Raw genomic sequence first — 115,343 nt, 5'->3', positions numbered from 1 at the left:
CCAGGCATTGGCGAACAGGCCGTGAGGGGAGAGACCACCGTCGGTGATCACCTGTTTGACCGAGAGAGACTCCTGCCCCTGCAGCAGGCCCTGCTGTTCCGGCTCACTGTAGGCCTCGGTGAAATTCTCCGCGTCGATCACTACCATGTCGCCGCCGTAGGTAATGCCCTCGGGGGCGCGCAGGGTGACGAGGATGCGCCCGTCCGGCATCTGCTGCGGTTTGCTGAAGGCCGCCGGCACCGGGTCGCTGTCCGGATTCGCGCTCGTTCCCGTCGCCTGGCTGTGATAACCGTAGTGGAACTGCAGGTCGGTGCCGTCCGGCTTCACTGTGTACAGGCTGAGCCGGTTTGCGCCGCCCATATTGTCCCAGCGGCTGAACAGCACGCGGCCATTGGCGAGCACGGTGGGCGAGAGGTCGTGGCTCTGGTTGTAGGAAATCTGCCGGATGTTGCTGCCGTCCTGCTCCATCACATGCAGCACGAACGCGGGCTCATCCAGGTCTTCGGCGAGGGCGGAAAACTGCGGTTTGTTGTCGTCGAGCAGCAATGCGCGCGAGCGGCGCTGGCGGGTGGAGGTAAACACGATGCGACCATCGGGCAGGAATGCCGGAGCAATATCGTCGCCCTCTTCCGCGATCAGGTCGGACTGGATTGCGCGCTTCAGCTCTGCGGATTCAAAGTCGTACAGCCAGATATTCCAGCTCGGCTGCTCGTCGTCATCCAGGCCCTCGATATCCGGTGCGCGCATGGCGAAGGCGAGGGTTTTGCCATCGTGGGAGACGGTCAGGTCCTTCACATCGTAGCCGCCCTCGAACACCAGGCCTGCATCTTCATCGCTGATGAACAGATCGGCAGTCAGCACCCGCTCCGGTGCGCTGGCGGTGGCGCGGTCGCGCAGCACCAGTTCCGCACCGGGATTGAAGGTGGAGGGCGCGTAAATATCGCTGCCCATCAACTCACCTTCATCATCGCGATTGAGCATGCGGCGTACATAAACCACGGGGTAATCCACTACCACCGGATCTTCTGCCTGATCGCCACCGGGTCCGGCACTGCCACCGGAACAGCCGCTGAGCAGTACTATTGCCACCATGGCGAACGGCGCGCGCGGAGCGAATAAAGCGAGAAGCGAGCGCACTGAAAAGCGCCCGGCCGGTGCGCCGGGCGTACAAAATCTGCTCAAAGGAATTTCCCCTTTCCCGCCGGTTTCTCAGTGCTCACTTACCGTGGCCGCTGCGGGATAACTGGACCTTAGTCTGGTGATCTTCACCAGTGTTATTGGGCTGAATTCTCGCGATTGACGGCTGTTGCCTCAAGTCGCGCACACGGATTTTGCCAACCACGACACGGTTTAAATTTTTGCCGCTGGCGAATCATTCCGCATTCTTTACTATCGGTGGCCGGTCACACGACACAAAATCCGCGCACACAAAACCCGCGGCGAGAACCCTACGCGAACAAGCCACATGAAAATAACATCGCCCGCCGCGCGCCTGCTACTCGCGGCGACCGCCTGTGCCAGTGCCCTACTTTCCCTGTCTGCCCTGGCGGGACCGGAAGAACAGGCCGCGCAGATACACAGCCGCATCACCGGGGTAAAGCCCGACGTTGCCACGCTGACAGAGATGGCCGAGCTGATCGCCGGAGGCCAGGCCGGGGACGCCGCCCGCCTGGCGATGCAGAACGACGCATTCTATAACGTCACCCTGAAAAACCTGGTCACGCCGTGGACCAGCCGCGACGCCGACAATTTCGCACCGCTGAACGACTACACCGCAACCGTGATCGGCATGGTGCGCGACGATGTCGACTTCCGCGAGATTCTCTCCGGCGACATCCTGTATACCGGCGCTTCCGGCCTGGGGCTGCCTGCCTACAGCAACAGCAACAACAATCACTACATCGAACTGGAAAACAGTGGCTATCCGCTGCAGACAGCGCTCGAGCGCAAAACCCAATCCGCCGTCACCGGCCTGCCCAGCGACGCCACCGCCGGCGTGATCACCACCCGCGGCGGCGCCAAGGCGTTTTTCTACGCTGGCACCAACCGCGCCATGTTCCGCTTTACCCTGCTGAACCACCTGTGCCGCGACCTGGAGCAGGTGCACGACACCTCGAGGCCACCGGACCGCATCCGCCAGGACGTGAGCCGCAGCCCCGGCGGCGACAGCCGCGTGTTCCAGAACAACTGCATCGGCTGCCACAGCGGCATGGACCCGATGGCACAGGCGTTCGCCTACTACGACTACGTTTACGAAGTGGACAACGACCCCACCGGTGAAAACGGCCAGCTCGACTACAACAGCGCCGGTGAAACCGACCCCGCCACCGGCACCCGGGTCAAAGCCAAAAACCATTTCAACAGCGCAACCTTCCCCTACGGCTTCGTAATTCCCGATGACAAGTGGGACAACTACTGGCGCGAAGGCCCGAACATGTACCTGGGCTGGAGCAGCGAACTGCCAGGCTCCGGCAACGGTGCCAAGTCCATGGGCCGCGAACTGGCCAACAGCGAGGCGTTTGCCCAGTGCCAGGTCACCAAGGTCTTCGAACAGGTGTGCCTGCGCGCACCGGAAGACCAACAGGACCGCGACCAGATCGACAGCATCACCGCGAGTTTTACCGGCAACGGCTACCGGCTGAAGCAGGTGTATGCGGATACCGCGGTTTACTGTGCGGGAGAATAAGCAGATGAAAACCAAAACCGCACAACGACCACTGAGCGCACTGTTCGCACGCGCAACGCTGCTGTCGGGTGTATTCGCATCCGCACTGTTTATTGCTGCCTGCTCCGGCGGCAGCGGCCAGTCCACCGAGGAACTGCCCAACACAAATCCGGATACCGGCGATACCAGTTATTCCGGTCCCGCCCCGGAAAGCGAAGACGTTCAGAATTACAAACGCTATATCTGGGACAACCTGGCGGCGGAGAACCGCTGCGGCAGCTGCCATATCGAGGGCAACCAGAGCCCGCGCTTTGTGCGCGGCGACGACATCAATCTCGCCCACGGCGAGGGTCGCGAACTGGTCAACCTCGGCAGCCCTGCGGATTCCCGCCTTGTCACCAAGGTGGCCAGCGGCCACAACTGCTGGCTCGCCAGCCCCGATGCCTGTGCCGAGATCATCACCAACTACATCGAGGAGTGGGCCGCGGCCGCGGGCTCGGTAGTCAGCACCATCACCCTGACGCCGCCGCCTGAGCGCGACGTCGGCGCGAGCAAAAGCTTCCCCGCCAGCAGCGGTAACTTTGCCACCACCGTGTATCCACTGCTCACCACATACTGTGCAGACTGCCATAGCGAAAGTGGGAAAGTCGCACAGCAGCAGCCGTATTTCGCCAGCGACGATGTGGACCAGGCCTACGAGTTATCCAAGGCGCGCATGGACCTGGACAACCCGGACAATTCCCGCTTCGTGGTGCGCCTCGGCAGTGAACAGCACAACTGCTGGAGCGAATGCGCAGAGAATGCGGACACCATGGCGGCGGCCATCCGCAGTTTCGTCAATGGCATTCCGGTGACCGAAGTGGACCCGGAGTGGGTGACCAGTAAAGCGCTGTTCCTCACCGACGGTGTGGTCGCCAGCGGCGGCGGGCGCATCGAGAACAACGCCATCGCGCTGTACGAATTCAAGACCGGCAGCGGCACCACCGCCTACGACACCTCCGGTATCAACCCGGCCATCGACCTCAATCTCTCCGGCGATTTCGAGTGGTTGGGCTCCTGGGGCATCCAGTTGAACGGCGGCAAGGCCCAGGCGGCTACCGCCACCAGCAAGCGCCTGTTCGACACATTGAGCGGCACCGGTGAATACACCATCGAGGCCTGGGTGGCGCCGGCCAACGTGGTACAGGAAGGCCCGGCGCGGATCGTCAGCTACTCCGGTGGCAACAACATCCGCAACTTCACCCTCGGCCAGGCGATGTACAACTACACCTTCCAGAACCGCAACGACGCCAGCACCAACGCCGACGGCATGCCCGCGCTGATCACCGACGATATGGCGGAGCGCGCCCAGGCAACCCTGCAGCATGTGGTGGCCACCTTCGACCCGCTCAACGGCCGCCGCCTGTATGTAAACGGTGAGTTCACCGGCGACGCGGACCCGGCGGCACCGGGACTGCTGTCTACCTGGGACGACACCTTTGCCCTGGTGCTCGGCAGTGAAGCCTCGAATGCATTCGCCTGGGCCGGCTCCATCCGCCTGCTCGCGATCCACTCGCGCGCGCTGGATCAGGATGACATTCTCACCAACTACGAAGCCGGCGTCGGCGAGAAATACCTGCTGCTGTTCAAGGTGGAACAACAGACCGACGTGCCCCAGGGTTATGTGATGTTCGAGGTGCAGCAGTATGACAACCACGGCTATCTGTTCAGCGCACCGAAATTCATTACCCTGGAAGACGGGGTAACGCCGGATGGCGTGGTGATAAAAGGCATGCGCATCGGCATCAACGGCCGCGAAGCGGTGGTCGGCCAGGCCTGGGCCAACCTCGACACCACCGTCACTGCCGACCAGTACGACCCCGCGAGCGGGCAGAAGCTGTCTCCACTCGGCACCATCATCACGCTGGAAAAAGGCCCGATCTCGGACGAATTTTTCCTGACCTTCGAGCGCCTCGGCAGTGAAGAATTCGTGCGTGTGGAAGCCACCCCGGCACTCCCCGCCGCGCCTGCAGACCTCAAGCCACAACCGCGTATCGGTATCCGCCGCTTCGAGCAGATCCACGCGGCGCTGTCTGCGGCTACCGGAATTTCCAGCGCCCACCCGGCGGTGGTGGATACCTGGGAAAAAGTGAAACAGCAGCTGCCGGTGGAAGCGGATGTTCGCGGTTTCCTCGCCGCACAGCAGATGGGTATCACCCAGCTCGCGGTGAAATACTGCAGCACGCTGGTGGACGACACCCGCAAGCGCGCGGCCTACTTCCCGGGTTTTAATTTCTCCGCCAGCGCCGCCTCGGCATTCGATACCAGTGCGAAGCGCGCACAGATCATCGACCCGCTGCTAGAAAACCTCCTCGGCCGGCCGATCACCTGGCCCACGTCGATGGGTGGGCACACGGCACAACTCGCCACGGCGCCGGATGAAGGTGCGGTGCGCACTGAGCTGAATGAATTGATCGACAAGATGACTGCATGCGGCGGCAGCTGCAGCGCGGATCGCACAGCCACTACGGTAAAAGCCACCTGCGCCGCAGCTATGGGCAGTGCGATGATTTTGATTCACTGAGTTTTGAGGTTTTGTGCTTCGTAGCTTGGGTGCTTCGTAAGCGGGACGGGGCCAGCGGTAAGACCCCGGCAAACAACCTGTCGGCAATCGTTTGCCGGAATCTTCCCGCTGGCCCCTGGTGCGAAGTCGGTGAAATAAATACTTCTAACGAAGTAACAGTCTGAGAATTGCAGGTCCTGATGGCGGGGACTGTTCGCGAGACCTTCCGCGAGAGGGACCTCGCGGAAGAGCCCCCATGGATGGGTTCACGGCGTGTCTCGCGAACAGTCCCCGCCAGCAGGGCCGCCACAAATCGAGAACAGAGCACCCCCCGGGCGCCCGGAAAAACCATGAGCAAGAAAAAACATTTCGAACTGGACCAGCCTCTGCGTCATCCGGATCACCACCGTCCGGTGAGCCGACGGGATTTTCTCGGGCAGGGCTTTCGCGCCGGTATGGCCACGGTGCTGGGCGGCTCGGTGTTCAGCCTGTTTGCCAACCCGCGCATGGCACACGCCGCGCTGTCGCCCGACCTCGAAGCCATGCGCGCAACCTGCGGCGTCAGCGCCAACGGCGCCGGCAAGATACCGTTTATCTGCTTCGACCTCGCCGGCGGCGCCAACATCGCAGGCTCCAACGTATTGGTAGGTAAGCAGGGCGGCCAGCTCGACTTTCTCAGCACCGCCGGTTACAGCAAACAGGGCCTGCCCGGCGACATGGCGCCCTCCGTCACCGACGCCGCCGGTAACTCCTTCATCAACACCGACCTCGGCCTCGCCTTCCACAGCGACAGCCAAATGCTGCGCGGCATCCTCGAGAAAATCGCCCCCGGCACCGCCGGCGCCACCAACGGCGCAGTGATCCCGGCGCGCTCCGAGAACGACACCGGCAACAACCCGCACAACCCCATGTACGGCATCAACCGCGCCGGCGCCAACGGCTCGCTGCTCGCGCTGATCGGTTCCCAGACCAGCGAATCCGGCGGCAACTCCATGGCACCCATGGACCTGATCAACCCGGAAGTGCGCCCCACCAAGATCGACCGCCCGTCGGACGTAACCGGACTTGTGGACGTGGGCGACCTGGTCGGCCTGCTGAGCCAGGAAGACACCGTCGCGGTGATGGAATCCATGTACCGCATCTCCAACGCCAAGCTCGGTAAGGTCAACACCCAAGTCAGTAACGACGCGGTGATCAAAGACCTGGTGAAGTGCGGCTACATGAAGAGCGCCGATCTCGCCGACCGATTTGGCAACCCGAGCGCGCTGGACCCGGCGCTCGACCCGGACATCGTCGGCCCCGCCGGTATTTTTTCTTCCGATGAATTTTTCGGCGATCGCGAATTCCAGAAAACCGCCTCCACCATGAAGCTCGTGATCAACGGCTACGCCGGCGCCGGCACCATCACCATGGGTGGCTACGACTACCACACCGGAGACCGCGCCACCGGCGAGATGCGCGATCTGCGCGCGGGCCGCTGTATCGGCGCCTGCCTGGAATACGCGGCGCGTGTCGGCCAGCCAGTGATGATCTATGTGTTCAGCGACGGTTCGGTGTTCAGCAACGGCATGGTGGACGACTCCGCGGAAGGGCGCGGCAAAGGCGTGTGGACCGGGGACAACCAGCAGACCGCGGCTTCCTATTTCCTGGTTTACAATCCCGCCGGTCGCCCAACATTGCTCGGCGGCACCGCCGACGAACAGGCGCGCCACCAGCAGCTCGGTTACATGCGCGCGTCCGGCGATGTGGAAACCGCCGGCAGCCCCGCGGCCAACAACGTCAACCAGCTGGTGCAGACGGTGGTACTGAATTACATGGCACTGCACGGCGAACAGGGCAGTTTTGCCAGCCTGTTCCCCAATCACGGCCTCGGCAACGCGAGCCTGATAGACAGCCTGACCGCCTTTGCACCGATCAGATAAAGAACCGCGATGTACCCGATCCGTCCGCTATTGTTTCTCGCTGCGCTGTTCGCCACCGGTTCCAGTCACGCCGACTGGCACTACGACCAACAGGCAATCATGGGCACCGAGATTCACCTGCAGTTCTGGGTGAATGACGACAGCAAGGCGGGGGAAATCAACCGCGCGGTGATGGACGAGTTCCGCCGCATCGACGCGGCATTGTCGCCGTACAAGGAAAACAGTGAGCTCTCCCGGGTCAATCGCGAGGCTGGCAAGGGCACGGTGACTGTCTCCCCGGAACTGGCGGAAATCATCGACAAATCACTGCACTACAGCGACAGCACCGGCGGCGCTTTTGATATCACCTTCGCCACCGTCGGCAGCCTGTACGATTTCCGCAAGGGTCAGAAAGCCGATACGCAAACCACCGAAAACCTGCTGCCCGCGGTGAATTACCGGCACATCGCGCTGGATAAGCGCAAACACCGCCTGGCATTCAAAGATCCGCGCACCAAGATAGACCTGGGTGGCATCGCCAAGGGTTATTCCGTAGACCGCGCCGTCGCTATTCTGCAAAGTTTCGGGGTGCACAATGCCAGTGTCAGTGCCGGCGGCGACGCACGCCTTCTCGGCGACAAACGCGGCAAACCCTGGCTGATCGGCATCCGCCACCCGCGCGACAAGAGCAAAAATGCCGCGGTGATCCCGCTGGAAAATACCGCCATCTCCACCTCCGGTGACTACGAGCGGTTTTTCATCGACAGCGACGACCACCGCGTGCACCATATTTTCAATCCCGCCACCGGCCTGCCGACCGATACCGACGCCGGCGACGAGGATGGAAAGCAGGGCGCCGATCAGGACAAGCTGATCAGCGTGAGTATCCTCGGCCCTCGGGGCTTTGATACGGACCCGCTTTCCACCAGTGTGTTTGTACTTGGCAAGCGCAAGGGTCTGGCGCTGATTGAACAGCTGGACGGGTTTGAGGCAATTGTCATCGACGCCGATCACCGGATGTTTTTCAGTAGCGGCCTGCAGCAGTAATTGCCAACCAGGTCACATCGAATATGTGGGTCCCTGCGATAATCCCGGGACATAACGAAAATGGATATTCAGGCTTCAACATGCTCTGCCCGCGCCGTATCAGTACTTTTCTGGCCTCTCTGGTTCTCACCTGTTCCGCAGGTGCTATTGCCCAGGACGGCGACTTTGCTGCCGACGATCTGGAAAACCTGAAGCAGGAAGTGCTGAAGCTGAACCGGGATCTGCTGGTACTGGAAGAAGACCTGCTGTTCCCCGCACAGAGCCAGGTGGCCGTCTACGTTTCCATGGACGTGGGCCATTTCTTCGACCTGGACTCGGTCAAACTGCATATCGACAACAAACTGGTGGAAACCCATCTCTACACCGACCACCAGAAACAGGCCCTGATCCGCGGCGGTATCCAACCGCTGTTCAAGGGCAACCTGAAATCCGGGTATCACACGATTACCGCATTCTTTACCGGCTTCGGCCCGGAGCAGCGCGAGTTCAAGCGCGCCGCCACCATCGAACTGAAAAAAACCGATGAGCCGGCGGTTGTTGAGCTGCGTATTTCCGATTCCGGCGGCAAGCAGCAGCCGGAGTTCGAAGTGATCGAATGGCCGGCGCCCTGAGCCGGACGCCGCCATGCCGTTCCCAGCCGTCCTCAAAAAATCCCTGCAGCGGTCGCCATTGACACTGGCCATCGCTGCTGCGCTGCTCGCGACCGCCCCTGTATACGCCGACAAGGACAGCGACGCGCCCGCGCAAAAGTTCCAGCAGGCGCAGGACATGCGCTACGGTGCGGCGCTGTACCACTACTTCCAGGGCAACAGTTTTGACGCGCTGAGTACCCTGATGGTGTCCGACCTGCGCGGCGGCATCCAACATCACGCGGACAACGCCGATCTGATCCGCGGCGGTATCAGCCTTGCCTTTGGCCTTGAGCAGCAGGCCGCGGCGCTGTTCGAGAAACAGCTGCAGAAGGCCGCGGGCGAAGATAACCAGACACGTCTCACCCGTTATCGGGAAATCGCCTGGCTGAAGCTCGCGGAACTCAATTACCGCCACCAGAACTGGGACACCGCCGCCCTGCAACTGGAAAAGTCCGGTGCCATGCACCAGACCACGCTGACGCTCAATCTGGCGATTCGCAGCGGCGACCTGCAACAGGCACAGCAGCTGCTGCAGATGGCGGAGCTGCCGCTGGCGGAACGGGTGCTCGGACACACCAATCTGGCAGCATTCCTGGCGAGACAACAGCAGCTGCCCGCCGCCGCCGCGGAATACCGCCGCGCGGCCGAGCTGGTGGAACACGCCCTGAAAGCACCCACCGTCTCTCCCGAGACGGAAGAGGAACTGCGCATCCTGCGTGACAAGGCACGCATCGGTGCCGGTTTTGCCTTAGCCGTAGACGGCAATTTCCCACAGGCGGCACTGGAGTTCAGCGCGGTGCGCCTGGATACGCCCTGGTCCGCAGACGCACTGCTCGGCCTCGGCTGGGCGTCGGTCAACGGCGGCGACTACCAAAAAGCGGTGGACGCCCTAGCCTATCTGTTCCGCGACAACCCGCTGTCTCCGCAGGTGCAGGAGGCCATGCTGGCGCTGCCGTACAGTTACGAAATGCTGCAGCGCCCGATACTGGCGCTGCAGGCCTACCGCGACGCCGAGCAGAAGTACCAGCAGGCACTGGAGGATCTCGGCAAGCTGCACGGCGCCGCCGCCGAGCTGCAGTTTGCCGAGCTCGACAGCGAATCGGATATCAACCTGCGCCGCTACGGCTGGCTCGAAGACGCCGCCACCCCGGCGCTGATCCGCGCAAACCAGCACTACCTGTTGCAGATGATGCAGAGCGACCGCCTGCAGCTGCAGCTGTCGGAGCTGCGCGACCTGCGCCACCTGAAGCGGGTTATGGAAAAGTGGCAGCAGCGGCTGCCGGAATTTCACACCCTGATCGACGAGCGCGAGCAGCGCCGCACGGCGATCCTGCGTCAACACGACAGCGCCCAGTACGATCAGCAGGTGCAGATTGCGGAACAGGAACTCGCAACACTGCGGAATTCACTCGCGCGCATCGAAGCCGAGCAGGACGGGCTCGCCATGCTCGCCGCCAGCGGCGGAGAAGCGGCCGAATACCTACAGATGTTGCGGGAAGCCGAGGCCCGCCACGCGCACCTGAGCAGCGCCGGCAAATCCGGTCGCTACCAGCAACAGACGCTGGCCCGAGCCCGCGGGATTCTGCAGTGGCAGGCGTCCGAGCAGTATCACGACAATCTGTGGCAGCAGCGCAAAGTCATCGCTGAACTGGAGCAGCAACTCACCGACGCGGCGCGGCGCCAGCGCAAGGTAGCGCGCATCACCGCCGAGGCACCGCAGCTCAATCTGCTCGCAGGCAGCGTGGACGATGCCGCACTGCGACTGGCAGAACAGCGCACCGCCATCGACCGCGCCAGCGGTGTCATCGAGGCCCAGATCCGCCAGGACATGCAGCGCGCACTGAGCGACGCAAAAGCGCGCGTCGAGCAGTACATGGCGCATACCCGTCTCGCCATTGCACGTATCCAGGACGCCAACATGCAGGGCAAATTTGCACCGCCCGCAGCCGACAACATTCGCGAAGCCGAGATAGACAGCGCCCCCGCACCCGAAAACCGCGACGACGACGTCATGACCGAGGTGCAATCGTGAAAGCTGTTACTCATCGTCACCGCGTAACGCAGCTCGCCCTGGCCGTGTGCACGGCGGCCAGCCTCAGTGGCTGCGCCAGTCAGTTCGATCCCGGCACCACACTCGCGCAGCTGCCTGTCAGCGAATTGCCGCCGGAACCGGCGGTACCGATGCCGAAGGTGGCACTGCCCGCACTGATCGACAGCTACGAGAAAGCGTTGGCGGCCAACCGCGATCCGCGCACCCGCCGCCAGATCCAGCTGCGCCTTGCGGATCTGGAAATGGAGCGGCTCGAACAACAGCAGGCGGACAACCCGGCGATGGCAGTGGCCTACAACAATGCGGTGCGCCACTACGAAGAACTGCTGCAGACCTCCGCCGACGACGATTATCTCGCCTACCGCCTGGCCCGCGCGCGCGCGCTGGATGGCAACACCGGCGGCTCGCTGCAGGCACTGGAGACCATTGTCGAAACCGCGCCGGACTCGCCGTTTATCGCCGAGGCGCTGTTTCGCCGCGGCGAGGCCGCCTTCGGCCGCAAACAGTACCGCGCGGCGGAACGCGATTTCGCCGCGGTGCTGGCGCAGGGCGACACACCGTTCGCGCGCAATGCCCGCTACATGCTCGGCTGGAGCCAGTTCAAGGATGCGCGCTATCAGGACGCCGGCGAAACCTTCCTGGTCCTGATGGACGACCTGCTGGCCGAAGGCCAGGTGCAGAAACGCTCACTGGAAGAACTGCAGCAGGGCGAACGGCGGCTGGCCGACGACACCTTGCGGGTGCTGGCACTCGGGTTCAATTACCTGGGCGGCGCCGGGGCGATCGAATCCTTCAGCCCCGAGACCGGCCCGCGCAGCTATCAACATCTGCTCTACCGCGGCCTTGGCGACTGGTACGCAGAGAGCGAGCGCTACCGCGACGGTGCGCAGACCTTCCTCACCTATGTGGAGCGCTATCCGCAAAGCGCTGAAGCGCCAAATATGCATGTGCGCGCGGTGGAAATTCTGCAGCAGGGCAACTTCCCCAGCGAAGTGGTCCCGGCCAAGCGCGACTTCATTGTCCGCTACGGCATCCGCAGCCAGTACTGGCAAGCCGCCGACGACCAACAGCGCGGCGAACTGACGGCGCACCTGAAGCCGTGGCTGGAAGAGCTGGCGCGCTTCGACCACGCCCGCGCCCAGGCGTTGGCCAAAGAGGCCCATGTCGCTCGTAATAATTTGCGCGTTGCTGAAAAAGCCCTGCGCGAATCCCGCGAGGCGTTCCTGGCCGCAGCCAGCCTCTACGGCGAATTTATCGAGACCTTCCCGACAGACGGGAAAGCCCCGGAGCTCACCTTCCTGATGGCGGAGAGCCTGAGCGAGGCCGGCCAGTATGCGCTGGCATTCAACGCCTATCGGCGGGTGGCCTGGGAGTTTGCCGAGGAAACCGGCAGTGCGCCGCCACAGGCCAGCGAAGCCGGCTACGCCGCCATCCTGACCGCAGGGCAGGTGCACAAGCGGCAGAAAAATCCGGAGCAGGCCAGCCTGTGGCTCGATCGCAAGATCGAGACAAGCCTGCGCTTCGCCGATACCTGGCCGCAGGACCAACGCGCACTGGCGGTGCAACTTGACGCCGCGCACAACCTGTTCGAGCAGTACCGCCACCAGGAAACCATTGCCGCGGCGGAAAAGGCCGCGGCCTGGCAGCCGCCACCGGACGCCGCCCAGCGTCGCAGTATCCTCATGCTGCTCGGCCACAGTTATTTTGAAATCGACGATTTCGCCGCGGCGGAAAACGCCTATACCCAGCTGCTCTCCGGCATGGCGTCTACAGACCCGGAATACGTTAATACCCGCGACCGCCTGCAGTCGTCCATCTACAAGCAGGCGGAGCTGATCCTGAGTCAGGTACATCTCACCAGTGACAGCATGGAATTCATTGCGCCCACGGAGCAGGCCATCGCGCTGTTGTTGCGGGTGCGCCAGAGTGGCCGCTCCACCATCGCCGCCACTGCCCAGTACGACGCCATCACCCAGCTGGTGCGCCTGCAGCGCTGGCCGGCGGCGCAAGCCGAGCTGACGGACTTCCGCCAGCATTACCCCAATCACAAACTGACCCCGTCGCTTGCCGCCAAGGCGGTGGCAATCTACCAGGGCATGGACATGCCGGAAGCCGCCGCCGACGAACTGATGGCGCTGGCCAGCAGCGATCCCAGTGCCGAGGTGCGCCGCACTTCACTGTACCTGGCGGCGGAACAGTTCGAGCAGGCCGGCAACAACACCAAAGCCATCGACGCCTACCGCCAGTACACGCGTCAGTGGCGCGAACCGGCGCTGCAGAATCTGGAAGCCCAATACCAGCTGGTTTCCCTGTACGCCAAAGCGGGCAACCAGAGTGAGCGCAATCTTTGGCTGAAGAGCCTGTCCGGCAACCGCGTGTCCGAACCCCGCGGCCGCTATCTCGCTGCCTTCGCGCAGAGTGAGCTGGCAGAACAGAGTTACGCGCGCTTCGAGCGTTTGTCTCTCACCCTGCCGCTGAAGCAGAGTCTGAAAAACAAGAAACAGGCGATGGAAACCACGGTGGCGGATTACAAAAAAGTGCTGGATTTCGGCATCGCCGAGTTTACCACCGCCGCCAACTTTCGCCTCGCCGAAGTCTACCGGCAACTTAGCCGCGACCTGATAGATTCCCAGCGCCCCAACGGCCTGAGTCCGCTGGAACTGGAACAGTATGAGATCCTGCTGGAGGAACAGGCTTTCCCGTTCGAGGAAAAAGCCATCGAGCTGCACGAAGCGAATATTCAGCGCACGGCAGACGGCGTGTACGACCAATGGGTGAAGAACAGTTTCTCCTCCCTGGAAAACCTGCTGCCGGCCCGCTACCGCAAACCGGAGTCGACTCTGGAGTGGAGTGAGGAGGCGTACTGATATGAAACCCTTCATGAAAAGCTACTTCCGCCTCGCCGCCATCGCCAGCCTCGCCACAGTGCTGGCGGCCTGTGGCAGCAATCCATCGCAACCGGAGATCGCGGATACCGCCGAACCGGTGCTGGATGAGAACGGTAAGCGCGTGGCGACACCGAATCCTTATTTCGCGGAGCGCACCAGCGTGCCGACCGGCGCGCAGCAGGCCATGTCGCGCGCGCGGGAATTCTTCGATCAACAGCAATTTCAAGCGGCGGAAACCGAGCTGCAGCAGGTGGTGGCCCAGTGGCCGAACCTTTCCGGTGCCTGGCTGAACCTGTCCAAGGTCCAGCTGAAACTGGCACAGCCCGAGCAGGCCGAAGCGAGCCTGCGCCGTGCGGTGGAGGCCAATGCAAAGAATGTGTTTGCGTGGAATGCACTCGGTGTTTTGCTGCGCGATCAGGGCCGGTTCGAAGATGCCCGTGTGGCTTATGAAAGTGCGTTGGCACAGTGGCCTGATTTCGCCATGGGCCACCGCAACCTGGGTATCCTGTACGACCTGTATCTGCACAAACCGGAACAGGCTTTGCATCACTACCGCGAGGCGAAGGCGCTGGAAGAGGCGGAAGACCGGGTGCTGGCGGGCTGGATTGTGGATCTGGAACGGAGAATGTAATTCATGCTGAAACTGTCTCCGCTGTTTGCTCTGTTATTTCTCGCCATTTCTTTTTCTGCGACCGCGCAGGAAGAGGGCGAAGTGATTTCGCTGGAATCCACGATTGTGGGCAGCCAGGAGCAACCCAAGGTGTTGTACATCATCCCCTGGAAGCAGGCTGCGAGCCTGGAAAAAATCGAGAGCACCATCCACACCGCCATCGACCACAGTTTCCAGCATCAGGAATATTCGGAGTTGAAGCGGGAAATAAAGTTGGTGCAGGAAAGCGAAAACAACAACTGATAGCACCTACTTAACCCAAGGCCAACGAAGTACAAAATACAAATTGAAGGCCGAGTGCCGGGTATGGCTTTTCAAAAGCGTCGGCGACAGGGACGTCGCCGACGCAGCGTACATGGATGTATTCACAGCGGTTTTGAAAAGCCATACCCGGTGCTTGGCCGCCACAGGACCTGCTAAGTCGGTTCCTTCCCAGAATCAACCAAGAATGCCCTGTAAGAAAATCTGGTGGCGGTGCTGCCACCGGGTATTGGTTCGCAAGACACGCCGTAAACCCATCCCTGGGGGCTCTTCCGCGAGGTCCCTCTCGCGGAAGGTCTTGCGAACCAATACCCGGCGTCATCACCTTCACTTCAAAGTTAATTACTTTTACACACTAAAAATCTTTACGTCCCGGAGATTTGACCATGGAGTTTTTCAATACACTGCTGCGCTTCTTCCAGAACGGCGGCGCATTCATGTACCCCATAGCGCTGGTACTGGTGATCGGACTGGTGCTCGTCGTCGAGCGCTGGGTGTTCCTGTCCCGCGCCAAAATGGCCAACCGCCGCGCCTACGGCCAGATCCTGCCGATGATGCAGCAGCGCAACTTCGCCGCCGCACTCAAATTCGCGCAGAGCGAAAAAGCCCCCATGGGCCAGCTCGTCGCCGCCGGCATTGCAACTGCCCAGCACGCGCGTAAAGACGAAAACATCGCAATGGCCATCGAAGAAAGCATCCTCGAAGCGGTGCCGCGCCTGGAAAAACGCACCAACTACCTGGCCACCCTCGCCAACATTTCCACCCTGCTCGGCCTGCTCGGCACCATTATCGGTCTGATCGCCGCGTTTACCGCGGTAGCCAACGCCGAACCGTCCGAAAAAGCCTCCATGCTGTCCTCCAGTATTTCCGTGGCGATGAACACCACCGCCTTCGGTCTGATCGCCGCCATCCCGCTGCTGCTGGCTTACTCCATGCTGCAGAACAAAACCAACGAAATCATCGACAGCCTGGAAATGGCCGGGGTGAAATTCCTCAATCTGATTACCCTGACCCGCAGCCAGAAAGCAGAACCGGCGGCAGCGGCGCGCCCGGCAGCGAAGGCGGGAGCCTGACCCCGGGCGCCTTTGAACACTGAACGTGTAATCCGATAACAAGAGAGAGCCATGGCTATCCGACGCAGGCTGGAAACCGATCCGGAGCTGGACATCACCTCGTTCATGAGCCTGATGACCGTTCTGGTCCCCGTATTGCTGCTGAATATGGTGTTTTCCCATATCTCCGTACTGAACCTGAATCTGCCCGGTCTCAGCGACCCGAGCACGACACAGGATCAGAAAGAAAATCAGCAACTGGAATTGGTGCTGCGCGCCGATTACATCGACATCAACTATCCGGCGGGAATTCGCGTGAAGCGTATTTCCAACCGGGACGGCGCGCCGGATTTCAAGCTGGTGTCCGATGTATTGCAGGAAGTGAAGCGCAGCCTGCGCGAGAAAGACATCGACAAGAAAGACCTGGTGATCCTCTCCGAGCCCGGTACACCCTACCGCACGTTGGTAAGCGCCATGGACACCGCGCGCTCGTTCCGCGCGGTAGTGGCAGCTTCGGTGGTGGATGCGGAACTGTTCCCGCAGATTTCCCTCGGCGATGCCCCCCCTGAAGAAGGGCAGGCGCAAGCCCAACAAGAAAGCGAACAGCAGCTGGCAGGCAACGGACTATGAAAGCGACGATCGGCGGCAAGCTGAAAGGGCGCAAGCAGCGCCGGCATAAGGAGACCAAACTGAACCTGGTCTCGCTGATGGATATTTTCACCATTCTGGTGTTCTTCCTGCTGGTGAATTCTTCCGATGTGGAAGTATTGCAGGCGGACAAGACCATCAAACTTCCGGAATCCACCTCTACGCAGAAGCCGGAGACCACCACCATAGTGCGGGTCAATGGCGATCAGTTGCTGGTGGGCAACCGCGTGGTGACGAAGATTGCGGATATTTCCGCGGCGGACGAGCAGATCAAACCACTGCTCGACGAGCTCACCTATCTCGCCAGCCGCGCGGAGCCACTGCCGGAAGATAAGCAGGCGGTGGGCCGCCCGATCACCATCCTCGGTGACGAGGAAGTGCCCTATGCACTGCTGAAGCAGATCATGAACACCTGCGCGGCAGCGGACTACCGGGATATCGATCTCGCGGTCACGCAGACCGCACCGCAGGATCCGGCCGCACCGGCCGCCGGTCAATAAGGGGGAGTTCAGCTATGTCGACGACGACTGCCCCGGCGCTGATGCCCTGGCACTACTACAACGCACTGCTGCCCTGGTCTTCCACCGAAGAAGAGGACCAGCGTTTTGTAAAATTCCTCAAGGCGGGCATGGTCGCCTTTGTGATTGTGGGCGCGCTGTTCACGTTTATTCCGGCTCCGGAGCTGACACGCGAGCAGAAAGAACAGCTGCCGCCGCAACTCGCGCGGGTGATTCTTGAAAAAAAGGAACTGCCGAAACCGGTCGAAAAGCCGAAGCCTAAACCCGTAGAAAAAAAGCCCAAGCCCAAAGAGGTCAAACAGGAAAAGCCCAAGCCCGTCGAAAAGCCGAAACCGGAGCCGGTGAAGACCGTCAAGCCCAAGCCGCTCACGGAAAAAGCGACGGTAGAAGAGGTGACCAAGGCGCGGGAAAAGGCGGCCAATAGCGGCCTGATGCAGCTGCAGGACGACCTGATGGATATGCGCGACAGCCTCGACGTATCCCAGGTGGCCAATGCCAACAGTCTTGCCAGTGGCGCTGCCAACGCGCAGAAGATCGACCGCTCGCTGATTTCCGACAAATCCAAGGCGTCCAGCGGTGGCATCAACACCGGACAGCTGAGCCGCAACACCGGCGGTTCCGCGCTGTCTGGGCGCGAGACGACCCAGGTGGAAGTGGCGGAGGCCACGGCGGCGGCCAAGTCCAGTGCCAAGGAGGCGCGCCGCGAGCGCGGCACCCGCGGCGAGGAATCCATCCGTCAGGTCATGGAAGCCAACAAAGGTGCCATCTTCGCCATCTACAACCGCGCCCTGCGCCAGGACCCGGCGCTGGCCGGCAAGGTAACGGTCAAGCTCGTGATCGAGGCCAACGGCACCGTCTCCTCGGTGACCCTGGTTAGCAGCGAGCTCGGCGATGCGGATCTGGAGCGCAAACTGCTGGCGCGTATCGGCCTGATCAATTTCGGTGCCGCCAGTGTGGAAAAATCCACGCTCAACTACTCCATCGACTTCCTGCCGTCCTGAGTGGCGGCAGTGCTCCCGAGAAATGAAAAGAGCATAGTTTGATGACGGCGCCATTTTGCCGGGGCTTTATTGTTGGCCTCTGGCGGAACAGTTAACGTTGCAAACTTCTATCATCAGAAGCAAAAGGATATTGCTATGCCGAAACAGAAGTTTCATGAAATGCATCGAGTTGATAGAGCTATTGATAATTTCGCATCCATCGAAAACCCTACAGAAGCAGATCTCAATCGAGTGGGCACCGTTGCCCAGGTAGAGAGCATACTCGATATTTACAGGGCTGAAGGAATAAACATGTCAGACAGGGAGTTGCTCGAAGAAAAGCACGTTTCCCTGCGTCTCGGAAAGCACATGACAGTAGATGGAGATCCGCGACCGCACGAGTTGTGTGACGCTCATGCAATCATATCTGGGGCACACAGAGATGCCGCAAGATTGATGACTCAATTAATGGATGCTGGCTGCCCAAGAACACGAAAGCACTGTCATTTATGCCCGATTGGTTAAGGAAAGCCGTACCACACAGCCAGATACACCGAAGACAATACTATTCGTGGTTCAAAAGATTAATCAATCTCGACACCATCGACACGGATCAAAAGCTAGTTGAAACCCTCAGGTTTGTCGAACACCGCTTGCAATCCGGCACCCTGCCATCTTACATAATGCAAAAGGCATAACGCGCTCAATGACAATTCACAGAATAGTCCGAGATGACCGCTATCTTATTTTTGACATTCCTCACCTTGAAGTGCTGGAGAAACTGGGAAGGGCCTACCCGATTCATATCAAGCGTTCGCCCGTAAAGTATTCAGAAGTTTGGAAAGAGCCTCTACGTTTAGACTTCGGACCCGAAGAAGAGACTATCTACGAAGAGATTCCTGACTTGTCAGTTTATGACGGCCGGATGTTCTTCAGTGTCAAAGCATTCCAAACGCTTGGTGACGAACTTCGCCAGGATGGGGAGTTCTTACCAGTAACTTACGCCGGCGGATCGGGCTATCTGTTCAACCCCCTCACAATTGCCGAGAATTTCGGAGCGCGGGACGACCGCTTAACAGTACTTAATGAATTCGATGAAGCCCAAAGTATTGGCTTCATCGAAAATAAGCTGCCCGTAGGCACTATGATTTTCCGATCAACTATTAGTGCTTACTACGATGTTTTCTGCACCGATGAACTGAGGCTGGCGGTGGAGAGAGCAGGTTTAACCGGCGTCATCTTCCACCCAGATCTCGCAGATATAAGCGGGGGCGCAACGACCGAGCATTAGTATGCGTGTTGACAATCCACGGTAATGAAAACCTCAATTGCCTAGATGGCGAAAAATTCTTCTAGCCAGTGATTTTCCTGAAAAACTTTGGGATGCCCTGGCGATATCGGACAGCCCCAATTTAAGCAGATCCGACTGTTTCCCAATATTTTTTGCGAGTTCCGCCGGGACCAGATTACCAAGCCGCGAGTAGCGACGTTGGCGATTGTAGAAAGCTTCCATATCAGTCGCAGGTAAACTCCCACTAAAATTCCTGTTATAGAGTTGCCAGAGCTGCCTGATAACATAGGTGATCACCCACTAGGGCCTTACAGGTAGGTAAGCTACTATATTGACTGAAGACACAAAGGGGAATAGGAAAATTAACAAAGCGCTGCATTATATGGTGCAACTCGCTTTTATCGAGATAAGGTCGGCTACTAGCCTGAATGCTGCAAATAAATTTGCTGACGTTTTTCATAACATCCCGATGATGCTACTAAATAGTTCGAGCGCCTTGGAGGACCAAGTAATTTTAGACAAACTTATTCAAAGAGCTAAAAGTAATGGCATGGATGATTATGTTAAAAAATTGAGTGTAGTTGCATTGGAAGCAACGGATCATCCTGAAGCTTGAAGAAATTGGGGGCAAAGCGATTCATTCGTAAGGGATCAGTCTTGCCCAGCATAACGGAGTTCAGAACTCTGTATGAGGGTATTCAAACTTCTGTGTCAGCCCTATAGCAATATAGATTGAAGTATTTTTCCGGGTAGTTGACCCCAGCATCCCGGTCTTCAAGCTCGCCCCCCCGGGCCAATTGAACAGTCATCGCGGCCAGATCCAACTCCATGGGTTCGGGCTGCGCTCACCTCCCGGCACCACCGAACTTTTCTGCCTTTACTGCCCGACCGTCATTGCGGTCACCTGAAAGTCGCGCGAAGTACGCAAATAACACGGGGGGTAATTGCATTGTCACAGACGCTTCTGGTACAAAAGTCCCACAAATGTGACGCGTGTCGCAATAACCCGATGACTCAGGGGCCGCATCCCCAAAGACGGGCCCGACTGCTGATGCAATAACAACAATTATCCTGGACAGTACCTGTGGCCGACGAGACGCAAACCGGCAAGCCCAGAACCGAGCTGCTCACGGGCGTGTGGGAAAGCCGCCATGAAATGCTGGCACAGAACAGGACAGCGCTTTCCGGATTCCGGATTGACGAACTCATGGGGCGCATCTTCAGCAATGGGCCCTGTTATCACTATGTGTTTGATCTGTTCGATCTGAGCTTTCTGTATATCAGCCCGCAGCTCGAGCAACACCACGACCTCCGCCTCAATCGCCTCACCTTTCAGGACATTCTCGAACAGATCCATCCCGACGACATGGCGTTTGTGGCCAGCGCTGAGGCCACGGCATTGCGCCTGGTGCGGGAACAGATCGGCCTGGAAAAGATAACCGACTACAAGTTTTCCTACTGCTTCCGCTTCAGGGTGCGCGATGGCAGCTATCGCCTGTTCAATCATCAGTCCATTGTTCTGACCACGGATGATGAAGGCAGGATTGGCAAATCTCTGAATGTACACACGGACATTTCCCACCTGTGTGCGGAAAACAATTACCGCCTCTCCATGATCGGTATGAACGGTGAACCCTCGTACCTCAATATAGAAGTGGATGGCGAGCCCGATACCCTGCAGCCAAGCCAGCCGGTGTTCAGCCAGCGGGAAATTTCTGTTATTCGCCTGATATCACGCGGTTTTACCAGTCCGGAGATAGCCCGCGAGCTGGCGCTTTCAGAATTTACCATCAAGAACCACCGCAAGCGCATTCTGAAAAAGGCCGGGTGTCAGAACATGGGTCAGCTGTTTGGCAGCTGTATTGTCGAGGGGCTTATCTGATCCCTGCAAACGCCGTATTCTGTTATAGAAGCCTGCTGCTGTTGCCGTCAGTTTCACCGGCGCGGGGTGAAATAGCCGAGCAAACAGGGGACACCACATAATTACAAGGACCATCTCGATGGAACCTGAAGATCTGCAACCGGAAAAAAACCTGATTCATCGCGCCTGGCGCAACGTGCCGGATTTTTTTGCACGGCAGGACATTTCTCTGCCGCACAAGGAAATCGATGAATTTATTGCTAACACCTTCAGTACCGGTGCCGCCTACTACTATGTGCTGGACTTTCTCAATATCCGGAAGCCGATGCTGGTCAGTAATTCCGTGGAACGGATTCTCGGGCTCGACCCAACTGCCACCACCATTCAATCCATTATTGAGCGGGGTCACCCGGAAGACCTGCCCTTTGCCGCGCGCGCCGAAGAAACCGCGCTCAGGATACTGAACAACCAGATTGGCAGGGAGCAGGTCCGGAATTACAAGATTTCCTACTGTGGGCGCCTGCGCACCCGCGATGGCAGTTATCGCATGTTCAATCACCAGGCTCTGGTCCTGGCTACGGATGAAGCCAACCGGGTCGCCAAGGTGCTGAGCATCCACACGGATATTTCCCATATCACCAACCGCAACAACTACAAGTTGTCATTACTGCATCTGTTCGGTGGCGAGAGTTTTCTCAATATCGACGTGTTCGATGAAAACAACCAAGTGGTCGGCGCGCCGTCCCTGTTCAGCGGACGGGAAATACAGATAGTGCGGATGCTGGCGGAGGGAAAAACCAGTGTGGAAATGGCGGAGATTCTTGGAATTTCACAACACACGGTGAAAAACCACCGGAAAAATATTCTCAAGAAGGCCGGCTGCAAGACCACCGGGCAACTGGTATCGAAAGTGCTGGCGGAAGGTCTGGTCTAGCGGGTCGTACGCAACGCTGTGCAAGCGTTGGTCATGCATTAGTTTCGCGGTAGTTTTCCTGAATTCGAACGCCAGTACGGTCGCAAATTGTTGCGCCCATGGATGGGATTTGACTCCAAGGGGCTATTGCCGGCAATACGCATTAAGCGCAAGCTGACTCCTGAGCACGCCGGCCCCTGCGTTCAGGGGCCCCGGTGGGAATGGATACCGCGCTCACCAACAAATTCTCATCCTGTGAGTTGGTTGCAGCCGCAAGGCTGGCTCTGGGCAGGCCAGGATGGTCTGCCGCAGAGCGTTTTCATCAACCGCTTTAGCCGACGTTCAATTCAGATCCGCCGCATACCGGCGCAGCAGCTCCAGAGGAACAATTTCCAGCGCGCGCAGATGGGTGCGTTGCAGATACACCCGGGGCGCCATGTCCGCCTTCTGCGCTTCCAGCCAGCGCGCCGCACATAAACACCAGCGGTCACCGGGATTCAGTCCGGGAAAGCCAAACTCCTCCACCGGCGTGCTGAGATCGTTGCCGCGCTCGCGGGAAAACTTCAGAAAGTTCTCGGTCACTTCCACACACACGGTGTGGGAGCCGAAATCCTGATCGCTGGTATTGCAGCAGCTGTCGCGGAAAAAACCCGTCAGTGGATCGCTGCTGCAGGGAATCAGTGAGTCGCCGAACACATTTTTCGACTCGTGCATTTCCAGTGTGATTGCCACGTTCACGCCCCCTTCGATTCGTCGTTTATCAGTCGCATGTCCACCAGCCGCCAGCGCAAGCCGCTGCGCTGCATGAACAGTTTTACCTCGGAATTGTCTTCGCGATTACTACAGATCACCTCCACCCGGTTCAGGCCGCGGAAACGCCACTGCCGCAACTGCCAGTGGTGCCGGTGCTCGTCGTCCTGCACCTGCTCTTCCGGTTGCGGGGCGGGAGCGGCGGCAGGCGGACGGGCGCCGCCGAATACAGCCTCGAGTTCACGCTCGAACTCTTTCCAGTCTTTCTGACCCTGGATCAGTTCGGAAATGCCGCGCGGGCTGATCAGGCTGTCGACCAGGGGACCGAGTAACAGCTCCGCACCGGCGGAAAAGAAACCTCCCAGTTCCGGCGACAGATCGCGCTCCATAGCGGTCCGCACATCCTCCAACAGGCGATTGCGGATATTGCGCCGCAGTTGTGGAAAATCCACATAGCGTTCCATGGTCGCAAGGTCCCGGTGCTGTGCCGCCTCCACTAGTTTGTGGGCGGAGTACCACGGCAGTGCCGCATACACCAGTCCCAGCAGCACAACGACCAGTCCGGCGCGCACCCCCCATCTGCCCATTGCTCATCCCCTGCGTCGCTCGCGTAATGGTGCCAATAGTACCCTCGGCGGGAGGTGGATTACAGACGCTTACATCAGCAGGAATACCACGCCAAAGCGCATAAGAGCTGTGATATGGTTGCAGGCCCTGTTGCCGGAACCGGCCCCCTGCGGAAAACCGGTTGGCGGAGTACTGCCGGCACAATAAAGACAAGAAAGTTCGATCAAGGAATTTCGACCATGAGTGATATCTACAACGCACCCCAGGCTGAGCTGGCGGGCGACGACAGTGGCAATGCGGGTATGGGCTCCATCCCCAAAGCCTTGGCGGGGGACTATCAGGTTGCCATCGGCGATACCCTGAGTGAGGCCTGGGCCAAAACCAAAGGCAACAAAGGCACAGTGTGGCTGGGTGTATTGCTGTATTTAGTGGCCTATATCGGCATTTCCGTGGTGGCCACGCTCATCACAGGCCAATCCTTTACCGACCCGGAGGCCAACGCGGGCCTCGGCGCGATCCTTTCCAATATCATTATTGTCGCCGTCAGTGCACCGCTGGGTGCAGGCATGATGATGATCGGTGTAAAGATCGCCCGCGACGAGCAGGTATCCGGCACCGAGGTGTTTGCGCACTTTGACAAAATCCTGCCCTTGGCGGTGGCCATGGTACTGATGTACATCCTGATGGCTCTGGGCTTTCTCCTGCTGATCATTCCCGGGATCTACCTGGCGATCGGTTATGTCATGATCCTGCCGCTGATCGTGGACAAAAACCTCGGTCCCTGGCAGGCGCTGGAGCTATCGCGCAAGGCCGTTACCAAGCATTGGTTCGGGGTCTTCGGTTTTATGATCGTGCTGATGCTGCTGTATTTCGCTGGCTTCCTGGCGCTGATTATCGGCCTGATCTGGGCCATTCCGACCCTGAGCATTGCCTACGGCATCCTCTATCGCAATATGTTTGGCGGCCATGAGGCCAATCCGGAAATCTGATTTCCGCGACGGCGGAGAGGCCCCGAGTGCGGGGCCCCTTCGCCGGTATTTGCCCTCGTTTCCGTTGTAGCAGCTTCCAATGCAGAACTTCTCCGCTCCTTCAGCATCCTCTCCGGGCCACTCTGCGGACGTCGCCGACGACACCGGCCTGGACACCCTCTACGAAATCGAAACCCCCGAAGGGATCGACCTGACGGCACATGTTGCCGGGCCGGTGCCGCGTATCCTGGCCTACTCGGTGGACCTGTTTTACCGCACCCTGATCCTGATCGCACTGGGAATCGCGCTGACGTTTGCCGGCAAAACCGGCGTCGGCGTCTGGCTGCTGGCATCCTTTCTGCTGGAGTGGTTCTACCCGGTTGTGTTTGAAATTTTCCGCGGCGGACAGACCCCGGGCAAACGCGCGTTTGGCCTCGCGGTGGTCAATGACAACCTGACCCCGGTGGGTTGGGGCGCCTCGATCATGCGCAATCTGCTGCGCTTCGCCGATTTTCTGCCATTCGGCTACTGTGCCGGCATGCTCAGTATGACCCTGAGTGGCTGTTTCCAGCGCCTCGGCGACTACGCCGCGGGCACGATTGTTATCTATCGCGAACAGGGGGTGCATGCGACGGCCCTGCCCGATGTCGCGCCCGCACCACCGCCGCGCGGGCTCAGCCTTGCCGACCAGCAGGCAATCGTCAGTCTCACCGAACGCAGCGGCGTGTTGAGCCAGGCGCGCCAGCAGGAGCTGGCCGATCTTATACAACCTGTCACCGGCAAAAGCGGTGAACCCGGGCTGCGTCAGCTGTTCGCCATTGGCCACTGGCTGCTGGGTGCGCGGGACGGCAAACACAAGGCGGACACGCCATGAAACAGCGGGAATTTGAACAGCGCCACGAACCGCTGTGGCAACAGCTGGATAACTGGCTCGCCGGTTACCAGAAGAGCGTGGCACGGAAGGCGGACGCTCCCGAAGGGGCGCCGGTTTTCGACGATATACCGGCGGCCTATCGCTGCCTGTGCCAGCATCTCGCCGTCGCCAAGGAGCGCCAGTACACCGGCAACCTGGTGGCGCGTCTCAACCTGCTGGTAATGGCCTGCCACCAGCGTATCTACCAACAGGGTTCGGTTTCCAGAAATCGCTGGCTGGACTATCTGTTTGCGGGTTTTCCCCGCGCGCTGCGCGCGCAGTCGCGGTTTGTGTGGCTCGCCTGTGCACTTTTTCTCGCGCCTGCGCTGGTGATGGGGCTCGGCAGCTACTGGAATGATGCGCTGATTTACGCCGTGATGTCGCCGGAGCAGGTGGTGCAGATTGAGTCCATGTACGACCCGGGCAACCGCGTGCTGGGCCGCGAGCGCGGCTCCGATTCCGATCTGATGATGTTTGGCTTTTACATCAAGAACAATATCGGTATCGCCTTCCAGATGTTCGCCTCTGGCATTCTGTTCGGACTCGGCTCGATTTTTTTCCTGCTGTTCAACGGTGTGTTTCTCGGCGCGATTTTCGGGCATATCACCCGCGTCGGATTTGTCAGCACCTTCTATCCCTTTGTCATCGGCCACGGCGCCTTCGAGTTGACCGCTATCGTATTCGCCGGCGCGGCGGGGCTCCGCCTGGGCCACGCACTGGTGAGTCCCGGTAATCTGAGCCGCCGCCACGCCCTGCGCGAAGCCGGGCACGACGCCATGAAAATCATGTACGGCACCTTCCTGATGCTGGTCATCGCCGCATTTCTGGAGGCCTTCTGGTCGTCCAGCACCGAAGTGAGCATCGCGGTAAAACTCGCGGTGGGTGGATGTTTCTGGTTGCTGGTAATCGCTTATTGCTGCTTCGCCGGGCGCCGGGATGACCCAGCGGCGTTGGAGGGCGGGCGATGAATCTCGACCGTCTGCAAGTGCGCGCGCGGCTGCGCTCCAACTGGCAGTCCGTGGACCTGGGCATAGTGCTCGCGCGGCGGCATTGGCTGCAGATGACGCTGCTGTGGCTGATCCCGGCGGCACCGCTGTTCGCGTTGATGGCGCTGCTGTTTCCTCACAGTCCCAATCTGGCGATTTTCTGTATCTGGTGGCTTAAACCGCTGTTCGAGCGCCTGCCGCTGCTGGTGGTAAGCCGGCAGTTGTTTGGCGAACAGATCCATATGCGCGAAGCCTTGTCGCAGTTCCGCCGCGCCAATGGACGCGACTGGTTCGCCTGGCTCAGCTGGCGCCGTCTCTCGTTTACGCGCGCATTCGATCTGCCGGTAACGGTGCTGGAACAAGCCACCGGCCGGGTGCGCAATGCGCGTCTTGCCCTCCTGCATCGCAAGACCGCGGGCACCGCCAGCTGGCTGCACATCGTCGGCGCGCATGTGGAAATGATCTTCGGTATAGGTGTTGCGGCACTGGTGTTGCTGATGCTGCCGGAGCAACTGGATATCGACTGGTGGCCGATGCTCATCAACAACGAAAACCTGATGCAGTGGCTCGCCAATGGCATGTCGCTGCTGGTGATGGCAATGGTCGCGCCGTTTTATGTGTGTGCCGGGTTCATGCTTTACATTGGCCGCCGTATTGATCTGGAAGCCTGGGATCTCGAAATTCACTTTCGCAAACTGCGCGCGCGCCTGACATCCGGCCGGAAAGCGGCCGCCAACACCCGCCCCGTCACGGCACGCAGCACGTCCACCAGCGCGCTGCTGTGCGCGGCCGCCATCGGTCTGTGCACACTGCTGTCGCTGCCACAACCGGCGCTTGCCGACAGGGTCAATCCCGGCGAAGCCCAGCAGTTGATCGACGACACCCTGGCGGGTGACGACTTCCATCTGCGGGAAACAAAGACTGGCTGGCGGATGCGGGAATTCGATGCCCGCAAGTACCGCTTTCCCGATTGGTTTATCGCCTTTATCGAGTGGCTTGAGAGCCGCAGCGATGGTGAAGCAGAGTGGGACGGTGCTTTCTGGCCGCTGATCGCCGGCATTATTGAGCTGATACTGTGGATTCTCGCGGTCGGTATCTGCGTATGGCTGTTGTGGAATTACCGCCAGCAATTGCGCGCTTTGCTCGGCCAGCACCCGCGCAAAAAAGTAGTGGAGACCCGGCGCCCCGAAACCCTGTTCGGCCTCGACCTGCGACGGGAAAGCCTGCCGGACGATATCACCGCAGAAGTGCTGCGTCTTTGGCGGGCCGGCGCCGAGCGCGAGGCGCTGGGACTTCTGTACCGCGCCAGCCTGTCGGATCTGATTTCCCGCTACGACTGCCCGTTTCAGGATCACCACACCGAAGCGGAGTGCGCGCACCTGGTGCGCGACGAAGCGCAACAGGACCCGCGCCTGCACCCCGCACTGGTGCAGTTTTTCGGCCTGCTCACAGCTACCTGGCAGCGCCTCGCCTACGCCCACAAGGCGCCGGCGAACGCCCAGCTGGAAGCGCTGTGCGCACAGTGGCAGCAGGTATTCCGCACTGAGGAGACCGCCCGGTGAAACTGAGCCGTATCGCCATCGCCACGACACTGCTGCTGGTTGTTGCCGCCGGCGCCCTGTTTCTGTTTTTTTTCGAACGCTTCAGTGAAGAAGTGGATCTCGGCTATGGTGCCGAGGCGCAGCACAATCCGTTTCTGGCCGCAGAGCAGTTCCTGGAACGCATCGACATACCCCACCGCCGCGCCGATAACATCGCCGTCGTATCGGCTCTGGATGAGAGCGACGCGCTGTTTCTCGCCAGCTCCAGCCAGATCTACAACAGCGACCGGCTGTGGGAGCTTATGGACTGGATCGAGCGCGGCGGCCAGGCCATTGTGGTGGCCCACAGTAGCGGCGGCGAGCACGAACAGGATCTGCTGCTGGACATGCTCGGCCTCGAAGTCGCCACCGGCGATCTGGACCTGTATTTCAATCAGCAGGTGCGGGAGATGTTCGGCGAGGACGCCAGTAAATTGCAGGACAAAACCATCAGCGAACTGATGCGCGAACACAACCGCAAGCTGGCGGAGCCGGAAACCGGCAGCGAAGGCGCTGAAGAAGACACGACGGACACCGGTGACGCGCCCGCGCGCGACCCGGACGTCGACCCCGACCGCCTGATCAATCTCACCAGCGACAGCGGCGCCAGCTACGCGCTCTACTTCAATCCGCACAAGGTATTCACCCACGAGATGATGGGCCAGGGCGCGGATACGGACGTAAACGGAAACCCATTGCACTGGGTGCCGTTCCAGCGCATTTCCACGCAGGCGCCACTGGTGTTCTACGAATATGGCCGCGGCCGTCTCACACTGATGACCGACGGAGAGCTATGGCACAACCATCGCATCGGCGAATTCGATCACGCCTACTTTCTCGCGCACCTTGTGGGCGAGCGCAATCTGGTGATGGTCACCCGGCCCAGGTTTGACACCCTCAGCAACCTGATCAAGCGCTACGCACTGGAATTCCTCGTTGCTGCACTGCTCACCATTGCCGCGTGGATCGCCAATCGCAGCCGCCGTTTCGGTCCGCTGATTGCGCCCCCCGCAAGCGCCCGCCGCTCGCTGCTTGAACACATCCGCGCCTGCGGACATTTCTATTGGCGCCACAGCCGCGGCGAGAATCTGTATGAACAGGCGCGCGCGCCGCTGCTGCAAAAGCTCTGCGGCCAGCGCCAGAACGCACTGACTGCGGAACAGTGCCGGCAACTCAGCGAGACGGTGGCAGCGCGTACCGGGCTGAGCGCCAGCGATATTTTTCACACCCTGTGGGGGGAAGCGCCCCGCAGCGAAGACGACTTTACCGCGCGACTGCGCAGCATTCAGATCATCGAGGCCGCCCTATGAGCGAATCCACCCTGGACCAGGCTCCACAACTGCACTCCGAACCCAGCGCCAGAACCGGCAGCGGACCTGACACCGACGGACACTGGCGGCAGGCCAGCGAGCGGGTGGAGCAACTCCGCCGCCGCATCAACCAGGTGGTCATCGGCCAGCCCGCGGTGGTGGACCAGGTGCTGATCGCGCTGCTCGCGGGCGGACACGTTCTGCTGGAAGGCGTGCCCGGGCTCGGCAAGACACTGCTGGTGCGCAGCCTCGCCAGGGGCTTTGGCGGCGACTTCCGCCGCATCCAGTTCACTCCCGACCTGATGCCCGCGGATGTCACCGGTCACGCCATCTATCACATGGCGGAGAGCCGCTTCGAGGTGCGCCGCGGCCCGGTGTTCACCAACCTGCTGCTGGCGGACGAGATCAACCGCGCGCCGGCGAAAACCCAGGCGGCGCTGCTGGAGGTGATGCAGGAGCAACAGGTCACCATCGACGGAGAAACCCATGCCACCCCGCTGCCATTCATGGTGCTCGCCACCCAGAACCCGGTGGAGCAGGAGGGCACCTACCCACTGCCGGAGGCTGAGCTTGATCGCTTCCTGCTCAAGGTTTTGATCGACTTTCCCAGCCAGCAGGCCGAGGAGCAGCTGGCGGCCGCGGCCAGCGGTGGCCACATCGAGCGCACCCTGCGCGATGGAGTCCAGGCGGTCTTCAATGCCGGCGAGCTGCAGCAACTGCAGGCACTGGTGCCGCAGGTACAAGTGGACCAGCAGGTGCTCAGTTACGCCGTGCGCCTGGTGCGCGCCACCCGCGAATCCTCCCAGTTGCGCCGCGCCGCCGGCCCCCGCGCCAGCATCGGCCTGATCCAGGCCGCCCGCGCCAACGCTCTGATGGAGGGGCGCGATTTCGTACTGCCAGACGACATCAAAACCATGGCCATACCCGTCATGCGCCACCGGGTGGCGGTATCGCCGGATATGGAGATCGACGGCGAGACCGCCGACTCGGTGCTGGCACAGATCATCGCATCCGTGGAGGCGCCGCGGCTGTGAAGCCCTCTCCGTTGCTGATTCGCCTGCTGCTGATTGCCTGCGCCAGCGCGCTCGCGGTGAGCGCCGCGCGCATCTGGTGGCCGCAGGCGGCGGCGCTGCTGGCCAATACCTGGTGGCTGGGGTTCGGCGCGCTGACGCTGGCGAGCCTGTTGGATTTCGCCACCGGCCGCCACTGCCGCGGCCTCGACGGCCGGCGGCACCTGCCGGGCAATCTGGCGCTCGGGGTAGAGCAGCGAATCGAACTGAACCTGATCAACACTGGCACCCGCCCGCTCAACCTGCTGGTTACCGACCAACTGCCGGAAGAGCTGCGCGCCCGCAACCTGCCGCTCACCATTCAGCTGCAACCGCAGCAGGAGATCGTCGCCCACTACACCGCGATGCCGGTGCGCCGCGGACTCGCCGCCTTCGGCCGGCTGGAGCTGCTGGTGCACTCCCCGTGGCAACTGTGGCAGTGCAAGGTACTGGCAGGGGAGCCGCAACAGGTGAAGGTGTACCCGAATTTTCTCGGCATCTCCTCGCTGCAGGCGCTCTCTACCGAACAGACCCTGCGTTTTCTCGGCGTACACCAGCAGCAGCGGCGGGGCGAAGGCCTGGACTTCCGCCAGCTGCGGGAATACCGCCGCGGCGACAGCCAGCGCCAGGTGGACTGGCGGGCCAGCGCGCGCATGCAGAAACTGATCAGCCGCGAGTACCAGGACGAGCGCGACCAGGAAATCATCTTCCTGCTGGACTGCGGTCGCCGCATGCGCGCCCGCGACGGCGATCTGAGCCATTTTGATCACGCCCTCAACGCCCTGCTGCTGTCTGCTTATGTGGCCATTCGCCAGGGCGACGCGGTGGGGCTGCAGTGCTTTGCCGGCAATCAGGGCCGCCTGCCACCGGTGAAGGGCGAAGGCGCAATCAACCTGCTGTTGAACCACGTCTACGATCTGCACTCGGGCACCGCACACAGTGATTACACCGCCGCCGCGGAACAGCTGCTGGCGCGCCAGCAGCGGCGCGCGCTGGTGATTCTGCTCACCAACGTGCGCGACGAGGACAGCGAAGACCTCACCGCCGCAGTGGCGCAGCTCTCCCGCCACCACCTGGTCATGGTGGCGTGCCTGCGCGAGCGCGCGCTGGACGAACTGCTGGAAAAGCCGGTAGTGGATTTTGACAGTGCACTGCTGAACGGCGCGGGCCGGGATTTTGTGCGCCGCCGCGGCCGCCTGCTCCAGCAGCTGCGCGCGCGCAAAACCATCCTCGCGGATGCCCTGCCGTCGGAAATGCATATGTCCCTGGTGGAAGCCTACTGGCAGCTGAAACGCAGCGGTAAACTCTAAACCCGAGCCCCATCCGCCAGCACAGGCCCGCGCTCACGTGAATCCCAGGTCCGCAACCGCTGGATAACCGGGGCGATCCCTGTGGATGAAGGCGGTTTACTGCTTTTGAGGGAGACTTAAGTAGAGGCCGGCTCGAATCAGCCGGCCCTTTTCTGATTAGAACCGGTACGCAAAATTGATTGTCAGCGTGCGCAGGTGGCCGAGGTCGAAGCGGCGCTGGAAATTCTCGTCGACGTCGAAATAACGGACCCGGTTGCGCACATTGTTGTAGTTGTACTCGATGGAGGTATCGAAGTCGCGCGTCCAGTTGTAGCGGTAACCGACGCCGGCATTCCAGTAGTTGTCACTGCTATCGCTGTTCACCTCGTACAGGACGCCGTGCTTTTCGATGGTGTCCACATCGAACTCACCGTAGTTCCACCCCACCATCCAGTAGAAGCACTGCACATCGCAGGTCAGGGTGAAATCGACCTTGGCCCCGATTCCCCACTGGTCCACATTTACCCGGCCATCGTCAAAGCCGGTGTAGCGCAGCTCCACCTGCCACACGCCGACGGTTGGCGTGACACCGATACTGGCGTAGCCGGCGAAGTCCCGATCATCATTGATCTGCAGTTCACCAACGCCGAGTCCGAGGGTGCCGATTACACGATACTCGCCGTTGCAGTAGCCGTCGAAGGGATTGTTCCACTGGGCCAATGCGGCACTGGAAGTAAACAGGGCCAGAAGGAATACCAGACCTTTCATTGTCACCGTCCTTGGATAAAACATTTGAAAATTTTTCAAATACGTCTTGTTGGTTTTGTCGCTCCGTCGTTCAGGAGTTCGGTCGTAATTCGTTGCGCTCGATGTCGATAATCGCCCACACACCGCCCACAAACGCAGGGTTTTTGCGCAACTTGTCGAGTTCGCCGGGGACCGGGGGTGGATCACCCGCCGCCTGCAGATCGTCCAGACGCTGGGCAATGGTTTCCGCCATTTTCTGCAGTGCGCCTTCGAGGGTATCTCCGTGGCAGTGGCAGTGGGGAAGATCCGGTGCGATGGCACCGTAACCGGCAAATTCGATGTTGTGTACCACGACCGGGTAGCGCATGGGACTTACTCGTTTACGTTAAATTTATATCCCACCAAGCGTAGACCCAATTGTCGAAACCTGAGCAAATTTCTCCGCGGAAAAACTATTTATACGACGCCGGCGCCGGTTGCCGACAGGCGGGAGAAACTTAGCGGGGAATGCGCCCGAGCAGGGCACGACGGGAAAAGATCATTTCCCGGTAGGTCTGGACCAGCGACAGGTCGGGAGCATCATCCGCGCCCTGCAGATCCTCCACCTGCCGTAACAGCCAGGTGATCTCAGTCTGCAGGCGCAAGCGCAATGCGCGGATCTCCGTCTCGCTGATATTGATGTGTCTGGAAATGTTATGACTGCTGGGCAATGGGCACCTCCCGGTCAGATCCCGGTTATCCGGCCATCGCGACATATCGCGCAGCAGCCGGATATACCAGTAAGACTAGACCAGTCTTTCCCCTTCAGCCGGGCGCATTTAACCGAGCAGCAGGGACTTCCAGTCGTAGGACGGATCGCCGATCACATAGAAGAAGGGGTTCAGCAGCGCGTCCTTCTGGTTGTAGCGCAGCAGCGCAAACTGCTCGTCCACCACGATGCCGCCGGCCGCCTCCACCACTGCCTGCGCCGCCGCCGTGTCCCACTCGCAGGTGAGCGCCAGGCGCGGGTAGAGATCCGCGGCGCCTTCCGCCACCAGACACAGCTTCAGTGAGCTACCCATGTTTTTAAGCCCGGTCTCACCGAGGCTGCCCTCGATGCGCGCGAGCAGTTCGTCCACCGCACCGGCGCCGTGACTGCGGCTCGCCACCACCTCAATTGGCTGGCTGCTGTCGAGACGCGGCTGCATCGCGCGCACTCCGATGGTCTTTTCACCACCGGCATCCCGCTTGATCGCGCCGAGGGACCTGGCGCCGGCGTATGTGATATCGAGTACCGGTACATGCACCACCCCCAGCACCGGCTCGCCGTTCTCGATCAGCGCCACATTCACCGTGAACTCGCCGTTGCGGCGGATGAACTCCTTGGTGCCATCCAGCGGGTCGATAATCCAGTAGCGGTTCCACTGGCTGCGCACCTCAAACGGGGGCAGTTTGCCCTCTTCGGACAGCACCGGCACGCCTTCGATCAGCTGCTCCAGCGCGGGCAGCAGGATTCTGTGCGCCGCGAGATCCGCGGCGGTAACTGGGGAATCGTCAGACTTGGTGTCCACCTCCAGCTCGCCGCTGGCGTTGTACACCTCGAGAATCGCCTCTCCGGCTTGTACCGAAATGGCGATGACCCGATCCAGCAGTTCCCTGCTAATTACATTTTCCATGATTCCCCCGGTTTGACTTTCTTTGACGACAAAACGGGGGATTATACGCAGAGCGCGGCGGATGGGGCATCCCGCTGCAGCTTTGGGAGGCCGGGGGTTCAGGCGGAAAAGAGATCTTCGATGGACAGATAGCGCTCGCCGGTATCGTAGCTGAACACCAGCACCCGGCTGCCCGGCGCGAGCTCCTGCTCCTTCTGCTTGAGTGCGGCAAGAGAGGCCCCGGACGAGATGCCCACAAAAATGCCCTCTTGCAGCGCGCACTGGCGCGCCATCTCGAAGCTCTCCTCTTCCGACACCGCTATCGTACCGTCGAGAATACCCTTGTTCAGAACCTCCGGCACAAACCCGGCACCGATGCCCTGCAGCCGGTGCATGCCTTTCTCTTTACCCGCAATTACCTGGGATTTCTCCGGCTCCACCGCGAACACCTTGAGGCCCTTCATCGCCTCTTTCAGCACCTCGCCACAGCCGGTGATATGCCCGCCGGTGCCGACACCGGTAATCAGGTAATCCAGCCCCTCGGGGAAATCCGCCAAAATCTCTTTTGCGGTGGTGTTGCGGTGCGCGGTCACATTGGCCGGATTGTTGAACTGCTGCGGCATCCAGCTGTTGGCGTTCTGCGACAGTATCTCCTCCGCCTTGGCGATGGCACCGGGCATGCCATTTTCCTTGGGAGTGAGCACCAACTCCGCTCCCATTGCCTTCATCAGTTTGCGTCGCTCCACCGACATGGACTCCGGCATGGTCAGGATCAGTTTGTAGCCCTTGACCGCCGCCACCATGGCGAGGCCGATACCGGTATTGCCGGATGTGGGCTCCACGATCACACCGCCGGGTTTCAGTGCATCGGATTTTTCCGCATCCTCGATCATACCGAGCGCGATGCGATCTTTGATGCTGCTGCCGGGATTAAAACGCTCCACCTTCATCCACACTTCGATATCGTCGCGGAACAGACGGTTAATGCGCACATGCGGGGTGTTGCCGATGGTTTCGAGGATATTGCGGGCTTTCATCTGTCGCTCCCTGAAAAGACGATAAAAATGGAGACAGCGGGTTGCGGCCCATTTGCTCCGCCGCCCGCTTTCGCGAATACTCGCGCAAGAATACTCCCCCCGCGACAAAGATAAAAACCGGCAGAAAGATAAAAATCAGGAGATGTCATGAACGACGCAGCGATGACCTCAGACCAACACGGTGGAACCTCGCCATCCGCACTTCCAGTCGGGGCCAGCCTGCTGTTCCTGCTGGCGGCGGCGCTGTATACGCTGCTGGACGCCACCGGCACCGAGGCGCTGTGGATGGCGGCGCTCAAGATCGTGCCCATCGGCGTCCTGTTCTGGCTTGCGGCGCAAAGACTGGTTGGCACCACCCGCACCCTGGCCCTGCTGGCACTCGGTTTCTCTGCTATCGGCGATGTGCTGCTGGCCATTCCCTTCGCCAACCATTTCATCTTCGGGCTCGGCGCTTTCCTATTGGCGCAACTGACCTATACCGTGACCTTTGCCCGCAATGGCACGTTGAGCTTGTGCCTGGCGGGGCGCGCTTTCGCGGTGCTGGTGGCGGTTGTGCTGCTGGGCCGCCAGGTGTTGCCCGCTGCGGGCGCGCTGGCGCTGCCGGTGGGGCTGTACATACTTGCGATTAGCGCGATGACCCTAAGTGCCGCCGCCCATCGCAGCGGCTCGTCCCTGCTGTTTGCCGGCGCGCTGACGTTTATGGCCTCCGATGCGCTGATCGCCATCAACCGTTTCGTGAACCCGGTGCCGCTGGCGGGCACCTGGATCATGCTGACCTATTACGTTGCACAGGCGCTGCTGGTAGTGGGGCTGATCCGCGCGGATTTGACGGCGCGGCGGGCCTGATTTGTCGACGTCGCGGGCTTGGTGGATAATGAACGACGTTTTTTTGTACAGCCCGGGCCCATGGGCTATTTGACGAGGTAGTCATGCTGGATTGGAGCCGGATCGATACGGTGCTGTTGGATATGGACGGCACGCTGCTGGATCTGCACTACGACAATCATTTCTGGATGGAGCATCTGCCGCTGCGCTATGCGGAGGCGAACGATATTTCAGTGCCGGAGGCGCGAGAGCTGGTGATCCGCATGACCGATGCGTTGCGCGGTACTCTGGATTGGTACTGTCTGCGCTACTGGTCCGATGCGCTGAAGATGGATATTGCGGCGATGTACCGGGAAATTGAGGACCGCATCGCACTGCGCCCGCACACGGACAATTTCCTGCGCAGCCTGCGGCAGATGAACAAGCGCGCGCTGCTGGTGACCAATGCGCACCCGGATGGGCTGTCGCACAAGCTTGAGGTGACCGGGATCGATCAGTGGCTGGATGAGATTATTTCTTCCCATGACCTGGGCCATGCGAAGGAAAGTGTACTGTTCTGGCACTCCCTGCAGGAACGCCAGCCGTTCGATCCGGAGCGCACACTGTTTGTGGATGACAACCTGCATGTGCTCGGTGCGGCGCGGGATTACGGGATTGCGCATCTGCTGTGTATCCGCCAGCCGGATAGCAAGCACCCAGCTCGAGAGATTTCTGAATTCCCCGCGATTCACGACTTCGATGAGATTTTGGGGGTTCTCTGAGGTTTTTTTGGAGCTCCGGTCGTACCTGCAGTAGCGGCCGGGCACCGGGCAAGGGTTTTCAGGACCGCTGTGAACCCATCCCTGGGCGCTGCGGCGCAAACATCCTGTTTGCGACGCTCCTGAAAACCCTTGCCCGGCACCCGACCTTCGCATAACGATTCAGGCTTCGTAGTTTTTGTAAATTCGTAGCTATTTTTATTTTTTGAAATTTAGTTGATGGATAAAGTTCGTATTGATAAGTGGCTCTGGGCCGCGCGATTTTTCAAGACTCGCAGTCTCGCCAAGCAGGCGATTGAGGGCGGGAAAATTCACGCGGATGGCCAGCGCATTAAAGCCAGCAAGGAAATTTCGCTGGGAATTACTCTCACCATTCGCCAGGGTTGGGATGAGAAAGTTGTGGAGGTCATTGCGCTTTCTGATCAGCGCCGCGGTGCCGACGTTGCCCAAACGCTGTATCGGGAGACGGAAGAAAGTATTTCGAAGCGCGAACAGTTTGCGGCCGACCGCAAAGCAAATAACGCAATGATCCAGAGCGACCGTCCCAACAAAAAGCAGCGCCGACAGATCCACAAGTTCATTCGCGAATCCCAGGACTAATTAATTCGTACCAATCCCACTGGATGCCGGGTCAAGCCCGGCATGACGTTACCCTGAGCCCCGTCATCCCGGACTTGATCCGGGATCCAGCAGCTACGAAGTGCCAGATAAAGAAGCTAAGGCCGGGTGCTGGGTGGAGCTTTTCAGGAGCGTCTCAAACAGGATGTTTGCGCCACAGCGCCCATATATGGGTTGAAGGGGGGCGCCTAGCCCGGTCCTGAAAGCCCCACCCAGCACCCGGACGCCGCCAAAGGGCATTCAGAGCACCGAGACCCCGAACCGAAGTGCTAAACTCCCGAAACCTAACGAATAACCAAGAAGCCGCAATGAAACACCTGCTGAAACCCTGCTTGTTAAAACTGGGCCTACTGATCCTCTGCTGCACCCAGCTCGCCCACGCCGACAGTCGCGAGCACGAGCAGCTCAAGCGCTCGATCATCAAGATCTACACCACCGCCGCCGCGCCCGACTACTTCAACCCCTGGGCCCTGCTCAACGCCCAGCAACTGTCAGGCTCCGGCGCCGTCATCAAAGGCAAACAGATCCTCACCAACGCCCACGTCATCGCCGACGGCAGCTTCATCCAGGTGCAGCGTCACGGCGACGCGCAGAAATTCCGCGCGCGGGTCAAATTCGTCTCCCACGACGCCGACCTCGCCCTGCTCAGCGTCGACGACGAAACCTTCTTCGACGACACCCGCCCACTCGCCTTCGGCACACTGCCCGAACTGCAGGAAGAGGTCACCGTCTACGGCTATCCCATCGGCGGCAAGTCCCTGTCCATCACCCGCGGCGTACTCTCGCGGGTCGAGCACCAGTACTACGCCCACGCTGAAAGCTACCTCATGGCCGGCCAGATCGACGCCGCCATCAACCCCGGCAACAGCGGCGGCCCGGTGATCTCCAACGGCAAGATCGTCGGCGTCGCCATGCAGACCAACAACAGCAACGGCGCCGAGAATCTCGGCTATTTCGTGCCGCCGAGCGTGGTCGAACATGTGCTGGAAGATGCCGAAGACGGCGTGCACCAGGGTTTCCCCGAACTCGGCGCTGTGACCCAGAGCCTCGAGAGCCCGTCGATGAAGGCCGCGGCAGGTCTGGCGAAAGATCAGGAAGGCGCGCTGGTGGTGCGGGTGTTTGAAGATGCGCCAGCGGCGCAGGTGCTCAAGGCGGGAGATGTACTGCTGCAGGTGGACGGCTTCGACATCGCCGCGGACCGCACCATAGAGTGGCGTGAAAATCAGCGCACCAACTACCACTACGCCGTGGATCACCACCACGTGGGCGACGAGTTGCCGGTGCGCTTTTCCCGCGACGGCAAGATTCACAACGCGAAAATCACCCTCGCCGCCACCCCGCCCTCGCGCTCGCTGGTGCAGGGGGAGAAGTTCGACCAGCGTCCGCGCTATTACATCTACGGCGGCGTGGTATTTGTGCCGCTGAACATGAACCTGATCAAACGCTGGGGCAACAACTGGCACTCCAAAGCGCCGATCGAGTACCTCTACGCCCGCAACCAGTGGTCGAACCCGGAGCAACAGGAACTGGTAGTGGCCCTGAAGGTGCTGCCGGCGCCGGTGAATCTGGGTTATCACGACTGGAAAAACTGGATCATTGAGAGCGTCAACGGCGAGCAGATCCGCGATTTCCTGCAGTTCGCGCAGTTGATGGAATCCAGCGAAGGGGAGTTTGTGGAACTGAGAGACAGCTCCGGCTATCGCATGGTGCTGGACACCGCGGCGTCGCGCGAGCAGCAGCCGCTGATCCTGCAGACTTACCAGATTCCCGAGCGCCACTCGCAAGGGCTGTTTGGAACCCTCGCCGAACGCGAGACCGCAGAAGCGCTCGGCCAGGTTCAGTAAGCAGACATTATCCAGGGAGGGGAAATGATACGAGCAGTGTTGTTGATCGCCTGCAGTGTGCTGGCCATCCACGCCGACGCACAGCAGCTCTATCGCTGGGTGGATGCGGACGGCAAGGTCCACTTTGGCGACCGACCGCCGGCGGCAGCGAAGGCGGAGCCGCTGGACGGAAAATTGAAACCGGTGAACGGCGCCGAGCCTACCCGACGCCAGGATTTTCCGGACACTTCGCGCTCCCGGGAGATTGAGCGCGAGTACGCCGCGCGCAAGGAATCGCAACAGTCGCGCAGCCTGCAACAGCAGCAGATCGCCTGCCAGCGCGCGCGCCGGCAACTGCAGATACTTCAGGGGCGGGTGTATTTCGTCGACGAAAACGGCCAGGAGTCCACCATCAGCGAGCGCCAGCGGCAGCAGGAGGCCCAGAAGCTGGAAGCCGAGATCCGCCGCTATTGCGGCTGAGCGGTCAACCCGCCACTGCAATCGTCGCTATCATAGAAGACCGTCGTTTTCGCGCGCGGCAGGCCCCGGCGGGCGGCTGGACTTTTCCGTGGCAGAGCAGACCTGGTACCGGCAGGCTGCTAGAATCGCCACCCCCAGATTTTCGTGAGGCACTCAGTCATGTCGGACCAGTTGGAACGCTTCATTTTCTCCAGGCACGATATTCGCGGCCAATTGGTCACACTCACCAAAGCCTACCGCGAAGTGCTTGAGCACAACCAGCTGCCTGCGCCGGTGCAGCGCCTGCTGGGCGAGTTTCTCGCCGCCGCCTGCCTGCTTTCCACCACACTCAAGTTCGAAGGCATTTTGATGCTGCAGGCCCGCGGCGAAGGCGACGTGCCCCTGCTGGTGGCGGAGTGCACGCACCACAGTGATGTGCGCGGTCTGGCGCGGGTAGCGGAAGGTGCGGAAATACCGGAAGGCGCAACCCTGCGCGAGCTGGTGGGCAATCGCGGCGCGCTGGTGATTACCGTGGACCCGCAGGAGGGCGAGCGCTATCAGGGCATTGTGCCGTTGGAAAAAGATACCCTGGCGGAGTGCCTGGAGGATTATTTCACCCAGTCCGAACAACTGCAGACCCGCTTCTGGATCGAGTCGAGTGCGGATACGGTGGGCGGCGTCATGCTGCAGGTGCTGCCGGGCAACAATGCGGCCAGCGAAGCGGAGAACGCGGATGCCTGGGAGACTGGGGTGCACCTCGCAGCCACTGTCACCGCAGAGGAACTGCACAACCTGCCGCACGATCAGTTGCTGGTGCGGTTGTTCCACGAACTGGAACCCGCGAGCCTCGGTACCGCCAATATCCGCTTCAAGTGCAGCTGTTCTCCCGAGCGCAGCGCGCGCGCGCTGATCGCCATGGGACCGGAGAATGTGTACACCCTGCTGGAGGAGCAGGGCGGGGAGATCACCGCGGACTGCCAGTTCTGCAACCGCACCTATCGTTTCGATCGCGAGAAGATAGAAGCACTGTTCAACGCTCCACCACACACCCTGCATTGAACCCCGAACACAACCCCTGCAGTCAGAAGGCGCGCCATTGGCGTAATGGTGCTCACTTAAGCAGCTCTGTGGCGGTGCCGCTACCGGGTGCGCTCTTGCGAGACACGCCGTAGACCCATCCATGGGGGCTCTTCTGCGAGGTCCCTCTCGCAGAAGGTCTCACAAGAGCGCACCCGGCATCGCCACCTTCGCCCGATATTTTGCTAAGTGAACCGCATTACGCCATTGGCGCGCTTTTTTGTATCTGCCGCCAATGCGATCCCGCTCCGGCGGCCACCCTCCCGCTGGCCTTCCTCGCGCTGTAGTTGAAACTACAGAACCACCAATATTCCCAATATTTATGAAGTAAAAAAACTACATCATAAATTTCGATGAAATTTCGCTAAAAATTTTCCTGACAACGCTGTCTTTGATCAAAATTTATTCTGTTTTTCTGTGATCAGAAATTGAAGTTTGCCATAATGCGCCCGCTCGCGAGGCCTGGCCGCAGATGCCGCGCGCGGAAGCTTGTCGCGGTATCTGGCGGCACCCCCTACTATTTATTTCAGTGATACAACTTTCATGGGTAATAAGCGAATGGCACAGCAAGTCGATACGGTGCAGGTATTTTCCAACCTTTCCGCCGCGCAACTGGTGGAGCAGGCACTGCAGCGTGGCGAAGGCCACCTTACGCACACCGGTGCTCTGTTAGCCGTTACCGGTGCGCGCACCGGTCGCTCGCCGGCGGACCGTTTTGTGGTGGAGGAGCCGTCCACCGCCGACAGCATTGAGTGGGGAAGCGTGAACCGCCCCTTCCCGGCGGACAAGTTCGACGCCCTCTGGAGCCGTGTCGAGGACTATGTTGCCAGCCACGACAGCTTCGTACAGCAGCTGCACGTGGGTCAGGACGAGGACCACTATATTCCCGTGAAGGTGACCACCCAGACCGCGTGGCACAACCTGTTCGGCCGCAACATGTTTATCCGCGCCGAAAAGTACAATCCCAAGGGCAAGGAAGAGTGGCGTATCCTGCACGCGGCCAACTTCGAGTGCGACCCGTCCCGCGACGGCACCAACTCCGAGGGCTGCGTGATCATCAACTTTGCCAGCCGCAAGGTGCTGCTGGCCGGTATGCGCTACGCCGGCGAAATGAAAAAGGCCATGTTCTCGGTGCAGAACTTCCTGCTGCCGGAAAAAGACGTGATGCCGATGCACTGCGCGGCCAATGTGGGCAAGGACGGCGACGTGTGCCTGTTCTTCGGCCTCTCCGGCACCGGCAAGACTACCCTGTCCGCGGACCCGGAACGCTACCTGATTGGCGACGACGAACACGGCTGGGCCAAGGGCGGTGTGTTCAATATGGAGGGCGGCTGCTACGCCAAAACCATCAACCTGAGCCAGAAGAATGAACCGGTGATCTGGGATGCCATCCGCTTCGGCGCCATTGTCGAGAACGTGGTGACCGACGACGCCGGCGTGCCGGACTACGACGACACCAGCCTGACCGAGAACGGCCGCTGCTCCTACCCGCTGGAGCACGTGGAAATGCGTCAGCTCGAGAACCGCGCCGGCGAACCGAAGAACGTGATCTTCCTCACCTGCGACGTGACCGGCGTACTGCCACCGGTAGCCATCCTGTCCAAGGAAGCGGCCGCTTATCACTTCCTGTCCGGTTACACCGCCCGTGTGGGCTCCACCGAACTGGGTGCGGAAGCGGGCATCAACCCCACCTTCTCCACCTGCTTCGGCGCTCCCTTCATGCCGCGCGCGCCGCGCGAATACGCGGACCTGCTGATGAAGCGTATCGAGGGCTTCGGGTCCAGAGTCTACCTGGTGAACACCGGCTGGACCGGCGGCTCCGGCGACAAGGGCAAACGCTTCCCGATTCCGGTCACCCGCGCGGTGGTAGCGGCGATCCAGAACGGTGCACTCGACAATGTCGGTACCGAGCACCTGGACATCATGAACCTGGAAATCCCGCTGGAAGTACCGGGTGTGGACAAGTCCTACCTGAATCCGCGCAACGCCTGGGCCGATCCTGCAACCTACGACGCGGCGGCGAAAAAACTCGCCGCACTGTTTGCCGACAACATCGGCAAGTTCGCAGTCAGCGACGAAATCAGAGCAGCCGGCCCCAAAGGGTGATGGTGCGCTGATCCAGCATAAAGGCGGTCTCTGACCGCCTTTTTTGTGTCCGACAGTTTCCGCGCCGGAAAGCTATAGTTTTTGGAGAGCCAGTGTTCCGTCACGGCTTTCCGATCAAACCACAGGGGCAAACAGGCAGCGGGCATGCCGTCGGGCAATCCACTCTCCAGATTCAGGCGTCGCTACGATCATCTCTCACCCAGTCAACAGACCAACTGGTGGGTGGTGGTGGGCGTGGCCGCACTGCTGTTACTGCTGCTGCTCGGGCTTTGGGTCTACCTGCTGTTCGAGGCGCGGGAGAAGCCCTATATGGATCTCAAGGGCTACCGCGTCGCGACACCCGCGAGCTTCAACGCGTTCCTGCGCACCGGTGCGAACCGACGCAAGTTCGACCAGTTTGCGCGCTTCCTGCAAGAAGCCGGGGTGGCGGATGCCATTGAACCGGAAAGCTTGCTGCGCCAGGGATCCGACTGGCTCGACATTGACGAGCCGCCCTTTGCCATCCCGCCGCGGGACTACTGGCCGAATATCGTCGCCACCCTGAGGCTACTCCGCGACGAGGTGGTGCCCGCCATCGGCCCCGTGGATATCGTCTCGGCCTTTCGTACCGACAGCTACAATCGCAAAGCGGGCGGCTCCCACAAAAGCAAGCACAGAACCTTCTGCGGTGTCGATCTGGTACCCCGCTCCAATATCGGCCGCAGTGAACTGATCGAGGAACTGCGCAACCTGCACGCGCGCCTCGGCCCCGACAGTCAGATGGGGCTCGGCATCTACAGCGGTGTGCGCTTTCATGTGGACACCTGCGGCTTTCGCCGCTGGTAATCGAGTAGCCCGGTAGTTGCCAGCATGGATATCAAAGAAAGTCCGGATCACGAGTTTATCGACATCCACATCGAGCGCCGGCGGGTGATATGGATCACTGCACTGGTGCTCCTGTGCACCCTGGTACTCGTGGTACTGACGGTGGAAAAAGTGCGCGAACTGGCGGAGCGCGCGGTGCGTCCGGTGGAATATATCCCCGTTCCCAAACCCGAGCGGATACCCATCGCACCCGACGCGCCTCTGGTTTTCAAAATCAAAGGCTATTCCGCAGCCTCCGTCGGGTCGTTTGAAAAATTTCTCGATGAGGGCAACAACCGGCAGAAATTTGAAAAGCTGAAATTTTTTCTCGACACCAAGGGTGTCGGGGATGTGGTGCCGCCGTTTGAACTGCTGCGCCAGGGTAGCGACTGGCAGGAAATCGGCGAGCCCCCCTTCGCAATCCCACCGGAGCGCGACTGGAAAACCATGGTGGATACCCTGCGGGTGATTAAAAATTTTGTGATCCCCGAAATTGGCCCTGTGGTAGTACTCTCCGGCTGGCGCACGCCCAAGTACAATGCCAAAGCGGGCGGCGCGCGGTCGAGCAAGCACCTGCATTTCTGCGGTTTGGACATGATTCCGGAGGCCGATTACACCCGCGCGGAGCTACTGCCAAAGTTGCGCAAGATCCACCAGCGCCACGGGCGCAAATGGAACATCGGCCTCGGTATCTATAGCGGCATTCGCTTTCATATAGACACCTGTGGTTTCCGGCGCTGGTAAGCACCCCGCTATCTGGTTACATTAGCCCCACATCGCCCGGCGCCACCCGCGTCGCGCCAGGAAGTACACACAAACAACAAGATTCCTCGGGGGCAGGCAGTGCAGGAAAAACTGGAAAGACGCTCATTCATTTTCACTCTGCTGCTGGTGACGGTTGCCTTTGTCCTGCTGCTGAAGCCGTTTTTTACCGCCATTTTCTGGGCCTGTGCGGTCGCACTGATCTTCCATCCGCTGTATCGCTACCTGCTCAAGCGCTTTCCCGCATGGCCAAATCTCACCGCACTGGTGACCCTGCTGCTGTGCTTTATCGCCGTGGTGATTCCGGTACTGCTGGTGGCGAGCTCGTTTATCAGTGAAGTGGCGAGCCTGTACCAGAAGGTGCAATCCGGCGAGATCAATCTCGGTGCCAAGGTAGAGCAGGTGCGCGCCGCTTTTCCGGGCATCAACGCCGCACTGGAGCGCTTTGGTATGGATTTCGAGGGGCTGAAGCAACGCCTGCTGGGTGGGCTGATGACCGCGGGCAGCCTGATTGCGAAAAACGCCCTGGCGCTGGGCCAGAATACCCTCAACTTTTTTGTCAGCCTCGGGCTGATGATGTACCTGACCTTTTTCCTGATCCGCGACGGCAACTCGCTGGTGGCACTGCTAATCCGCGCACTGCCACTGGGCGACGAGCGGGAAAAACTGCTGCTGGCCAAATTCGCCGAAGTCACCCGCGCCACCATCAAGGGCAATCTGGTGGTGGCCGTGACGCAGGGCACCCTGGGCGGGCTGATTTTCTGGGTGCTGGATCTGCCGGCACCGCTGCTGTGGGGCGTGGTGATGACGGTGCTGTCATTGCTGCCGGCAGTGGGCGCGGCCATCATCTGGTTTCCCGCCGCACTCTATCTGTACTCCACCGGTGAAGCGGTCAAAGCCACGACGCTGATGATCTATGGGGTGCTCGTCATCAGCCTGGTGGACAATATCCTGCGCCCGATCCTGGTAGGCCGCGACACCAAGCTGCCGGATTACATCGTGCTGTTTTCCACCGTCGGCGGGCTCATCATGTTCGGCATCAGCGGTTTCGCCATAGGCCCGCTGCTGGCTGCACTGTTCATGGCGTTCTGGGAAATTTTCATGCGCGAGTTCATCCGCCGCGATGAACCACTGCTGCCGCCGCGGGACGAATCGCCGCTGGACGAGCTGGACAAGCGCGACTCTTCCGCGGACAGTGCGCTGTAAGCCCGCACCGACTTCGCCGCTGCTTTACATAGGCAACAGGCCCCGGTCACCTTTTCGGTGCCGGAGCCTGAATGTCAAACCGCAGCTATCACTCTAATGCGGACAGATGCTCGCAGACACACAGCTCTGGTTGTTCTCCCAACCCCAGCCGCCATTGTCGTTCTCGCACATCGGCCATACGCTGCCATCGCTCCAGGTGCAGGTTTGTGCCGCGTCTTCACCCGGGCAAATACTGGCGGAAACACAACTCGCATTGTTCTCCCAACCCCAGCCCCCGGTGTCGGTCTGACACATGGGCCATACGCTGCCGTCGCTCCAGAGACAGCTTTCGCTGCTGCCGCCGCCAGAGCTGGATGACCCGGACGAGCTTGAACCGCCACTAGAGCTGCCACTGCCCGTATATACGGAAGCGATCTGGGATGTCTCGCGAATACCGTTGCTGCCGTTGATCAGGCGGTTGCCCCACGCACTCAAATTGTCCGGATCAAAATTCAGCGCGATATCGAGATCGGTACAACAGCTGCCATTTCCCGACCAGGACCACCCCAGATACCCGAAGCCGAGTTGTTGTGCATAGGAAAAGATGGAGTCCTCATCGACATTCCCGCCTCCGTGTGTCGCACCAAACTCGCCCACCACCAGGGGCAGATTGTGGTTGGCAAATGCCTGCATGTAGCTGCTTACCTTCGAGGCATCGCTGAAGACTTCGTACATATGCACATCAAAAATCACATTGCGCGCGGGATCACTGGAAAAAATATTCGGTGCGTTATTGCGCATAAAAAACTGCCAGTCCTGCCCCCAGTTGCCGGCGTCCACCATAATGGTGTGAGTGATCCCGCCGTTGCGAAGTGCCTGTATCGCTCCCTTCGTGTCATTGACGTAGGTACTTTCCGCCACAGAATTGCCGAAGGGCTCGTTGGCAATATTGATGATAACGAAGTCCTCTTGCCCCTGGATCACCGGCAGTATGTCTGACGAAAGCCAGTAGTTGGTGGCGTTGGAGATATGTGTCGCGGACCCCTGTTCCGGATAGCCGGTTGAGTCGTGCACTTCCAGCACGCAGATCAATTTATTGGCCTTGCACAGTTCGATGATATTTTGCACTTCATCACCGTTGTTTCTCGTCCACTGTGTGCCATTGCTCAACACCACACGTACGGTGTTCGCTCCTGCGGCGGCGATATCGGCAAATGCGCCGTTCTGGCCGGTGTACCAGGTATACGCGTGATTGATTCCACGCATCACAAACACATTTCCGTTCCCATCCAGCAGGGCGCGGCCGGATACCTGGAAACCGGCGAGCGCATTCAGCGCGGTTGAGGCCAACACCAGGGAAAGCAGAAACTGGATTAACTTGCATCGCTTGAACATTTGAGTGCTCCACTCCATTTGAGAACCGTACAGCAGGCAACCACCACTATGTTGGGTACTGCGCTATAGGGAGTTGAAACCGGTTACATTTTTATTGGTTTATTTACCCGGATAGGGCGAGAGGGATAGTGCCACACGGTGTAACCGGTTACAAAATGGATAGAGCGCCAACCTGGCTTATTCTGATGCGGAACGCGCCTCAGCGGCGCGCCATCGTCAGAGCACCGCGCTCCGGAATGCCCTGCCAGAAGCCCGCCTCTGCCCAGTTGGCGTGATCCGAGCTGATGTCTCCCACCCCGTGCACCTGGAGACTCAGGGTCTGTGCATTGTCCACTGGCAGAACCACTTCACCTGGCGCCTGCCAGCCCACAATCCCGCTTTGCCACACCGGGCGCCCGTCCAGCAGGATCCTGAAGCGTACGCGCCCGCGCTCGCCGGAACGGTTGAGTCCGTAAAAACTGTGAAAATAGCGCGCGCCCTCCGGTATACGGAATACCACCTGCGAGTAGGCATGTACGCCCAGCCCCTTGTCAAAGCGATGACCATGGATATCCAACGGTTCGTCGCTTACTGCGCGGTCGCGGCTCAGACGCCCCCACTGCTGTTCAACAGAGAGCTCACGGTAATCGCTGAGATACAGGCGCCCGCGCTCGTCCCAATTGGCGTGGTTGAGGCGGTGTAACTGGTGCAGCTCCACACCGGCAAAGGTGAACACCATCAGTGCCGCTACAGCTCCGCCGTGCAACCGGCACAACACAGAGGTGAAATATCGGGTGCCTGCGCGCGGACGCAGCAGAGCCGCAATCCGCGCAGCGGGAAGTACAAAGACCATCAATGCCGCAAGTCCCACCCCGAGAACCAGCCAGGATAGCTGCTGCCACACCGCGTGCCCGGCAAGCGGAAGCACCAGCACGATATTGAGTGCCACCACCAGATTCGCCAGGTGCAGCCACACCCCGTGAAAGTAGCCGCGCGCGCATCCCAGCGCGGCAAACGGCACCATCAGGAACAGGTAGCGCTCATGCATGGAAGGCGCAAGCGCGAAGAATCCCAGCAGCATCACCATACTCAGACCCACCACCTCGCCAAACCGGCGGCAGCCCACCCAGGCCCGCGCCATGCACAGCACCGACACCAGCAGGAACAAGCCGAGTCCCAGCTTTTGGGGCGTCGCCCAGCCGACACCCGGGATCAGAGGTAAGTGCATGTCGGTGTTATTGCCGGCGAGCAGGAACCAGAGATTTGCGGCGTTCATGGTAGAAAAGGGAAAAATGTCTGCGTTGCCGAGATAAGCCGCGTGAAACATTTCCTGAAAGCGCCCCACCCAAATAAACGGCAGAAAGGCCACAAACCCCACCAGCAGAAATCCTGCCAGCGCCCGCGGCGCGTAGTGCCAGGTGCGGAGGCGCCAGCGGTGCATGAACAGGCCCGCCAGTACCGGCAGTATTACAATGGCCTGGAACTTCCACACCAGCGCCAGCGCAAACGCAGCGCCGGCGGCAAAGAAGCGCGCGCGAAAAGCGCACACCAGAGATATCCACATGGGTAGGAATGGCAGCAGATCCACCTGTCCCCACACAGGGCCGTCCAGTAGCAGTGCCGGACTCGCCACCACACTCCAGAAAACCGGGCTGCGCAGCGGCTCGATACCGCGCTCCACAAGCAGCCGCTCCACCTGCTGGCACAGCCACAACTGGGTGGCGAGCACCGGCAGCAGCACAAAAAATTTGAGCTGCATCGGCGACGCCGGTGGGTATTCCAAATTCAGCGCGTCAAACAGCTGAGCCAACAGCCAGAACCAGTGCAGCAGCATCGGCGGGTAGTTCGCCTGGATATGCCCGTAACCCTGCGACAGCGCCGCCATCCAGTCGCTCCAGTAACCCAGGTCGCCGCCGTGGCCGTTCCAGAACAGGGCACAGAAAAAGAACAGGGTACACAGTGGCATGGCCCAATTCCGCTGGGCCGGGCTGAGGTCCTTGAGCATGGTTTTTCTTTTCGCAATCCGGGAAATTCCTGTCCGCTGATCTCTGCGTGCATACGCAAAAACAGCAACCTGCAGCAATAGAACGACCACATAGTCCCGGTAGTCGTCCGCAAGGTGCGGCAAGTGGCGCCAATGAGCGAAATCTGGGATGCGCGTCACAAATACGACTGGATCGTGGCTCAGAGCGGGAGGCCAGGGGATGCGCCCGGCAGAAGACCGGGCGCAGGAGGGGCATTTTCAGCCGCGGGGGAAGAGGGCGCGGTGTGCGCTCAATCGTCCCCGCCGCTCATCCCCAGCTCCTTGAGTTTGCGGGTGAGGGTGTTGCGTCCCCAACCGAGCAATTCCGCGGCATCGCGTTTGCGGCCGGCGGTATGTTTGAGGGCGATTTCAATCAGAGCGCGCTCGAACGCGGGCACCGCCTGGCCGAGGATTTCCCGCTGGCCGGTGGCGAGCGCCTGATCCGCCCACAAGCGCAGGGCTTTCTGCCAGTCCTGAGGCACTTCGCTGCTGGCGCTCTGCTGGTGTAATTCCGGCGGCAGGTCATCGACATGCACCTCGCGACCGGAGGCCATCACGGTGATCCAGCGGCAGGTATTTTCCAACTGGCGTACGTTGCCGGGCCAGTCGAGACTGGCGAGGTACTCCTCGGTTTCCTTGAGCAGGATTTTCGGTTCTACCCCGAGGTCTTTGGCGGCAATGTTGAAGAAGTGGCGCACCAGGCGGGGAATGTCTTCGCGGCGATCGGCAAGACGCGGGATGTGAATGCGGATGACGTTGAGGCGGTGGAACAGGTCTTCGCGGAATTTGTGCTGTTCGACAAGGCGTTCGAGATGCTGGTGGGTCGCGGCGATGATCCTTACATCCACTTTTACCGGGGTGTGGCCGCCCACCCGGTAAAACTCCCCGTCTGCCAGTACCCGGAGCAGACGGGTTTGAGTCTCCGCGGGCATGTCCCCGATCTCATCCAGAAACAGGGTGCCGCCATTGGCCTGCTCGAAGCGGCCGGCGCGCTGGGCGCTGGCGCCGGTGAAGGCGCCCTTTTCGTGGCCGAACAGCTCGGATTCCATCAAGTCGCGGGGAATCGCCGCCATGTTCAAAGCAATAAATGGCTGGCTCTTGCGCGGACTGTGGTTGTGCAGCGCCGCCGCCACCAGCTCCTTACCGGTGCCGGATTCGCCGTTGATCAGCACCGTGATATTGGAGTGCGACAGGCGGCCGATCGCGCGGAACACCTCCTGCATCGCCGGCGCCTCGCCGATGATTTCCTTATTGCCAGTACCGTTTTCAATGACTACGGGCTCTTCCGGCTTCTGCTCGTTGGCGTGGGCCAGGGCGCGGCGCGTTACCGCCACCGCTTCGTCAACGTCGAACGGTTTCGGCAGATATTCGAAGGCGCCGCCCTGGTAGGCCGCCACCGCACTGTCGAGATCCGAGTGGGCGGTCATGATGATGATCGGCAGCGACGGGCGCTCCGCCTGGAAGCGCTGCAACAATTTGAAGCCGTCGGACCCGGGCATGCGGATATCGCTGATCACCACGTCGGGGGTTTCGCTGTAGAAGTCGTCCAGCGCGCGATCGCCGTTTTCGTAACAGGTGGTGTCGATCCCGGCACGAGACAAAGCGCGCTCCAGCACCCAGCGGATGGAGCGGTCGTCATCAATGATCCATACGCGATTGTTCATAGTAATTTCCCGGCTCTGTGATTACTTTCTAATAATTCTGCTACTCGCATTGCCGCCGATCGCTAGTCGCTTACCAGCGGCAAATAAATCTGGAATTCGGTCAGCCCCGGCTGGCTTTCGCATTTGATGAGCCCCCGGTGCTGATTGATGATGTGCTGGGAAATGGACAGCCCCAGCCCCGAGCCCTCAGCGCGCCCGGAAATCATCGGGTAAAAAATGCGTTCGCGGATGTCTTCCGGAATCCCCGGGCCGTTGTCGACGATGTCGATGCGGCACACCAGCGCACAGTGGCGGCGGCCAATGGTGAACTGCCGCTGCACCCGGGTGCGGATGGTGAGGTTGCCGTCCGCCAGCCCTATATTCTCCGCAATCGCCTGCATGGCGTTGCGCGCGATGTTGAGTACCGCCTGGATCAACTGTTCGCTGTCGGCGGGAATGTCCGGAATCGACGGGTCGTAATCCCGTTTAATTTCCAGCGCACCGTCGCATTCCGCCTCGATCAGCTGCGCCACCCGCTCGGTGATGGAATGCACGTTCACCGATTGCAGTTTCACCGGTTTGCGCGGCCCGAGCATGCGGTCCACCAGATTGCGCAGGCGATCTGCCTCTTCAATGATGATCTGGGTGTACTCACCGAGGCCGTCGTCGTCGAGATCTTTAAGCTCCCTTTGCAGCAACTGTGCCGCTCCGCGAATGCCGCCGAGCGGGTTCTTCACTTCGTGCGCCATGCCGCGAACCAGATTGCGGGTGGTCTCCTGGGCGGAGAGCAGTGCATCCTCGCGCGCGATGCGCAACAGGCGGTCCATGGACTGCACTTCCAATAGCAACAGGCCGAGGTCGGTAAGCGGTGTCACCGAGTAGTCCACGGTGCACTCTTCCAGGTTGTGCAGAAACCACAGGGCGCGGCGCACGGTGTACTTCTCACCGGTGGCGAGCGCCGAGCGCAGCGACTGTTCCGCGGAGCGGGATTCCCGCACCACTTCCTCCAGCGGCAGGCCAATGGCGCGGGCACTGGACGCCGCTACCAGGTCTTCTGCCGCCGAATTGAGGTAGCAGAGCGACAGGTTTTCATCGAGCACCAAAACCGCCGACGTGAGATTGTCCAGCAGCAGGCGTAACTGGCGGTCGTTGAGCATTCAGTCTTCCGAGGTTGAGAATTCCGAGGTTGAGAGAACCGATTTGGTTCACGTTTTCGGCTCGCCTATTGGCAGTGCAAAAAGCAAACCAAAATGGCGCAAAAACCGGATTCACGGGAAACGTTCGGGGGCACCGGAAAAAGATGCCGCCAGGACGTGCACCATTATTGTGCGTAGAGCAAAAAATAGCCAGTCTCGCCGCACAAAATCGGCCGGAGAACAGAGGGACAGCATCGGCGACAGGGGGTGAAGGAGCAAAAATGGGGTAGGGGATGGAAGAGAGATGGTCGCGGGCACCGGAGAGAGTGCCCGCGGGCGCCGCTTCAGCGCGGCTGGGGCTTCGGCGGGCTGGCGATACCGGGGACCTGCGGCGCCTTCGGCATCTGCGGCGCCTGCTCGGCGGGGAAGTCCGGCACCTGACCACCGGGACGCTTCACATGCACCTGGATTACCTGAGACTGCGCCAGCGGTTGACCACCCGCATCCAACAGCACCGCCTGGATGGTGTGGGTGCCGCGCTCCAACGCGGAGATATCCAGGCTGGTTCCCGAGGAGGTGCCGGACCAGCGCTGGCCATCGATCACCGCGTAGAAGGCGTAGCCGTCCCGGGGCACCGGGTCCAGCGCTACCTGCAGCACGATAAAGCGCTGGCCCGGGGGGATGGTGGCATCGTTTGCCGGGCTGACAATGGCAAAATTCACCGGGCGCTGGTCGTCACTGCGCGCCGCCCGCTCTTCCCGTGCGTCGCGGTCCCGTGGCGACAGCTTGCGCAGCGGCAAAGGGGTGGGTTGCACATTGGTGGGACCAATCGCGATCTTTTCCGCCTTCGAGCCCGCGGGTGCGGTATCGCTGAAGGTGACGCGCCCGTCGGGGCCGACGATCCTGTAGACACTGGTGCCGCCAGAGGAATTCTCACTCTGGGCCTCCGCCGCTGCACCCGAATCCTGAAGCGCCAGTGCCGGCGCTGCCAGTAGCATCACCAACAGTGCAATCCTTGTTGTCATGGGCATTCCCGCCTGTTGCATTCTCAATCTTGTTGTTAAGGCTAGCCATCTGTCACACAAAAAAAAAGCCCACACCGAAGTGTGGGCTTTCCCGTCATCTTTGCACCGCTCTCATCTGAACCGAACCGAGTGCGATGCGCCGACGATACCTGCCAAATTAGCAGGAGTAGTACATATCGAACTCAACCGGGTGAGTGGTCATGTTCACACGCTGCACTTCTTCGCGCTTCAGGGCGATGAAGGCGTCGATGGCGTCGTCGGTGAATACACCACCTTCGGTCAGGAAGGCGCGGTCCTGATCCAGTGCGTCCAGAGCCTGCTCCAGGCTGGAAGCAACGGTCGGGTACTCGGCCAGTTCTTCCGGCTCCAGATCGTACAGATCCTTGTCCGCCGGGTCGCCGGGGTGAATCTTGTTCTTCACGCCATCGAGGCCCGCCATCAGCAATGCCGCGAAACACAAGTAGGGGTTGGCGGTCGGGTCCGGGAAGCGGGTCTCGACGCGCTTGCCTTTCGGACTCGCCACGAATGGAATGCGGATGGATGCGGAGCGGTTGCGCGCGGAGTAAGCCAGGATTACCGGCGCCTCGAAGCCCGGCACCAGACGCTTGTAGGAGTTAGTGGACGGGTTACAGATAGCGTTCAGGGCGCGCGCGTGCTTGATGATACCGCCGATGTAGAACAGGGCAGTTTCAGACAGACCTGCGTAGGCGTCACCGGCGAACTGGTTAACACCGTCCTTGCTGAAAGAATGGTGTACGTGCATACCGGAACCGTTGTCACCTACCAGCGGCTTGGGCATGAAGGTGGCGGTTTTGCCGTAGGCGTGCGCCACGTTGTGCACGGCGTACTTCAGGATCTGAACTTCGTCAGCCTTTTTGGTCAGGGTGTTGGCGCCAACGCCGATTTCACACTGGCCAGCGGTGCCCACTTCGTGGTGGTGCACTTCGATTTCCAGACCCATCTGCTCCATCGCGGCGCACATGGCAGCGCGGATGTCGTGCAGGGAGTCGACGGGCGGAACCGGGAAGTAGCCGCCTTTCACGCCCGGACGGTGGCCCATGTTGCCTTCAGCGAAGCTGGCACCAGAGGACCAGGCCGCTTCCTGGGAGTTGATCTTGTAGAAGGCGCCACCCATTTCGGCACCCCAGGTAATGTCGTCGAATACGAAGAACTCGGGCTCCGGGCCCATCAGTACCTTGTCGCCCAGACCGGTGGACTTCAGGTATTCCTCGGCGCGCATGGCGATGGAACGCGGGTCGCGCTCGTAGCCCTGACCGGTGATCGGATCGACGATGTTACAGCGGATGATAACGGTCGGCTCGTCGGTGAAGGGGTCGAGGAAAGAGGTATCGTCGACCGGCATCAGTACCATGTCGGATTCGTTGATACCCTTCCAGCCGGCGATGGAGGAACCATCGAACATCTTGCCGACTTCAAAGAATTCACTGTTTACTTCCTTAGAAGGAATAGAAACGTGCTGTTCTTTACCCTTGGTATCGGTGAAGCGCAGGTCTACCCATCTGGCTTCGCTCTCTTTGATCAGTCCGAGCGTCTTTGACATTGCAGTCCTCCAAGAATGATAAGTTATGTGTCGCGCCAATTCGCTGTATCTTGTGGCAACAGTAAAAGCAAGGAGTGTGCCAAATTGGGGCAAACTGACTGTAGGCGGCGACTGGCGCGCGGAATACGGCGGCAGCGGCCCTGTTCGGGACCAAATCGGCCGGGCAATGCCCAGAACAACCCCAAGGTAGTCCCAAAATTGGTGCTTTCAAACCCCGGAATGCACCATTTTGGGGCCGAGAAGTCACGCAAGGCACCATAATGGTGCTGCAAGCAAATTCCCGGTAGCGAGTTTATAATTCGCCACCTTTCCCGGGAAGCGGCGAACGCGCTCCCGGCCCACTATTTCTGTCAATTGCGGTTCCGGCACATCCCCTATGCACTTCGTCGTCAAGTTTTTCCCTGAGATCACCATCAAAAGCAATCCGGTGCGCAAGCGCATGTCGCGCCAGCTCGCCGACAACCTGCGCAAGCTGATGCGCGGGCTCGACGACCGCATCCAGGTGCGCAAGGACTGGGAAAAAATCGATGTCATCGCGCCGGATGCCGTATCCCATCTCGGCGACCGCATTGAAGAGGTACTGGCGCACACGCCCGGCATTGCCAACTTCGCGCGGGTGCAGCAGTTCCCGCTGGGCGACATGGACGACATTTACCACAAGACCCTGTCGGTGTGGGGCGACAAGCTCGCCGGTAAGACCTTCTGCGTGCGCGTGAAGCGCACCGGCAAACACGACTTCCAGTCCCTCGACGTGGAGCAGTATGTGGGCGGCGGCCTCAACACTAATACCCAAGCCGCCGGGGTGAAACTGAAGAACCCCGACATCACCGTCAAACTGGAAGTCCGCCACGACAAACTGAACGTTATCGAGCAACTGCACCAGGGCCTCGGCGGCTTTCCGCTGGGCACCCAGGACCCAGTCATCTCGCTGGTGTCCGGCGGCTTCGACTCCACCGTCGCCAGCTATCTCACCATCAAGCGCGGCATCCGCACTCACTTCCTGTTTTTCAACCTGGGCGGGCGCCAGCACGAGCTTGGCGTGAAAGAAGTGGCGTTCTATCTGTGGGAACGCTACGGCGCGTCACACCGGGTGAAGTTCATCACCGTGCCATTCGATGAAGTGGTGGCGGAAATCCTCGAGCGCGTCGACGACTCACACATGGGCGTGATCCTGAAGCGCATGATGTTGCGCGCGGGCACGGTGATCGCGAAGGAACTGGACGTGGATGCGCTGGTCACCGGCGAAGCCATCGCCCAGGTGTCCAGCCAGACCCTGAAGAACCTCTCGGTGATCGACCGCGTCACCGATACCCTGGTGCTGCGCCCGCTGATTGCCTCCGACAAGACCGACATCATTCGCACCGCGCGCGAAATCGGCACCGAGGAATTCGCCGCGAATATGCCCGAATACTGCGGTGTGATCTCGGTGAAGCCCACCACCCGCGCAAAACTGGAGAAGGTCGAACACGAGGAAACCCGCTTCGACTTCACCATCCTCGACCGCGCCATCGGCAATCGGGTGATGCAGAACATCGACGAGGTAATGGAAGACCTGGGCGAGGATGCCCCGCCGGTGGAGGAGTTCGCCGAGCCGGGCGACGCCGTCGTCATCGACATCCGCCACCCCACCGAGGAGGAAGTGAATCCGCTGGAGCTCGACAACGCCACGGTGGAAACGATTCCTTTTTATCGCCTCAGCACCGCTTTCAAATCCCTGGATAAAGACAAGCAGTACCTGCTGTACTGCGCCCGCGGCGTCATGAGCAAGCTGCACGCCTCGCACCTGTTGGACGAGGGCTACCGCAACGTGGGCGTGTTCCGCCCACTGCGGGAACACGAACCCAGGTAATTCTGCCGACACCCTGTTTACCATCTCCCCCAGGCCGCCGGTTCGCGGATATAGCAAACCGGCGCAGAAGTGCTATGGTTGCCCCATGATCAGCCATCACTCTCCGGCCACTTCGGCCCCGCAACATACCGCACGCGCGCCCTTCTCCGGGCGTGCGCTGGCTGCTGCCTTGCAGTCCTAGGCCGGGTTTCCGACAGCGCGCGGGAAATCCGGCGCCCCGGTTCCCCGCGCCCCTCTCAATCCCGAATTCACCTGCTTTGCATTGGAGAAGTTATGACTTCGCTGCCCCCAATCATCGTGTCCCGCGAGGATCGCGAACAAATCTACAACCTGCTGGACAGCATCCCCGCGCACAACGAAGTGGTCGAAGGCCTGTACGATGAACTGGACCGCGCCGAGATCCGCGAGGAAAAGGACATGCCCGGCGACGTGGTGCGGCTCAACAGCAACGCGCGCTTTACCAACGAGGCGTCCGGTAAGGTGTACCACCTCAAGCTGGTGCTGCCGGCAAACAAGACCGGAGACCACTGCGTCTCCCTGCTCACCCCGGCGGGCGCAGCCCTGCTCGGCCTGAAAGCTGGCGACAGTATCGAGTGGCCGGTGGCCGGCAAGTCCCTGCGTCTACGTTTAAACGCTGTGGAGTGAACTGGCAGTCAGCGCACCTCTGGGTCGGACCGGCAGCGACCTGTACTCCCTGGTGAGGTCGCAGCGGTCCGTCTCGGCTAGAATGCACCGTTTTCACCGGGACCACCCCAAAACCCATGACCGATCCAGCCAAACCCACCGCCCCCCGCGTTGCCATCATCGGTGGCGGCCCCGCCGGGCTGATGGCCGCAGAAGTGCTGGCCGCGGCAAAGGTAGATGTCGACCTGTACGACGCCATGCCGTCGGTGGGACGCAAATTCCTGCTGGCGGGGGTGGGCGGCATGAACATCACCCACTCGGAGCCCAAGGTAGCATTCCTGACGCGCTACGGCGAGCGGCGCACCGAAATGGTGCGTCTGCTTGAAGACTTTGACGCGGACGCCCTGCGCGACTGGATTCACGGTCTTGATATCAGCACCTTCGTCGGCACCTCGGGGCGGGTCTTTCCTACCGATATGAAGGCCGCGCCGCTGCTGCGCGCCTGGTTGAAGCGTCTGCGCACACAGGGGGTGGCGATCCACACCCGCCACCGCTGGCTGGGCTGGAGCGAGGGCGGCGCACTGCGGGTGGAAACGGTGGACGGAGAAAAGCACATTGAGGCCGACGCGGTGCTGCTGGCCCTCGGCGGCGGCAGTTGGCCGCGACTGGGCTCGGACGGCCGCTGGACATCACTGCTGCAGGCCCGCGGTGTGGACCTCTCGCCCCTCAAGCCGAGCAACTGCGGCTTCGAAGTAGCGGCGTGGAGCGAACATTTGCAGACAAAATTCGCCGGCGCCCCGCTGAAGAACGTGGCACTCCGCGTCGATGACGAAGCGCCGCGCACCGGTGAGTTTGTGCTCACCGACTGCGGTGTCGAGGGCAGCCTGGTGTACGCGCTGTCCGCCGCCATCCGCCGGCAGATCGAGGCGCGCGGGTCCGCCCGGGTACTGCTCGACCTGCTGCCGCAGATTCCCGCAGACAAACTGACCGCGGCGCTCGCCAGGCCCCGCGGCAAGCAGTCTCTCGCCAAACACCTGCACCGCCAGGCCGGACTCAGCGGTGTCAAGGCGGCGCTGCTGCGCGAGCTCGCACCGCGCGACGCATTTGCGGATCCCGCCCACCTCGCCCCCTGGATCAAGGCCCTGCCCATCGAGCTGGTACGCGCGCGCCCCATCGAGGAGGCCATCAGCAGCGCCGGCGGCGTGCCCTTCGAGGCGCTGGACGGCGGCCTGATGCTAAAGGCCCTGCCCGGGGTCTTCTGCGCCGGCGAGATGCTCGACTGGGAGGCTCCCACCGGCGGCTACCTGCTCACCGCCTGCTTCGCCAGCGGCCGCGCCGCCGGCCGCGGTGCGCTTGCCTGGCTGGCGCGGCGCGGATAGGCCGCGTATCCGCCGCTTAGTGGAATAGAGGTAGTCAGCGCCGGTTCCGGCTAATTTTTATCCAGCAAGCACTGCCAATTGACACATATCCCCCCTATAATGCGCCCCCAATTTCATCCGCCCGCGCCCAGATTGCCTGCCGCGCACGGCATCCGACCACCTTCGAGAACTCCCCAGTGATAGACAATCTTCGCAATATCGCGATCATCGCCCACGTTGACCACGGCAAGACCACCCTGGTGGACAAGCTGCTGTCCCAGTCCGGCACCCTGGACCGCCGCAGCGCCGACTCCGAGCGCGTGATGGACTCCAACGACCAGGAAAAAGAGCGCGGTATTACCATCCTCGCCAAGAACACTGCCATCCGCTGGAACGACTACCGCATCAACATCGTCGACACCCCCGGACACGCCGACTTCGGCGGTGAGGTAGAGCGCGTACTGTCCATGGTGGACTCGGTACTGCTGCTGGTGGACGCGGTGGACGGCCCCATGCCACAGACCCGCTTCGTGACCCAGAAGGCGTTCGAGCAGGGCCTGAACCCGATCGTTGTGATCAACAAGATCGACCGCCCGGGCGCGCGCCCGGACTGGGTGATGGACCAGGTGTTCGACCTGTTCGACAGCCTCGGCGCCACCGATGAACAGCTGGACTTCCCGGTCATCTACGCCTCCGCCCTGAACGGCATTGCCGGCATGGACGAGACCGACATGGCGGAAGACATGACCCCGCTGTTCCAGCTGATCGTCGACAAGGTCAAGCCGCCGCAGGTGGACCTGAACGGTCCCTTCCAGATGCAGATCTCTGCGCTGGACTACAACAGCTACGTGGGCGTGATCGGTGTCGGCCGCATCAAGCGCGGCACCCTGAAGCCGAACCAGCAGGTGGTGATCCTGGACCGCGAGGGCAAATCCCGCAAAGCCAAGGTGCTGCAGGTAATGGGTTACCTGGGTCTCGAGCGCGTGGAAGTGGAACAGGCCAGCGCCGGCGACATCGTGTGTATCACCGGTGTGGGCGAGCTGAATATTTCCGACACCCTGTGCCACCCGGATGCCCCGGAAGCGCTGCCGGCGCTGACCGTGGACGAGCCCACCGTGAGCATGACCTTCCAGGTAAACGACTCCCCGTTCGCGGGCCAGGACGGCAAGTACGTCACCAGCCGCAACATCAAGGAGCGCCTGGAACAGGAGCTGATCCACAACGTGGCGCTGCGCGTGGAGCAGGGCGACACCCCGGACAAGTTCAAGGTCTCCGGCCGCGGTGAACTGCACCTGTCGGTACTGATCGAGAACATGCGCCGCGAAGGCTTCGAGCTGGGTGTGTCCCGCCCGGAAGTGGTACAGAAAATCGTCGACGGCGAAATTCAGGAGCCCTACGAGCAGGTCGTGATCGACGTGGAAGAGCAGCACCAGGGTTCCATCATGGAAGAACTGGGCCTGCGCAAGGCGGACCTGACCAACATGGAGCCGGACGGCAAGGGCCGCGTGCGCCTGACCTTCATCGTGCCGTCCCGCGGCCTGATCGGTTTCCGCAACCAGTTCCTGACCCTGACCAGCGGCTCCGGCATCATGACCAGCATCTTCGACCACTACGGCCCGGTCAAAGCCGGCGAAGTGGGCAAGCGCATCAACGGCGTGCTGGTGTCCATGGTGAAGGGCAAGACCCTGGCCTACGGCCTGTTCGCACTGCAGGACCGCGGCCGCCTGTTCCTGGGCCACGGTGAGGAAATCTACGAAGGCCAGATCGTCGGCATCCACTCCCGCGGCAACGACCTGGTGGTAAACCCCACCAAGGCCAAGCAGCTGACCAACATCCGCGCCGCCGGCACCGACGAGGCTCTGACTCTGACCCCGCCGATCCGCCACACCCTGGAGCAGGCGCTGGAGTTCATCGAGGACGACGAACTGGTGGAAGTGACCCCGAATCACATCCGCCTGCGCAAAAAAATCCTGCAGGAAAACATGCGCAAGCGCGCGAAGAAGTAATTTCTTCTGGAACAAAAAAACGGGCCCAACGGGCCCGTTTTTTTGTTTGGATGGTACTGTCAGAACCGGCTAGCCCCTTGGCTTACACACAGCATTATAATCGGATTACAATGTTCGCTATCGAACATACAGGATTGTGCAATGGAAACCAAAACGGCACGCTTTACCGTATTACTTGACCCAAGGAAAAAGAAAGCCTTTGAGCAGCTCTGTGCATCGCAAGACCTGACGCCATCGCAGGTCGTCCGGCAACTGATCCGGAAATATCTCGAGCAGCACGATGTCGATTTTATGAATCAGGAAGTTCAGGACCGGAAACATCCCGACCGCTGAGATTTCACAGGTGGGTTATCTCATTGCAAGGGCTGCTCGGCTTTTGCCACCTCCAGCGTACTCTACCCGCCCAGCTCCGCGATGTACTTGACGCTCTGATCAAATGTCGGGAAATAGTGCTCCTCCCCGATTAACGCGACAATACCGGCCTTTCTGAGTTTGCCATCGACACGGCTGTTCGCGCCCGACAAAAGCACGGTGACTTCACGCTTGTGTAATGCCTGGATAACTTCTTCAAGTGTTTGCAGACCCGTTACATCGATAAATGGCACCCACTTCAAACGGATAATCAGAAATTCAGGATCGGTATGCGTATTGGCGAGGGCTCTTTCAAAATTCTCCACCGCGCCAAAAAAGAAAGGACCTTCGACGGTGAAAACCAAGGTTGAATCCGGGATATTCTTTTCTCCCACGCGGGAGAGTTCGCGATTGATCTCCGCCGATGTGGCCTGTGAAACTTCAACACTCGACGCCATTCTTCTGAGGAAGTGGAATGTGGCCAGAATTACACCGATATTGACCGCAATTACAAGGTCCGCAAAAACGGTTAACGCAAAGGTGATGAGCAAAATGGCCACATCCGCTCTCGGTGCACGCGCGACCATTTTTACAAAGTGCCTGGCTTCGCTCATATTCCACGCGACGACAAACAGGATCGCAGCCAATGCGGCGAGCGGTATGTTTTCCGCCAGGGGCGCCAGTGCCACCAGAATAACCACCAATGTGATCGAGTGGACGGTCCCTGCAATTGGACTGTTGCCGCCGTTGCGGATGTTGGTTGCGGTTCTGGCAATTGCGCCGGTGGCCGCGAACCCGCCAAATAGCGGTGTAAACAGATTCGCAATACCCTGGCCCACAAGCTCCTGATTGGAATCGTGGTGGGTTCCGGCCATGCCGTCTGCGACCACGGCGGAGAGCAGCGATTCAATCGCCCCCAGCATGGCTATGGTGAAGGCGGGGCCGATCAGTTCGATGATCTGCGACCACTCCGGCACAGGGAAATGCAACATCGGCAAACCCTGGGGAATTCCGCCGAAGGCGCTGCCGATTGTCCTGACGCCATCAAAGTGAAAAACACTTTGTGCGACAGTGGCAAACACCAGTGCCACAAGCGGGCCGGGAACGCGTTTCATCCGGGGAATACGGGGGGTAAAAATCACCAGCCCCAGGGATGCAAACGCAAGCAGTGTGGTGGGGAGGTGAAACTGTGGCAGCGCGTAAATCAAGTGCAGGAGTTTTTCATGGAAATACTCGCCGCCCGCCTCCGGCAAGCCAAAAAAATCGCGCCACTGCCCCACCCAGATAATGACACCAATCCCGGCGGTAAACCCGACGATGACCGGGGCGGGGATGAATTTGATGATTCCCCCCATTTTTGTCAGGCCCAAAGCGAGCAAAATCAGGCCGGCCATAAACGTCGCGATTTGCAGCCCTACTATGCCGTACTGCGCAGTAATACCGGAGAGAACCACGATAAAGGCGCCGGTAGGGCCTGCGATCTGCACCTTGCTGCCGCCGAACACCGATACGATAAAGCCGGCAATGATCGCGGTATAAATTCCCTGTTCCGGCTTGGCGCCGGAGGCTATGGCAAATGCCATCGCCAGTGGCAGCGCGACGATGCCGACAACCAACCCCGCCACAAGGTTGTTCAACCAGTGCTGCCTGCCCAGCAAACCTGCGTTGTAAGCTTCCCTCAGCGCAATCATGGGTCATCGTTTCCCGAGCTTTATGTTATAACCGCATTACAATGTTGTTATAATGGCCGAAAAAGAAGCTAAGCCACTTCCAATTTCCGATCAAGAGGTTTCTATGAGCTCCACCTTGCCCGCCTGTCCAAAATGCCAGTCCGCCTATGTGTATCAGGATCAGGACATGCTGATCTGCCCCGAGTGTGCCCATGAATGGAACCCGTCGGCCGAGGTCGTCGATGAAGACGCGCTGCTGGTCAAGGACGCGAATGGCACCCAGCTGGTGGATGGCGACAAGGTCACCCTGATCAAAGACCTGAAGGTCAAAGGGTCGTCAATGGTGCTTAAAATTGGTACCAAAGCGACCATCAAGCGACTGGTGGATGGCGATCACAATATTGACTGCAAAGTCGACGGCGCCGGCGACATGATGCTCAAGTCCGAATTTGTTAAAAAAGCCTGATACCACGAATGCTGAATCGAACCGATCCAAAGGCTGCCAATAAATTCCGTAGTTTGGTGACTTCTGCTGCCTGGGTACACGGTGTACGGTCGAGGCATGGATCATGTCGAAAGAAGGATCTTTTCGGCAAAAATAAAACGACCTGCGGCGGATTGCTACGCGACCCCGAATGCCTGCTGGAGAATAGTTCCAACGGCAAAAGCAATGCCCGCCGCGCCACTTCCCAGCAGAAATGTGCCGAACCCCGCGCGCACCAGGGAAGTTTGAAACACCCACCCCTTCAGCAGGCCGATGGAAAAAAACACCAGTCCGGCAAGCGCCGTGCTGATGGTAAATTTCTGCGCAAAGTTATCCCCAGCATAGAAAAACGGCAGTAGAGGAATCAGCCCCACTACAACAAAGGCCACGAAGGTCCACCAGGCTGAGGCCAGTGGGTTGGGGTCGACAAGGCTGAGCCCGTATTCCTCGCTCAGCATGGTATCTATCCACAGCGTCCGGTCTGCAGTCACCGTATCGACAATGTGCTCCAGGTTCTCACCACTGAACCCCTTGTTGGCAAAAATTTGCCGGATTTCTTCGCGCTCTCCCTCGGGCACCACACGGATATGCTGCTCTTCGGTGCGGCGCGCATGCTCGGCAAAACGTCGCTGGGCACTGACCGCCTCGTAGTTGCTCACCGCCATACTGACACCGTCTGCCAGCAGGTTGGCCACCCCCATCACCAGCACCACTAGAGGAGGAAATCCCGCGCCGAAAGCCCCGGAGACAATCGCAAACGTGGTGATGCAGCCGTCGATGGCACCCAGCACCAGATCGGACATCCGCTCCGGACGCCGCGGCTGTCGCAGGCGGCGGGCAATATTTTCCGGCCGGTGTTCCCGCTGCAGTTGCCGGCGCCGCGACGGTTTCACGACCCGTGTTCAGCGGACGTTGATCTGCCGTAGAAGCGCGTGTTTACTCGATGCCAGTCCGCCAGTGCCGCCTTGCTGTGCAGGCAGACGGTTATCAAGGAAAAATCGTTGCGCGCGCGGTGCAAAGCCTCAAGCCCCTGGTGTGCCGCCAACTCGTGGGGAAAGCGGTTGGTGCCGGCACCGAGTGCCGGAAACAGCAGTCGCTTCAAGCCGCGCTGGCGCGCAAGCTCCAGCACACTCTCATAGCACTGACGCAATTGCTCCAGCCCACGCGCGCCCCACTGATCGCCGCTGCTCCACTGCGGGGTGACGGTGTGGAGCAGATATTGCACCGGAAGATTGGGGGCACTGGTGATACGGGCCTCGCCCACCGCACACTCCGGTAGCTGCGAGCACTCACTCACCAGAGTCTCGCCGGCGCGGTCATAGATCTGCGCAGAAAGACCGCGACCGCGAATCAGGTGTTTATGTGCAGGACATACAAGGGCGTCGGCCCCAATAATGAGAATTTCGTCACAAATCAGTTGCAGCTGTCCCATGCCGGTCTCCGCGCCAGTACTGTTCGCCATTACTATAGCCCGTTGGCCGCGGGTGTCTGTCTGCGAGCCCGGGGTATGACGGCCTATGGAACAGGCCGCGATGACAATTCGAACAAGACCAGGAAAGATGGAAACTTCTGCACCGCTCAATCCGCGCGCCGGCGTCAACTCAGACCACCCGGATTTCGACGCTATCGCCCAGGATCCTATCGCCCAGGTTTTGGGCCTGGACCTGCGCCGCCGCATTCAGGCCTCCGGCTATATGTTGATTTTTGCCCTCGCCATTACCGGTGCCATGGGTGTGATCGCGCTGATGGCCGCGGACCTGTTTCTCGCCGGCACCCTGTCGGCGGTGACCGCGGTGATTCTGGGAGCCTACATCGGCGTCAATATCGCCGGCCCCAGCCGCAAGACACCGGTGCTGGTGGGCGCGCTGCTGCTGGTGCTCTATTTTTACCTGCTGCTGTCTGGCGGCGTGAACAACACCGGATTGATGTGGGCGGTGATGCTGGTGCCCGGGTTCATCAACCTCTATGGCTACAAGTGGGGCACGGTGACGCTTGGCATTGTCGGCGGTGCCACCGCGCTGATCCTGTTCTACCCGGATTTTCCCGGCCTGCTGGCCCAGTACGACACCGGCCACCGCGTGCGCTTTATTGCCATTTTCGGCGCGCTGACCGCGCTCACCGCGATCCTCGACAGCAGCCGCCACCAAACCCAGCAGATGCTGCATAAGCTTACTGCGGAGCTGGAGAACCACGCCTGCACCGACGCGCTCACCGGCCTCGCCAACCGGCGTGAAGCCTACCGCGCTATCAATGAACTGGAGCGGCGCAACCGCGAACTGGCGGGGCGCTACACGGTGTTGATCGGCGATCTGGACAGTTTCAAGGCCATCAACGATACCTTTGGCCACAGCTTCGGCGACCGCGTACTGCGGGATGTGGCGCAGACCTTGCGCGAAAGCACCCGCGCGGACGATGTGGTGGCGCGCTGGGGCGGGGAGGAATTCCTGATCCTCCTGCCGAATACCGACGTGGATGGCGGCGGTATCCTGGCGGAGAAGTTGCGCCAAAAGGTGGAAGCGCTGAGCGAGACCTATGCGGAGGACGTAAAGATCTCCATCAGCTTCGGCGTGGCTGAGGGCAACGCCGGAACCGACGGCCAGAACCAGTTGCTGGCGGAAGCGGACTCACGCATGTACCGCGCCAAGAGTGCCGGCCGCAATCAGGTGGTCAGCGTCTGACCCCAGCTTCTGGATCAGGCGAGGTGCCGCAGTAGTTTTTCCCGCACCGCATCGGGGATCGGCGCCTTACTCTGCTTGTCGTAATCGAAGTGCACCATCACGCAGTCCCCCTGAGCCACTAGTTGGCCCTTCTGCCACACTTCCTGATGGATGGTCATCGAGGTGTTGCCCACCGCACTCAGGCTGGTTCTCACTTCCACCGGTGCGAACAGGTAGATCTGGGCGACAAAATCCACCTCCATTTTTTTCAGGATCAGGTTCCACTTGACCAGCGACAAGTCCGGGTTGAACAGCTGGAAAATCGGCATGCGGCCCTGTTCGAACCACACCGGCACCACAGTATTGTTGATGTGCCCGAGGGCGTCGGTTTCGCTGAAACGGGGTTCTACCTGGTAAGTGAACATCGGTCTTTTTCTCACTGGCTCTCGTTGAAAACGCAAGCGCAGATTTAATCAGCCGGCGGCGCCATCATCCAGTGATCATCTGCCATAAATGGCGGAAAGCCCGGACAAATGTTTGCATTTGCAATCTGCTGCGGCATATCTGGTCAAGTGCGCGTAAAATCTGCGGCCAAATCCGCTACGCTGATTTTTTTAGCGCCCGCGCCCAACGCGCGGTAATTTACCGACTGAAATAGTTTTATGAGTCAGAAAGATAAACGCCCCCTCTATATCCCTCACGCCGGTCCCTCCCTGTTGGAAATTCCCCTGCTCAACAAGGGCAGCGCATTCACCCTGCAGGAACGCATTGAGTTCAACCTGATCGGCCTGTTGCCAAACAATGTGGAGAACATCAATGAGCAGGTGCGCCGCGCCTATCACCAGTACGAGCAGTGCCGCACGGACCTGGAGCGCCATATCTACCTGCGCGCGATACAGGACGACAACGAGACCCTGTTCTTTCGCCTGATCGAGCAGCACATCGAAGAGATGCTGCCGATTATCTACACCCCGACCGTGGGTGCGGCTTGTGAAGAATTTTCCAATATCTACCGCAACCACCGCGGCCTGTTTGTGTCCTACCCGGACCGCAAACATATGGACGACATTCTGCGCAGCGCCACCAAGGAAAATGTGAAGGTAATCGTGGTCACCGACGGCGAGCGCATCCTCGGCCTCGGCGATCAGGGTATCGGTGGTATGGGTATCCCCATCGGCAAACTGTCTCTGTACACCGCGTGCGGCGGCATCAGCCCCGCTTATACGCTGCCGGTGATGCTGGATGTGGGCACCAATAACCGCACCCTGCTGAACGATCCCATGTACATGGGCTGGCGCAACGAGCGCATTTCCCAGGAGGAGTACGACGAATTCCTGGAGGAATTCATTGCCGCGGTGAAGCGCCGCTGGCCCAAGGTACTGATCCAGTTCGAGGACTTCGCTCAGACCAACGCCATGCCATTGCTGAATCGCTACCGCGACAAAGTGTGCTGCTTCAACGACGACATCCAGGGCACCGCTGCGGTGGCTCTCGGCACTATGCTTGCCGCCTGCAAGGCCAAGGATGAAAAACTGTCGAAGCAGAGGGTACTGGTCGTCGGTGCCGGTTCCGCTGGCTGCGGCATCGCCGAGCAGGTTGTGGCAGCGATGGTCAATGACGGCCTGTCGGAAGAAAAGGCACGCGAGCGCATTTTCATGTTCGACCGCTATGGCCTGGTGATGGACAACATGAAGAGCCTGCACGATTTCCAGCAAAAACTGGCGCAGAGTCCGGAGAAATATCCACAGGCACCCGAATGGAACCTGCAGGCGCTGATCGAACAGGTGAAGCCCTCTATCCTCATCGGTGTGTCCGGCCAGGGCGGCCTGTTCACCCAGCCGGTGATCGAAGCCCTGCACCAGGGCTGCAAGCGCCCACTGGTGATGCCGCTGTCCAACCCCACCTCCCGCGCCGAGGCCACGCCACACGAAGTGCTGGAGTGGACCAGGGGCGAGGCCATGGTGGCAACCGGCAGCCCGTTCAATCCGGTGGAGCTCGACGGTGAAAAGTACGCGATTGCGCAGTGCAATAACGTGTACATTTTCCCCGGCATCGGTCTTGGCGTCATCGCTGCCGGCGCCAACCGGGTAACGGAAAACATGCTGATGGCGGCATCCAACGCGCTGGCGGAAAACGCACCGGTGGTAAAAGAGGGCAGCGGCGCGCTGCTGCCGCCGCTGTCGCAGATCCGCGAAGTGGGCAAGGCCATCGCCATGGCGGTGGGCAAACAGGCCCAGGCCGATGGCGTGGCGCCGGGTATCACCGAAGAGAAACTGGAAAAAAATATCGAGAAGAATTTCTGGTATCCGGATTATCGCCGCTACCGTCGCCGAGCGTTCTGATCCGCGCTCCTATTTCGAAACGGAGCAGGCACAAAAAAAGCGGGCTGCACTGAGCCCGCTTTTTTATTGGTGCAGTCCCTGAGATCAGGACTGTTTTACGCTGGCAATCCAGTTGTTTACACGCTTCTCCAACAGCGGCAATGGCAGTGCGCCGCCGCCGAGTACCGTGTCGTGGAAAGCGCGGATGTCGAACTGGTCACCCAGTTGCTCTTCCGCCTTGCCGCGCAGCTCCTCGATTTTCAACATACCAATCTTGTACGCGGTAGCCTGGCCGGGCACGGTCAGGTAGCGGCGCACCTCGGAACGCACGGCGCCCTCGGGAATGGCGGAATTTTCCAGGAAGTACTCCACCGCCTGCTCCTGGGTCCAGCCCTTGGCGTGCATGCCGGTATCCACCACCAGGCGGATGGCGCGCCACATTTCCGCGGTCAGGCGGCCGAAGTCGCGGTAGGGGTCCTTGAACTGGCCCATTTCCTTGGACAGCTTCTCGGAATACAGCGCCCAGCCCTCTACGTACGGAGTGAAGTGCGCCTGGGTGCGGAATTGCGGAATGCCTTCCAGCTCCTGTGCAATGGAAATCTGCATATGGTGACCGGGATTGCCCTCGTGATAGGTCACGGTTTCCATATCGGTGGTGGAAAGCGCGCTCATGTCGGACATGTGCACATAGTAGGTACCCGGACGCTTGCCGTCGGGAGTGCCGGGCACATAGTGCTGGGCGCCACCGGGCACTTCGCGGAAGGCCTCCACGCGTTTTACCACCAGGTCCGCTTTCGGCAGCAGACCGAAATACTCCGGCAGCTTGCTCTTTACGTCGGCGAGGTAGCCACGGGTTTCTTCCAGATACTTTTCCCGGCCCTCATCGGTGTTGGGGTAGTAGAACTGGTCATCGGTGCGGATGAAGGCGAAGAACTCCGGGAGACTGCCGTCGAAGCCCACCTTGTCCTTGATGGCTTCCATCTCCTTGCGGATACGCGCCACTTCGTCGAGGCCGATCTGGTGTACCTGCTCGGCGGTCAGCGGCAGGTTGGTGTAGTTGGACAGACGGTTGCTGTAGAACGCATCGCCATCCGGCAGGTTGGAAACGCCTTTTGGTGCTTCGTCCGCATTGGTGCGATCTTCCTGCAACCAGGCAATATACGCGTCGTAGGACGGCTTGAGCTCACCGGTCAGGGCTTTTTCCACCTGCGCCTGCAGATCCTTGGCGGTGGCGTCGTCGATCTTGCCCGCGTCTTTCAGGCCGGCGATCTTTTTCTTCGCGTCCGCCATCAGCGGCGCGTCGTCACCCTCGCCAAACGGCTGGCCGGTGGTGACCTTCTGCGCGCGCTCAATCGCGGTGTCGTAGGCGAAACGGGGCGGGCGAATGCCCTTTTTGGCCGAACCCTGCGCACGCTCCAGCAGCTGGCCGAGGGCGGTGCTGATACCGCCGATACGGGCGATGTAATCGCGCATATCCTGCTCGGTATCCACCTTGTGCTGGTTGATCAGGAAGGTGGGGAACTGGGCTTCGGGGCCGCCCAGTTCACTGGCGAAATAGCTGTGGTCCCAGTAGGGCTTGTCGGCCGCATCCTGTTCGTACTGGTAGATCCACAGATCGTAGGACTCCTTGCCGGCATCCGTGAGCTTGTTGTAGTCGAACTTCTGCTTCATTTCCTCGACAGTGGCTTTTTTCCACGCGAGCTCGCGCTCGTCGGCGGCTTTGCTCATGTCGTCGATCTTGTCGTACTGCTCTTTGCGCCCCAGGTAGCTGAGCTGGATCGGGCTGAACTGCAGCTCCTCTTCGTATTTCGCATCGAACCATTCGCCAAGACGTTTGGTCTCCGCGTCCTGTTCGCTCTGCGCAGCCGGCGCCGCATCCGCGGCCTGCTGTTCCGCAGTTACCGCGCCGGATTCCAGCTGGGCTTCTTTTTTGGGTTCTTCCGCCTGCTGACAGCCCGCCACTACGGATGCAATCACCAGACTCAGGAGCGCCTTGCGCATACTTTCTGCCTCTCTGTTCAGGAATGAAATCAGGAAAATCTTATGGATATTCTGTGTGTCTGCTCGCGGGATCAACCGCTCACTTCGCCCTGGGCATCCTTCACCAGTTTTTTCTGCGCGGTGTCTACGATATGCAGTTCGCGCTGGGGGAAGGGAATGGTAAGACCTTCCGCTTCCAGTGCGGGCTTGAGCTTTTTCATCAAGTCCCAGTATACGTCCCAGTATTCGTCAGTCTTGGCCCAGGCGCGCAGGTGCAGATTCACCGAGCTGTCGGCCAGTGCGCGCACCGCGTAGGTGGGCTCGGGGTCGGCGAGGATACGCGAGTCATTAGCCACCAGTGTGCGCAACACGTTCATACCGGTCTCGATATCGTCACCGTAGGCAATGCTGGCGATGATCTCGATGCGGCGGCTTGAGTTGCGGGTAAAGTTGGTCAGGGTCTCGCCCCACACCTTGTCGTTGGGGGCGGAAATACGCAGGCCATCCGGGGTATCCAACTCGGTGGTAAACAGGCCGATCTTGCGCACGGTGCCGATAATGCTGCCGAACTGGATGGTCTCACCCACGCGGAAGGGCCGCAGGCCCAGCAGTACAAAACCCGCGGCGATACAGGCGAGGGTATCCTTGAGGGCGAGACCGACCGCGAGGCCGGCGGCACCCAGCAGGGCCACCAGCGAAGTGGTGTTGGCCCCGAAGATGTCCAGCACCACCAGACCACCCACCACATAGGTGCCCCATACCGCGAGGGTTTCCAGCACCGGGATCAGGGTTTCGTCGATGCCGCGCTCACTCAGGCGGTTGACGCCGCGGGCCACAATCTTTGCCGCGATCCAGGTCACCAGCAGTGCCAGCAGCGCCCACAGCACATTGAGACCGACCCCCATCACCAGAGGCCAGAGCTCTTCCAACTGCGCTTTAAGTCCATCCACAGGTAATTCTCCCCTGTCTGCAATTACTGGTAAAAACTGGCACAAGGATACGGCAATCGACCGGACGCCGACTAGGCTCAGATCACAGGGTTATCGCGTATTCCTACCGGGGTTTGGCGATTAGTGTCCGCCGCCGGAAAAGAAATAGTGCTGGATCAACTGCAGTACCAGCAGGGTCATGACCAGTACAAAAATGATATTGCTGCGATTCATACCATTCTCCGCGTTATTTTCCCTCTGCCGTTACCGGCGCCAGCGATAACGGCCCTTGGGACACCAGTCAGCCTCGCGGCTCGCGCAGTGTTTCTTCCAGGCTGATCTCGTTGCGATAGCCCAGCTGGCGTTCAGCACGGCGGCTGTGGATTACTGGATTTCCAGGCCGAGTTCATGGGCCAGAAATGCGTACTGATTGGTGAAATCCTCCACCTGCATCCACACCGGTTTGCCGGCGCCGTGGCCTGCGCGGGTTTCTACCGCCAGATAAACGGGATTGTCGCAGCTCTGGTCGCGCTGCAATGCCGCGGCAAACTTGTAGCTGTGCCACGGGACCACTCTATCGTCGCGATCGGCTGTGGTAATCAGGGTCGCCGGATAACAGGTGCCCTTTGTGGTGTTGTGAACCGGTGAATACGCGTAAAGCGCGGCGAACTCGTCCTTGTTTTCAGAGAGTCCGTAATCGCTCGACCACTGGCGCGCGTTGGCGGATGCCGTGTGGTAGCGCAGCATGTCGAGCACGCCGACGATAGGCAGCGCTACCTTGAACAGTTCCGGGCGCTGCACTTCAGTAGCACCAACCAGCAAACCACCGTTGGAACGGCCCATGATGCCGAGTTTCTGCGGTGATGTGATTTTTTCGTCGATCAGCCATTGGGCCGCGCCGATAAAATCATCGAATACATTCTGCTTCTGCAGCTTGGTACCGGCCTTGTGCCAGTCGCCACCGTACTCGCTGCCGCCGCGCAGGTTCACCATGGCGAAGGTGCCGCCCATATCCAGCCAGCCGGCAAAGCGGGTGTAGAACTGCGGCAGTTGTGCGGCATTGAAGCCGCCGTAGCCGTACAGCAGGGTGGGATTTTTCGCGTCTTTTTTCAGGCTTTTTTTGTGCACCAGGAACAGCGGTACACGGGTGCCGTCCTTGCTGGTGAAGAAGTGCTGGCTCACGGCGTAGTCGGAAAAGTCCGCCGGGTACTTCGGCTGTTTTACTTTTTCACTTTTTCCGCTGGCCACATCCAGCTTGTAAATGCTGGGAGGCGCGAGGAAATTGCTGAAGGCGTAGTAGGTTTCGCTGTCGTCCGGCTCGCCGTAGAAACCCTGCACCGTGCCCATGCCCGGCAGTTTCAATTCGTACTGCTGCTTGCCGCTGAGATCGGTCACCACCACCTTGGATTTCGCATCTTCCAGGTAGTGCAGTACAAAGCGGCCGCCGATCAGGCTGGCGCTCTGCAGCGCATTCTTCTGCTCCGGTACCAGGGTTTTCCAGTTGGATTTTTCCGGTTTTTCCAGGTCGATAGCGACGATCTTGCCGTTGGTGGCTCCGGCATTGGTTTCAAAGTAAAACGTTTTTCCATCGTTGCCGAGGTAGCTGTAGAGCGCATCCCAGTCGTTCAGCAATTTCACCACCGGCGCTTTTTCATCGCGCAGGTCTTTGTAGTACACGCCGTTGCTGTCGTAGCCGTCGAAGATGCCGAAGATCAGGTAGTTGCCGTCGTCGCTGACCTGGGCTTCCGGATTGCGGGTGGGGTGGTCAGTGATTTCGTATACCAGCCGGTCTTTACTCTGGGGCTCGCCGACCTTGTGGAAATACACCGCCACCTGCTTGCTGTCGTCGGCGCTGCCGTCTTTGTTGTACGGATAACGGCTGTAGTAAAAACCCGATTCGTCCTTGGCCCAGCTGGCGCCGCTGAACTTGATCCCGGTGAGGTGATCCGGCAACAGGCGGCGGGTCTTCAAGTCGCGCACCCGGTAGTCGGTCCAGTCGGTGCCCCCGTCGGACGTACCGTAGGCGAGGTAGCGGCCTTTGGGGCTGACGGAGTAGTTCTTCGCGGCGATGGTGCCGTCCTTGCTCAGCGTGCGCGGGTCCAGCACAACGCCGCCGTCCTCGTGAATGTCTCTGGTGCTGTAGAACACGCTCTGGTCCCAGCTGCCGTCGTTGTATTCATAGAATACCTGGCCGGCTTTTTTGTACGGTACGCCGTACTGCTCGTACTGCCACAGTTCGGTGAGGCGGTCATTAACTTTCTGCCAGCCCGGCAGCGCCTTGAGGGCGGGCAGGGAAAAGTCATTCTGTGCGGTTACCCAGTCCTTCACCGCCTTGGAGTCCTGATCTTCCAGCCAGCGGTAGGGGTCACTGACTTTGGTGCCGAAGTAATCGTCCTGCTGGGCCACTGTTTTGGTGTGCGGATAGTGGGAGGAGGATTTTCCACCGCTGGCGACCGCGATGGCGGCTGCGGCGGCAATAGCGGCGGTGAGCAGGGTAAGTCCGAATTTATTCATGGGTGGCTTCCGGGATCTTCTGAGTCGATGGTCTGGGACCGAACCGGTACACTAGGCGATTCGCCAGCGGGGTGCCAGTTGCGCCAAGCAGTTTAGAAGAGGATTACGATGAAAGGCCTGATTCAGCGGGTAAAACACGCGAAAGTGGAAGTGGGCAGTGAATCCGTCGGGGCCATCGACCACGGCATCCTGCTACTGCTTGGTGTGGAGGCGGACGATAGCCCGGAGAGTGCCGACAAACTGCTGCACAAGGTACTGAACTACCGCATATTCAGCGATGAACAGGGCAAGATGAACCTGAATGTGCAGCAGGCTGGCGGCGGGCTGCTGGTCGTCAGTCAGTTCACCCTGGTGGCGGATACCGCCAAAGGTCTGCGCCCGAGTTTCAGCCGCGGCGCCAGCCCGCAACAGGCGGAAGCACTGTACGACCATTTCCTGCTGCGGGCGCGTGCGGCGATGCCGGCGGAATTGCCGGTTGCCGGCGGTCAGTTTGCGGCGGACATGCAGGTGTCGCTCTGCAACGATGGCCCGGTAACGTTTTTACTGGAGGTCTGACCGGCGCCCGCGCTTTGCGCGCGTTTGCCCAGCGCGTCCAGCCGCGCCTTGCGCCGATCTTTCGGCAGCGCACCCAACTGCTCCACCGCGGTGTAAAACGCTTCCCAATCGCTGCCGCTGTCCCGGTACAGCTGGGCAAAGGCGGGCACCTGCGACTGGTACTCGCTCACCAGCGCCAGGGTGGCGTTGTTGGTTTTCTCCACCAGTTTGGTGAACTGCTCGTCCTGCTCCCAACCTTTCGACACCTCGCGGTAGCAGTGGCGCAACTGCTGCAGGGTGCGCGCTTTCTTCTCACGCTTTTCCGCATCGCTCAGCGGCGAGCCGTAGATTTGCTGCAGCTGTTTGCGCGCGCTCACCATCAGGCTGTTCACGCGCTGCGCCTGGGCGACACTTTCCACCTTGGGTGCGGGAATCCCCTGGCGGCGACGCCAGTCCGGCAGTGCAATGCGCGATACCGCGGTGGCAAAGCTCTCGTTGAACTGGGTATCCCCGGAAATATATACCCGCCGGTGCGCCAGCTCGTGAAACAGCAGGCTGGCGAGACGATCCGGCTGCCAGTTCACGAAGCTTGACAGTACCGGGTCGTCAAACCAACCCAGCGTACTGTAGGCGGGGACTGGTCCCAGATACACGTCGTAACCCTCGGCGCGCAAGCGCCCGGCGTGGACTTCCGCATCCGCCTTGTCGAAATAGCCGCGATAGCTGGCGCAGCCGGCGATGGGGTAGCACCAGCGCTTCGGCGACAGCGAGAACTCCGGCGCCGCAATCAGGTTCCACAGTGCGTACTCGCCTTCGAGCTGGGTGAATTCACTGTAGGCGCGGCCCACCGGCAGGTGCAACTCGGCGCCCGCATAGGCGCGGATGGCCTGCACCCAATGCAATTGGCGGCGGAGTTTTGCATCGGTGTGCTCGTCCGCCACCAGACGGTCAATGGGCTCGCGCCCGGCGAGGATTTTCAGTTGGCCGGAGGCGGCCTGGGAATAGAAGTGCACCGTTTCGCAGCCACCGAGAAATGTGCAGAGCAGAAGTAAAGCCGCGCGCCAGGGACGGCCAAACCCGGGGAAACGAGCTAGCTTTGTGTTAAGGGTGTCCTTCAGAAGGATATTTTTCAGGGAGTCGTCCATGCCACCTGTTGCCGCTGTATCGCTGGTATTTGCGCTGGTGCTGGGTGCCGTACTGTGGATTTATGTGCTGCGACTGTCCTTTGCCGAGTCTGCCTTGAGCGGCATCATCGCCATTCTTCTGCCACCACTGGCACTGGTAAACATATTGGCACATCGGAGGCAGGACCGTGAGCTGGTCACTTTGACCGGCGCGGTAATTCTGCTGATCTGCACCGCGGTCGCCACCGCCTGAGCATCTTCCGCCTGAGTACATCTTCCGCTTGATAGGCGCACGGCCAGACATGACGGGCTCCCCGCGCCCTCCTGCAACACGCCGGGCGCAGTTTCAGACCTGCCCGTCAGGGTGATTCCACTTCTTCTTCCCGCTGGCCGCGTTTGATCCAGCGCCCGAAGAACACGCCGATTTCGAACAGCAGCCACATGGGCACCGCCAGTAACGTCTGGGAAATGACGTCCGGCGGGGTCAGCAGCATACCAATGGCGAAGCAGGCGACGATGATATAGGGACGTTTCTTCGCCAGCCCCTCTGCGGTAACCGCGCCACTCCAGATCAGCACGATGGTGGCGATGGGAATCTCAAACGCGAAGCCAAAGGCAAAAAACAGCTTCAGCGCCAGGTCGAGATACATGCGAATATCCGGCATCACCTTGATATCCGCATCTGCGGAGCTGATAAAAAAGTCAAAGATCAGCGGGAAAACCACGTAGTAGGCAAAGGCCATACCCGCATAAAACAACACAATACTGGAAACAAGCAACGGCGCGATCAGGCGCTTTTCGTGCTTGTACAACCCCGGGGCGATAAATGCCCAGAATTGGTAAAGCACAACTGGAATAGCGATAAAGAACGCCAGCACGAAGGTAGTTTTAAATGGCGTGAGGAAGGGCGAGGTGACCTCGGTGGCGATCATGCCCGCGCCCTCCGTCAGGCGCGCCTGCAGCGGATCGGCGACGAAATCGTATATCTCGTTGGCGAAAGGCGCCATGCAGGCAAAAATCGCCACCACCACCAGCAGGGTTTTCAACAGACGGTCCCGCAGCTCGATCAGGTGCTCGATAAACGGTTGTTCCCTGTCAGACATGAATGATCACCCGAGATAAATGGATAGCCACTTGTGAAGCGTCGCTCATTGGGGCTTGTCTTCCGCCGGCGCTGAATTGTTTTTGGACGAGGTTTCAGCGGGCGCACTGCGGGCTGAATCATCGGGGTCGACGCTGTCCACGTCTGCCCACGCATCGCCTTCCTCGTGCTTGAAGTGATCGGGATGGTGCGGGTTGAATTCCGGGTCGCCGTGATCGTGCAGATGCTCGGGATATTCCGGGTCCTCCAGATCCTCGTCGTTTTCGTCGTCCTCCGGCAGATATTCATCGGCGCGCTTGGGGCCGGTTTCCTGCTCCGGCAGATAGTCCTGCGCAACCCGCAGCTGATCCGCCTGCGGGTCCGGCTCGGAGGCGGGCACCGGCTGTACACCCTGCTTGAGTTCTTCCGCCTGGCGCTCTACGTCTTTCAGATCCTGCGCAAACTTGCGCTCGGCATCTTTGAACGTACGCTCCATTTCCGCCTTGCTCTCGCGCAACTCGCGCAGTACGCGCTCATTGTGCAGCTCGCGGCGAATATCGTCGGCGCCGACCTCGCGCTCCAGCTCTTCACGGGCACTGCCGAGGGTCTGCTTGATCTGGGTCCACCAGCGCACCGTGGTGCGCACGGCGTCGGGCAGACGCTCGGGGCCGATGACCACAAGACCTACGGCGCCGACCAGCAGCAGTTCAAAAAATCCGATATCAAACACGCGCTCATGCTCGCTCAGTGCGGACGTTTACTTGTCCTGGGACTGCTTTTCTTCACTGCCGGTTTTCTGCTGGGACTTCACGCTGTCGTCCTTGCCCAGCAATTCCGGGTCTTTATCTTCTTCCTCATCGTCTTTTTTGCCGTCTTCTTTCATGGCTTTCTTGAAGCCCTTGATGGCACCGCCCAGATCGCCGCCGAGATTGCGCAGACGCTTGGTGCCAAAAATCAGCAGTACGATGACCAGCAGGATCAGTAATTGTTGCCAGCTAATGCCCATGTGAAATGCTCCTGAAAGTTGTTCTCGAAATGTGGTTCGCGAGTTCGATTCGCGACGGGGTTCGCCTCAACCGCTCAATCCTGCGCTCGCGACGCTTTTTCTTCCAGCCCCGACAGGCCAAAACGACGGCCCAGCTCGTCGAGCACCTCGCGGGAATCGCCGCCCAGATGCGCAAGCATCACCAGGGAATGAAACCAGAGGTCGGCGGTCTCGCCGATCAGCGCCCGGTACTGCTCGCTGTCTTTGCCTTTGCCCTCGGCATCCTTTGCGGCAATCACGAGTTCGGTGGCTTCCTCGCCCACCTTTTCCAGAATCTTGTTCAGCCCCTTGCGGTGCAGGCTCGCCACGTAGGATGACTCCGCATCCCCTTGTTGCATGCGCAGCCGCAACACCCGGTCCAGTTGTATCAGCATATTGCTCATGGCGACTTTTTTTCTACCTGCGTTGTCTGTGCGTAGATGGTCTGCGGGTCGACGATCACCGGCTGGCGGATCTGCCACTGGCCGTTCTCCAGCACCTGGTAAAAACAACTGGTGCGCCCGGTATGACAAGCGATACCCCCCAGCTGTTCCACCAGCAGTACGATGGTGTCGCCGTCGCAATCGAGGCGGATCTCCCGCACCTGCTGCACATGCCCGGAAGATTCGCCCTTGCGCCACAGCTTGCCGCGGGAGCGCGACCAGTAGACCGCGCGCCCTTCTTCCACCGTCAGGCGCAGCGACTCCCGGTTCATCCACGCCATCATCAATACCCGCCCGGTTTTGACATCCTGGGCTATGGCGGGCACCAGCCCTTCGCTGGTCCAACTGACCGCCTCAGTAAAATCGGTTTCGTTCACGGTTTGCGTCCTTACTGCATTCGTTATTGTAGGCTGACGAGCCTGTTGGGCACGCAGAGCATTGCTGGTCCTGGTCTTCACTGTAGGAGCCTGCTTGCCGGGCCCGGGTGAGCGCAGGGCGCTGCTCTCACGGGTGACCGGCCAGGGATGGCCGGGCCGGACTCTGCCCCATGGACGGCTGCTTGCGATAAAGCTTTGGTTCGCCTGCAGGCAGGCTCCTACGGGGTTACGCGGCCCAATATCAACTCAGGGCCAAAGCAACAGCGCCAGCGCCGTCGCACCCAGCGCCCAGCTCATCGCCGGCACCTGCGCCAACAGGCCGGGGGAGGCCAGCAGCGCGGCACCCGCCGCTAACAGGCCTCCAACCACCATACGCGCGTAGCGCGCGCGTCCGCGCCGGCGACTGCCCGCCAGCTGTTCACTCAACTGCTGCAGCCGCGGGCCCAGCTCGCGCCCCTGCTCCAGGGCGGAAAACGCAAGTTGCGGCAGTTGAGGGAATTTTTCCAGCCATTCTGGTCCGTATCGTCGAATTTCGCCGACGATGGTTTTTGGGTGGATACGCTCGCGCATCCACCGTTCCAAAAATGGATGGGCAGTCTTCCACAGATCCAGTTGTGGATAAAGCTGGCGCCCCAATCCCTCAATATTCAACAGGGTTTTCTGCAACAGCACCAGCTGCGGCTGCACCTCCATATCGAACCTTCTGGCGGTCTGGAACAGGCTGATCAGAACCCGTGCGAAGGAAATTTCCCCCAGCGGTTTCTCAAAGATGGGTTCGCACACGGAGCGGATCGCCGCCTCGAAGGCATTTACCGGCGTGTCCCGGCGCACCCAGCCGCTCTGCACGTGCAGCTCCGCCACCATGCGGTAGTCGCGCCGGAACATGGCCAGCAAATTGCGCGCCAAATAGTATTGGTCCTCGCGGGTCAGGCTGCCAACGATGGCGGTGTCGATGGCGATGTATTGGGGGCGGTCGGGGTGCTCGCGGGATACAAAGATGTTTCCCGGGTGCATGTCCGCGTGGAAGAAATTGTGCTCGAACACCTGCTTGAAAAAGATCTCCACGCCGCGCTCGGCCAGCAGTTCCATATTGGTGTTCTGCGCGCGCAGCTGTGCCAGATCCGTCACCGGAATACCGTGGATTCGCTCCAGCACCAGCACATTCTCGCGGGTGTAGTCCCAGTGCACCTCGGGAATATACAACAGCGGGGAGTTGGCAAAATTGCGCTTCAGCTCGGAGCCATTGGACGCCTCGCGCACCAGATCGAGTTCGCCTTCGATGGTGTGGCGGTAATCCTCCACCACCTCCACCGGACGCATGCGCCGACCATCCGGCAGATAGCGCTCGATCCAGCGGGCGATATGGTGCAGCAGCTCCAGGTCCTGCTGGATCACTTTATGGATGCCGGGGCGCAGCACTTTAACCACCACCGCCTGGCCCGACTCACCGTTCCGACCCTTCAGCCGCGCCGCGTGCACCTGCGCCACAGATGCCGACGCCAGAGGCTCGCGCTCGAACTCGGCAAACAGCTCATCCACGGTTGCACACAGCGCCGCTTCTATGCGCGCAATGCACTGCTCCGCGGGATACGGCGGTACATTGTCCTGTAGCTGATTCAGCTCCCGCACCATATCCACCGGCAGCAGATCCGGGCGGGTGGACAGCAACTGGCCGAACTTCACATAAATCGGCCCCAGATCCTCCAGCGCCCGCCGCAGCCTCTCACCGCGGCCCATGTTCTTCACTTTGCTGCCCTGCGGCAGCAGCTTCGCCGGCACCCACAGCGCCCGCAGCCACAGCGGCTGATGCTCTGCCGGGACCAGCTCATTCAATCGGTAGCGCAGGAACACCCGCGCAATGGTCAGACTTCTCGCGATCGGCACCTTGCTACTTCTCCTCGCCGTCGAGCCGGCGGCGCAAAATCTCAATGCGCGCCTCCAACCGGTCCACTCCCTGAGCAAACCCGGCTACATCCTCCGCAAACGCCTCAAACTGCGCCTGCGGCGGCGTCATCCGCCACTCCTCACTCACAGCCTCGGCGCCCGCCTTGGGTGCAGAACCCAGCGCGTCTTTCAGCCAGCTCGCCGCCATCCGAATACCGGTGCCCAACTGGTGCGCCGGCGCATCGCCAATCAGCTTTGCCAGCGGCTCCTCCCAGTCGACATCCAGATCCCGCAGGATGGATTGCAGCTCCGCCAGCAGCGCACTGGAACCGCGCACCGTCACCCCCAGCCTGGCCGGCGTCGCATCGCGGTTTCTCAGCAATTGCAGGAACGCCAGTGCCGAGCCGGACAGCTCCGTGGTCACCTCACCACTCCAGCGGCTGTGCACCTCGACATAGCCACCTTCATCATCCTCGTCGTCGATCACCAGAAACAGATTTATGGCAGGCGCCGTGAGATTCACCCCCAGCACCTTGCCCGCCAGCTTGCTCAGGCGCGCGCGGCTGCCCGGGTCATAGCGGAGGGCGGTGTTGATGGCGGTTTCCAGGGTGGCGTCGAAGCCGGCGCGGAAGGTGGGATCACTCATTCTTCTATTGGTTTTGCTCGAAGCTCAAAACGCCGATGAGAAGGCGCCGATGCCGGGGTCTGTTTGCGGGACCGTCTGCGGCCTGGATGGCCGCAGCCGAGCCCCCATGGATGGGTTTACGGCGTGTCCCGCAAACAGACACCGGTAGCGGTGCCGCCACGGAACGGGGACCGAAGTCTAATCTTCAGGGCTTGATGCCCTTGTGCAAAGCCACAATGCCACCGGTCATGTTGTGGAACTCGCAGTCCACAAACCCGGCGTCACTCATCATGCCTTTCAGGGTTTCCTGATCCGGATGCATGCGGATGCTCTCCGCCAGATAGCGGTAACTGTCCGCATCGTCCGCCACCAGTTTGCCCATAAACGGCAGCAGGCGGAACGAGTACTGATCGTAAACCTTCTCCAGCAGCTTCGACTGCGGCTTGGAAAACTCCAGCACCAGCAACCGACCACCCGGCTTCAGCACCCGCAACATCGAACGCAACGCCAGATCCTTATCCGTCACATTGCGCAGGCCAAACGCGATGGTGATGCAGTCAAACGTATTGTCCGGAAACGGCAGATACTGGGCATCCGCCTGAACCGTCTCCACATTGCCCGCAATACCGCGATCCAGCAGGCGATCACGGCCCACCTTCAGCATCGACGCATTGATATCCGCCAGCACCACCTTACCGGTTGGCCCCACAATGCGGGAAAACCGCGCCGTCAGATCCCCCGTGCCCCCGGCAATATCCAGGATCGTCTGCCCCGGGCGCGCCGCCGACAGCTCGATGGTGAACCGCTTCCATAGCCGGTGAATACCGCCGGACATCAGATCGTTCATCACATCGTAGCGGGCCGCCACCGAGTGAAAAACATCCGCCACCCGCCCGGCCTTCTCTTCGACCGGCACCTGCTGGTAGCCGAAATGGGTCGTCTTGCGTTCCGTCATCTTGCGCCTGCTGTGCCAAATTCAGGGCGGTATTGTACATGGGGCGCGGTTGCGCGGCACGAAGTCTACCAAATCCGGTCAACATTCAGACGAATCTGAGGCACTTTAAGTCAACAGCGGTGGTCATTTTTTGCCCACTCGCCTGTCACAGACGCTTCGCAATTAATGAAGGGAGTATTCTAACGCCCCGCCCATTGCCCCGCGTGGAGGGGATGGGCGGGGGGGTAAGTTACCTGGAGGTAAATCGGCCCTTAAAGGCCACCGGCGCCACAATCTGATTTCAGGTAAGAAATCATAGATTCGTATAGCACTTTCTGATGATCGTAGAAAAGAGTGTTACTGAAGTGATCGGCTCCATCCAGTTCTACATACTTATAAACCTTGCCATGCTTATCGAGTGCTTTGCGATAGCGTTCTGCATGAGCCGGAGGAACTCTCTGGTCGACACTCCCGTGAATCAGCAAAATTGGGACATTTACATCAGCCACAGTTTCTATCGGTGAAATACTGTCATCCCACATCCCAAGTTGCTCGATTTTTTGCGCACCGCGAATACGGTCCCGATAGTAATTTACCTGCATCTGATTGTCGGAAACAGCGGCTCCGGCAATCACACACTGATAGATTTGCTCCTTGCGTGCCGCTGCGACCAATGCCGCATAACCACCGTAGGACCAACCGAACATTGCGAGGCGATCCGATTCAGTCCAGCCCTGTTCGACCAAATACTGCATACCATCGTCTTTATCGTCTTGCATCTTGTAACCGCCCTGTCCGCCATTAATGAAGGCGGACTGGTAGTGATCCAGCCCGAAGCCTTTGGAACCGCGGTACTCCGGCTGCAAAACGATATAGCCATTATTCGCCAGCATCTGTGCCCATTCATCGTAAAGCACGACTTCTGATACAAACGGACCACCATGAGGCATAACAATGGCTGGAAACGGAGGGGTTCCGTTGGGAATAGTCAGATACGCGGGAATAGTGCGACCATCACGCGCCTTATATTCGATATAACGAACATCCGCCAACCTTTCAGGTTCCAATAGGGGCTGACGGCCGCCTACTTTTGTCAGCTTGCCTTTATGCAAAATGTAGTAAGTACCGGGGTCTCGCGGTCCAACGTTATAGATGGTCAAACTGCTTCCATCTCGACTGCGACTGTTTATGCGAACATAGTGAGAGTTAGGAATAATATTCTCGAGCTGTTGAGCAGTAGCCATTTCAAGCTCGTCAAAATATTCAACTTCAATATTTTCCTTTGTGTACACCACACCAGCAACAGTATCCATATTTTTCCACTGATTACTGTGATACCGGACACCAGCCACATCCACATCACTGCGGCGATAAATCAATTCACCGAAGCTTACTTTTTTGACATCAAATTCCCAAAGTCCAATTTTATCATCGCCATTGTTGGCGCGAACGTAAAAAATGTGCGGTTGCTTGTCGTCAAAGCCTTCGACTTCAAATGTCTCGAAACTGTCTTCGCTCATGCGATACATTTCTTGCCATTTACTCTTGTCGGTTATGCGCTGATACCAAACATATTCACCCTTTGCGACATCAAACCCACGGGCCAACCAGGGATTGCCATCAATGTCGAATTCAACTTGCCCCATATCCAGTTTACCGCGAAGAATCAGTTTCTTGGCACCGGATTTGACATCCAATTCAAAATAAGTACGGGGACGAAATGCTTTGTTTAGGCGGTCGTCATCCCCACCAGGTAAATAAGAGAAAATAATTCTTCGATCATTGTTTGGTAGCACATGTTCCAGATCAGCACCGAGTTGATCGTACTTTTTCAGCTTTTTCCGTTTGACATCCACGGAAGCAAGTAGGTATTCGTATACTCCCCGGTTAAACCCTTCGATTTTATCGCGAACTTTCTGGCGAAGGCTCATACCTATAACATCGTCACTGAGCCAAAAAAAGCTCTGGATCTCCATTGGATCGGAGTTGATACGATATGGCTCAGCTTCGAGGTTATCTGTAGGGTATACCTCAATGATGGGATCACCGTCTTTGGTCGGGATCTTCAGCAGTGCAAGACGCTTTCCATCAGGCGATACTTCTACGTTGCTGATAACGTCGCGAAGAGCCCAATAATCCAGCGGATAGGTATCGATTGTTTTTGACGCAACATCGATACTAACCAAAATAAGTAACGATGCGGCCAGCCTTTTAAGCATGCTCATTTACCCCCCGAAAATAACAAGCTGATCAGTCTTCTGTTTGTGGAAAAAAAGCCCGCAAAATGCGGGCTTTCGCAACTTAAATACTATCAGAAATTTTTCTGGAGATTCAGGAACATGGTTCTACCTTGAAGGTCATAACCATAACCGATTGGTGTATTGTTAATAGAAGTAATCTCATCACCATTCACCTGAGGAGGGGCTTCATTAAATACGTTGCTCACACCGAGACCCGCTGTCCAAGTATCTGCATAGTAATACAGGGATGCGGAGTGCACCATGTAGTCATCTGCAAAGCCAACATCGCGGCAATCGATTCCACCGTTGGCTGAGCCGATACAAGTATCGGAAATAAAGCCGGTGTTATTGGTATCGTAGATATCGCTGAACTCATCTAAGTACTGGTCATCTTGTTCAACAGCCCCTAGATAACGAGTAGTCCATGTAAAGCGATACTTGTCGTAATCTATCCGAAATTCACCGCGAGCGTTCCACTCCGGGAAACCAAAGGTACCGTGATATCTCTCGACATCTGGAGTGCCATCTTCAGATACATACGTCAAGGTCCGCTCCAGAACTCGATTAAAGGTCAGGTTAGCAGATAGTTCAAGTGGAGCCCCAAAGAAGGTCACCGGCTGCGTGTAACGAAGGTTGTAATCAAACCCACGAGCCACTTCACTGTCCCGGTTGACGAAGCCTGCGTTGATCAGGCTCAACATCCCATCCTCATCGCGATTCAGCTGAGAACAGAAGGCGCTGTTTCCATTGGGGTTTGTGTAGCAGTCATTAATGAGGAACTGCGGACTTGGCTCGATAATAGAATTTTCAATTTCGATATCGTAGTAGGTCATCCCCAGTGTGAGATCAAAATCATCAAAGAACGGCTGTTCGAAAGAAAAGCCAACGGTGTATGAATCAGATGTTTCCTCCTTAAGGTTGAGGTTACCTCCAGCTGAAGATTCTACGCTGTAGTTATTAAAACCATTGTTATGTACAACTGTCGGGTCAACACCGTTTGCCGCACAGTTTGTCAACACCTCTGGAGAACGGGTATCTAAGGCTGCATTGTAACCGCCACTGATTGGATCCAACGCTGCTTCTGGAATCAGGCACGGGTCAAATACTGTTGGAAAGCCAGTCTGATTTTTCAGGAAGTTTTCACGCAGATTGGGCGCACGGTAGGAAGTGCCGTAAGTAGAACGCAGTAACAGGGACTCAACCGGGCGATAGGCAATTTTGGCAGCATTGGTCCAAGCACCGCCGTAGAATTCGTCTTTGGTGTAACGCGCAGACAGGTTGGTAGTCAGCTCTTCTGCCATAAACTTGCCGGAGATTAAAGGAAGCTCAACTTCAGCAAAAGCCTCTTTAGTATCCTTACTACCGGTAGCACCCCCGTCAGAGAAGAAGCCGAAGAACAGCCCGTCTCTAGCGACATCATCCGGTAGAGACTTGATGCGGTCATTGCGCAGCTCGGCACCTACACCAACGATTACGTCACCCGCAGGCAGGGTGGCAACAGTACCAGACGCATAGGCGGAGAAAATGGACTGGTAGTAGGAGGTATCAAAATCACGGCTATCGAACAGATAATCGCGCTCTGCCTGGGTGGCAAAATCGCCCACTACGCCCTCGTATAATGAGTCTGCGAACATATCGACCGGCACACATGTGGATTCGCCAGGTAACGGATCACAAATGTAAGTGCCAGGATTATTTGGATCTTCGCGAGTTGTGTTAAGCGATTGGGTCAAACGGTCATCACGAATACCGTAGCGGTGGGATTTGCCTTCCGACTTGGTAATGGAACCGGAGAGTTCAAAAGACCAGTCAGAGAGGCTGCCAACATTCAGCATTGGAAGATCACCGCGCAAACCGGTTACGAAACGCATCTGAGAAACTTCAACGTCCCCCGTATTGCGATCGCCGTATACGGACACGATTGGCTGGGCAGACTGAGGACCAAGAGCACCGTAGTGCAAGCCGTAATCTGCCGGAGTAGCACCGTAGTGCTCGACAAATTGAGCCACAAACTCAGGATCATCAAGTAGAGCATCGTAGGCCAGACCACAGTCTACACCACGAACACCGTCCGGATTGCAGATGTTGAATGGGTTGGCACCGGGAACTGAAGGGAACAATTGCAGCGCGCCAGCATTAATATATGTTTCTCTTTTGGCATAGCTCGCCTCGTAAAATGGCGTCAGGTTCATATCACCTTCAAAGGTGTATTCGCCGTAAGTCATGATGCTGGTGCGCTCCTGTTCAGGGTAGAGATGTGCGAACAGGTCGTTACCGTTGATGTCGTGGTTGCGGAAGTTAACATCGGTCACCCCGTCACCATCCGCGTCCACACCGAAGCCGAACAGGTTGGACTCAGCGAAACCCGGCCAAGCCCCCTGGGAGCCACTCGGGCTATAATAAATACTCCCGGCAACCGGCACAGAGACACGGCCCGCTAACAGACCAACGGCACAGCCATCGGACATATCCATACCCAGCACAGTGCTATAGTAGGCGTCGCTGTGGTAAATCTTGCCATCAGTGCCAACTTCCACATTGCGCTCGCAGCTATCGGTCCACTCACGATCGGCAAGGGTTACCGCACTGGCAGTGAAGTGCTCCGCGCCGATACCGAAAAAACCGCGATCGAAGTTTTTACCCCAGCTCAGACTCATGGTGATTTCCTCACCATTGCCCTGCTGAGGGGTCTTGCTGAACACTTCGAAATCTACGCCTTCAAAATCTTTTTTTAGAATGATGTTGGTTACGCCGGCCACAGCGTCAGAACCATAAATAGAGGATGCACCATCCAGCAGCATGTCGTAACGCTGAACCAGAGAAGACGGAATCAAGTTGAGGTCCGCCGCAACAGGTGCGCCTTCCACACCGGCCGGAGCTAGGCGACGGCCATTCAACAGTACCAGAGTACGACCAGCACCCAGGCCCCTTAGATCCACAGTGGCGGAACCTGGCCCATTGTCGAGTACATAGCCAGAAAATGTCAGATCAATTTGCTGGCCGCTGGCGGCGCCGCTGGTCTGCAAAATAGAAGATGTATCGATGGCACCGGCTTCACGTGCGCCTTCAGTGTCAATAATTTGCAGTGGCGCAATGCTTGAGAAGGTGTCGCGTTTCAGGCGGGAACCGGTAACCACCACTTCTTCGACGCCACTATCAGCCTCTTTCACTTGGCGAGCAGAAACATTGGGTTGTTCTTCACTGGCAACTACATTGCTCTCGGTAAGTGCACTATTACCTTGCTGCGCAAAAGAGACTGGTGAAAGCACGGTTGCCAACACAGCGGTGGATACGCTGGCTTTAAGTGGCAAGCTGGCATTATTAATGATTGCTCTCAATTTATTCATATTATTAGCCCCCAATAGATATTTATAGGCAAAGCGTCGCGAAAGGCTTCACAACAAATCTATAACGGCTAGCCCGCCTAACCCCTCATATTTTTTATGAATTTATTAAAAATTAGTTATTTTTTCCTGTGAAAACAAGAACGTAGAAAAATAAACCTCCAACAGCGCAGACGTGATGTGACAACCACAAAAGTACAAATTTTGACCAAATTGGAATGCTTAGTCACCTACAGCGGCCAAGCAGAAAAGAATTTAGTATCAAGCGAAAGAAAAAAACAGTTAATTAAACTTTTTTTGTGAAAGTTTTCGGAGTTTTCGTTTTCAATCGCTATTTTGATACTTGTTCATCCCCAAATATCTCACCAGCCATTTGCTCAATCGGTCCCGCTAAACCGTAATGACTCACTGCAGAATGAAAGGAACAAACTTTTGTACAGTTTCAATTCGGACAATCCACCAGCGCTAAGTCTCCAAGAAGTTTCCGCTGAACAAGTTACTAAGGCGCTGAAGGCAGCACGGTCTCGTGACTACGAAATAGCCACCCACCAGATCCGCAAACACTGCAAAAAGATGCGCGCACTGGTGCGCCTGGTGCAAAAGACCAACGGCGAGGCTGAATCACTCTACCGCTTCGAAAACGCCCACTACCGCCGCATTGCCGATCTGCTTTCCGGCAGTCGCGACGCGGTTTCACTTCACGACGCGTTGCGCAAGCAGCTGGGTGACGAACGCTTTCCGGCGACCGCGGCGCTGCTCAAATCCCGGATCGATAACGGAGACACACAGGAAGCTCTGCAACAGGCGCGGGATTTACTGCGGCAGGGTGCGCAGCATGTCGACACCTGGGATCTGACAGGTCTCGACAGAAAGAACCTGATGCGCGGCTATGCGCGCAGCTACCGGCGCACGTTCAAGGCGATGGAAAAGGCCTTGCCAGACGATGACGACGGGCGCATGCACACATTGCGCAAACGGGTTAAAGACCAGTGGTACCACACCCGTTTGCTGCAGCCGCTCAAGCCGAAAAAGATCGGCCGCCGCCGGGCGCGCTTGAAAACCCTGGCGAGCGCACTGGGCGACTGGCGCGACCTGCGCCTGCTGTGCGCCTTCCTGGCCAGCCATAAACAGGTATTGAGTGCTGAAGCAGAAGAGGAGCTGATACCGCTGCTGGATGCCGCACAGCAGCGGCTGGCTGAATTGCGTGAAGTGATCGGACGCGAGTGCGAACTGCTGTTCCGGCACAAGCGCTGGAAACAGCAGCGCTTGTGCAAGGTCCCCGCGCCCGATTGAAAGACGGGTTATTTGCGCTCGAGCAAACCGCCGGCGTGGGCCATCACGTGAAAGATGTAGTTCTGCTCGTGTGTGCCGGACAACAGCTGTGAGCCCGGGCCGCGCGCCCAGATGCCCACGTCTTCACCACCGTGGGTTTCACCCGAGGTGGGCACCAGCGCCTCCTGGAAAAATCCCGGGTTCCGGGTGTTGACCTCGCTGATATCGGCGCGCCCGGGATGGGTGTGGGTATCGCGGCGGTTGTCGGAATCGGTTTCCCTGCCCAGATCCGCAAACCCCTGCCCGTTGGCGTAGCCGACGGTGGTGTAGGGCTTGCCGTCGCTGGCGAGATCCGGGGTTTTCCTGGGCTCGCCGCGCTCGTCGTTGCCAATCACTTTGCCGAGAATCGGGTTGCCGCGGGTAGGGTAGCCGGCGATGGTGAAGGTATGGCTGTGGTCGGCGGTGACGATGATCAGGGTGTCCTTGGCATCGGTGTTGTCCATGGCCACCTGCACCGCTTTGGCGAATTCCACCGCATCGTGCAGCGCGTTATAGGCATTGCCCGCATGGTGGCCGTGGTCGATGCGGCCGCCCTCCACCAGCAGGAAATAGCCTTCCTTGCCCCGCTTCAGCAATTCGATACCTTTCGCGGTCATCTCACTGAGCGACGGTTCACCGGCCTTGTCGTTGTCGCGGTCGGCTTCATAGCGCATGTGCGAGGGCTGGAACAGACCGAGCAGTTTGTCGGTGGATTTGATATTCACCTTGTCGAAGCCGGACTTGTCTTCGATATACACCGCGTTTTCGCCGTAGCGCTTCTGCCATTCGCTCACCAGATTGCGGCCGTCTTCGCGCTTGCCGGCAGCCCCTTCCAGATCGGTCACACTGGTCGGCAGGAAGCCGCGGCGGCCGCCGCCCATGATCACGTCGATGCCGTCACCCACGTTCATTTCCACCAGCTGCGCGGCGATATCGCGGCAGCCTGCGGGCGCGGAGTATTCCCAATCGCGCTCCGGTACCTTGGCGTAGGTGGATGCGGGTGTGGCGTGAGTGATGCGCGCGGTGCTGATAATGCCAGTGCCCTTGCCACGGGTTTCCGCCAGTTCCAGCGCGGTGGTGAGCGGGTGTTCGAGGCTCGCCTTGCAGTCGCCGCGGGCGACGCTTTCACCCACGCCGATGAACCCCGCCTTGGTTTTTACCCCGGTGACCATCGCGGTGGCGGTGCCGGCGGAGTCCGGGGTCTGCTGGTTGGTGTTGTAGGTTTTGATCAGGCCGGCGAACGGCATTTTTTCGAAGCTCAGCTGGTATTCCTCGCCGTCGAGGCCCTGCTGCTGGCCCGCGAGAATACGCGCGGCGGTGACGGTGGAGATGCCCATACCATCGCCCACAAACAAAATGACGTTTTTCGCCGCGCCGCGCTTGTTGTTGATCTCCACCTCGGCCGCCTGCTGCAAGCTGGCCTGGGCTTCATTGAACCAATGGCTGTCGCGCTGGCTTTCCGGCAGCTTTTCGGCCGCAAGGGTCGCTGTAGAAAGTGCACAGGCGAGTGCTGCGGCGATGGATTTACGGATCATTGAATTACCCCCGGGCAAACAGACGAAAGAAAAGACGCCAATTAGACTGGGAGCATGTTACAGAATGGTGGCGAGTCCTTCGATAACTGAATTCCTCGTTGTGCGCGCCTTGTAGGAGCCTGCTTGCAGGCGAATTGGAAGGTTCATATCAAGCAGCCATCCATGGAGCAGAGTCCGGCCAGGCCATCCTTGGCCTGGCGCCAACCTGAGCAGCGAGCAGTGCTCGCTATACGCTCAAGTTGGCCCTGCAAGCAGGGTCCTACAAGGTGCGAAACGAAGAATATCAGCGGTAGCTGAGAACCTGTTCCACTCCGGTTTCCTGACCCTCACTTACCTCTCTCAACAGATTTTCCCGCGGGGCCAGCACCGCGTCGCGGCCTTCGCGATAACTCTGCTCCTCGACGATAGCGCGGTAGGCCTTGTTCAGATCCAGCGCGCGGCGCGGGGAGGGCATGATCAGGGTATTGATGTCGGCGGCCAGGCGCTCGAGCATGGCGGTTTTCAGGCTGCCGTCGGCAGCGAAGAAGCGCGCGCGCACCTCCTCATTCGAGCGGTACTCGTCGGCGTTGCCCACCTGCTGCAGGTACACCGCGTACTCTCCGCGGCCGTCCTGCCGCCGCGGTTCCGGGATGCCGGCGAGCGGTTTCTGGGACCAGTGGTACCAGCCGCGCTGGAAGCTGTCGGCCGCATCCAGTTTGCGGGTCATGGCAAAACCGCCGTCGATATTCGCCCCGATAGCGCCGTGACAGCCGGCACAGGTGGCGAGTTCCTCGTACGACTGCGGGCGCAGATCGCCGTGGGCATCCTCGATAAAACCGCTGTAGCGCCAGCCGCGGCGGTTGCTGACGCCGCGCTCGATATCCCCCACCACCGGTTCAATGCGGTCGGGAAAATCGTGCGCCTCCTTGAGTTCATCGGCGGCGAGTTCACGATGCTGGAAATAATTCACCCAGCGCACCTTGCGCGCGTATCGCAGCTCTTTCATGCGCGCTGCCATGTGCACCTGGCCATTGGTATCCACATCCAGGTAGCGCACGCTGTGCAGGAATTCGGTGCCCAGCGGGTAGGAACCGGCGGACAGCGGCGCCTCTCCTTTTTGCTGGGCAAGGCGAGCCGCGCCCACGTAGGACATGAAGCGCTGCTCCAGCGGTGCCCAGTCGTAGGCAACTTTTGTCGCCGTGGTGAGATCGCCGCTCTTGTCGAGGTCCACCTTGAGAAGATTCTCATCCACCGCTTCGATGGCCACATCCGCGCGCTTGATCAGCGCTTCGACCACAGCGAGATTTACCCGATACACGACACTGTTGTAATTACCATTTTCGTCGTTGCGATAGATGGCGGGCAGACGAATCATCACATCGTCGGTGGAGCCATTGGTGGGAAAAAAAGTACCGGGAAACGGGGTGTAGGCCAGGGCGCGCCAGCCGGTGTATTTGCCCTCGTCGTTGCGGTCGAAACCCTCGCGGTCGAAATTAAAACCCACATCCGGGATATAGCCGTCCCAGGTGCCGTTCTGGTTGCCATCCCAGTGGGCCGGCAGTTTTTGTGTAAGTGTCTGCGCGAGGGGAATGCGGCCGTCCGCTGCGCGGTAATTGTCCTCGCGCACATAGTCGAGAATGGCCTTGTCACTCACGGACGCCAGATAGTCACCGCGGTCCCTGAACAGATTGTGCCAGCGGTTTTCCCGCGCCGGTTCGGCGAAGTCGTACGCCAGTTGCAGATCCAGGTCGTTGGTAAAGTTCGGGGCCTGGCTGCTGGTGTGGCACACATAGCAGGGATTGCTGGCAGGCCCGCTGGTGTTTTCGGTTTTGGTGTAACACTGCGGCGGTGTGACGGCGGCGGGGTTAGACAGGTAGAGGCGGCCGAGGTTATCCGTGTCAGCGGACAGGGCGTTGCCGCTCAGCAAAGCGGCGAAGATTGCCGGAAAAATGGTGTGCATGGAGTTCACTCGACGTTTGCATGCCGTCATTCCCGCGCAGGCGGGAATCCAGTTGACTGGCCCCCCGCCTGCGCGGGGGTGACGAGCAGAAAGTTTGCGGAGGTGTGCGATTACTCGGCCGTCACATCCATGGCCGGGAAGGGGCCGACGTATCCGGTGTACGCACGGTGTTCAAGCGAACCCGGGGCCAGTTTGTCGTCATCGGATTCACCGTAGGGGTGCTGGATCACGCTCATCAGATAACCGAAGCCATTGATGTTCGGGTACCAGTAGGGCGAGGTGGTCTCGGAACCGTAGGGGGTGGTCTGGATGCGGGTGAGACCGGCGGTGGAATCGGCGGCATCGACGTCATCCAGGTTCAGCGACCAAATCACGTCGTTCTGGTGACCGGAGCCGGTGTCTTCACCGATGATCAGCGTGTTGTAGCCGGTGATGAAGGTGACGTTGTCCGGGTTGGCGATGGCGTCCGCGTCGCATCTGTAGCTGGCGAAGGGGCTGTCTGCCGGGTATTCGGCAGGAATACCGCCAATCAGGCCGTACATGTTGCCCGCCACATAGTCTGAGCCGATATCGCTGTCCGCGGCCACGTCCAGCTGGTATACGGCGCCGCAGGCATTCGCTTCGGCGATCTGTACATGGCCGACACCGTCGGTCATGCCTTTGCCCACTTCACTCATGGCCACATACAGTTTGCTGCCATCCGGGTCGAAGGTGACACCCTCTTCCTTGCGGAATTCGGTGGTCGCGCCCATCAGCGCCGCGTAGCGGCGGGTTTCCAGCCGCGAGGCGATTTTCTCCATGCCCGGCTTCAGGCTCAGGCACTCCTCGTTGCCGTTGGTGGCGGTTGCCACACAGCCTTCCGCATCCACGTCGAAGATATCGTTGAACGTGACCGCGGGCACACCTTCGCTGCCGTGCACCGCTGCGCTGATTTCATCGTTGCTGGCATGGCCGAGAGATACCCACTCCAGGTCGGCAGCGCCGAGACCTTCCGCGGAAGTCTGGTTCCACTTGGCCGCATAGACGGTGCCCGCGCTCAGATCGCCGGCGGTATCCGCGATAAACATGTACAGACCTACGTTGGTGCCGTCGTCGGTCATATACACGGTCTTGCTGTCGGGCATCACGTAAGACAGCTCGAACGCGAGGCGGCCCATGGCGTAGTGTTTGACGAGATCGGTGGTGGGTGCGACGTCGCCCTCCGCGTTCACATTGATCTCGATATTCCAGCCGTAAAAGTAGGGGTTCCACTGGCTGTCGTCGGCGTAGTAATCCAGCATGCCCGCGGAGTAGCCGTCGGCTGCCGCTTCGACACCGGTGGGCAGGGTGCGCGCGTCCGGCTCGTATTCTTCGGACGCGAGGTGCGCGTTCCACGGAGTGACAGAGGCGGCGCAGTGCACCCAGCCACCATCCACACCGGACTGGTCGACCTGCCACAGGTCTTTGGTGCTGAGCTCGCCGGTCTCCGGATTCTGGTCCAGCTCCATCAGGAACATGGCGCCGGGGCGGGTTTCCATCTGCGACACGGAGAACAGGCGGTCGCCGATCGGCAGCAGAGAGGTGTGCTCGTTGGCGTCGGTGATCTTGAGCAGGCCGTCTTCGTCGTACAGCGGCTGGCCGGCGGCATCCACCAGCTGGCCGAACACCACGGTGCTGTTGACCGAGTCTCCGGAGCGCAGCAGGGTGTGGAAGCCGATGTCGTATTCCTCACCGTTTACGGCGACTTTCGGCGACGCCAGGATCTGGCGTTTTTCCATATCGCTGGCCGGTGCGGCGACGCCGGTGAAGCTCAGGGTGCGCTCCGGTGTTTCACCGCCGCCATCGCCGGGACCCGGGTCCGGGGTGACCACCGGTGGGTCGTTGCGGTCGTTATCGTCGCTGCATGCGGGCAGCAGTGCAAACGCGGCAAGAATCACACCCAGCTTCAGCGCTAGCGGTGTTTTGGTAAATGGAATCATCGTTCAAGCCCCCAAGCTCAAAATTATTTTGCGCAGGGATTTAAACGGCCGGAGGTGACAGCGAAGTGACAGGTGGACCTGCCTGTGTGACGGGTGGATGAAGATTTCGTGAATCGGGATTCGGGTCACAATCCACGGCGGTGAGAGATTTGCCGTTCAGCCGATGAATTTCACCGGGCTTTCATCCGGGTCGCGGCCCTTGCCTTCGCGCTGCAGGCACTCGAGATAGGCCTGCCATTTTTCCGGCTGTGTCTCGCACAATTCGCGCAGATAGGCCCAGGTGTAGATGCCGCTGTCGTGGCCGTCGTCGAAAAAAATCTGCAGGGCGTAGCGACCGGCGGAGGCGACCCTGTCGATACCCACATGCATTTTCCCGCTGACCAGTGTGCCTTCACCGATGCCGTGGCCTCGCACCTCGGCGCTGGGGGAATAGACGCGGAGATATTCGGCCGGGAGTACAAACGCTCCGTCCGGATATTCAAGAATCAGTTTTTTATCGGCCTGGTCGAGGCGAATTTTTTTCGGCGGCTGCATGAAAAATTCCGGGGTGAGTGGCCTTGTAGGAGCCTGCCTTGCAGGCGAACGGTCCGGAGCTTCGAACGATTCGCCTGCAAGGCAGGCTCCTACAGGGTGAAGCGCGATCAGAGAATAAAGCGTGAGAGGTCTTCGTCTTTACTCAATTCACCCAGATGCTTGTCCACATAGGCCGCATCGATGGTCACGCTGGTATCGCCGTCACCGCCGGCGAAGGAAATTTCTTCCAGCAGTCGCTCCAGCACGGTATGCAGGCGGCGCGCGCCGATATTTTCGGTGGATTCGTTCACGTCGTACGCCACTTCCGCAATGCGGCGGATGCCGTCTTCGGTGAAACTCAGGTCGACACCCTCGGTGGCCAGCAGTGCTTTCTGTTGTTCGGTGAGCGAGGCACTCGGCTCGGTGAGGATGCGCTGGAAATCCTGGGAAGTGAGCGAGCTCAGTTCCACGCGAATCGGCAGGCGCCCTTGCAGTTCCGGAATCAGGTCGGACGGCTTGGCCAGGTGGAAGGCGCCGGAGGCGATGAAGAGGATGTGGTCGGTCTTCAACATGCCGTATTTGGTGGTGACGGTGCAGCCTTCGATCAGCGGCAGCAGGTCGCGCTGTACACCTTCGCGGGAGACGTCGGCTCCGCTGTTGCCCTGGCGTTTGGCGACCTTGTCGATCTCGTCGATAAACACGATGCCGTTCTGCTCGGCGGACTGGATGGCGCGGGTCTTGATCTCTTCGTCGTTGATCATTTTCGCGGCTTCGTCGTCGGTGAGCTGTTTGAGGGCTTTTTTGACGGTGAGCTTGCGCTTCTGGGTTTTGCCTTTGGACATGTTGGAGAACATGCCCTGCAGCTGGTTGGTCATTTCTTCCATGCCGGGGGGCGCCATGATTTCGACACCGACGGGAGCGGCGGAGACGTCGATTTCGATTTCCTTGTCGTTGAGTTCGCCTTCGCGCAGTTTTTTGCGGAACACCTGGCGGGTGCCGGAGTCTCTGTCACCGGGTTCGGTGTTGCGTGCGGGGGGCAGCAGGGCGTCGAGTACGCGCTCTTCGGCGGCGTCCATGGCACGCTGTTTGACGGATTCCATGGCGCGCTCGCGTTCGAGTTTCACGGCCATTTCGACGAGGTCGCGCACGATGGATTCGACATCGCGGCCGACGTAGCCGACTTCGGTGAATTTGGTGGCTTCGACTTTGATAAAGGGTGCGCCGGCGAGTTTGGCGAGGCGACGGGCGATTTCGGTTTTGCCGACGCCGGTGGGCCCGATCATGAGGATGTTTTTCGGGGTGATTTCCGCGCGCAGTTCTTCGTTGACCTGCATGCGGCGCCAGCGGTTTCTGAGCGCGATGGCGACGGCGCGCTTGGCGTCGTGCTGGCCGACAATGTGGCGGTCGAGTTCGTGGACGATTTCTCTGGGGGTCATGGACATAACAAAACTCGTATTTTCAAGCCCACACGGCTCACTCTGTAGGAGCCTGCCTGCAGGCGAACATTCGGTATTTTTTCTGGCACCGCTTGTTCTAAGCTGGCGCGGTGGCGGCCGGTCACCGGGGAACAGGTTTCAGGACCGCGGTGAATACATCCCTGTACGCTCTGTCGCAAACGTCCCTGTTTGCGACAGTCCTGAAACCTGTTCCCCGGCGCCCGCCCTTCGATTCGTGGCGGATTACTTCGTCAGCAATTTCAGTTGTCAGTAATTCAATTCTTCAATCGTGTGATTCTGGTTGGTGTACACACAGATATCACCGGCGATCTTCAAACCCTGCTCGACGATGCTGCGCGCATCCATATCAGTGTTGTCCAGCAGCGCGCGTGCGGCGGATTGCGCAAATGGCCCGCCGGAGCCGATGGCAATCAGATCGTCTTCCGGCTGGATCACATCACCGTTGCCGGTGACGATCAGGCTGGCGGTTTCGTCGGCGACGGCGAGCAGAGCTTCCAGCCTGCGCAGGGCGCGGTCGGTGCGCCAGTCTTTGGCGAGTTCGACGGCGGCGCGGGTGAGCTGGCCGTTGTGGGCCTGGAGTTTGGCTTCGAAGCGCTCGAACAGGGTGAAGGCGTCGGCGGTGCCGCCGGCGAATCCGGCGATGACTTTGTCATTGTAGAGGCGGCGCACTTTGCGGGCGTTGCCTTTCATGATGGTGTTGCCCATGGAGACCTGGCCGTCACCGCCAATGACGACTTTGCCGTTCCGGCGCACGGAGAGAATGGTTGTGCCGCGATACTGTTCCACTGGTGCCTCTGTGTTTGCTGGGTCAGAAGCTCTAAATGTGGTCGAGGGGGGCGAATTTCAACTTTTGTGTGAGGCGCCTATAATCCGCCATCTTCTGAGGTACTGGGAGGTTCGCCTGTGGCCCGTTTGAAACGCCGTTACTACACCCTGGTTTTCGCGTTGTTCATGTCGCTGTTTATGTCGGCACTGATGTCCGGGGTGATTACGGTAATGAACACTGGGATTACCGAGGGCTTCCTGACCCGCTGGTTTCACGCTTGGCTGGTGGCGTGGGTAATTGCGTTTCCACTGATCTCCATTATTGCGCCGGTGGCGCATCGGATTACGCGCAGGTTGGTGGAAACGGACTAGCCCTTCGCGCTCACCCCTGTGCCGGGCGCTTCAGTACCAGTGGCATCAGCCGGTGCTCGGCGAGGATGCTGCGGGCCTTGGCGACTTTTGAGCGGTTGGTATAGGGGCCGACAAGGACCCGGTGCCAGGTGCCGCGGCTGTCGGTGGCGGATTCCACTTTGACGTCGAGGTTGGCGAGCATCAGTTGCGCACGCAGGCGCTCGGCTTCTTCCTTGTCGCGGAAACTGGCGGCCTGGAGGATGTACACGAGATCCGGCTGCGCTTCTTCCTTTTCCGCTGGCTTGTTGCCGGCGCCATTGTCGGTCTCGCGCACGCGCACCTGCTGGTTTTTCGGCGGTGCGACCTTTACTTCGCTCTCTTCCAGCAGTTTGTAGAAATCGAACTTGGGCTTGGCCTCCGCGGGCGCCTGCGCCTGCGGCGCGGATTTGCCGGTGCCGGTCACCTTGGTCTTTTCGGTTTTGAGATCGCTCAGCAGAAAGATGAACACGGCAAAGCCGCCGACGAAGTTGCCGAGCACAAACCAGACCCAGGCGGGTTTGCCGGAAGATTGCGGGCGGCGGGTATTGCGGCGGGCCATGAATGCTCTCTCGATCTTTTTCGCGATTATTCTGCGGGTCGGGAATTGTAACCCCTGCGTTCAGGCATGTCCGCCGACCTCAAGATAATTCCTGGGCATCCATGTCTACCGCCCAACGCAGACGCCGGTTGCGATTCCCCTCCGCCCACTGACAGAAACGGGTGAGCAGCTGCTGCAGCAGGCCGCGCCGGTCGGCGGTGATCTGGATATAGAAGCGGTAGCGGCCGGACTTGCGCTCAAGCAGCGCAGGTACCGGCCCCAGGTACTGCAGCTCCGGCGAGCTCGGCGCCAGCGCTTCGAGATAATTGCGCGCATTGGCGAGAAATTCCTCCGCCCATCGCGGTTCCTCGCACTCGGCCCGCACCAATGCCATCGCGCGCATTGGCGGCAGCTGGGCGATCTTGCGCTCCTCCATCAGCTGGCGGGCGAAGGCACCGTAGCCTCGGTTCAGCAGCAGTTGGAGCAGCGGGTGTTCGGGGTAGCGACTCTGCACCAGCACATGCCCCGGCAGGTCGCCGCGACCGGCGCGCCCCGCCACCTGTTCCAGCAGCTGCCCCATGCGCTCGGGCGCGCGGAAATCCGCGCTGAACAGGCCGCCGTCGGCGTCCTGGATCACCACCAGGGTGACTTTCGGCAGGTGGTGGCCCTTGGCCAGCATCTGGGTACCCAGCAGCAGGCAGGGCTCACCATTGCGCGCGGGTTCCAGCAGCTTGTCCAGCGCCTGCTTGGTGGCGGTGGTGTCGCGGTCGACGCGAATCACCGGGAAATTTCGGAAGCTGTGGGTAAGGAAGTCCTCACTGCGCTCGGTGCCCGCACCCAGGGCGTTGAGATTGCGGCTGTGGCACTGGGGGCAGCTCGTCACCTCGCGCATGCGATAGTCGCAGTGGTGGCAACGCAGGTGGCGGCTCCGCCGGTGCAGGGTGAGCTTGGCGGAGCAGTGCGGGCAGTCGGCGAGCCAACCGCAGTCGTCGCAAGTGAGCGCCGGGGCATAGCCGCGGCGGTTGATGAACACCAGCGCCTGTTCGCCGCGGTTCAGGGTATCGCCGATATGCCGCAGCACCTGGGGGGCGAAGCCTTCCTGCAACGGTTGATGCAGGGTCGGCACCACACTGATCTCGGGCGGGCGCGCATTGCCGGCGCGGTGGCGCAGGCGCAGGTGCTGGTAGCGGCCGGAGAGCGCATTGTGCAGACTCTCCAGCGATGGCGTCGCCGAGCCCAGCAACACCGGCACATCGGCGTTTTTTGCCAGTACCACGGACAGATCGCGGGCGGAGTAGCGCACGCCGTCCTGCTGTTTGAAGGAGCCGTCGTGCTCCTCGTCGATCAGGATCACGCCGAGGCGCGGCAGCGGGGTGAAGATCGCCGAACGGGTGCCGATGACAATATCCGCCACGCCGCTCGCCGCCGACAGCCAGGCGCGGGCGCGCTCGCCGTCGGCGAGGCCCGAGTGCAGCGCGGCGATGCGGAAATCCGGAAAGCGCGCGGCGATGCGACGCAGGGTCTGAGGGGTAAGGCCGATCTCCGGCACCAGCAACAGGGCCTGATTGCCCTGGTTGAGCGCGCGCGCCATCAGACGCAGGTAGACCTCGGTCTTGCCGCTACCGGTGGTGCCTTCCAGCAGCGAAGCGCTGAAACCGCTGGCGGGGACCGCGTCGATCACCTGGCGCTGCTCGTCATTTAATTGCGGCACCGGCTGCGGCTCAACCGCTTCCAGCGGTGGCGGCGCGGTAGGACCGCTGACCCAGCGCGCCAGCTTGCGCTCGACCAACGCCTTGCACACCGGGGCGTTGAGGCCGCGGGCGTTCAACGCCGTGCGGCTCTGGCGGTTGGTTTTCAGCAGCAGCTGTAGCAACTCCTGCTGCTTTTTGGCCCGTGCCAGTGCGGTCTCCGGCAGACCCTTGCCTTCCGTGGTGAGCTCCAGCCACTGTTCCGCCCAGTGATCCGCCGGTTTGCCCTTGCGCAGCGCGACGGGAAGGGCGGCGGCGTAAAGTTCGCCCACCGGAGCCTGGTAGTAGTCTGCCGCCCACTGCAGAAACTGGCGGCTGCGTGTATCAAAGATGGGCTGGCGGTCGATGCGCTCGCCGGCGGGCTTCAGCTCGGCAAGCGGCGACTCCGCCACCACCTCCACCAGCACCGCCACCAGATCGCGGCTGCCGAAGGGCACCAGATAGCGCTGCCCCGGGCGCAGGTCATCGGCACCGAGTCCCTGGGGTGGCAGGTAGTCGAACAGGCGGCGCAGGGGTACCGGCACCGCGAGGCGCAAGATCGCCACTGTACCTTGCAATGAACCTGACTCATCCGCCACAACCCCCAAAGCGCCCCCCTTGGTATCCTCACAAAACGCGCATGATACCCCAGTGGCGTCGCGATCCGCGCGGTGGCGCGAGAGCAGGACAGGTTCCGCTTGAATAGGCGAGCTAATCTGGTAGTATGCGCCGACTTTTTAAACAGCCCGGGGAGTCATCCCCTGCACCAATGACGATCCCGTGCCCGGCAGATGACCAGGTGGCGGTGTCGAAAAGAGGCCATCATGAAGACCGATATCCACCCGAATTACGTTCAAATCACAGCTACCTGCTCCTGCGGCAACGAGTTCAAAATGGGCTCCACCCTGGGCAAGGACATCCAGCTCGACGTCTGCTCCAACTGCCACCCGTTCTACACCGGCAAGCAGAAACAGGCGAGCACCGGTGGTCGTGTGGACCGCTTCAAGAAGCGTTTCGGCAGCCGCATTTCCAAGTAAGCGTCGGCGCGCCGCGCACCGGAATGATCCATTTGTTCCCGGTGACCCAAAAGGCATTCAGGGCCCCCCTGAGTGCCTTTTTTTATGCGTGCTTTTTACTGCTGGCGACATTGCTGCCGGCGCACGCTGACTGTGTACTGGGCGAAGCGGACGAGATCGTGGCGCTGAAGAAGGTGGTGGACGGCGATACCCTGCGCCTTAAAGACGGCCGCCGCGTGCGCCTTATCGGCGTGAACGCGCCGGAGCTGGCTCACGGCGGGCGGCGGGCGCAACCGTTGGCGCGGGAAGCGAAGGAGTTCACCGAGCGCTTTCTTTCCGGCGGTGACCTGGAGCTGGTCTACGACCGCGACCGCCGCGACAATCACGGCCGGGTGCTGGCGCACGTCTACAACCACCGCGGCGACAGCCTGGAGTCGGCACTGCTGTCCGCCGGGCTCGCCTTTCATATCGCCGTTGCTCCCAATCTGTCGCTGGCCGAGTGCCTTTCCAGTCGCGAACAGGAGGCGCAGGATGCCCACCGCGGCGTCTGGACTCCCGGAGTGTGGCCGGTGCTTCAAGCGGCGGACATCCGGCCTGGCGACGGCGGTTTTGTCCTGCTCACCGGCACCGTGAAAGAGGTGGAGAAAAACCAGTTTGTGTGGCTTGAACTGGATGGCCCGGTGGCAGTGCGCCTGCAACCCGAACGGGATTATGGCCACGTGAGCGGGCGCAATTGGCAAGGGCGAAAAATAGAAGTGAAAGGCTGGCTAGTGGACCGCGGAGCAAAATATTCATCCCAAAACAAGAACCATAAAAGATGGTTTGTTGCATCGGACTCAGAATTTACTATCGAAATTAGTAGGAAATGACTGGCAAGCTCAGTTTTTGAGCTTGTGGACTTCCGGTCGTCTCGGCTATTCTTCGCGCCTCGGATAGGGGAGCGAGCACACCGCCCACCCCACAATAAAATCAATACATCCGCTGTAAACCGCGCCCGGCTGCAGTACGCCGGTCGCGCATTCCAGACCAAAGAGACGACATCCCCATGACCTACTCCCTGCGCCAGGCAGCGCTGGACTACCACGCCCTGCCAACACCGGGCAAACTCTCGGTGGAGTTGACGACCCCCGCCCAGACCCAGGAAGACCTGTCCCTCGCTTACAGCCCCGGCGTCGCCGAGCCGGTGCGCGAAATCGCCAAAGACCCGGAGGCCGCGTACCTGTATACCGGCAAGGGCAACCTGGTGGCGGTCATTTCCAACGGCACGGCCATTCTCGGCCTCGGCAACCTGGGCCCACTGGCCTCCAAGCCGGTGATGGAAGGCAAGTCCCTGCTGTTCAAGCGCTTTGCCGGTATCAACTCGGTGGATATCGAGGTGGACACCACCAGTCCCGAGCGCTTTATCGAGACCGTCGCCGCCATCGCCAATACCTTCGGCGGCATCAATCTCGAGGACATCAAAGCGCCGGAGTGTTTCCACATTGAAGAGGCACTGATCGAGCGCTGCTCGGTACCGGTGTTCCACGACGACCAGCACGGCACTGCCATTGTCACCGTGGCGGGAATGCTGAATGCGCTGGAGATCCAGGGCAAAAACATCGGCGACGTGCGCATCGTGTGCCTCGGCGCCGGCGCCGCCGCCACGGCCTGCTGCAAACTGCTGCTGGCCGCCGGGGCGAAAAAGCACAACATCACCATGCTCGACAGCCGCGGCGTGATCCACTCCGGGCGCACAGACATCAACGCCTACAAGGGCGAGTGGGCGCGGGATACCGAGATGCGCACCCTGGACGACGCTATCGAGGGCGCCGATGTGTTCCTCGGCGTGTCCGGCCCGGACTTGTTGACCGCGGAGCAGCTGGCGCATATGGCGGACAAGCCCGTGGTATTCGCCTGCTCGAATCCGAATCCGGAAATTTCCCCGGAGCTGGCCCACGCCACCCGCGATGACCTTATCATGGCCACCGGCCGTTCGGACTACCCGAACCAGGTGAACAATGTGTTGTGCTTCCCGTTCATTTTCCGCGGTGCGCTGGATGTGCGCGCGACGCGCATCAATGAAGACATGAAGCTCGCGGCCGTCGAGGCGCTGCGCAGACTGGCCCGTGAGCCGGTACCGGACGAGGTGCGCGCGGGCTACGGCGGCGTGGAACTGAGCTTTGGCCCGGATTACATCCTGCCGAAACCCATCGACCCGCGCCTGCTGCCGGAAGTGGCGGCGGCGGTGGCGAAGGCGGCGGTGGACAGTGGTGCGGCGCGGCTGCCATATCCGGTTCATTACCCGCTGAAGGCGCTGTAAGGTTTTGGTTTAAGCTCTGCGCTTGCTGCGAAGGTGGCGATAGCGGGTGCAGCCTTGTGAGACGTTGATTCGGGCCAAGGCCCTCACCCTTCGGGCGCCTGCGGCGTCCAAAGCCTACGCTTTGTCCGCGAGAGGGGCCGAAGGCGCCGCGAATACTTGGAGCGGCCGGGCCACCTCGCGGAAGAGCCCCCAGGGATGGGTTCACGGCGTGTCTCACAAGGCTGTACCGGCTAGCGGCACCGCCACCGGGGCCACATCGGAGCACGATTCGCCTGCAAGCAGGCTCCTACAGTCAGAAACGTTCACTTCCCGCCCAATCCCGACACAATTCTTGAGCCCCACCCCCACCGCCGCTAAACTCCCCCTCATGTTTGAACAGAGTTCCCTCCCCGCATGAGTCATGTTTACGTGCTGACCAATCAGCACCAGCAGTTTTTGAGCAAAAGCAACGAATGGATCGACGGCCGCGATAGCGCCCGGCTGTTCCGTACCGAATACAAGGATGTCGCCATCAACCAGATGTTCGAGGCCAATACCCGCGACGTCACCCTGCGCATCGAACTGCTCGAATGCGGACTCGACACCAAGAAAAACCCCCAGATTCCCGCCGACGCCCTGAGCGACGAGCCGCTGTATGTGGCGGACGAACAGGAGGGAGCGGTAGCGGAAGAGGGTGGCGATCCGGAAGAACTGCCACAGCCGGACCCCAGTGAAGTTCCGCCGGAGCACAATCCGGAAGTAGACCCGCAGCCGGTACCGGAAGTGGAACCGGACCCTCAGCCGGAGATCGACCCGGACCAGTACCCGGGCGACACACCGGAGATCGAGCCAGAGCAGCCCCCGGAATCCGTCGTCAGCCAGATCTGATGCTCTTCTTTTGAAACACGCGCCCTTGAGTTGTGACTCTGTGCCCCCACTTAGGCGGAATAAGCAGACACCCCCGATCGCGGCATATCCGGCGAAATAACCGACCGGCTGCGCACAGGAGATCCCAGTGCCCACATTCAACCTGGCCGAACTGGCCCAGCCGGAAGCCCTGTCCCTGCTAAAGGGCATTCGCCGCGGTATCGAAAAAGAGAGCCTGCGGGTGACCCCCGAGGGCGAGCTGGCGCAGACCGACCACCCCCTGGGCCTCGGCTCCGCACTCACCCACGACTGCATCACCACCGATTTCGCCGAAGCGCTGCTGGAGTTCATCACCCCGCCGGTGGCGACACCGGAGCAGGCGCTGGAGAAGCTCGACCAGATCCACCGCTTCACCTACAGCCAGATGGGCGAAGAGCGCTTGTGGGTGAACAGCATGCCCGGGCGCATCGGCCGCGACGCGGACATTCCCGTGGCCCGCTACGGCAGCTCCCACAGCGGCACCATGAAGACGATCTACCGGCTGGGTCTCGGCCTGCGCTACGGGCGCGCCATGCAGACTATTGCCGGGATTCACTACAACTTCTCACTGCCGGACAACTTCTGGCAGTGGCTGCGGGACAAAGAAGGCAGTGACGAATCGTTGCAGGATTTCAAAACCCGCCGCTACTTCGACCTGATCCGCAACTTCCGCCGCCACTACTGGCTGCTGATCTATCTGTTCGGCGCCGCGCCGGCGGTGTGCGGCACTTTTGTGCAGAACCGCCAGCACAGCCTGCAGCCCTTCGACGGCGACGGCCGCAGCCTCTACGCCCCTCAGGCCACCTCCCTGCGCATGGGCGACCTCGGCTACACCAGCGACGCGCAGAAATCCCTCATCGTCTGCTACAACGATCTGCAGAGCTATCTCGTCACCCTGTGCACCGCCATCAGCCTGCCGTATCCGCCCTATCTCGAATTGGGTGTGAAGGATGCCAGCGGCGAATATCAGCAGCTGTCTCCCGGGCTGCTGCAGATCGAAAACGAGTTCTACTCCGCGATCCGCCCGAAAAATCCCGCCGGTATGGGTGAGACCGCGCTGTCTGCCCTCGACGCCCGCGGTGTCGAGTACATCGAAGTCCGCTGCCTCGACCTCAATCCCTTTGTGCCGCTCGGCATTGAAGCGCCGCAGATGCGCTTCCTCGACGCCTTCCTGCTGCACTGCCTGCTCACCGACAGCCCGCAGACCGACAGCGCCGACTACCGCGCGGTACAGGAAAACCAGGCGCGCATCGTTTACCGCGGCCGCGACCCGGAACTGCAGCTGATCCACAATGGCGGCGAGCGCAAACTCACCGACTGGGCGGACGAACTTCTCGACCAGATCAGCCCCATGGCCGACCTGCTGGATCAGGCCTGGGCCAGCCACGACTACCAGCGCGCGGTCAGCGCCCAGCGCGACAAGATCGCAGGCATTACCCCGACCCCCGCCGCGCAGATGCTCGCGGAAATGCACGAGCACGGGCAGACCTTCTTCCAGTGGGCCAAAGCCAAGGCCGAACAGCACCGCCAGTACTTCCTCGAGCGCCCGCTGGACGCGGCAGAACAGGCGAAGTTCGAGCGGCTTGCCGAAGAGTCACTGGAAAAACAGAAAGCCATAGAAGATGCCGACAAGGGCAGCTTTGAGGATTATCTCGGCAGCTATTATGCGCAGTACGTGTTCTGCCAACGAGACCTTTGAACCTCGACGCGAAGGCGCCGATACCGGGAGTTGGTGTGTGAGACCTTCAAAAACAGGATGTTTTTGCAGAGCCCCCATGGATGGGTTCACGGCGCGTCTCACACACCAACTCCCGGTAGCGGTGCCGCCACAGAATCCGTTCGAAGTACTCCCCCAATGAACTACCTCGCCCACTTGCTTCTATCCGGCCCCGATCCGGACTGGCAGCTGGGCGGACTGCTCGGCGATTTCGTCAAAGGTCCCCTCAAAGGTGAGCGCCCGCAGGCCATCGAAGACGGTATCCGCCTGCACCGGCGCATCGACCTGCTGAGTGACCAACATCCCGCCTACCTCTCCGCACTCGCCCGCCTCGGCCCCCGGTGGCGCCGCCTCGGCGGCATCGCCCTTGATATCTGGTTCGACCACCTGCTCGCCGACAGCTGGCAGCAATGGACCCCGGTACCGCTGGAAACCTTCGTCGACACCTGCTGGTCCAACTTCCGCCAGCGCCAGCAGTGGATCCCGGAGAACGCTCGGGCATTTATTCAGCGCGCCGAGCAATTTACACTGCTGCCCGGCTATCGCGACGTCGGCGTCATCCAGCGCACCCTGGAGCGCGTCGGCCAAAGACTGCGGCGACCGCAGCCTTTGGTAGATATGCTGCCGTTGCTGCAGGCAGATCGTGTATTGCTGGAGCGCGAATTTCACACACTGTATACGGATCTGACGCTACAGGCCGCGCTGTTCCGGCAACAGCACCAGAACCAGAATTACCCCGGAAAATAATTGCCATGACCCTGCCAAGCCCCCGCACCACCTTCCTGCTGATGTTCCTCGCGGTCATCTTCGTACTCGCCGCCGCGTTCTATATGGAATACGCCATGGGGCTCGAGCCCTGCCCGCTGTGTATCACCCAGCGCGTCATGTTCCTCGGTGTGGGCCTGGTCTCCCTGATCGCCTTCCTGCACAACCCCAAGGTCATCGGCCGCCGTATCTACGGCTTGCTGGTCTCCCTGTGGGCACTGGGCGGCCTGTACTTCTCCGGCCGCCAGCTGTGGCTGCAGAGCCTGCCGGAAGACCAGGTGCCAGCCTGCGGCCCCGGCATCACTTATATGGTGGAAATGTTCCCCATGTCGGAAGTCCTCAAGACCCTGCTTACCGGCGACGGCAACTGCGCCGAGGTAAAGTGGACCCTGCTCGGTCTCTCCATCCCCGGCTGGGCGGCTGTGGGGTTTGTCGGGCTGATCCTGTTCGGCCTGTGGCAGGCGTTCCGCAAGCGCTGAATATCCATGGCGCGGCTCAAGAAATTTCTGCACTGGCTGCTCGGCGCCGCGCTGCTGCTGGTCTTTGACCTGGCGGGGCGCAGTCTCGGTGCTGCGTTATCGCTGCCAGTGCCGGGCCCCGTGCTCGGTATGCTCCTGCTGATGCTGGCACTGATGCTGTATGGGCGTGTGCCAACAGGGCTCGCGACCGTCAGCGAACAGATACTGCGCCTGCTGGTGTTAATTTTTCTTCCCGCCTCGGTGGGTGTGTACTTTGTGCGCGACCTGTCCGGCGGTGACTGGCTCGCCCTCGTTGCCGCCATGGTGCTCGGCACGCTGATCAGCTTCGCGCTCACCGCGGCACTGCTGAATCGGTTGATCGCGCACCGCACAGCGCACGGCGCGGGAGATGGGCAGCATGACTGAAGCGGCAGGCGCGTGGCCACGCTGGCTGTCGCAACTGCAACAGGTGGCCGGCGCATTTGCCGATCCCCTTTCGGCATCTCACCCACTGGTAATACTGCCACTCAATATTGCCGCCTTCTGGCTCGGACTCAAATTTTACCGTCGCGTCGGTACTCCGCTGCTGCACCCGGTGGTGGGGGGCAGCCTGCTGGTGTTTGCGGGCTTGTGGCTGATGGATGTGGACTTTCCCGGTTACCAGCGGGGCAGCGGTCTGCTTTACCTGTTGCTGGGGCCGTCAGTGGTCGCGCTGGCGATTCCCCTGAAGCAGAACCTGGCCATGGTGCGCCGGGCAGGATGGCCCATGATGCTCGGGCTGTTGGTCGGCGCCATTGCAGCCCCTCTGGTCGCGGTGGTCATTGCCGCACTGCTCGGCGGCAGTCGCACGGTCATCATTGCACTCACCACCAAGTCCGTAACCACGCCAGTAGCGCTGGCGCTGGCTCAGGAGCTGCACGGCATCCAGAGCCTTGCCGCCGGCGTGGTGGCGTTTACCGGTATTGTGGGCGCGGTGTTTGGCCCTGGCCTGCTGCGATTGCTGGGTATCGCAGACGAACGTGTGATGGGACTGAGCCTCGGGATCAATGCCCACGCCATCGGCACCGTGCGCGCACTGGAGATCAGCGCCCTCTGCGCCGCGTTTTCCGCGCTGGCCATGGGTTTGTGCGGAGCATTGACCGCGCTGCTGCTACCGCTGTTTGTCGGCTGAGGGATCCGACGTTTTTTCATTGTGACGTTTTTCCCCGCGTTCTCCTTGCCGCCGGCGGCATAAGCTTCTACATTCCAGTAAGTGGTTGTAGAAGTCACAAAAGGAAACTTGGAGATGTTGGAAAACTGTAAAAACGCGCAGGAGCGCTGGGGCGGTGTCAGCCAGATTATTGACCGCTGGCTACACTCCCGGCAGGCACTGCTGGTGAGCTTTTGCCATCTGTCGGAGAAAAAGGAAATCGCCGATGGCAACCGGGAAGCGGAAGCCGGTGTGCGCACCCTGTGCCAGCAGCTGGTGGACTACGTATCCGCCGGCCACTTCGAAGTGTACGACCAGCTGATCCAGGAAGGTCAGGCATTCGGCGACAGCGAGGGCCTGCAGCAGGCGAAAGCGCTGTACCGGGAAATCGACGCCACCACCGACGTGGCCGTGGACTTCAACGACAAGTATCAGGAGACCGACGATCTCGGGTCCCTCGCGCAGGATCTCTCCGAGCTGGGCGTTGCTCTGGAAACCCGCTTCGCGGCGGAAGATCGCATGATCGACACACTGCACACCGCACACAAAAATCAACTGGCCTGAGTGATTTCTCTGGCACATAAAAAAGGGGCCGCGGCCCCTTTTTTATTGCTTGCGCATAACGCTTCGCGGCACTGACCTTAGTGGTTGTGGCCGTCGTCTGCCTTGCCTTCTTCCGGCGCGTTCTGCTCCGCGGCACCTTCATCATTGCTGACGTCCGCTTTGTGCAGCTCCACTTCAAAAATCAGGGTGGAGTTGGGGCCAATCAGGCCGCCCGCACCGCCCGGGCCGTAGGCCAGGTCAGAGGGAATGTAGAGTTCCCACTTGGCGCCTTCCTTCATCAGCTGCAGCGCTTCGGTCCAGCCCTTGATCACGCCGTTTACCGGGAACTGCACCGGTTTGCCGTTTTTGTGGGAGCTGTCGAACTCGGTGCCGTCGATCAGGGTGCCTCTATAGTCGACTTCCACCACACTGGTTTCGCTGGGGCTCGGGCCACTACCCTCGGTGATCACCTTGTACTGAAGGCCGGAGTCGGTAGTTTTTACGCCTTCTTTCTTGGCGTTTTCTTCCAGGAATTTCTTGCCGTCTTCCAGGTTCTTGTCAGCGGCGGCCTTGAATTCAGCCTCCTGCTTAGCCATCAGCTCTTTCTGCTTGGCCTGCATGTTTTCCTGGAATACCTGGATCACCTGCTGCTTGTCTTCTTCGCTCAGGCGGGACTCGCGGCCGCTGGCCACATCTTCCAGCGCCATGGCGACAATTTTCGGGTCCAGCGCGACATCCTGGGATTTCAGGCGGTTGGCCATATCTTCGGCGATGATATAGCTGACCTTCTGCTCCTGGGATTCGAGCTTGATATCCGCGCTGCTCGCGGATTCCTGTTTGTTACAGCCGACAAGTGCAATACCCAGCGCAACCGCAGCAGCCAAAGAAGTTTTATTCATGAGAAAGTTCTCTTTATTTCCGTGAAGCAAATTTTATATCGAGCAGGGCTACAGATCCGTCCACCCTTCTCTGCTGTTGTACACCCAGACCACTGTGCGCATTGTGCGGCAGGTCACAGTTACGTCGAGTCCGGCCAGCGACAGGCAAGTCTACCCCATGCAGGTTGAGGCTGCACACTGCCGGGTAAGACGCCAATTCGCGCCGGATGTTTCATTTCCGCGTAATTTATTTTGCACCGCGCGCAAGCACGCCGGAGCGCACACGCAGCAGAAGGGTGCGGGTCGGTAAAAAGTGCGCAAAATCGGCAGGGTATCAGGGATGCACTTCCCAAATAACAGCGCTATTATCAGCGTTCAACCCTGATTTTTTCCTCCGGAAGATAGGCGGTGCTGCGCTGCCGGAAGTGAGCCCAGGGTTCCGACCAAACAGATTCCGACAACCCGATTCAACCGCAGGATTTCGACTCATGGCCGCCAAACGCAAAGCCGCTGTATCCATTGCCGATCTGGAAAAACAGATTGCCTCGATCATCACCCAACTCGACAAGGCGCGGACCAAGGAAGCGGCCGATGCCGAGAAGGCTCTGAAAAAAGCCACCAAGGATGCCGCCAGTGCGCAAGCGCAGGTGAAGAAAGCCAAGGATAAACTGGCTGCCACCCGCGCCGCCGCCAGCAAGGCCAAAACCGCCGCGGCAAAGGCCTCCGCAAAGAAAAAAGTCGATACCGCCAAGGCCAACCTCGCCAAACTGGATAAGTCCGCCAAGGACGCAGCCAAGCTGGCATCTGACGCCGCTGCCGCAGCGTCCGCCGCCAAACTGGCGGTGAAAACCGCCGAAACCATTCGCAAGGCGGGTGAAGCCGCGGGTAAAAAAGCCATGGGCGCGAACAAGCCCAAGAAGAAAGCGGCCGGCAAAAAAGCCTCTGCCAAGAAGGCGGCGGTAACGAAAACCGCTACTGCCAAGAAAGCCGGCGCGGCAAAAGCGAAAAAAGAGGCAACGCCAAAGAAAGCCGCTGCGAAAAAGACAGCTGCGAAGAAAGCGACTGCCAAGAAAGTCGCGGCAAAGAAAGCCCCCGCAGCGGAAGTAAAGTCGACGGCGAAAACCGCGGAAGACAAGCCGGCGAAAAAAACGAGCGCAAAGAAAACCGTGGCCAAACAGGCCACTCCGAAGAAGGCGGCCAGCCCAAAGGCAACCGCCAAATCCGCAACGGACAAGCCCGCCAAAACCAATGGCAGCAAACCCGCGGTGAAAACTCAGGAATCAGCGCCGGCGATCAGCACCCCCGAGCCGGTTATGGGCAAGCCTTCAGATCCGAAGCCGCTGATGCCGGAATCCAGTGCCATCGCGATCAACCCGGTAACCCCGAGCATCACGCCCAGCACCCCGGCCAACAGCCTGTTTGCCACCGAGGAAAATCCGCACTACGGGCCGGAAGAACACAAACACAAGTATTGAGTTTGACCTCGAGGCCCACTCAACCGCTGTCGGCTGCACCGCCGGAACCGGTGATGGCATCCACAGAGGGGGCTTCGCCAGTCGCTCCGGCACCGCTTATCGCAGCGGTACTATAAGCATCGATCAGGCCCGCCCAGCGGGCCTGATCTTTTTGCAGCAGGCCGTATTGCTGTCCCGCCAGCTCCAGTGGTGAACGGGTTTCCGGCCAGGACTCGCGGTGCAGCTTCCACAGCGCGGCCAGTTGCCGCTGTTCCATGCGCAGTTCACAGCGCTTGCACCACTCGTACAACCCGCCCCCTTTGTTGACCCGCGCAAGCCAGCGGCGCAGATTGCGCACACTGTTGATCATGCGCCGGCGCGGCGCCAGACCGCGGTCCGCCACCCGCCAGCTCTCGTCGCTCAACTGCCGCCCGCAGGCGCTGGTGTAACTGGCCCACAGCAACAGGCACACGTCTGCGCCGCGCACGTCCTGGCATTCCAGCAGGAATTCGGCCACTTGCGGCTGGCGGTAGAACTCAAGGCTGAAATCCCACAACGGATTCTGCAGCGGGGAGAGCGGCGGAGATGGAGGTGCGGTTTCTGTCACGATAGAATTCCGGCGTTTTGTTTTCGGATAGCCTAGTCAAAATCCGACGAATTCAAAGAGGTTTCCATTGATCAATCTGCAAGGCGTATCGCTGCAGGTAGGCGGACGCGACCTGCTGCGCGATGCCAGCTGCCGCATTTTCCCCGGCCACAAGGTCGGCGTCATCGGCGCCAACGGCTGCGGCAAGTCCACCCTGTTCAAAATGCTGCTCAAGCAGCAGGAGAGTGACGCCGGCTCGGTAGAGGTGCCCTCCGGCTGGGAAGTGGCGCACATGGCTCAGGAAGTCTCCGCCAGTGAGCGCAGCGCCCTGGACTACGCCCTCGACGGCGACCACCGCCTGCGCCAACTGCAACAGGCGCTTGAAGCGGCGGAAGCCGACGGCAGCGATGGCCGGCTGATCGGCGAGCTGCACGAGCGCATGGCGGCCATAGACGGCTATTCCGGCCCGGCGCGCGCTGCGCAACTGCTGGACGGCCTCGGTTTTTCCCACGCGGACCAGCAGCGCCCGGTAAAAAGCTTTTCCGGTGGCTGGCGCATCCGCCTGAACCTGGCGCGCGCACTCATGTGCCCCGCGGACCTGCTGTTGCTGGACGAACCCACCAACCACCTGGATCTGGACGCAACCCTGTGGCTGGAGCAGTGGCTGCAACGCTTCCCTGGCACTCTGTTGATCATTTCCCACGACCGCGATTTTCTCGACGCGGTGGTGGACAGCATCGTCAGTTTCGAACAGCAGTCGTTGGTGCTATACAGCGGCAACTACACCGCGTTTGAACGCACCCGCGCCGAGCGCCTCGCGCAGCAGCAGGTACAGTACGAGAAGCAACAGGCCGAACGCGCGCACATGGAAGACTTCGTGCGGCGCTTCCGCGCCAAGGCGTCCAAAGCTAAGCAGGCCCAGAGCCGCCTGAAGGCGTTGGACCGCATGGCGGAAATCGCCCCGGCCCACGTGGACTCGCCATTCCGTTTCCGCCTGCCGTGTTCGGACAAGGTGTCCAACCCGCTGGTGGATCTGCGCGAAGCGGCGATCGGCTACCCCGGCAAAACCATTTTGCCGCGGGTGGAGCTGGGCATTCAGCCCGGCCGCCGTATCGGGCTGCTGGGGCCAAATGGCGCCGGTAAATCGTCGCTGATCAAAACCATCGCCGGCGAGTTGCCGCTGCTCGGCGGAGAGCGCCAGTGCGGCGAGCACCTGAAGATCGGCTATTTCGCCCAGCACCAATTGGAGGCGCTGGATGCCAAAGCCTCGCCGCTGCTGCACGTACAGCGGCTTTCACCGGATGCCAGCGAGCAGCAGCTGCGGGATTTCCTCGGTGGCTACGGTTTTATCGGCGACCGCGTGTTCGAGCCGGTGGGCGGCTTCTCCGGTGGAGAAAAGGCGCGGGTGGCACTGGCGCTGCTGGCGTGGCAGAAACCCAACCTGCTGCTGTTGGACGAACCCACCAACCATTTGGACCTTGAGATGCGCCACGCGCTGACCATGGCGCTGGCGGAATTCCCCGGCGCCATGCTGCTGGTCTCCCACGATCGCCATCTGCTGGCCAACACCACCGACGAATTCATTCTGGTGGCGGAGGGCCGCGCCGAGCCCTACGACGGCGACCTTGACGATTACAAGCAGTGGCTGCTCAGTTTTAAGCGCGAGGAAAAACGCCAGGGCACCGAGATCCAAAGTGCAATGGACAACAAACCCGCGGAAGACAAAAAGGCCCAGCGCCGCGCTGCCGCCGCACTGCGGGAACAGCTGAAACCGCTCACCAACAAGATAAAGACCATTGAACAGAAAATGGCAAAGGCGGAAAAAGAGGTTCAGGACATCGAGCGGAAGCTTGCCGACGAGAACCTCTACAGCGGCGGCCAGCAAGACGAAATCGCGCGCCTGACCCAGGCCCAGGGGCAGGCGCGGGAGACGCTGGAAGCGCTGGAAATGGAGTGGCTGGAAATTTCTGAGCAGCTGGAGGCGGCGCGGGACGCGTAACCCAAGCTACCGCAAACCACTGTGTCGGGCGGCAATGTCGCCCGACACAGGTTTACTTGGAGAAGTCCCCGGGGGTGTAGGGCTCGCGCGGGCAGCCGTCTTCATTCACCGCCATCCCCATGGGGGTCGCCGGGCACTGATCCATATAGTCCGGGACACCGTCGCCGTCGCTGTCGAGCGGGCAGCCGCGGGCGTCCACGTCGATGCCGACAGGAGTTTGCGGACACTGGTCGACGTTGCTGTAGACACCATCGCCGTCCCAATCCCTCGGCGTCACTTCGTCTGTCCACTGGTAACCGATGGCGAGGCTCACGAAGCCATCCAGGCCGCCCTCTTCAACCCCCTGAAATCCGCGCGCGTCGCCGCGCAGCTGCCAGCGTGGGCCGAGGCGATATTTGATGCCGGCGCCAAAGTTGACCATGGTCTGGCGGGCGTGCCAGTTGTCCGGATAGCCGAAGGAATCTTCATTGATCCTGATTTCACCGGCACCTACCACCACATAGGGTTGCCAGTCGTAGTTGCCGCAGAATTGCCCGGCGAACTGGTACATCAGGTCGAGGTGGTAGTTCTGTACGCTCACATCTTCGCGAGTGTCTTCCACATTGACGCTGAAATAGTCGTAAACCCCTTCCACGGCCCAGCGATCAGTGACGTTATAGCCGAAACCGAAACCACCGCCGGCGCTGTCTTCCAGCTCGTAGCCGATATAGGGCGTCCCCGAGAGGCGGTCTTCATCGAACCAGTACTGGCCGCCATTGAGGTACAAGGTGAGTGTGCCCTCCTGATCCGCGGTGGCCACCTGGGCACTACCAACCAGCAAGGCCGCGGTCAGTGCCGCATATGTGGCAGCTGTATTACGATTACGGTCATTTTTATACATTGTGGTTCCAGGCTTCCCTTTCCTGTTTCCCGGCTCTATCCCTGAACAATGAAGATAGCAGAGGTTGTCTTATTTCCAGGATTGTCATCCAAATGAAGCGAGTGATTTCGCGCGACAGGTGGTATTTGGCGACTATGCTTTTTCCAAGAAGATGTTTCCTGGGCTGGCAGGGACATCGTTTCCGGTAAGTCCTAAACACCCCGCGAGGTACGTGTGAACACTCTACGTCACTGGCGAACTGCCATGCTTTCTACCGCTCTATGCGCCATAGGTCTTGCGCCGCTTGTGCAATCGCAAACGGAACACAGTCTCACCCCGGAAGAAGCCAAAGCCATTGCCATCGATGCCTACATCTACGGATACCCCTTGGTCACCATGGAGATGACACGGCGGGTGACGACGAATGTCGCCAAGCCCTCTGGGGCCCACGCTCCCGTGGGCCAGTTTGCACGCTTGCGGGAATACCCGACCGCGGCGTTTCACGATGTCACTGCACCCAATGCGGACACGCTATATACCGTTGCCTGGCTGGATGTGGGCAAGGAGCCCTGGATCGTCTCCCTGCCCGACATGCACGACCGATACTACTTATTCCCGATGCTGGACGGCTGGACCACCGTCTTCCAGGTACCCGGCAAGCGCACCACCGGCACAGGCGCCCAACAATACGCCATCACCGGGCCCGGATGGGAGGGACAGCTACCGGCGGGCGTCAAAGAGTACAAATCCCCCACATCGATGGTGTGGGTGCTCGGCCGTATTTATTCCAGCGGCACCCAAAAGGACTACGCGGAGGTCCACAAACTACAGAATGAAATTTCCGCAATACCGCTGAGCGCATATGGAAAAAATTACACGCCTCCCGCGGGCAAAGTCGATCCTTCAGTGGATATGAAAACGCCGGTGCGCGATCAGGTAAACAGCTTGACGACAGAGGCTTATTTCAAACTGCTGGCACGGCTGATGAAGGACAATCCTCCGACAGCGGCGGATGCCCCGGCACTGAAAAAATTTGCGCGCCTCGGAATTGAACCGGGAAAACCTTTCGAGTTTTCCAGGCTGAGCAAAGCGGTACAGGATGCGATCCGCGATGTTCCGGAAATATCCTTTGAGAAAATCATGGCGCACTCAAAAGTATCGGGCAAACACATCAATGGCTGGTTGTTTACCACCGATACCGGCGTCTACGGGACAGATTATCTACAGCGAGCATTTATTACCGCCATCGGGCTCGGCGCCAACCGCCCGCAAGACGCGGTGTATCCGACGCTGGATGTCGACGCATCCGGCCAACCACTGGACGGAAAAAATCGCTACACCCTTACCTTTCCCAAAGGCAAGTTACCTCCGGTCAACGGGTTCTGGTCGCTGACCATGTACAACGACAAGTTTTTCTTTGTCGAAAACCCTCTGAATCGATACACACTCAGCCAGCGCAATTCCCTTAAAACCAATCCTGATGGCTCGGTGACGCTCTACATTCAGGCGGACGACCCAGGTGGCGATAAAACGGCCAACTGGCTTCCGGCACCCGCGGGGAAATTCAACCTGATGCTGCGGCTTTATTGGCCGAGTGAAAAATCTCCATCCATTCTGGACGGTTCCTGGAGCCCGCCTCCGGTGGTAAAGGTGCCGTAGCCACAAGTGCGGCAAACTCCCGCCAGCCAAGCTGTCGGGAGTTTTTTGATTTAGCGCCGGCGGTACAACAGGTCCCATACTCCGTGACCGAGGCGCTCGCCGCGGCGTTCGAATTTGGTTTGGGGGCGAAATTCGGGGCGGGGCGCATAATTACCTTTGCCCGCGGTGTTTTCCAACATGCTTTCCGCTTCGAGTACTTCGAGCATCTGTTCGGCGTAGTTTTCCCAGTCGGTGGCCATGTGCATGAGGCCGCCGGGCTTCAGTTTGTTGCACAGGAGTTTCACAAACTCGGGCTGCACGATGCGGCGCTTCTGGTGCTTTTTCTTGTGCCATGGGTCGGGGAAATACAGCTGGAAGCGGTCGAGGCTGGCGTCGGCAATGCAGTCATTCAGCACGTCGACGGCGTCGGCCATGTACACCCGCAGGTTTTTTAGTTCTTCTTTGCCAGCATTGTTGATCAGGCGGCCGACGCCCGGCGGGTGCACTTCGATGCCGATAAAGTCTTTGTCCTGTTCGGCGGTCGCCATTTCCAGCAGGGAGTCGCCCATGCCGAAACCGATCTCCAGCACCACCGGCGCTTCGC

At 60.0% G+C, this 115,343-nt stretch carries 104 protein-coding genes (2 of these 104 cut by a window edge); 60 read left to right on the top strand and 44 right to left on the bottom strand.

The genetic code is table 11. The features are described from left to right. A protein-coding gene (locus tag FDY93_RS03290; protein WP_246068440.1) for an HzsA-related protein crosses the window boundary here: on the bottom strand, window positions 1-1,182 show its beginning. It extends 1,554 nt beyond the left edge of the window; only the first 1,182 of its 2,736 coding nucleotides appear in the window; the start codon lies at window positions 1,180-1,182; the stop codon falls past the left edge of the window. Between the two features lie 283 nt (window positions 1,183-1,465). On the opposite strand from FDY93_RS03290, the gene FDY93_RS03285 reads away from it, so the two are divergent. The 18 genes from FDY93_RS03285 to FDY93_RS03200 all read left to right on the top strand — a co-directional run bounded on the left by FDY93_RS03285 (window position 1,466) and on the right by FDY93_RS03200 (window position 21,940). Next, window positions 1,466-2,686, top strand: a complete 1,221-nt coding sequence (locus tag FDY93_RS03285) for a DUF1585 domain-containing protein (RefSeq protein WP_138234318.1) — start codon at window positions 1,466-1,468, stop codon at window positions 2,684-2,686. Window positions 2,687-2,690: 4 nt separating this feature from the next. Beyond that, window positions 2,691-5,228: a LamG domain-containing protein gene (locus FDY93_RS03280; RefSeq protein WP_138234317.1), complete on the top strand. Its 2,538-nt coding sequence runs from the start codon at window positions 2,691-2,693 to the stop codon at window positions 5,226-5,228. A gap of 329 nt (window positions 5,229-5,557) precedes the next feature. Then, window positions 5,558-7,129: a general secretion pathway protein GspF gene (locus tag FDY93_RS03275; protein WP_138234316.1), complete on the top strand. Its 1,572-nt coding sequence runs from the start codon at window positions 5,558-5,560 to the stop codon at window positions 7,127-7,129. Window positions 7,130-7,138: 9 nt separating this feature from the next. Beyond that, on the top strand, window positions 7,139-8,155 hold the full coding sequence (locus tag FDY93_RS03270) for an FAD:protein FMN transferase (protein WP_138234315.1): 1,017 nt from the start codon (window positions 7,139-7,141) through the stop codon (window positions 8,153-8,155). An 80-nt stretch (window positions 8,156-8,235) separates the two neighbouring features. Further along, window positions 8,236-8,766 carry an AraC family transcriptional regulator gene (locus FDY93_RS03265; RefSeq protein WP_138234314.1) on the top strand — a complete coding sequence of 177 codons (531 nt, stop codon included), beginning with the start codon at window positions 8,236-8,238 and terminating at the stop codon, window positions 8,764-8,766. Between the two features lie 13 nt (window positions 8,767-8,779). Further along, the gene (locus FDY93_RS03260) at window positions 8,780-10,819 is read left to right on the top strand and encodes a hypothetical protein (protein WP_138234313.1); all 2,040 of its coding nucleotides are present in this window, start codon (window positions 8,780-8,782) and stop codon (window positions 10,817-10,819) included. Next, window positions 10,816-13,704 (top strand): tetratricopeptide repeat protein, encoded by a 2,889-nt coding sequence (locus tag FDY93_RS03255; protein ID WP_246068439.1) that lies wholly within the window; start codon window positions 10,816-10,818, stop codon window positions 13,702-13,704. The genes FDY93_RS03260 and FDY93_RS03255 overlap by 4 nt, the downstream gene beginning before the upstream one ends. A 1-nt stretch (window position 13,705) precedes the next feature. Then, window positions 13,706-14,356 (top strand): tetratricopeptide repeat protein, encoded by a 651-nt coding sequence (locus tag FDY93_RS03250; protein ID WP_138234311.1) that lies wholly within the window; start codon window positions 13,706-13,708, stop codon window positions 14,354-14,356. A 3-nt stretch (window positions 14,357-14,359) separates the two neighbouring features. Then, entirely contained in the window at window positions 14,360-14,638 is a 279-nt protein-coding gene (locus FDY93_RS03245) for a hypothetical protein (protein WP_138234310.1), read from the top strand. A 404-nt stretch (window positions 14,639-15,042) separates the two neighbouring features. Continuing rightward, the gene (locus FDY93_RS03240) at window positions 15,043-15,729 is read left to right on the top strand and encodes a MotA/TolQ/ExbB proton channel family protein (RefSeq protein WP_138234309.1); all 687 of its coding nucleotides are present in this window, start codon (window positions 15,043-15,045) and stop codon (window positions 15,727-15,729) included. Window positions 15,730-15,780: 51 nt separating this feature from the next. Next, window positions 15,781-16,338, top strand: a complete 558-nt coding sequence (locus FDY93_RS03235; protein ID WP_138234308.1) for a biopolymer transporter ExbD — start codon at window positions 15,781-15,783, stop codon at window positions 16,336-16,338. Further along, a complete protein-coding gene (locus FDY93_RS03230; RefSeq protein WP_138234307.1) occupies window positions 16,335-16,856 on the top strand; it encodes an ExbD/TolR family protein in 522 nt (173 codons plus the stop codon). Before FDY93_RS03235 ends, FDY93_RS03230 begins: the two co-directional genes overlap by 4 nt. 14 nt (window positions 16,857-16,870) lie before the next feature. Further along, complete coding sequence (locus FDY93_RS03225) at window positions 16,871-17,875, top strand: AgmX/PglI C-terminal domain-containing protein (protein WP_138234306.1); 1,005 nt, start codon at window positions 16,871-16,873, stop codon at window positions 17,873-17,875. A 135-nt stretch (window positions 17,876-18,010) separates the two neighbouring features. After that, a complete protein-coding gene (locus FDY93_RS03220; protein WP_138234305.1) occupies window positions 18,011-18,379 on the top strand; it encodes a hypothetical protein in 369 nt (122 codons plus the stop codon). 181 nt (window positions 18,380-18,560) lie between these two features. Then, window positions 18,561-19,145 (top strand): hypothetical protein, encoded by a 585-nt coding sequence (locus FDY93_RS03215; RefSeq protein ID WP_138234304.1) that lies wholly within the window; start codon window positions 18,561-18,563, stop codon window positions 19,143-19,145. A gap of 331 nt (window positions 19,146-19,476) precedes the next feature. Continuing rightward, entirely contained in the window at window positions 19,477-19,761 is a 285-nt protein-coding gene (locus FDY93_RS03210; RefSeq protein WP_138234303.1) for a hypothetical protein, read from the top strand. A gap of 468 nt (window positions 19,762-20,229) precedes the next feature. Then, entirely contained in the window at window positions 20,230-21,027 is a 798-nt protein-coding gene (locus tag FDY93_RS03205) for a LuxR C-terminal-related transcriptional regulator (protein WP_138234302.1), read from the top strand. A 118-nt stretch (window positions 21,028-21,145) separates the two neighbouring features. Beyond that, a complete protein-coding gene (locus tag FDY93_RS03200; RefSeq protein ID WP_138234301.1) occupies window positions 21,146-21,940 on the top strand; it encodes a helix-turn-helix transcriptional regulator in 795 nt (264 codons plus the stop codon). A gap of 321 nt (window positions 21,941-22,261) precedes the next feature. Here FDY93_RS03200 and FDY93_RS03195 read toward each other — a convergent pair whose 3' ends face one another. Together FDY93_RS03195 and FDY93_RS03190 are read right to left on the bottom strand one after the other, a co-directional pair. After that, window positions 22,262-22,651: a DUF2237 family protein gene (locus FDY93_RS03195; RefSeq protein ID WP_246068438.1), complete on the bottom strand. Its 390-nt coding sequence runs from the start codon at window positions 22,649-22,651 to the stop codon at window positions 22,262-22,264. A 2-nt stretch (window positions 22,652-22,653) separates the two neighbouring features. Further along, the gene (locus FDY93_RS03190; protein ID WP_138234300.1) at window positions 22,654-23,256 is read right to left on the bottom strand and encodes a DUF2939 domain-containing protein; all 603 of its coding nucleotides are present in this window, start codon (window positions 23,254-23,256) and stop codon (window positions 22,654-22,656) included. A 219-nt stretch (window positions 23,257-23,475) separates the two neighbouring features. Here FDY93_RS03190 and FDY93_RS03185 point away from each other — a divergent pair, with 219 nt between their 5' ends. The 7 genes from FDY93_RS03185 (at window position 23,476) to FDY93_RS03155 (ending at window position 31,352) form a co-directional block, all read left to right on the top strand. Next, window positions 23,476-24,225, top strand: coding sequence for a hypothetical protein (locus tag FDY93_RS03185; protein WP_138234299.1), 750 nt, complete (start codon window positions 23,476-23,478; stop codon window positions 24,223-24,225). Window positions 24,226-24,304: 79 nt separating this feature from the next. Continuing rightward, a complete protein-coding gene (locus FDY93_RS03180) occupies window positions 24,305-25,078 on the top strand; it encodes an RDD family protein (protein ID WP_138234298.1) in 774 nt (257 codons plus the stop codon). Next, window positions 25,075-26,085: a stage II sporulation protein M gene (locus FDY93_RS03175; protein WP_138234297.1), complete on the top strand. Its 1,011-nt coding sequence runs from the start codon at window positions 25,075-25,077 to the stop codon at window positions 26,083-26,085. The genes FDY93_RS03180 and FDY93_RS03175 overlap by 4 nt, the downstream gene beginning before the upstream one ends. Next, on the top strand, window positions 26,082-27,665 hold the full coding sequence (locus tag FDY93_RS03170) for a DUF4129 domain-containing protein (RefSeq protein WP_138234296.1): 1,584 nt from the start codon (window positions 26,082-26,084) through the stop codon (window positions 27,663-27,665). The genes FDY93_RS03175 and FDY93_RS03170 overlap by 4 nt, the downstream gene beginning before the upstream one ends. Continuing rightward, window positions 27,662-28,993: a DUF4350 domain-containing protein gene (locus FDY93_RS03165; RefSeq protein WP_138234295.1), complete on the top strand. Its 1,332-nt coding sequence runs from the start codon at window positions 27,662-27,664 to the stop codon at window positions 28,991-28,993. Before FDY93_RS03170 ends, FDY93_RS03165 begins: the two co-directional genes overlap by 4 nt. Next, the gene (locus tag FDY93_RS03160; protein WP_138234294.1) at window positions 28,990-30,027 is read left to right on the top strand and encodes an AAA family ATPase; all 1,038 of its coding nucleotides are present in this window, start codon (window positions 28,990-28,992) and stop codon (window positions 30,025-30,027) included. The genes FDY93_RS03165 and FDY93_RS03160 overlap by 4 nt, the downstream gene beginning before the upstream one ends. Beyond that, entirely contained in the window at window positions 30,024-31,352 is a 1,329-nt protein-coding gene (locus FDY93_RS03155) for a DUF58 domain-containing protein (RefSeq protein WP_138234293.1), read from the top strand. The genes FDY93_RS03160 and FDY93_RS03155 overlap by 4 nt, the downstream gene beginning before the upstream one ends. Before the next feature lie 156 nt (window positions 31,353-31,508). Here the strand turns inward: FDY93_RS03155 and FDY93_RS03150 are convergent, their stop codons facing one another. The 5 genes from FDY93_RS03150 to cysK form a co-directional block, all read right to left on the bottom strand. Further along, window positions 31,509-32,099: an outer membrane beta-barrel protein gene (locus FDY93_RS03150; protein WP_138234292.1), complete on the bottom strand. Its 591-nt coding sequence runs from the start codon at window positions 32,097-32,099 to the stop codon at window positions 31,509-31,511. A 70-nt stretch (window positions 32,100-32,169) separates the two neighbouring features. Beyond that, window positions 32,170-32,445: a type II toxin-antitoxin system HicB family antitoxin gene (locus FDY93_RS03145; protein WP_138234291.1), complete on the bottom strand. Its 276-nt coding sequence runs from the start codon at window positions 32,443-32,445 to the stop codon at window positions 32,170-32,172. A gap of 130 nt (window positions 32,446-32,575) precedes the next feature. After that, a complete protein-coding gene (locus FDY93_RS03140; RefSeq protein WP_138234290.1) occupies window positions 32,576-32,788 on the bottom strand; it encodes a hypothetical protein in 213 nt (70 codons plus the stop codon). Between the two features lie 108 nt (window positions 32,789-32,896). Then, window positions 32,897-33,733 (bottom strand): 3'(2'),5'-bisphosphate nucleotidase CysQ, encoded by an 837-nt coding sequence (cysQ, locus tag FDY93_RS03135; RefSeq protein ID WP_138234289.1) that lies wholly within the window; start codon window positions 33,731-33,733, stop codon window positions 32,897-32,899. A 98-nt stretch (window positions 33,734-33,831) separates the two neighbouring features. Then, window positions 33,832-34,749 carry a cysteine synthase A gene (cysK, locus tag FDY93_RS03130; RefSeq protein WP_138234288.1) on the bottom strand — a complete coding sequence of 306 codons (918 nt, stop codon included), beginning with the start codon at window positions 34,747-34,749 and terminating at the stop codon, window positions 33,832-33,834. Window positions 34,750-34,896: 147 nt separating this feature from the next. Here cysK and FDY93_RS03125 point away from each other — a divergent pair, with 147 nt between their 5' ends. From FDY93_RS03125 to FDY93_RS03080, 10 genes are all read left to right on the top strand, one after another. Further along, window positions 34,897-35,595, top strand: a complete 699-nt coding sequence (locus tag FDY93_RS03125) for a lysoplasmalogenase (RefSeq protein WP_240914027.1) — start codon at window positions 34,897-34,899, stop codon at window positions 35,593-35,595. Between the two features lie 83 nt (window positions 35,596-35,678). Beyond that, window positions 35,679-36,335: a GMP/IMP nucleotidase gene (gene yrfG / locus FDY93_RS03120; RefSeq protein ID WP_138234287.1), complete on the top strand. Its 657-nt coding sequence runs from the start codon at window positions 35,679-35,681 to the stop codon at window positions 36,333-36,335. A gap of 216 nt (window positions 36,336-36,551) precedes the next feature. Then, entirely contained in the window at window positions 36,552-36,932 is a 381-nt protein-coding gene (locus tag FDY93_RS03115; protein ID WP_138234286.1) for an RNA-binding S4 domain-containing protein, read from the top strand. 326 nt (window positions 36,933-37,258) lie between these two features. Continuing rightward, window positions 37,259-38,794, top strand: coding sequence for a S1C family serine protease (locus FDY93_RS03110; RefSeq protein WP_138234285.1), 1,536 nt, complete (start codon window positions 37,259-37,261; stop codon window positions 38,792-38,794). Window positions 38,795-38,818: 24 nt separating this feature from the next. After that, window positions 38,819-39,253, top strand: coding sequence for a DUF4124 domain-containing protein (locus FDY93_RS03105; protein WP_138234284.1), 435 nt, complete (start codon window positions 38,819-38,821; stop codon window positions 39,251-39,253). Between the two features lie 159 nt (window positions 39,254-39,412). Continuing rightward, window positions 39,413-40,291, top strand: a complete 879-nt coding sequence (hslO, locus tag FDY93_RS03100) for an Hsp33 family molecular chaperone HslO (RefSeq protein ID WP_138234283.1) — start codon at window positions 39,413-39,415, stop codon at window positions 40,289-40,291. 576 nt (window positions 40,292-40,867) lie between these two features. Next, complete coding sequence (locus tag FDY93_RS03095; protein WP_138234282.1) at window positions 40,868-42,415, top strand: phosphoenolpyruvate carboxykinase; 1,548 nt, start codon at window positions 40,868-40,870, stop codon at window positions 42,413-42,415. A 144-nt stretch (window positions 42,416-42,559) separates the two neighbouring features. After that, entirely contained in the window at window positions 42,560-43,240 is a 681-nt protein-coding gene (locus tag FDY93_RS03090) for a D-Ala-D-Ala carboxypeptidase family metallohydrolase (RefSeq protein WP_138234281.1), read from the top strand. A 24-nt stretch (window positions 43,241-43,264) separates the two neighbouring features. Then, entirely contained in the window at window positions 43,265-44,002 is a 738-nt protein-coding gene (locus FDY93_RS03085; protein WP_138234280.1) for a D-Ala-D-Ala carboxypeptidase family metallohydrolase, read from the top strand. 99 nt (window positions 44,003-44,101) lie between these two features. Continuing rightward, complete coding sequence (locus FDY93_RS03080; RefSeq protein ID WP_138234279.1) at window positions 44,102-45,226, top strand: AI-2E family transporter; 1,125 nt, start codon at window positions 44,102-44,104, stop codon at window positions 45,224-45,226. A 93-nt stretch (window positions 45,227-45,319) separates the two neighbouring features. Here FDY93_RS03080 and FDY93_RS03075 read toward each other — a convergent pair whose 3' ends face one another. The 6 genes from FDY93_RS03075 to glnA form a co-directional block, all read right to left on the bottom strand. Continuing rightward, window positions 45,320-46,600: a cellulase family glycosylhydrolase gene (locus tag FDY93_RS03075; protein ID WP_138234278.1), complete on the bottom strand. Its 1,281-nt coding sequence runs from the start codon at window positions 46,598-46,600 to the stop codon at window positions 45,320-45,322. 199 nt (window positions 46,601-46,799) lie between these two features. Continuing rightward, complete coding sequence (locus FDY93_RS03070; RefSeq protein ID WP_138234277.1) at window positions 46,800-48,584, bottom strand: NPCBM/NEW2 domain-containing protein; 1,785 nt, start codon at window positions 48,582-48,584, stop codon at window positions 46,800-46,802. Window positions 48,585-48,853: 269 nt separating this feature from the next. Beyond that, window positions 48,854-50,266: a nitrogen regulation protein NR(I) gene (ntrC, locus tag FDY93_RS03065; protein ID WP_425462482.1), complete on the bottom strand. Its 1,413-nt coding sequence runs from the start codon at window positions 50,264-50,266 to the stop codon at window positions 48,854-48,856. A 62-nt stretch (window positions 50,267-50,328) separates the two neighbouring features. Then, the gene (glnL, locus tag FDY93_RS03060) at window positions 50,329-51,402 is read right to left on the bottom strand and encodes a nitrogen regulation protein NR(II) (protein WP_138234275.1); all 1,074 of its coding nucleotides are present in this window, start codon (window positions 51,400-51,402) and stop codon (window positions 50,329-50,331) included. Window positions 51,403-51,725: 323 nt separating this feature from the next. Beyond that, window positions 51,726-52,406: a DUF4124 domain-containing protein gene (locus tag FDY93_RS03055; protein ID WP_240914026.1), complete on the bottom strand. Its 681-nt coding sequence runs from the start codon at window positions 52,404-52,406 to the stop codon at window positions 51,726-51,728. 157 nt (window positions 52,407-52,563) lie between these two features. Continuing rightward, the gene (glnA, locus tag FDY93_RS03050; protein ID WP_138234274.1) at window positions 52,564-53,967 is read right to left on the bottom strand and encodes a glutamate--ammonia ligase; all 1,404 of its coding nucleotides are present in this window, start codon (window positions 53,965-53,967) and stop codon (window positions 52,564-52,566) included. A 376-nt stretch (window positions 53,968-54,343) separates the two neighbouring features. On the opposite strand from glnA, the gene thiI reads away from it, so the two are divergent. The 5 genes from thiI (at window position 54,344) to FDY93_RS03025 (ending at window position 60,137) form a co-directional block, all read left to right on the top strand. Beyond that, complete coding sequence (thiI, locus tag FDY93_RS03045) at window positions 54,344-55,816, top strand: tRNA uracil 4-sulfurtransferase ThiI (protein WP_138234273.1); 1,473 nt, start codon at window positions 54,344-54,346, stop codon at window positions 55,814-55,816. A 273-nt stretch (window positions 55,817-56,089) separates the two neighbouring features. Next, the gene (locus FDY93_RS03040; RefSeq protein WP_138234272.1) at window positions 56,090-56,461 is read left to right on the top strand and encodes a GreA/GreB family elongation factor; all 372 of its coding nucleotides are present in this window, start codon (window positions 56,090-56,092) and stop codon (window positions 56,459-56,461) included. A 116-nt stretch (window positions 56,462-56,577) separates the two neighbouring features. After that, on the top strand, window positions 56,578-57,819 hold the full coding sequence (locus FDY93_RS03035) for a TIGR03862 family flavoprotein (RefSeq protein WP_138234271.1): 1,242 nt from the start codon (window positions 56,578-56,580) through the stop codon (window positions 57,817-57,819). 176 nt (window positions 57,820-57,995) lie between these two features. Further along, on the top strand, window positions 57,996-59,804 hold the full coding sequence (typA, locus tag FDY93_RS03030; protein WP_138234270.1) for a translational GTPase TypA: 1,809 nt from the start codon (window positions 57,996-57,998) through the stop codon (window positions 59,802-59,804). A gap of 141 nt (window positions 59,805-59,945) precedes the next feature. Next, window positions 59,946-60,137, top strand: a complete 192-nt coding sequence (locus tag FDY93_RS03025; RefSeq protein ID WP_138234269.1) for a ribbon-helix-helix protein, CopG family — start codon at window positions 59,946-59,948, stop codon at window positions 60,135-60,137. A gap of 62 nt (window positions 60,138-60,199) precedes the next feature. On the opposite strand, the gene FDY93_RS03020 is transcribed toward FDY93_RS03025, so the two are convergent. After that, window positions 60,200-61,846, bottom strand: a complete 1,647-nt coding sequence (locus FDY93_RS03020) for a SulP family inorganic anion transporter (RefSeq protein WP_138234268.1) — start codon at window positions 61,844-61,846, stop codon at window positions 60,200-60,202. A gap of 103 nt (window positions 61,847-61,949) precedes the next feature. On the opposite strand from FDY93_RS03020, the gene FDY93_RS03015 reads away from it, so the two are divergent. Next, window positions 61,950-62,291 (top strand): zinc ribbon domain-containing protein YjdM, encoded by a 342-nt coding sequence (locus tag FDY93_RS03015; RefSeq protein ID WP_138234267.1) that lies wholly within the window; start codon window positions 61,950-61,952, stop codon window positions 62,289-62,291. Window positions 62,292-62,446: 155 nt separating this feature from the next. On the opposite strand, the gene FDY93_RS03010 is transcribed toward FDY93_RS03015, so the two are convergent. Together FDY93_RS03010 and FDY93_RS03005 are read right to left on the bottom strand one after the other, a co-directional pair. Next, window positions 62,447-63,202, bottom strand: coding sequence for a VIT1/CCC1 transporter family protein (locus tag FDY93_RS03010; RefSeq protein ID WP_246068437.1), 756 nt, complete (start codon window positions 63,200-63,202; stop codon window positions 62,447-62,449). Then, window positions 63,199-63,771 (bottom strand): macro domain-containing protein, encoded by a 573-nt coding sequence (locus FDY93_RS03005; RefSeq protein ID WP_240914022.1) that lies wholly within the window; start codon window positions 63,769-63,771, stop codon window positions 63,199-63,201. Before FDY93_RS03005 ends, FDY93_RS03010 begins: the two co-directional genes overlap by 4 nt. 97 nt (window positions 63,772-63,868) lie before the next feature. Here FDY93_RS03005 and FDY93_RS03000 point away from each other — a divergent pair, with 97 nt between their 5' ends. Next, window positions 63,869-64,987 carry a GGDEF domain-containing protein gene (locus FDY93_RS03000; protein WP_138234266.1) on the top strand — a complete coding sequence of 373 codons (1,119 nt, stop codon included), beginning with the start codon at window positions 63,869-63,871 and terminating at the stop codon, window positions 64,985-64,987. Window positions 64,988-65,001: 14 nt separating this feature from the next. On the opposite strand, the gene FDY93_RS02995 is transcribed toward FDY93_RS03000, so the two are convergent. Next, on the bottom strand, window positions 65,002-65,406 hold the full coding sequence (locus tag FDY93_RS02995) for an acyl-CoA thioesterase (RefSeq protein WP_246068436.1): 405 nt from the start codon (window positions 65,404-65,406) through the stop codon (window positions 65,002-65,004). 222 nt (window positions 65,407-65,628) lie between these two features. Here FDY93_RS02995 and FDY93_RS02990 point away from each other — a divergent pair, with 222 nt between their 5' ends. Next, on the top strand, window positions 65,629-67,308 hold the full coding sequence (locus FDY93_RS02990) for an NAD-dependent malic enzyme (protein ID WP_138234265.1): 1,680 nt from the start codon (window positions 65,629-65,631) through the stop codon (window positions 67,306-67,308). 84 nt (window positions 67,309-67,392) lie between these two features. Here FDY93_RS02990 and FDY93_RS02985 read toward each other — a convergent pair whose 3' ends face one another. The 3 genes from FDY93_RS02985 to FDY93_RS02975 all read right to left on the bottom strand — a co-directional run bounded on the left by FDY93_RS02985 (window position 67,393) and on the right by FDY93_RS02975 (window position 72,710). Further along, window positions 67,393-69,288: a DUF885 domain-containing protein gene (locus FDY93_RS02985; protein WP_138234264.1), complete on the bottom strand. Its 1,896-nt coding sequence runs from the start codon at window positions 69,286-69,288 to the stop codon at window positions 67,393-67,395. 71 nt (window positions 69,289-69,359) lie between these two features. Continuing rightward, the gene (locus FDY93_RS02980; RefSeq protein ID WP_138234263.1) at window positions 69,360-70,217 is read right to left on the bottom strand and encodes a mechanosensitive ion channel family protein; all 858 of its coding nucleotides are present in this window, start codon (window positions 70,215-70,217) and stop codon (window positions 69,360-69,362) included. A gap of 363 nt (window positions 70,218-70,580) precedes the next feature. Continuing rightward, a complete protein-coding gene (locus FDY93_RS02975) occupies window positions 70,581-72,710 on the bottom strand; it encodes a prolyl oligopeptidase family serine peptidase (protein ID WP_138234262.1) in 2,130 nt (709 codons plus the stop codon). A gap of 108 nt (window positions 72,711-72,818) precedes the next feature. Between FDY93_RS02975 and dtd the strand changes: the two genes are divergently transcribed. Then, window positions 72,819-73,265 (top strand): D-aminoacyl-tRNA deacylase, encoded by a 447-nt coding sequence (dtd, locus tag FDY93_RS02970; protein WP_138234261.1) that lies wholly within the window; start codon window positions 72,819-72,821, stop codon window positions 73,263-73,265. On the opposite strand, the gene FDY93_RS02965 is transcribed toward dtd, so the two are convergent. Beyond that, entirely contained in the window at window positions 73,196-74,257 is a 1,062-nt protein-coding gene (locus FDY93_RS02965) for an aminopeptidase (protein WP_246068435.1), read from the bottom strand. The genes dtd and FDY93_RS02965 overlap by 70 nt on opposite strands. A 130-nt stretch (window positions 74,258-74,387) precedes the next feature. On the opposite strand from FDY93_RS02965, the gene FDY93_RS02960 reads away from it, so the two are divergent. Continuing rightward, on the top strand, window positions 74,388-74,621 hold the full coding sequence (locus FDY93_RS02960) for a hypothetical protein (RefSeq protein WP_138234259.1): 234 nt from the start codon (window positions 74,388-74,390) through the stop codon (window positions 74,619-74,621). Between the two features lie 106 nt (window positions 74,622-74,727). Here the strand turns inward: FDY93_RS02960 and tatC are convergent, their stop codons facing one another. The 10 genes from tatC to FDY93_RS02910 form a co-directional block, all read right to left on the bottom strand. Continuing rightward, window positions 74,728-75,471: a twin-arginine translocase subunit TatC gene (gene tatC, locus FDY93_RS02955; protein WP_138234258.1), complete on the bottom strand. Its 744-nt coding sequence runs from the start codon at window positions 75,469-75,471 to the stop codon at window positions 74,728-74,730. A 45-nt stretch (window positions 75,472-75,516) separates the two neighbouring features. Beyond that, window positions 75,517-76,179: a Sec-independent protein translocase protein TatB gene (gene tatB, locus FDY93_RS02950; protein ID WP_138234257.1), complete on the bottom strand. Its 663-nt coding sequence runs from the start codon at window positions 76,177-76,179 to the stop codon at window positions 75,517-75,519. Between the two features lie 27 nt (window positions 76,180-76,206). Beyond that, entirely contained in the window at window positions 76,207-76,455 is a 249-nt protein-coding gene (gene tatA / locus FDY93_RS02945; protein WP_138234256.1) for a twin-arginine translocase TatA/TatE family subunit, read from the bottom strand. 74 nt (window positions 76,456-76,529) lie between these two features. Next, the gene (locus tag FDY93_RS02940; RefSeq protein ID WP_138234255.1) at window positions 76,530-76,877 is read right to left on the bottom strand and encodes a phosphoribosyl-ATP diphosphatase; all 348 of its coding nucleotides are present in this window, start codon (window positions 76,875-76,877) and stop codon (window positions 76,530-76,532) included. Then, window positions 76,874-77,293 carry a phosphoribosyl-AMP cyclohydrolase gene (gene hisI, locus FDY93_RS02935; RefSeq protein ID WP_138234254.1) on the bottom strand — a complete coding sequence of 140 codons (420 nt, stop codon included), beginning with the start codon at window positions 77,291-77,293 and terminating at the stop codon, window positions 76,874-76,876. The genes FDY93_RS02940 and hisI overlap by 4 nt, the downstream gene beginning before the upstream one ends. A gap of 246 nt (window positions 77,294-77,539) precedes the next feature. Continuing rightward, entirely contained in the window at window positions 77,540-79,177 is a 1,638-nt protein-coding gene (gene ubiB, locus FDY93_RS02930) for a ubiquinone biosynthesis regulatory protein kinase UbiB (RefSeq protein WP_138234253.1), read from the bottom strand. 4 nt (window positions 79,178-79,181) lie between these two features. Continuing rightward, the gene (locus tag FDY93_RS02925) at window positions 79,182-79,823 is read right to left on the bottom strand and encodes a ubiquinone biosynthesis accessory factor UbiJ (RefSeq protein ID WP_138234252.1); all 642 of its coding nucleotides are present in this window, start codon (window positions 79,821-79,823) and stop codon (window positions 79,182-79,184) included. Between the two features lie 184 nt (window positions 79,824-80,007). Then, the gene (gene ubiE, locus FDY93_RS02920) at window positions 80,008-80,757 is read right to left on the bottom strand and encodes a bifunctional demethylmenaquinone methyltransferase/2-methoxy-6-polyprenyl-1,4-benzoquinol methylase UbiE (protein WP_138234251.1); all 750 of its coding nucleotides are present in this window, start codon (window positions 80,755-80,757) and stop codon (window positions 80,008-80,010) included. Window positions 80,758-81,008: 251 nt separating this feature from the next. Next, window positions 81,009-82,961, bottom strand: a complete 1,953-nt coding sequence (locus FDY93_RS02915; RefSeq protein ID WP_138234250.1) for an alpha/beta hydrolase family protein — start codon at window positions 82,959-82,961, stop codon at window positions 81,009-81,011. Window positions 82,962-83,047: 86 nt separating this feature from the next. Further along, window positions 83,048-86,323: a TonB-dependent receptor domain-containing protein gene (locus tag FDY93_RS02910; RefSeq protein ID WP_138234249.1), complete on the bottom strand. Its 3,276-nt coding sequence runs from the start codon at window positions 86,321-86,323 to the stop codon at window positions 83,048-83,050. Window positions 86,324-86,656: 333 nt separating this feature from the next. On the opposite strand from FDY93_RS02910, the gene FDY93_RS02905 reads away from it, so the two are divergent. After that, a complete protein-coding gene (locus FDY93_RS02905) occupies window positions 86,657-87,613 on the top strand; it encodes a CHAD domain-containing protein (RefSeq protein ID WP_342776593.1) in 957 nt (318 codons plus the stop codon). 8 nt (window positions 87,614-87,621) lie between these two features. On the opposite strand, the gene FDY93_RS02900 is transcribed toward FDY93_RS02905, so the two are convergent. From FDY93_RS02900 to hslV, 6 genes are all read right to left on the bottom strand, one after another. Then, on the bottom strand, window positions 87,622-89,166 hold the full coding sequence (locus FDY93_RS02900) for an alkaline phosphatase (RefSeq protein WP_138234247.1): 1,545 nt from the start codon (window positions 89,164-89,166) through the stop codon (window positions 87,622-87,624). A 283-nt stretch (window positions 89,167-89,449) separates the two neighbouring features. After that, on the bottom strand, window positions 89,450-91,105 hold the full coding sequence (locus tag FDY93_RS02895; RefSeq protein WP_138234246.1) for a hypothetical protein: 1,656 nt from the start codon (window positions 91,103-91,105) through the stop codon (window positions 89,450-89,452). Window positions 91,106-91,215: 110 nt separating this feature from the next. After that, a complete protein-coding gene (locus FDY93_RS02890) occupies window positions 91,216-93,063 on the bottom strand; it encodes a PhoX family protein (protein ID WP_138234245.1) in 1,848 nt (615 codons plus the stop codon). 156 nt (window positions 93,064-93,219) lie between these two features. After that, window positions 93,220-93,597, bottom strand: coding sequence for a gamma-butyrobetaine hydroxylase family protein (locus FDY93_RS02885; protein WP_138234244.1), 378 nt, complete (start codon window positions 93,595-93,597; stop codon window positions 93,220-93,222). A 107-nt stretch (window positions 93,598-93,704) separates the two neighbouring features. After that, complete coding sequence (hslU, locus tag FDY93_RS02880) at window positions 93,705-95,018, bottom strand: ATP-dependent protease ATPase subunit HslU (protein ID WP_138234243.1); 1,314 nt, start codon at window positions 95,016-95,018, stop codon at window positions 93,705-93,707. A 261-nt stretch (window positions 95,019-95,279) separates the two neighbouring features. Then, complete coding sequence (gene hslV, locus FDY93_RS02875; protein ID WP_138234242.1) at window positions 95,280-95,819, bottom strand: ATP-dependent protease subunit HslV; 540 nt, start codon at window positions 95,817-95,819, stop codon at window positions 95,280-95,282. Between the two features lie 117 nt (window positions 95,820-95,936). Here hslV and FDY93_RS02870 point away from each other — a divergent pair, with 117 nt between their 5' ends. Continuing rightward, window positions 95,937-96,170, top strand: a complete 234-nt coding sequence (locus FDY93_RS02870) for a DUF2798 domain-containing protein (protein WP_205827942.1) — start codon at window positions 95,937-95,939, stop codon at window positions 96,168-96,170. A gap of 10 nt (window positions 96,171-96,180) precedes the next feature. On the opposite strand, the gene FDY93_RS02865 is transcribed toward FDY93_RS02870, so the two are convergent. Next, a complete protein-coding gene (locus tag FDY93_RS02865) occupies window positions 96,181-96,747 on the bottom strand; it encodes an SPOR domain-containing protein (protein WP_138234241.1) in 567 nt (188 codons plus the stop codon). 79 nt (window positions 96,748-96,826) lie between these two features. Then, window positions 96,827-99,019 carry a primosomal protein N' gene (locus tag FDY93_RS02860; RefSeq protein ID WP_138234240.1) on the bottom strand — a complete coding sequence of 731 codons (2,193 nt, stop codon included), beginning with the start codon at window positions 99,017-99,019 and terminating at the stop codon, window positions 96,827-96,829. 258 nt (window positions 99,020-99,277) lie between these two features. On the opposite strand from FDY93_RS02860, the gene rpmE reads away from it, so the two are divergent. From rpmE to rsd, 10 genes are all read left to right on the top strand, one after another. Next, window positions 99,278-99,490, top strand: coding sequence for a 50S ribosomal protein L31 (gene rpmE / locus FDY93_RS02855; RefSeq protein ID WP_105102475.1), 213 nt, complete (start codon window positions 99,278-99,280; stop codon window positions 99,488-99,490). A gap of 23 nt (window positions 99,491-99,513) precedes the next feature. Further along, entirely contained in the window at window positions 99,514-100,338 is an 825-nt protein-coding gene (locus FDY93_RS02850; protein WP_138234239.1) for a thermonuclease family protein, read from the top strand. A gap of 176 nt (window positions 100,339-100,514) precedes the next feature. Next, on the top strand, window positions 100,515-101,768 hold the full coding sequence (locus tag FDY93_RS02845) for a malic enzyme-like NAD(P)-binding protein (protein ID WP_138234238.1): 1,254 nt from the start codon (window positions 100,515-100,517) through the stop codon (window positions 101,766-101,768). A 393-nt stretch (window positions 101,769-102,161) separates the two neighbouring features. Then, complete coding sequence (locus FDY93_RS02840) at window positions 102,162-102,635, top strand: hypothetical protein (RefSeq protein WP_138234237.1); 474 nt, start codon at window positions 102,162-102,164, stop codon at window positions 102,633-102,635. Window positions 102,636-102,762: 127 nt separating this feature from the next. Further along, the gene (gene gshA, locus FDY93_RS02835) at window positions 102,763-104,352 is read left to right on the top strand and encodes a glutamate--cysteine ligase (protein WP_138234236.1); all 1,590 of its coding nucleotides are present in this window, start codon (window positions 102,763-102,765) and stop codon (window positions 104,350-104,352) included. Window positions 104,353-104,508: 156 nt separating this feature from the next. Beyond that, window positions 104,509-105,117 (top strand): acyl carrier protein phosphodiesterase, encoded by a 609-nt coding sequence (locus FDY93_RS02830; protein ID WP_138234235.1) that lies wholly within the window; start codon window positions 104,509-104,511, stop codon window positions 105,115-105,117. A gap of 5 nt (window positions 105,118-105,122) precedes the next feature. Continuing rightward, on the top strand, window positions 105,123-105,614 hold the full coding sequence (locus tag FDY93_RS02825) for a disulfide bond formation protein B (RefSeq protein ID WP_138234234.1): 492 nt from the start codon (window positions 105,123-105,125) through the stop codon (window positions 105,612-105,614). 6 nt (window positions 105,615-105,620) lie between these two features. Beyond that, window positions 105,621-106,019 (top strand): CidA/LrgA family protein, encoded by a 399-nt coding sequence (locus FDY93_RS02820; protein ID WP_138234233.1) that lies wholly within the window; start codon window positions 105,621-105,623, stop codon window positions 106,017-106,019. Continuing rightward, the gene (locus FDY93_RS02815) at window positions 106,012-106,764 is read left to right on the top strand and encodes an LrgB family protein (RefSeq protein WP_246068434.1); all 753 of its coding nucleotides are present in this window, start codon (window positions 106,012-106,014) and stop codon (window positions 106,762-106,764) included. The genes FDY93_RS02820 and FDY93_RS02815 overlap by 8 nt, the downstream gene beginning before the upstream one ends. 114 nt (window positions 106,765-106,878) lie before the next feature. Next, on the top strand, window positions 106,879-107,346 hold the full coding sequence (gene rsd / locus FDY93_RS02810; RefSeq protein ID WP_138234231.1) for a sigma D regulator: 468 nt from the start codon (window positions 106,879-106,881) through the stop codon (window positions 107,344-107,346). 77 nt (window positions 107,347-107,423) lie between these two features. Here rsd and bamJ read toward each other — a convergent pair whose 3' ends face one another. Further along, window positions 107,424-108,224: a BamJ family beta-barrel-assembly machinery protein gene (bamJ, locus tag FDY93_RS02805; RefSeq protein ID WP_138234230.1), complete on the bottom strand. Its 801-nt coding sequence runs from the start codon at window positions 108,222-108,224 to the stop codon at window positions 107,424-107,426. Between the two features lie 467 nt (window positions 108,225-108,691). Here bamJ and FDY93_RS02800 point away from each other — a divergent pair, with 467 nt between their 5' ends. After that, complete coding sequence (locus tag FDY93_RS02800) at window positions 108,692-109,678, top strand: histidine kinase (RefSeq protein ID WP_138234229.1); 987 nt, start codon at window positions 108,692-108,694, stop codon at window positions 109,676-109,678. Between the two features lie 19 nt (window positions 109,679-109,697). Here the strand turns inward: FDY93_RS02800 and FDY93_RS02795 are convergent, their stop codons facing one another. Further along, window positions 109,698-110,264, bottom strand: a complete 567-nt coding sequence (locus FDY93_RS02795) for a TIGR02444 family protein (RefSeq protein WP_240914019.1) — start codon at window positions 110,262-110,264, stop codon at window positions 109,698-109,700. Window positions 110,265-110,331: 67 nt separating this feature from the next. On the opposite strand from FDY93_RS02795, the gene FDY93_RS02790 reads away from it, so the two are divergent. Then, window positions 110,332-112,242 carry an ABC-F family ATP-binding cassette domain-containing protein gene (locus tag FDY93_RS02790; protein WP_138234228.1) on the top strand — a complete coding sequence of 637 codons (1,911 nt, stop codon included), beginning with the start codon at window positions 110,332-110,334 and terminating at the stop codon, window positions 112,240-112,242. A gap of 52 nt (window positions 112,243-112,294) precedes the next feature. Here the strand turns inward: FDY93_RS02790 and FDY93_RS02785 are convergent, their stop codons facing one another. Continuing rightward, window positions 112,295-113,122, bottom strand: a complete 828-nt coding sequence (locus tag FDY93_RS02785) for an outer membrane beta-barrel protein (RefSeq protein ID WP_138234227.1) — start codon at window positions 113,120-113,122, stop codon at window positions 112,295-112,297. A 213-nt stretch (window positions 113,123-113,335) separates the two neighbouring features. Here FDY93_RS02785 and FDY93_RS02780 point away from each other — a divergent pair, with 213 nt between their 5' ends. Next, entirely contained in the window at window positions 113,336-114,760 is a 1,425-nt protein-coding gene (locus tag FDY93_RS02780; protein WP_220446082.1) for a DUF1254 domain-containing protein, read from the top strand. A gap of 50 nt (window positions 114,761-114,810) precedes the next feature. On the opposite strand, the gene trmB is transcribed toward FDY93_RS02780, so the two are convergent. Then, a protein-coding gene (gene trmB, locus FDY93_RS02775; RefSeq protein WP_138234226.1) for a tRNA (guanosine(46)-N7)-methyltransferase TrmB crosses the window boundary here: on the bottom strand, window positions 114,811-115,343 show its 3' portion. The gene runs 205 nt beyond the window's last position; the window shows 533 of its 738 coding nt (coding positions 206-738); its start codon lies off the right edge, out of view; its stop codon occupies window positions 114,811-114,813.

The sequence above is a fragment of the Microbulbifer harenosus genome (assembly GCF_005771435.1).
Taxonomy (GTDB): domain Bacteria; phylum Pseudomonadota; class Gammaproteobacteria; order Pseudomonadales; family Cellvibrionaceae; genus Microbulbifer; species Microbulbifer harenosus.
This window is presented reverse-complemented; position numbering and strand designations above follow the sequence as displayed.

Coding starts and splice junctions, on each gene's coding strand:
- FDY93_RS03285 (WP_138234318.1), top strand. CDS start 1,466: ATGAAAATAACATCGCCCGCCGCGCGCCTGCTACTCGCGGCGACCGCC.
- FDY93_RS03280 (WP_138234317.1), top strand. CDS start 2,691: ATGAAAACCAAAACCGCACAACGACCACTGAGCGCACTGTTCGCACGC.
- FDY93_RS03275 (WP_138234316.1), top strand. CDS start 5,558: ATGAGCAAGAAAAAACATTTCGAACTGGACCAGCCTCTGCGTCATCCG.
- FDY93_RS03270 (WP_138234315.1), top strand. CDS start 7,139: ATGTACCCGATCCGTCCGCTATTGTTTCTCGCTGCGCTGTTCGCCACC.
- FDY93_RS03265 (WP_138234314.1), top strand. CDS start 8,236: ATGCTCTGCCCGCGCCGTATCAGTACTTTTCTGGCCTCTCTGGTTCTC.
- FDY93_RS03260 (WP_138234313.1), top strand. CDS start 8,780: ATGCCGTTCCCAGCCGTCCTCAAAAAATCCCTGCAGCGGTCGCCATTG.
- FDY93_RS03250 (WP_138234311.1), top strand. CDS start 13,706: ATGAAACCCTTCATGAAAAGCTACTTCCGCCTCGCCGCCATCGCCAGC.
- FDY93_RS03245 (WP_138234310.1), top strand. CDS start 14,360: ATGCTGAAACTGTCTCCGCTGTTTGCTCTGTTATTTCTCGCCATTTCT.
- FDY93_RS03240 (WP_138234309.1), top strand. CDS start 15,043: ATGGAGTTTTTCAATACACTGCTGCGCTTCTTCCAGAACGGCGGCGCA.
- FDY93_RS03235 (WP_138234308.1), top strand. CDS start 15,781: ATGGCTATCCGACGCAGGCTGGAAACCGATCCGGAGCTGGACATCACC.
- FDY93_RS03230 (WP_138234307.1), top strand. CDS start 16,335: ATGAAAGCGACGATCGGCGGCAAGCTGAAAGGGCGCAAGCAGCGCCGG.
- FDY93_RS03225 (WP_138234306.1), top strand. CDS start 16,871: ATGTCGACGACGACTGCCCCGGCGCTGATGCCCTGGCACTACTACAAC.
- FDY93_RS03220 (WP_138234305.1), top strand. CDS start 18,011: ATGCCGAAACAGAAGTTTCATGAAATGCATCGAGTTGATAGAGCTATT.
- FDY93_RS03215 (WP_138234304.1), top strand. CDS start 18,561: ATGACAATTCACAGAATAGTCCGAGATGACCGCTATCTTATTTTTGAC.
- FDY93_RS03200 (WP_138234301.1), top strand. CDS start 21,146: ATGGAACCTGAAGATCTGCAACCGGAAAAAAACCTGATTCATCGCGCC.
- FDY93_RS03190 (WP_138234300.1), bottom strand. CDS start 23,256: ATGGGCAGATGGGGGGTGCGCGCCGGACTGGTCGTTGTGCTGCTGGGA.
- FDY93_RS03185 (WP_138234299.1), top strand. CDS start 23,476: ATGAGTGATATCTACAACGCACCCCAGGCTGAGCTGGCGGGCGACGAC.
- FDY93_RS03180 (WP_138234298.1), top strand. CDS start 24,305: ATGCAGAACTTCTCCGCTCCTTCAGCATCCTCTCCGGGCCACTCTGCG.
- FDY93_RS03175 (WP_138234297.1), top strand. CDS start 25,075: ATGAAACAGCGGGAATTTGAACAGCGCCACGAACCGCTGTGGCAACAG.
- FDY93_RS03170 (WP_138234296.1), top strand. CDS start 26,082: ATGAATCTCGACCGTCTGCAAGTGCGCGCGCGGCTGCGCTCCAACTGG.
- FDY93_RS03160 (WP_138234294.1), top strand. CDS start 28,990: ATGAGCGAATCCACCCTGGACCAGGCTCCACAACTGCACTCCGAACCC.
- FDY93_RS03150 (WP_138234292.1), bottom strand. CDS start 32,099: ATGAAAGGTCTGGTATTCCTTCTGGCCCTGTTTACTTCCAGTGCCGCA.
- FDY93_RS03145 (WP_138234291.1), bottom strand. CDS start 32,445: ATGCGCTACCCGGTCGTGGTACACAACATCGAATTTGCCGGTTACGGT.
- cysQ (WP_138234289.1), bottom strand. CDS start 33,733: ATGGAAAATGTAATTAGCAGGGAACTGCTGGATCGGGTCATCGCCATT.
- cysK (WP_138234288.1), bottom strand. CDS start 34,749: ATGAAAGCCCGCAATATCCTCGAAACCATCGGCAACACCCCGCATGTG.
- FDY93_RS03125 (WP_240914027.1), top strand. CDS start 34,897: ATGAACGACGCAGCGATGACCTCAGACCAACACGGTGGAACCTCGCCA.
- yrfG (WP_138234287.1), top strand. CDS start 35,679: ATGCTGGATTGGAGCCGGATCGATACGGTGCTGTTGGATATGGACGGC.
- FDY93_RS03115 (WP_138234286.1), top strand. CDS start 36,552: ATGGATAAAGTTCGTATTGATAAGTGGCTCTGGGCCGCGCGATTTTTC.
- FDY93_RS03110 (WP_138234285.1), top strand. CDS start 37,259: ATGAAACACCTGCTGAAACCCTGCTTGTTAAAACTGGGCCTACTGATC.
- FDY93_RS03105 (WP_138234284.1), top strand. CDS start 38,819: ATGATACGAGCAGTGTTGTTGATCGCCTGCAGTGTGCTGGCCATCCAC.
- hslO (WP_138234283.1), top strand. CDS start 39,413: ATGTCGGACCAGTTGGAACGCTTCATTTTCTCCAGGCACGATATTCGC.
- FDY93_RS03095 (WP_138234282.1), top strand. CDS start 40,868: ATGGCACAGCAAGTCGATACGGTGCAGGTATTTTCCAACCTTTCCGCC.
- FDY93_RS03090 (WP_138234281.1), top strand. CDS start 42,560: ATGCCGTCGGGCAATCCACTCTCCAGATTCAGGCGTCGCTACGATCAT.
- FDY93_RS03085 (WP_138234280.1), top strand. CDS start 43,265: ATGGATATCAAAGAAAGTCCGGATCACGAGTTTATCGACATCCACATC.
- FDY93_RS03075 (WP_138234278.1), bottom strand. CDS start 46,600: ATGTTCAAGCGATGCAAGTTAATCCAGTTTCTGCTTTCCCTGGTGTTG.
- FDY93_RS03070 (WP_138234277.1), bottom strand. CDS start 48,584: ATGCTCAAGGACCTCAGCCCGGCCCAGCGGAATTGGGCCATGCCACTG.
- ntrC (WP_425462482.1), bottom strand. CDS start 50,266: ATGAACAATCGCGTATGGATCATTGATGACGACCGCTCCATCCGCTGG.
- glnL (WP_138234275.1), bottom strand. CDS start 51,402: ATGCTCAACGACCGCCAGTTACGCCTGCTGCTGGACAATCTCACGTCG.
- FDY93_RS03055 (WP_240914026.1), bottom strand. CDS start 52,406: ATGACAACAAGGATTGCACTGTTGGTGATGCTACTGGCAGCGCCGGCA.
- glnA (WP_138234274.1), bottom strand. CDS start 53,967: ATGTCAAAGACGCTCGGACTGATCAAAGAGAGCGAAGCCAGATGGGTA.
- thiI (WP_138234273.1), top strand. CDS start 54,344: ATGCACTTCGTCGTCAAGTTTTTCCCTGAGATCACCATCAAAAGCAAT.
- FDY93_RS03040 (WP_138234272.1), top strand. CDS start 56,090: ATGACTTCGCTGCCCCCAATCATCGTGTCCCGCGAGGATCGCGAACAA.
- FDY93_RS03035 (WP_138234271.1), top strand. CDS start 56,578: ATGACCGATCCAGCCAAACCCACCGCCCCCCGCGTTGCCATCATCGGT.
- FDY93_RS03025 (WP_138234269.1), top strand. CDS start 59,946: ATGGAAACCAAAACGGCACGCTTTACCGTATTACTTGACCCAAGGAAA.
- FDY93_RS03020 (WP_138234268.1), bottom strand. CDS start 61,846: ATGATTGCGCTGAGGGAAGCTTACAACGCAGGTTTGCTGGGCAGGCAG.
- FDY93_RS03015 (WP_138234267.1), top strand. CDS start 61,950: ATGAGCTCCACCTTGCCCGCCTGTCCAAAATGCCAGTCCGCCTATGTG.
- FDY93_RS03005 (WP_240914022.1), bottom strand. CDS start 63,771: ATGGCGAACAGTACTGGCGCGGAGACCGGCATGGGACAGCTGCAACTG.
- FDY93_RS03000 (WP_138234266.1), top strand. CDS start 63,869: ATGGAAACTTCTGCACCGCTCAATCCGCGCGCCGGCGTCAACTCAGAC.
- FDY93_RS02990 (WP_138234265.1), top strand. CDS start 65,629: ATGAGTCAGAAAGATAAACGCCCCCTCTATATCCCTCACGCCGGTCCC.
- FDY93_RS02985 (WP_138234264.1), bottom strand. CDS start 69,288: ATGCGCAAGGCGCTCCTGAGTCTGGTGATTGCATCCGTAGTGGCGGGC.
- FDY93_RS02975 (WP_138234262.1), bottom strand. CDS start 72,710: ATGAATAAATTCGGACTTACCCTGCTCACCGCCGCTATTGCCGCCGCA.
- dtd (WP_138234261.1), top strand. CDS start 72,819: ATGAAAGGCCTGATTCAGCGGGTAAAACACGCGAAAGTGGAAGTGGGC.
- FDY93_RS02960 (WP_138234259.1), top strand. CDS start 74,388: ATGCCACCTGTTGCCGCTGTATCGCTGGTATTTGCGCTGGTGCTGGGT.
- tatC (WP_138234258.1), bottom strand. CDS start 75,471: ATGTCTGACAGGGAACAACCGTTTATCGAGCACCTGATCGAGCTGCGG.
- tatA (WP_138234256.1), bottom strand. CDS start 76,455: ATGGGCATTAGCTGGCAACAATTACTGATCCTGCTGGTCATCGTACTG.
- FDY93_RS02940 (WP_138234255.1), bottom strand. CDS start 76,877: ATGAGCAATATGCTGATACAACTGGACCGGGTGTTGCGGCTGCGCATG.
- FDY93_RS02925 (WP_138234252.1), bottom strand. CDS start 79,823: ATGAGTGATCCCACCTTCCGCGCCGGCTTCGACGCCACCCTGGAAACC.
- ubiE (WP_138234251.1), bottom strand. CDS start 80,757: ATGACGGAACGCAAGACGACCCATTTCGGCTACCAGCAGGTGCCGGTC.
- FDY93_RS02915 (WP_138234250.1), bottom strand. CDS start 82,961: ATGAGCATGCTTAAAAGGCTGGCCGCATCGTTACTTATTTTGGTTAGT.
- FDY93_RS02910 (WP_138234249.1), bottom strand. CDS start 86,323: ATGAATAAATTGAGAGCAATCATTAATAATGCCAGCTTGCCACTTAAA.
- FDY93_RS02900 (WP_138234247.1), bottom strand. CDS start 89,166: ATGATCCGTAAATCCATCGCCGCAGCACTCGCCTGTGCACTTTCTACA.
- FDY93_RS02895 (WP_138234246.1), bottom strand. CDS start 91,105: ATGCACACCATTTTTCCGGCAATCTTCGCCGCTTTGCTGAGCGGCAAC.
- FDY93_RS02890 (WP_138234245.1), bottom strand. CDS start 93,063: ATGATTCCATTTACCAAAACACCGCTAGCGCTGAAGCTGGGTGTGATT.
- FDY93_RS02885 (WP_138234244.1), bottom strand. CDS start 93,597: ATGCAGCCGCCGAAAAAAATTCGCCTCGACCAGGCCGATAAAAAACTG.
- hslU (WP_138234243.1), bottom strand. CDS start 95,018: ATGTCCATGACCCCCAGAGAAATCGTCCACGAACTCGACCGCCACATT.
- FDY93_RS02865 (WP_138234241.1), bottom strand. CDS start 96,747: ATGGCCCGCCGCAATACCCGCCGCCCGCAATCTTCCGGCAAACCCGCC.
- rpmE (WP_105102475.1), top strand. CDS start 99,278: ATGAAGACCGATATCCACCCGAATTACGTTCAAATCACAGCTACCTGC.
- FDY93_RS02850 (WP_138234239.1), top strand. CDS start 99,514: ATGATCCATTTGTTCCCGGTGACCCAAAAGGCATTCAGGGCCCCCCTG.
- FDY93_RS02845 (WP_138234238.1), top strand. CDS start 100,515: ATGACCTACTCCCTGCGCCAGGCAGCGCTGGACTACCACGCCCTGCCA.
- FDY93_RS02840 (WP_138234237.1), top strand. CDS start 102,162: ATGAGTCATGTTTACGTGCTGACCAATCAGCACCAGCAGTTTTTGAGC.
- FDY93_RS02830 (WP_138234235.1), top strand. CDS start 104,509: ATGAACTACCTCGCCCACTTGCTTCTATCCGGCCCCGATCCGGACTGG.
- FDY93_RS02825 (WP_138234234.1), top strand. CDS start 105,123: ATGACCCTGCCAAGCCCCCGCACCACCTTCCTGCTGATGTTCCTCGCG.
- FDY93_RS02820 (WP_138234233.1), top strand. CDS start 105,621: ATGGCGCGGCTCAAGAAATTTCTGCACTGGCTGCTCGGCGCCGCGCTG.
- FDY93_RS02815 (WP_246068434.1), top strand. CDS start 106,012: ATGACTGAAGCGGCAGGCGCGTGGCCACGCTGGCTGTCGCAACTGCAA.
- rsd (WP_138234231.1), top strand. CDS start 106,879: ATGTTGGAAAACTGTAAAAACGCGCAGGAGCGCTGGGGCGGTGTCAGC.
- bamJ (WP_138234230.1), bottom strand. CDS start 108,224: ATGAATAAAACTTCTTTGGCTGCTGCGGTTGCGCTGGGTATTGCACTT.
- FDY93_RS02800 (WP_138234229.1), top strand. CDS start 108,692: ATGGCCGCCAAACGCAAAGCCGCTGTATCCATTGCCGATCTGGAAAAA.
- FDY93_RS02785 (WP_138234227.1), bottom strand. CDS start 113,122: ATGTATAAAAATGACCGTAATCGTAATACAGCTGCCACATATGCGGCA.